Below are 109,388 nucleotides of genomic sequence, written 5' to 3' on the forward strand. Positions count from 1 at the left end.
TGGTGAAGGGCACGGATGCGAAGCTGATGCACCACCTCTCCGACGCCGTCGACGGGGCGGCGGACGGATCGCTCACCTTTGCGAATTTCGTGGAGTTCGACAGTCTCTACGGCCACCGCCGCGATGTGTCGGGCTATGCCCGCGCGCTCGAATGGTTCGACGCGGGTATCGGGGCGATCCTGCCGAGGCTGCGGGCCGGGGACATGCTGATCCTCACGGCGGATCACGGAAACGACCCGACCTGGACCGGCACGGATCACACCCGAGAGCGGGTGCCTGTGCTGGTGGCAGGGCAGGGGGCGGGCGAGCTTGGCGTCATTCCGTTCACCGGCGTCGCGCAACTGGCGGCGGACCACCTCGGGCTGGCCTGGTCGTGACGGGCGCGGCGGATGTGCGGAAAAGGGAAAGGGGGCGCTGCCCCCGTCCTACGGACTCCCCCGGGATACTTCCGGCAAGCTGAAACCACTTTCATCTTGCTGAAAATATCCCCGCCGGAGGCCGCGTGACATCGACGGAGCGGAACGCAATGAGCATGAGAGACTTTCCGAAACTGGAACTGCACCTGCATCTGGAAGGCGCGGCGCCGCCCGCCTTCATTCGGGGGCTGGCGCGCGAGAAATCAGTCGATATCTCGGGGGTGTTCGGGGCGGACGGGGGGTATGCCTTCCGGGATTTCGGTCATTTCCTGCAGGTCTACGAGGCCGCGACCTCGGTTCTCACGACGCCGGAAGACTACGCGCGGCTCGTGACGGCGGTGCTGGAGGAGAGCGCGGCAAACGGGGTGATCTATTCCGAGGTTTTCCTGTCGCCGGACTTCTGCGGCGGGTCCGACGTGGCGGCCTGGCGGGAATACCTGCATGCGATGCAGGAGGCTGCCGCGCGGGCGGAGGCGCGGGACGGCATCGTCCTGCGCGGAGTCGTCACCTGCATTCGTCATTTCGGGCCGGAGCGGGCGCGGGCTCCGGCGCTATGCGCGGCGGAGACGGCGGGCGCATTTATCACAGGGTTCGGCATTGCGGGGGACGAAACGGCGGGGCGGCCGCGCGATTTTACCTGGAGCTTCGACCTGGCGCGGGAGGCCGGGCTGCGGCTGACGGCGCATGCGGGCGAATGGGGCGGTCCGGTGTCGGTGCGGGAGGCGATCGCGGATCTGGGCGTTGAGCGGATCGGGCACGGGGTCCGGGCGGCGGAGGACCCGCGGCTCGTCGACCAACTGGCCGAGACGGGTGTGGTTCTGGAGGTCTGTCCGGGTTCGAACGTCGCCCTGGGGCTCTATCCCTCCTGGCAGCGGCACCCGATCCAGACGCTTCGCGAACGGGGCGTCAGGGTCACGGTGTCAACGGACGATCCGCCGTTCTTCCGGACCTCCATGGTGCGGGAATACGAGGAACTCGCGCGCGCTTTCGGCTGGGAGGCGGGCGATTTCCTCGAAATCGCGCGCAACGCTCTGGACGCGGCCTTCTGCGACGCGGATACCAAGGGGCGACTCGCCGACAGACTGAAGGACCATCCGACATGAGCAAGCACCTCACGATCGTGGATCACCCGCTCGTCCAGCACAAGCTGACGCTGATGCGGGACAAGACGACCTCGACAAATTCGTTCCGGCAGCTGCTGCGCGAGATTTCCCTGCTGCTGGCCTATGAGGTGACGCGCGAACTGCCCCTGACCACGTCTAAGATCGAAACGCCGCTGGAGGAGATGGATGCGCCGCTGCTGGAAGGGAAGAAGCTGGCGCTGATCTCGATCCTGCGGGCCGGGAACGGGCTGCTCGACGGAATACTCGAACTGATCCCGGCGGCGCGGGTCGGGTTTGTCGGGCTCTACCGGGACGAGAAGACGCTGCAGCCGGTGCAGTATTACTTCAAGGTGCCGGACAACCTGGGCGACCGGATGGTGATCGCGGTGGATCCGATGCTGGCGACGGGCAACTCCTCGGCCGCCGCGGTCGATCTGCTGAAAAACGCGGGGGCGACGAATATCCGCTTCCTCTGCCTGCTGGCGGCGCCCGAGGGCGTGGCGCGGATGAAGGAAGCGCATCCCGACGTGCCGATCGTCACGGCGGCGCTGGACAGTCACCTGAACGAAAAGGGCTATATCGTTCCGGGACTAGGGGATGCGGGCGACCGGATGTTCGGTACCAAATAAGCCGTTTCCGGACACGGAAGCGGGCCGGGACGGCTTTACTCGCCGAAGTGTTTGTTGCAGGATCGCGGGACAACCGCCGGGGGGCATGATGAAGCAGGTCAAGCGCAGCGTTTCTTTGGTATTTCTGGCGAGCCTGTCGCTGAGCGGGCCCGCCATGGCGCTGGACAGGCCCGCGGAATATCCACCGGCGAGCTACACCGCCTCGCAATATGTCGACAGCAAGGGCTGCGTGTATGTCCGCGCCGGGTTCGACGGGAATATCAACTGGGTGCCGCGGATGGCACGCAACCGGACGCCGGTCTGCGGGTTCCAGCCGACGCAGGTTTCGGGCACGACGGGCGGGCCTGTGGTGGCCACGGCCCGGAATGTGACGGTCATCACTGCGGCGACCCCGGAAACCGGCGGGTCGGCTCCGGTCGCCTCAGCTCCGGTCCAGACGTCCGCGGCCCCGGTGGTGCGGGCGGCCCCCGCGCCAAGGCCCGCGCCTGTTGCGGCCCCGGTGGTGCAGGCACGGCGGGTGGCGCCGGCGGCGGCTCCGGTCGTGGTCCGGCCGCAGCCGGTGGTGAGCGGACCGGCCCGCCGACCCGCGCAGGTCGCGGCAGCCCCGGTTCGGATTGTCGCGGCCCCGGTGGTCGAAAACCGGCCGGTGATCGTCAACCCGGTGCGTGCGCCCCAGGCGGCAACGCGGGTGGCCGGCGGATGCGCGGGGCTTTCTCCGCAGGCGCAGCAGTACATGACCATGGGACGCGGGCAGGGCGACGTGCGCTGCGGACCGCAGGCCGAGTACACGCCCTATCTGAACGGGCAGCGGCCCGTCGCGGTACAGGCCGCGCCGCGCTATGCCGCCGCGCCCGGTTATGCCGCGCCGGTCCATGGCGCGCCCGGACTGCCGTCCTATGACGCGCGCACGCCGGTTTCGCCCGCGCCGCAGGTGTTCGCGGTGCCGAAGACCAATGTGGTCCGTCAGGCCCCGGCGCGCGTGACGACGCAGGCCTATGTGTCGCCGCAGGCCCGTGTGGTGCCGCGCCAGGTCTACGAGAACCGACTGAATCAGCAGGGAATTTCGGTGCCCAAGGGCTATCGCCCGGTGTGGGAAGATGACCGGCTGAACCCCTACCGTGCCGAGCAGACCCTCGCCGGAAAGCGCCAGATGGAGCAGGTGTGGACCCAGACCGTGCCGCGCCAGGCCGCTCCGGTTCAACTGGTGCCGCAGGGCTATGCGCCGGCGCCGGGTTATCAGGCGCGCGTGTCCTCCAGCAGCCCGGCTCCGCGGATCGCGGCTGCACGCACGGGGATGTACATTCAGGTCGGTTCCTACCGCACGCCGGACAATGCCCGCGCGACGGCGCAGCGGCTGGCGGCGGCGGGTCTGCCTGTGCAGATGCGCAGCAGCGGTACCTCCCAGATGGTGATGGCCGGGCCCTTCGCCAACGACCGCGACCTTGGCCGGGCGCTGAACGCGGCGCGGCGGGCGGGTTATGCGGATGCGTTCCCGCGGCGCTGACCGCAACCGCGATCGGGGCTAGGCGGAACGTGGCCGGATTTGTGCCGCGACGCCTGCCGGGAGTTCGTCATCATCGTTGACTTGGGGTAAGGATCGCCAGCATCCTCGCGCCATGAGTGTTCAGATCGTGACCCTTGACGATGTCAGCCCCCTGGTTCCGGGGCCGGCGGTGCCCGGAGCGCCGCCGCCGACGCTGCCCGGCATGCTGCAGCCGCCCGCGGGGCAGATTCTTTATGCCATCGTCGATGCGGGCCTGTTCGACTGGGTGATCTACGAAATCGGTGACAGCGGGCGGAGCGGCGTCTGCCTGTTCGACGTATCTCAGGATCGCGCGGTCGAGGAGCACGCGCCCTGGCTTGTCGACCTTGGCGCGCAGCCGGGGCTGGCGCGCAAGTTCATGACGCGGGGGGAGGAACCGTGGACAACCTGGGGGCGGCCCGGGATCCTGTACCTGCACTCTGCCGCAAGCCTCGGCGACCTGCGCGCGCATTTCCGGCGGATCGTGCAGATCCCGCGCGTGGATCAGGGTGGCCATGTCTTTTTGCGATTCTGGACGCAAGACATCCTGCACGACCTCTGCGCGGCGGTTAGTGATGACTGGACCGGGCCACTGCGTGTCTTCGGGGCCGAGGGCGCGCCGCTGGTGACCGCGTGTTTCCTGCCCGCCGGGGAGGGCGCGGCGCTGGTCCGGATCGACGCGCCCAAGGCGCTGCCCGGCGGACGGCTGGTCTATGATGAGCGGATGGAGACGGTGCTGCGCGACACCATGCGACGGCGCTTCGCGGCGGAGCTGAGTGCGCATTGCGAGGAGGTGTTCCCCGACCGGCTGAAGGCGATACCGGAGGAGGCGCGGACCGAGGTGTTCCTTCAGGTCATGGCGCAGGGGCGGCGGTACGGTCTGACGCAGCGCGGTCCGCTGGTGGTCTGGGCAGAGGCGAGCCTGCTGCTCGGCGCGCTGGCCATCGACGATCACGCCGTGCGGCCGCTGCTTGACCGGGGGCTGGGCCTGACCGGGGATCAGATGACGCGAGCGACGGCCCTGAACCGGGATCTGGTGGCCTATGCGGAGGCCTGTCTCGGCCCCGGCAACGCCTGTCTACGCGCCGCGCTCGGCCGGATCGAGGCGGCGGTGGCGGGGGATGGCGACATGGCAGCCATGCTGGCGCGCGTCTGGCCCGAGAAGGTCGCCTTCATTGGAGCGGAGGCGTTTCAGCTGTTCGTTGCGCAGGTGACCGGAGAGGCGCAGCGGTATCGGCCCGACCGGGTGAACGAACGGGTGTTCGCGCTGCTCTGCCTGTTTCTCGGGGCCGGGGTCGCGCGGGATCCGCTGCATGGCTGGCTGGCCACGGCTCTTGCCGCGCCGATGGACCGGGGGGCGGACAGCCAGCTTTGCCGCAGCGCGCGGGTCTGGATGGATGCGGCGGCGAAACGGCTGGAGGCACTGGCATGAGCTTTCTTCTGCCGGGCAGCGGGTCCTCGTCTTCGGGCGGGGGCGGCGGATCGGGTGGCTCCGGTTTCGGGGCGGGCGGTGCGTCGACGCCGCCGAATGCATCGGGCGGGCTGACCCCGCCGGCCAATGTCTCAAGCCCGGACACGGAGGCGGATTCGGTCCTTGCCAGCTGCGGTGCCTTCGCAGGGCAGATCATCGAGATTTCGGCCATCGCCAACGCCGTCAAGGTCACCATCGGCGGGGCAGAGGTCCGGCCGCCCTACTGGACGCCCGCGATGATCCCGGCCCATGCGGCGCTGCCCTCGGGCCAGTCGGACCATCCGGCAGCGGTGCCGACCAAGGCCGGATCAGACGTCGAGATGACGGTGAAGATCGAGGTGACGCGGGCGGACGGGCTGTCAGGGTCGTCCACCATCACCGGGCGGCTCGGCTCCGACACCTGGCAGGGGACCTGTCCGTCGTCGGTCGGCACGCATGACGTGACGGTGCGGCTGTCGGCGCGCACCACCCGGCTGGCGTCGCACCGCGGGGATATCGTGTGGGAGGCGGATGTGCCCGGCTGCGGCCGCCATCCGCTTGGACGGACGCGGGTAGAGATCTTCCGCATCGTGGAGGCGGTGAACCCCGTCTACCTGAACCGGGGCCGTCCGGTGGAGGGGCTGCGGTTCGTCTACGACGGGGCGGGGATCGAACGGGCGGATGCGGCGGCCTCGAACGCCTGGGCGGAGATCACGGGGCGGATCACCCGGCACCTGCACAGTGGTCATGGCATGACCTACGACATCCACCGGGGCGGCGTCGGGTTTCTGAGCGGCGGCAGCGGCGGCTTCGTCTTCGACATGACGAATTACATCGCCAAGACCGGGACAAATACCAGCGCGACGCCCGCGGTGCCGCACATGCTGAACTGTTACGATCAGGCCTCCGCGGTGCAGGTGTTCACCGGGATCGCGGGGATCGAGGGACACAAGCGTTATGTCGAACCCTTCGGCTACATTACCACGACCACGCTGGTCGGGGGCATCCGCACGAACAACCCGTTCCACGGCAGCAATGGCAGCGCGCCGGTCGTGCCAAAGCTGTCGCCGAACCGGACACCCTTCGGAAATCACGAGTTCTACATGAACAAGGCGGAGGCAAAGACTTTCGATGCCTGCGCGGGTCCCCATATGGGGACAGAGACCTATGACGCCTATCTCGCCGCCTCCGTCGACACTGACATGCAGTGGGTCAGCGGTGTGCGGGATGGCGCGGACTTGCAATACTGGAGGAGCCAGTGGCGATATGGCGACGACTATTTCAAAATCATCGACATCTCCTGACCGGGGCCGCAGTGCTGGCGCTGGCCGGATTCGTCGCCGTGCAGGCGGGGGGGCAGCAACTGATGCTTGAGGGGCCGGGAACGACGCCGAACGCGAAACTGGCGGCAGACCGCCTCGGCCTCGACCGTCTGGCGGCAGAGGATACGCCGAAGGTGCCGCTGAGCCTGAGTGAAGAGGCGGTGCTGAAGGCGCTGCCGAAATTCGCGGGCGTCAGGATCGCGACGGACAATGTGGGCGGATACGACCGTCTGGTGCTGCGGTTTGCCAATGCCGAGGAGGCAGAGGTCGCGAGCGCCATTGTCCGCCGCATCCCGCCGAAAGAGCAGGCGCAGGCGATCCGGATGGAATTCGCGCTGTTCTCCGCCCCTCTCGACGACATCCAGCGCCTGCCGGACGGTCAGCTCGACCTGCTTGGTGCGCTGGTGCGGTCGGGGGACTACGCGGTGGCGGTCAAGGGGTCCTTCGTCACGCTGGCGCGCGGACAGGATGCGCCGAGGGTGGCGTCTGTCCTGACGAAACTGCTGTTCGCCAAGCCCTGACGGGGAAGGCGCGGCTCAGGCGTAGTCGCGTTCCAGTTCGATCAGGCGCTGCTTGCGCCACAGCCCGCCGCCATATCCTGTGAGCGATCCGTCTGCGCCGATGACCCGGTGGCAGGGGATCATCACCGCGATCTGGTTGGCCCCGTTGGCACGGGCCACGGCGCGAGTGGCGTCGGGCCGCCCGATTGTTCGGGCGAGGTCGGAATAGCTGACCGTCCGCCCGGCAGGGATCGTGCGCAGGGCGTCCCAGACCTGTCGGGTAAAGGGCGTGCCGTGCAGGGTGAGCGGGGTGGTGAAACGCGCATCCTCTCCGGCGAGGTAGCGGGTCATCTCGGCCTCTGCCCGATCCATCGGGGCGGTCCGCCCAAGGCCGAGCCGCCCCTTCACTCCATCGCGCAGCCGGGCGAGTTCGCGGGGCAGGGCGGGGCGGTCGGCGAATTCCAGAAGATGCAGGCTTGTCTCATCCGCCACGGCGATCATCGGCCCGATCGGGGTGTCGATCCAGTCGGCGGACAGAAGGGCGGTGGCCGAGGCTTTCTGTAGTACCTCGGGCGCGATTCCGAGCAGGCGGGCAAAGGCGGCGCGGAAGCCCGAGCCGCTGTCGAACCCGGCCTCGAGCTGGGCGTCGATCACCCGCGCGCCCTGCTTCAGCTGGCCAAAGCCCGCCTGAAGCCGCCGCATCCGGGCGAGGTCGAGGAAGGTCATGCCCAGGGCCCGGCGAAAGGCCCGCCGGGCGGTCGAAGGGTCGATGCCGAGCGCGGCCACATCCGCCTCGCTCCACCGCCGCGCGGGGTCGGCTTCCAACGCGCGGGTCAGGCGCGCGACAAGCGGGTCGGCGCCTTCGGGCTCCAGCGGACGGCACCGCTTGCAGGCGCGGAACCCGGCCTCGACACAGGCCTGCACGCTGCCGAACCAGCGGCAGTTCTCGGCTTTCGGCTGGCGGGCGGGACAGCCGGGCCGGCAGAAGATGCCGGTGGAGGTGACGCCGACCCAGAGCCGCCCCGCCGTGCGCGCACGGGCCTCCGGAGTCCGGTCGAAGAAGGCGTCGTAACAGGTGGCCGGGTCGGGAAGGTCGAACATCATCATGACGACAGGTTAGGCGATTCCCCGGTGGCGCGCCGCCGGAAATCGGGCGCGACAGTTTTTTCGGGTCGTCGTGTCCGGGCATTATCCACGCGGCTCCATGTCGCGGGAACTTCGGATCAGGTCCGAGGATGACGGTCGGCTGGATGCGCAACGTAGCTCTCTGTGCCCCACGCGGGAGGGGGCTGGGGTGGGGGGCCTGCGCAGCCCTGCCGATCCCCGGCCTTACCCGTCGCAGATCGTCTGCAGCTGCAGCCATTCCGCGTCGCGCAGCAGGGGCGGCGGGACTTCCTTGGCGAAGGGGTCGGCCTCGATCAGGCCGAGCACGGTCTCCCCTGTCACGTCCAGCGCGTAGGCATAGGGAGAGGACCGGACCCCGGCGCTCGCGAACCGCGCCAGCAGGCGGTCGGTGGCCGGACGGGGATGGTCGCCGGTCAGCAGGAACTTGGCATAGGCGCGCAGCGAGGCGGACGGCAGGTTGCCGGTGGTCAGAAGCTGAAACGACCCGCGCGCGCCGGCGTATGTCAGCAGGCTGGCCAGCGGATCGGCCTCCGCGGCCCGCTGAAGTTCGGCGACGATAAAGCCCGCGGCCACGTCGGGTTCGTCGTAATCCTCGACCAGCGTGCGGTTCAGCAGCATGGTCCGGCCCGGCAGCAGCAGGGCGTTGCGGACCCCGTCGCGGACCACGAGCAGGCGCAGGCTGCGGTCGTCCGGGGCGATGCGGCGGCCCAGTCGGACAAGTGCATCCGACCCCTCGGACTGGTCGCAGGGCTGGCCGGAGACGCGGGTGATCTCGTCCAGCAGCGCCTCGCCGATGGCGGCACGCTTGGCCAGAGGCACGACGGCGACGGCGTGGCGGCGCAGGGCGTCGGGAAGCCAGAAGATGCCGCCGGCCAGGATCGCGGCGACAACGGCGACCAGAATGACCAGCCGCAGGCGGCCGGGGTGCGGGCGTCGGCGTTCGATGACGGTGCGCAGGCGGTCGAGGGCGCGGATCATCTCGGCTTCGGCGGCAGAGAGTTCCAGCGTCTCACCGGGATCGCCGTCGGGATGGAAGATCGCGGGATTCTGGCCGGGGTTGGCGCGCACCAGCGCGGGCAGCGACCAATGGGCCAGCACGCGGTCCTGATCGTCCGCCATGGTCAGCGTCGCTTCGCCGATGGAGACGGTTACCTCGCGGCGCTGGTCCTCCGGTCCCGCACGCCAGAGTCCCGTCGCCGAGAGCGTCTGGTATTCCTTGAACGACTTCATGATGGCGGGGCCTGCTCTGCCTCTTGCGCGGACCCTACCATGCCGGATGGGTCGGAGCAATTCCGCCGATCGGACCGACAGGAATGCAAATGCGGGATTTTCCGCTTGCAAGGGGGGTGGGGGCCTGCGGCGAGGCAGGCGCTTTAACCATTTGTTAACCATTTCCGCGATTACTGGTGATGCGCTGGCGCGTCAGGGTTTGAGGAGGCCCGGACGTTCCCGCATGTAGCGGGCCGGTCCGGTCAAGTCTCCAGGACGGGTCGTGTCCGGGTGCATGCGTCTTTCGCGTCCGGCAGTTGCGTGGACGATCGGTGCGGCCCCGAATGCCTCCGCCGGTTTCATTGCCATGTCGGCCAGTCACGGTCCGGATGTTTGCAGCACATCCGGGCCGTGATATTTTTCGGGAATTTACGTCCCGAGACTGGCAGACCCGTCTCGGCTCAGGCCTCTCGCGCAGCCTTGCGCAGTTCGAATTTCTGGATCTTCCCGGTGGACGTCTTGGGCAGTTCCCCAAAAACCACCGCCTTGGGGGTCTTGAACCCGGCGAGCCGTTCGCGGGCAAATGCGATCAGCGCCGCGGCGTCCCCGGTCCGGCCCGCCTTCAGTTCGACGAAGGCACAGGGCACCTCGCCCCACTTGTCGTCAGGCTTGGCGACGACGGCACAGAGCAGCACGTCGGGATGGGCCATCAGAACGCCCTCCACCTCGACGGAGGAGATGTTCTCTCCGCCCGAGATGATGATGTCCTTGGCCCGGTCGGCGATCTGGAGATAGCCGTCGGGGTGTTGCACGGCGATGTCGCCGGTGTGGAAGTATCCGCCCGCGAAGGCCTCTGCCGTGGCCTCGGGGTTCTTGTAATACCCCTTCATGACGCCGTTGCCGCGCATCATGATCTCTCCGGTTGCCTGACCGTCCATCGGGATCTGGGCCATCTCCGGGGTCATGGCGGTGATGTGTTCATAGGCCGGCATGGCGACACCCTGGCGGGCCTTGACGGCGGCGCGGTCGTCTCCCGTAAGGTCGCCCCAGAGGTCGTCGTCCCAAGTGCATTCGGTCGCTGGGCCGTAGACCTCCGTCAGGCCGTAGACCTGGGTGACGTTGAAGCCCATGGGTTCGATCTTGGCCAGCGTGGCGGGGGCGGGCGGGGCACCGGCGGTAAAGACCTCCACGGTCTGGGGGAAGTCGCGGCGCTGATCCTCGGGGGCGTTGACGAGCATGTTCAGCACGATCGGCGCGCCCCCGAAATGGGTTACGCCCTCATCAGCGAACGCGGAGAAGAGCGCGGGCGCCGTGATGTCGCGGCAGCAGACCACGGTGCCGCCGAGCAGCGGGATCATCCAGGTGTGGCACCAGCCGTTGCAGTGGAACAGCGGCACGATGGTCAGGTAACGGGGGTAAAGCTGCATCCGCCACGAGAGGATCTGCCCCATGGCGTTCTGATGCGCGCCGCGGTGATGGTAGACGACCCCCTTGGGCCGCCCCGTGGTGCCAGAGGTGTAGTTGAGCGCGATGCTCTCCCATTCATCCTCGGGCATGATCCAGGTGAACTCAGGGTCGCCCGAACTGAGCAGGTCTTCGTAGGTGCGCAGCTGTCCGGTCGCGGGGAAACCGGCCTGATCGTCCGGACATTCGATGACGAGGGGCGGGGTCGTCTCCATCCTCGCGATGGCGTCGGAGAGGGTGGGCAGGAACTGGGTGTCGCAAAGCACGACCTTCGCGCCGCCATGGGACAGGATATAGGCGACGGTGTCGGGTTCCAGCCGGGTGTTGATCGCGTTCAGGACGGCACCGCAGGCAGGCACGCCGAAATGGGCCTCGGCCTGCGGGGGCAGGTTGGGGAGGATCGTGGCGACCACATCACCGGGCGCGACGCCGAGGCCCGAGAGCGCGGAGGCGAGGCGGGAGACGCGGGCGTGATATTCGGCATAGGTCTTGCGGAAGGTGCCGTAGACCAGCGCCTCCCGCCCCGGCCAGATGCGGGCGGCACGGCGCAGGTTGCTCAGCGGGGTCAGCGGGACGTAGTTCGCCGCGCATTTCTCAAGCCCCGTCTCGTCCGCTATCCAGCCCATGCTCGTCCCTCCCGTGAGTGTGGTGAGGGAAGAAATAGCGCGGATCGGCGGGGCATGGAAATGCCCCTTTACGCGATCAGCCCGGCTGTGCCCTTCGCTAGCAGGATGACGGAGAGGAGGAAGAGCATGATCTCGATCACCCGCACGTAGACCGCCTGCGGCAGGATCCCGGTCAGCCAGCGCCCCAGCCCTGTGCCCGCGATCCCGGCGGGGATCAGCCAGAGGATCGCCGACCAGTCCAGCCCGTCGAACTGGCCCGCCAGCGCATAGCCCGGAAGCTTGGACAGGTTCACCACCGCGAAGGTGATGGCGATGGTGCCCGCGTAGTCGAGCTTGGGCAGTTTCTGCGGCAGGACATAGGCCTGCGTCGGCGGACCGGCGGAATGGGTGATGTAGCTGGTTATGCCCGCGAGCGTCCCCCAGAACACGCCGGGCAGGACATGGGCCGGGCGCGGTTCGGCCGGGCTGCGGCGGAGCCAGGATTTCAGGCAGTACCAGAAGCCGATCAGCCCGGTGAAGACCAACAGCAGGTCCTCTGGCGCAACAGTGACGATCAGGCTGGCAACAGCGACGCCCCCAAGCATCGAGGGGATCAGGATTGTCAGGTTCCGGCGCGAGAAGTGGCGGCGGTAGAGCGCGACGCTGACCCAGTCGGTGACGATATAGACCGGCAGCAGAGTGGCGGCGGCAACCACCGGGTTCATCACCAGCGCCACCATCGGCACGGCAAGCGACCCGACCGTCGCCAGCCCGCCCTTCGCGGTGCCGACCATGAGGGCGGCAAAGAGGAGGAGATAGAAGGGGTCCATGTCAGGTCTGACCGGCCCGGCGGCGCAGGTGACGGTCGGCCCGGATCACGGGCGGCGCAGCAAAAGGACGACACCGGCGGGATCGGAGGTCCAGTGGCCCTTGACCCCGTCGAGCGGTTCCAGTTCGTCCCGCCGGGGGCTGGCAAGGCTGTCGAGCGCCCGGTCGGGATCGTCGGCGAAGAGTTCGAGCCAGACGTCGACCTGGCTCTGCCGCTCCACCCGGTCGATCCAGAGCGTCATCGCCCCGAATTCGAAGCCGATGCTGGCCTCGAGTTCCCGCGTCACCTTCAGACCGACGTTGTCCCGGTAGAACGCCACCGTCTCCGCCCATTTGTGCAGCGGCACCTTGATGGCGATGTTCCTGCCCGGACCGATTTCCATGCCTGCCCTCCTGCGGTGCAGCGGCAGGGTGAGACCTGGGCGCGCAAAGGTCAACCGATCGCGCGGGTGTGCCGGGCGCGCGCGGGTGCATCGGTCCTTGCAAGGCCTGGCCGCAGGGGCCTAACTCCTTCGCATGATCCTGTCGCGCGGCCGCCGTTACCTTTTCATCCATATTCCCAAGACCGGGGGCACTTCGCTCGCCCTGGCGCTGGAGGCGCGGGCGATGAAGGACGATATCATGCTGGGCGACACGCCCAAGGCGCGGAACCGGCGCGGACGGCTGAAGGGGGTGGAGACGCGCGGGCGGCTCTGGAAACACTCGACCCTGGCCGATCTGGACGGGCTGGTCAGCGGGGCGGAGCTGGACGACCTGCTGATCTTTACCCTGGTGCGCAATCCCTGGGCGCGGCTGGTCAGCTATTACCACTGGCTGCGCCTTCAGGACTTCGATCATCCGGCGGTGCGGGTCGCGAAGGGGGCGGATTTCAGCGGGTTCCTCAATACCCCGATGATCCGCGAAAGTTTCCGGCAGAGCCCGGCGCGCCACTACGTCACCGATGCGACGGGCCGCGAGCGTCCGGCGCTGTTCCTGCGGCTGGAACGGTTCGCAAGCGACGCGGCACCGCTGTTCGACCATCTCGGTTTCGATCTGACCCTGCCCGAGGAGAACGTGACCGGCAAGGGCCGGGATTATCGGCAGTTTTATAGCGAATCCGATTCGAATCTGGTGGCGGATTGCTGCGCGGAAGACGTGAAACGCTTCGGATACGGGTTCGATACCTGTGTACTGTAGCCCCCGTAGCGCCAATCGGCTGCTGTCGGCATCTACAGTGTCTTGATCGGGGCCAGAGTCCAGAAACGGCCCCATTTCCATCCAGATCCGGCCCGGAACCGGGTGCCTACTGATCCTGTCAGCAAAACCGGCAGTACGCCGGGGAAGACGGGAGAACGACCATGACGAACGCATTCACCAAAGGCGCCACGCTCGCCCGCCGCATGACCGAGATGACGGGTGCCTACGACGGTGCTGCGCTCGGGGCCTGCTCCGGTCTGGTCGAGGGCACCAAGATTGCCACCGCCATGGGCTTTCAGCGGATCGAGACGATCGAACCCGGTGCCCGCGTCGTCACCTTCGACAACGGTCTGCAGGAAGTGCGCGCCGTGCGCCGCGAACCGCTCTTCGCGTCCGACATCTGCCCCCGTTCGCTGACCCCGCTCTTCGTGCCCGCCGGTGCCATCGGCAATGCGCAGGACATGGTGCTTCTCCCGCATCAGGCCGTGCTGATCGAAAGCGACGCCGCCGAGGCGGAGCTGGGAGATCCCTTCGTTCTGATGCAGGCCAAGGATCTGGACGGCGTCTGCGGGATCGAACACGTGATGCCGGATGCGCCCGCCATGGTCATCACCCTGGAATTCGACAATGACGAGGTTGTCTTCGCCGCCTCGGGCGCGATGTGCATCTGCCCGTCCCGCACCGATCTGGCCGGCATGCTGACCCGCCAGCCGGGTGGCCGTGAATACAAGACGATCAAGTCCTACTCGGACGCCGGCCTTGTCGCCGCGGTCCGCGCGGAACTGGACGAAGGGCTGGCGAAAGCCGCCTGAGCCCTTCGGACCCGACCCCGTCCCTCGCACCTTAGTCCCGTGCGAAACCTGTTCCTGTCTGCTCCAGGGATAGCAAACTGGCCACGGCGCAAGCCGTGGCCGTTTTTCGTTATGCGCGAGCGTGCTTGCCGGAACCTCCGGGCGGGACTAAGCAATTGCAACGGGCCCGCCAGCTGCTGTGACAGCGGGGCATTCCGGCGGCCCGGTACATTTGCGGCAGCGGCGGAGCGGGGACATGGTTTCGTTCGACAGGCATTATCAGGACGGCCTCCGGGGCAAGTCCTATTCTGGCGATACGCCCTTTCAGCGGGAACAGTTCCGGCAAGGCCGGCTTCAGCGTTTTGACCTGAGCGGCAGGCCGCAGGGGCACTCCGGCGGGGGCGATCCGCTTGGTGGTGCTGCGGCGGGGGTCCTACTGTTCCTGCCGCTGATCCTGTTCGCGCTGGCGATCCTGCCGGTCGCCGGAATCGTGGCGTTTGTCGCGTCTGCCCTCATGTCGGAACGATTGAAGCGGCAGGGCAGACCAATCGCCCTTCGGGTGCTGTTCTTCCCGATGGCGGCGGCCGCCTTCTGGGTCAGCTTCGTATTCCTCGGAACATGTTTCCTGATGCTCGGCACGGGCGGCGCGGGGGCGGTGATCGCGGGTCTGATCCTTGCGGCGAGTGTCGGAGCCGGGATCGCGGCGGTGGTCTATGCGCGGATGACCGGCGCGGGTTTCGCTGTGGCGATGGTCGAGGTGCAGACCTATGTCGTCGCACCCTCGGCGGCGCTGCTGGTCGTATTCCTGATCGGATACGCCATCGGGGTGCCGCTGCCGGACCGGACACTGCTGGAATGGATGCTCTGGACCGGGATGGGCGGGGCGGTGATCGCGGTGCAGGCGGCGCTGGTCTATGCGCTGGTCCTGCGGGTGACGACGGGGCGGGCGTTCCTGGCGACCGGCGTAACCTCGGGGCTCGCGGTGTTCCTCGGCCTGTTCGCAACGGCCTGCGTGTTCTACTTCCTCCAGTTCGGGGGTGCCTTCATCGACCGGATCGGCGGGCGTACCGGGTCAGAGCTGGACCCGTCCCTCAACGGCATCTGGGGCGGTCTGCCGGGCTTCGTCCTGCTGCTGGTGCCGGGCGTGCTGACCTGCCGCGCCGTGCTGGGCATGGTGGAACCGAAGCTGAGCGGGGCGGGCCGCTGGATTTCCGCGCTGCTGCTGACGGCCCCGTGCATTTTCGTCTTCCTCAACGGGGCGCGGGCATTGTACTGACACCTCTTGCGCCGATGTCCGGCGCAAAGCCGAGGACGGGACGATGCGGGCGAGACGACGACAGGATGCGGCGCGGATGAAGGCGCGGGCGGCGCGGCTGCTGGCGCTGTGGCACGGGGAGGGGGCGGCGACGCCCCGTCAGGTCGGCCGCATGGCCTCGACCCACGGGCGGCCCTGTTCCTGCTGGCTTTGCCGGTCGCACAAGGATGTGCCGCCAAGATCGGAGCGGGGTCAGCTCCCGCTGCCCTGAACCTCGCGGATGTAGGCCCCGGAGACATAGCCCTTCAGCCCCCGTGCCCGGTCCAGCGCCACGGCGCACCAGACGGTCGGCCCGGTTCGTTCGCAGGCGGAGACGCGGACAACCGTGCCGTTCGGCAGGCCGACGATCACCTTGAACCCGGTCCCGGCCCCGGCGCGCATCTTGAGGAGGTCATCCTCTTCGACGCCGTAGACTTCGTAGGTGCCGCGGGACTGGGCATGGGCGGGAAGGGGGAGGAGCGCTCCGGCCAGAAGGGCGAAGGCGATGTGTCGGATCATGGGCGGCCTGCTCGGTTCGGGATTTGCACCAGTGTAGAGGCCGGGCGGGTGTCGCGAAAGGGGCGCGGGAAGGGCGGCGGGAAATGGCCGCGGTCATCCGGCTGTGCCGTCCGGGCGTCGGGCGGTGGCGGTGTGGGACGCCTTGCGAGGTCGGACCAGTTTCAGGGGGCATCGCACGCGGCCTGAAAGGAGTCATCCTCCGGCTTGACCGAAGGAACTTTGTGACGGGAGATCCTCGGATCAAGTCCGAGGATGACCATCACCTGTGCCGGGCGCACAACTGCATGACCGACAGCCCGGCCAACACCGAAACGGCGACGCGACCCCACTAAGGCCGCGCCGCCGGTCGTCAGTCGGATCAGGCCGCCTTCTGGTCGCCGAAGCGGCCATAGAAGCTCTGCCCCTTGGCTGCCATCTCGCGCAGCAGGTCGGGGCAGTTGAAACGCGGACCGAACTTCTGGGCCAGCTGGTCGCAGCGTTCGGCCGCGTAGGGCGCGCCAAGGATGTCGAGCCAGCTGAACGGGCCGCCGGACCAGGGGGCGAAGCCCCAGCCCAGGATCGCACCGACGTCGCCTTCGCGTATGTCCTCCAGCACGCCTTCCTCTAGCGCGCGCACGGCCTCCAGCACCTGGGCGAACATCAGGCGATGCTGCACCTCGGTCACGTCGGGCTGTTCGTCCAGCGTGGGGGTGAGGCCCGAAAGGCCCTCCCACAGGCCGGTGCGTTTGCCCTTCTCGTCATAGCTGTAGAAGCCCGCATTCGACTTTCGGCCAAGCCGGCCCTGATCGTACAGCGCGACCATCAGGTCATCGACCGGCTTGTTGTCCGCCGGATACTTGTCACCCAGAGCGGCCTTGGTCGCCTTGGCGATCTTCACCGCCAGATCGATGGAGGTCTCGTCGATCAGTTGCAGTGGACCGACCGGCATGCCGAGCAGACGCGCGGCATTGTCCACCAGCGCCGGGGAGACGCCTTCGGCCACCATCCGTGCGCCCTCGTTCAGGTAGGGGATGATGCAGCGGTTGGCGTAGAAGAAGCGCGCGTCGTTCACCACGATCGGGGTCTTCCTGATCTGACGCACGTAATCGAGCGCCTTGGCCACCGCGCGGTTCCCGGTTTCCCTGCCCTTGATGATCTCGACCAGCGCCATCTTTTCCACCGGAGAGAAGAAGTGGATGCCAATGAACTGCTCCGCCCGCTTCGACGCCTTGGCGAGATCCGAGATCGGCAGGGTGGAGGTGTTGGTGGCGAAGATACAGTCCTCCGGCACCACGGCTTCGACCGCCTTGGTGACCTCGGCCTTCACGCCGACGTCCTCGAACACCGCCTCGATGATGAGGTCGGCGTCCGACAGCAGGGAATAGTCGGTCGTCGCGGTGATCTTGGACAGGATCGCCTGCGCCTTCTCGGGCGTGGACTTGCCGCGCTTGATGCCCTTATCGAAGTAGCTTTCGGCATATGCCTTGCCCTTGTCGGCTGCCTCCTGCTTCTGGTCGATCAGCACGACCTCGATCCCGGCCTGGGCCGAGACCAGCGCGATGCCCGCGCCCATCATCCCCGCGCCTATGACGCCCAGTTTCTTCACCTTCTGGTCGGGGGCGTCGGGCCGGTTCGCGCCTTTCTCAAGCGCCTCCTTGTTCAGGAAGAGCGACCGGATCATCGCGCCTGAGGAGGGATTCATGATGACATTGGTGAACCAGCGCGCCTCTATCTTCAGGGCGGTATCGAAGGGGACCATCGCGCCTTCGTAGACGGCCGAGAGCAGCGCCTTGGCCGCCGGGAAGGCGCCCCAGGTCTGGCCGTTCACCATTGCGTTCGCACCGACGAAGGTCTGGAACCCCGCCGGGTGGTAGGGGGCGCCGCCGGGCATCTTGTAGCCTTTGGCATCCCAGGGTTTCAGGATGTCGGCGTCGGTGGCCTTCAGGACCCAGTCCTTCGCGGCGGCCACCGGATCGGCGGCGACCTCGTCGATCAGGCCGGCCTTCTGCGCCGCCTTCGGATCGACAGACTTGCCCTGGAGCAGGTATTGCGATGCGCCCATCACCCCGAGCTTGCGCACCAGCCGGGTGGTGCCGCCGGAGCCGGGGAAGATACCGACCATGATCTCGGGCAGGCCGATGCGGGCCTTCGGGTTGTCGGCGGCAAAGATGCGGTGACAGGCGAGGGGCAGTTCCAGCCCGATCCCCATGGCGGTGCCGGGCAGGGCGGCCGCAATCGGCTTGCCGCCCTTCAGCGTCTTGGGATCCATGCCGGCGCGTTCGATCTTGCGCAGCATGTGGTGCAGGGACATGACGCCGTCGAAGACGCCCTCGGCCCCCTGTTCCTTCATCCCGGCCAGTACGTTCAGGTCCATTCCGGCGGCAAAGCTGTCCTTGGCAGAGGTGATGACGATGCCCTTCACCGCCTCGTCGGCCAGCGCGTCGGTGACGGCGGCATCGAGCTGCTCTGCCCCGGTCAGGGTGAGGACGTTCATGGACTTGCCGGGCAGGTCCCAGGTGATGATCGCGACGCCGTCGGCGTCCTTGGTCATGGTGAATTCGGTCATTTCAAATCTCCCTGATGGAGGTTTTCGCGACGCGGGCGCGGAGGACCCCCTCCCTGACCCTCCCCCTCACAGGGGGAGGGGAGCCCGCGCTCCGGTTCAAACGAGTTCGAGGATCGTGGCCGCGCCCATGCCGGAGGCGACGCAGAGCGTGGCGAGACCCGTGCCCTTGCCGGTGCGCTCCATCTCGTCCAGCAGGGTGCCGATGATGATTGCGCCGGAGGCACCGAGCGGGTGGCCCATGGCGATGGCGCCGCCGTTCACGTTGACCTTGCCATGGTCCACGTCGAAGGCCTGCATGAAACGCAGCACGACAGAGGAGAAGGCTTCGTTCACCTCGAACAGGTCGATGTCGCCGATCTCCATGCCCGCGGTCTTCAGCACCCGTTCCGTTGCGGGGACGGGGCCGGTCAGCATGATCGTCGGGTCGGTGCCGATGCGTGAGGTCGCGCGGATGCGGGCGCGGGGCTTCAGGCCCCAGGCCTCGCCGAATTCCTTCGATCCGACAAGCACCGCGGCAGACCCGTCAACGATGCCGGAGGAGTTGCCTGCGTGGTGGACGTGGTTGATCCGCTCGAGATGCGGGTATTTCAGTTTCGCCACGTTGTCGAAGCCCGGCATCACCTCTCCCATGTCCTTGAACGAAGCCTTCAGCCCGCCAAGCGACTGCATGTCGGTGCCGGGGCGCATGTATTCGTCCCTGTCGAGGATCGTCAGGCCGTTCACGTCGGTCACCGGCACGATGGATTTTGCGAACCGGCTGTCGGCCCAGGCGGCCGCCGCGCGCTTCTGGCTTTCCACGGCAAAGGCGTCCACGTCATCGCGCGAGAATCCGAATTCGGTCGCGATGATGTCGGCGGAAATGCCCTGTGGGACGAAATAGTCGTCCATCGCCACGGTCGGGTCCACCGCCACGGCGGCCCCGTCCGATCCCATGGGCACGCGGCTCATCATCTCGACCCCGCCGGCGATATAGGCCTCGCCCGCACCGCCCTTGACCTGGTTGGCGGCCAGGTTCACCGCCTCCATGCCGGAGGCGCAGAAACGGTTGATCGACAGGCCGGGAATGCGCTCGTCGAGATCGGAGGCGAGCACGGTCGTACGCGCCAGGCAGCCGCCCTGTTCCATGGCCTGGGTCGCATTGCCCCAGATCACGTCCTCGATCGCGTGGCCGTCAAAGCCGCAGCGCTCGCGGAGCGCGTTGAGCATCTGTTTGCCAAGCGCAACCGAGGTCACCTCGTGCAGGGAGCCGTCGGCGCGGCCCTTGCCGCGCGGGGAGCGGATGGCGTCGTAGATATAGGCGTCGGACATAGGTGCCTCCTTCTTCGTTCGATTGCGTCAGAGGCCGCGGTCGGAGGGCCGGCCGGGCATCAGGTCATAGGGGTGTTTCCAGCCGGGCAGGCTTTCGATATTGCCCAGCCATCGGTCGATCTCGGGCCAGTCCTTGCGGTCGAAACCGAAGGGCTCGGGGTAGAAGAGGTAGCCGCAACAGCAGAAATCGGCGTGGCTCGGCTCCGACCCGACGAGCCAGTCGCGGCCCCTGAGCGCGGTATCCAGCGTCTTGAACGCAGCCTTCAGGCGACCGCCGATGAAGCCGATGACCTCCTGCGGACGTTTTTCTTCCGGAAGGAAGTTCATCAGGAACCGCTGCGTGCCGCACTGGGAGGACATCTTGTGATTGTCCCAGAACATCCAGCGCGTGACCTCGCGCGCCTCCTCCCTGGAGGACCCGCCGAACTTGCCGGTCTTCTCCGAGATGTACATCTGGATCACGCCGGACTGGGTCAGGGTGACATCGCCGTCGACCAGCACCGGAACCTCGCCCATGACGTTCAGCGCCTGATATTCCGGGCTGCGCGCCTGGCCGCCGAAGAAATCCACCTTCTCGGCCTGCCAGTCGAGACCGGAGAGTTCCAGCGGCAGCGCCGCCTTGTAGGCATTGCCGCTTTCGCCGAAGCAGTAGAGCTTGATCGTCATCGTTGTCCTCCCTTGGACGTTCCTCGGCGAGGGGCCGGCCCCTCGCGCACCCCGGAGTATTTCCGGCAAGATGAAGGGGCGGTTCATCTCGCGTTAATTGTACCGCGTCTAACCTCGTCCCGCGTCACAGGCTGGAGAGCCGATGGACGTGCAAGGTGAAGCCCCGTTCCGACAGATCGGGTAGCCAATCGCGTGGCGCGGGACGGGGCGGATCATCAGCGGTAAATTCGTCTTCATCTTGCCCGAAATACTCCCGCCGAAGGCGTGCTTCCGCAACCGCATAGACCGGGGTCCGGATGTGCGCGGATCGCTCACCTCTTGCGGTCCTCCAGTTCCGAATTGAACAGCCGCAGACGGTGCGTGAGGTTGTCCTCGTCCGTAACGCTGTCGAAGTTCTCGAAGAGGAAGGACAGGGCCTCTCCTTCGTCCAGCCCGGATTCCGTCGCGAACCTTTTCAGGCGACGATAGGCGTCCTCCGTCATGGCGACGGGGAAGCGGCGGGTCAGGCGGAAGCGTTTGGGCATCTCTCCTCCGGGGCGGGTGTCCGGATGCCCGGCCATCCCCATGGCCGGACATCCGCAGTCCGTGAGCGGAGGCTTTGCCCCCTGTCGGTGACCGGCGCGGGTTGGGTCCCGCGCTCAGAAACTTGCCGCGTCCAGCGCCATGACGGGCGCCGCGCCGGAGGTGATCCGGGCGACATGCATGGCACAGGCGGGCAGGCGGCGGGCCATGTAGTAGCGCCCGGTCGCCAGTTTGGAGTCGTAGAAATCGCGGTCCGAGGCATCGCCGGCCAGCGCGGCCTTGGCCGCCACCGCCATGCGCGCCCACATGTAGCCGAGGCAGACGTGGCCGAAGAGATGCATGAAGTCGTAGGACCCCGCGAGCGCCTCGTTCGGGTTCTTCATGCCCTGCTGCATGAAGAACATCGCGGCTTCCTGCAGCTGCTTGGAGGCGGTCTTGAGCGGGTCCATGAACCCGGCCCTCAGGTCCTCATCGGCGGAGTTGTCCTTTATGAAGGTTTTGATCTCCTCGAAGAAGGCCATGGCGGGCTTGCCGCCGCCCGCCGCGAGCTTGCGGCCGACGAGGTCGAGCGCCTGAACGCCATTGGCGCCTTCGTAGATCATGGCGATGCGGGCGTCGCGGGTGAACTGCGACATGCCCCATTCCTCGATGTAGCCGTGGCCGCCGTAGACCTGCTGCGCGAGCACCGTCATGTCGAAGCCCTGGTCGGTCAGAAAGCCCTTGAGAACCGGGGTCATCAGCGACACCAGCCCTTCGGCCTTGTCGTCGCCGTTGCGGTGCGAGCGGTCGATCAGCGAGGCGGACCAGAGGCCAAAGGCGCGCGCGCCTTCCACGAAGGATTTCTGATCCATCAGCGAACGCCGGATGTCGGGGTGCACGATCAGCGGATCGGCGGGGCCTTCGGGATTCTCCGCACCGGTGATGGCGCGGCCCTGCAGGCGGTCCTTGGCGTAGGAGAGGGCGTTTTCGTAAGCCACGGTCGCCTGGGACAGGCCCTGCATCGCCACGCCGAGCCGGGCTTCGTTCATCATGGTAAACATGGCACGCATGCCCTTGTGTTCCTCACCGAGGAGCCAGCCTTTCGCGCCGTCGTAGTTCATCACGCAGGTGGCATTGCCGTGAATGCCCATCTTCTCTTCGATCTTGCCGACGGAGACGGCATTGCGCTCTCCGGGGGTGTTGTCGTCCTTCACGAGGAACTTCGGCACGATGAAGAGAGAGACGCCCTTGATACCCTCGGGACCGCCGGGGATCTTGGCAAGCACGAGGTGGATCACGTTTTCCGACATGTCGTGATCGCCGGCAGAGATGAAGATCTTCTGCCCGGTGATCGCGTAGCTGCCGTCGTCCTGAGGTTCCGCCTTGGTGCGCATGAGGCCAAGGTCGGTGCCGCAATGCGGCTCCGTCAGGTTCATGGTGCCGGTCCATTCGCAGGTGACCATCTTGGGCAGATAGGTCTGCTTCTGCTCGTCCGTGCCGTGGGCGTGGATGGCGGAATAGGCGCCATGGGTCAGGCCCGGGTACATCATGAAGGCCATGTTGGCGGCGGAGAAGATCTCTCCGGTCGCCGTCGACAGCACGTGGGGCAGGCCCTGGCCGCCGTATTCCGGATCGCAGTCGAGGCCCGTCCAGCCGCCCTCGCGGAACTGGTCGAAGGCTTCCTTGAAGCCCTTGGGGGTGCGCACGACGCCGTTTTCCAGCGTCACGCCTTCCTTGTCGCCGACCGCGTTCAGCGGTGCAAAGACATCTGAGGAGAGCTTGCCGGCCTCTTCCAGGATCGCGGCGGTGAAGTCGCGATCGAGGTCCTCGTAACCCGGCACATCCTGTTCGGATGCCTTCAGGACGTCGTGCAGGATGAACTGCATGTCCTTCACGGGGGCGGTATAGGTCGGCATGGCTCTCTCCCAATGCGGGCGGCCGGGTTATTCGGCCGCGTTCTTCTGTCCTTCCAGGGACACGATGATCTTCGCGCCCCAGTCCATCTGTTCCCGCAGTTCCGCGATGGCCTGGTTCAGCTCATCCCGGCGGGCCTCCATTTCGGCCAGGCGCTGCTCGGCGATCTCGTAGGTCTTGACCAGCTGGGTGTGCTGCTGGTCGCCCATGTCGTAGAGATCGAGAAGCTGGCGCAGGTCTTCGAGGCTGAATCCGAAACGCTTACCGCGCAGGATCAGTTTCAGCCGCGCCCGGTCGCGCCGGGTGAAAAGACGCTTCTGGCCTTCGCGGATCGGGAACAGCAGCTCCTTCGCTTCGTAGAACCGCAGGGTGCGCGCGGTCACCTGATAGGCGTCGCACATCTCGCGGATGGTCATCAGTCGTTCGGTGTCCATGACTTCTTTCCGTCAATTTTGATCGACTGGTCAAAAATCAGAACGTACCCTCGTTTACAATAGAAGTTGACGTTAACGTAAGCGATACGTCGCGTCATTTTCAGGTTGACGTAAGATCAGCCAAGGTTGCCGCCGGGTCAGTGAAATTTTTGTAAAGGCAGGACTGCGATTTTCCGTTCTGACGGGTATGTTTAGGCCCTGTCAGTCCTCGACGATGTCACTGACCGCGGAGGTTGATTCGTCATAGACCTCCAGAGAGGCGGCGGTGCGGTCCCGAAGGGCCTGCAGTTCCGAGATCGTCTCCTCGATCTGCTCGCGCTGCGTGGTCAGTTCGGCAAGCTGCGCATCGGCGTTCTCGATCCAGCTCTGCATCTGCGCGGCCGATCCTTCTTCGTCGTAGATGTCGAGCCACTGACGGATCGCCTCGAGCGAAAAGCCGTATTTGCGCCCGCGCAGGATCAGCTTCATGCGGGCGCAGTCGCGCGATCCGTAAAAGCGGGACCGGCCCTCGCGCTCGGGGTGCAGCAGTTCGATATACTCGTAATAGCGCAGGGTGCGCGGGGTCACGTCGAACCTTGCACACATATCCTTGAACCCGATCCGTGCCTCACCCATGCCGATACCTTCCGCCCTTGAACTGCCCGCGCATCCCGACATCACGCCGAGAAATGACGCCGGGTCATTTTGGCGGGTTCCGGGCGCGCTCGCAAGCGTCGTGACGGGGTAAGACCTTGCCCTGACGCGACAATGCCGATCATATACCGGGAAAGGAGCCACGATGTCCGATACCTCCGAATTCCAGCCTTCAGGCGCCGACGGGTCGCCCGCGGGCGAGGACATGGCGCGGGTCGCCCGCGACTTCATGGAATCGCTGCCCCATGCGAAGGCGCTGAACCTGTCGCTGCTGGCGCTCGGGCCGGGAACGGCCCAATTCTCTCTGCCCTATGACGCGGCACTTGTCGGCGATCCCGACACCGGCGTGCTGCACGGCGGGGCGGTGTCGGCGCTGCTCGACACGGCCTGCGGCGCGGCGGTCATCATGCATCCGGAGGGGACGGAGGGTACGGCGACGCTGGATCTCCGGATCGACTACATGCGCGCGGCAACGCCCGGCCAACGGCTGATCGCACGCGCCGAATGCTATCACGTGACCCGAAACGTGGCCTTCGCACGGGCGGTGGCGCTGGACGACGATTCCGACCGGCCCGTCGCCTCGGCCACCGGGGCGTTCTCCTTCACGGCCAGGCAAAGGGACGGCGTTTGATGCAGGACAGCAGACTGGCATGAGCGGGACGGGACAGGGCCGGCCGGAGCCGGTGCAGGTGGTCAAGCAGAGACGCGACGCGGCGCTGGCCGGGCTGGTGGCACGGGTGCCCTACATCCGCTTCCTCGGGGTGAGCTTCGAGCGGCGCGGGGATGAACTTACGGCGGTTATGCCCTTTGAGGATAAGCTGATCGGCAACCCGATGCTGCCCGCCCTGCACGGCGGGGCCACGGCGGGGTTCCTCGAGGTGACGGCGATCATCGGCCTGGGCTGGGCGCTGCTCTGGGATGAAATCGAGGGGGTGGAGCGGGGCGGGGCGCAGGCGCCGGTCCGGCTGCCCAAGACTATCGACTTCACCGTGGATTACCTTCGCTCGGGCCTGCCGCGGGACGCCTATGCGCGGGCGCATGTGACGCGGGCGGGGCGGCGCTATTCCTCGGTCCGGGTGGCGGCCTGGCAGGACAACCGCGACCGTCCGTTCGCCGAGGCGACGGGCCATTTCCTGATGCCCGCGCGGGCTGCTGGCAAGGATGGCTGACCCGGTCACGCACCGCCGGGTGCTGAAGATCGCGCTGCCGATCGTGCTGTCCAATGCGACCGTGCCGCTGCTGGCGGCGGTCGACACCGGCGTCGTCGGCCAGCTGGGAGAGGCCGCGCCGATCGGGGCTGTGGCGGTCGGCGGGATCACCCTGACGGCGATCTACTGGATCTTCGGTTTCCTCAGGATGGGCACCACCGGGCTGACCGCCAATGCCATCGGCGCAGGGCAGCCGTGGGAGGTCGCCGCGCTGCTGACGCGGGCGCTGCTGATCGCGGGGGCCGGCGGGCTGGCGCTGATCCTGCTGCAATGGCCAGTCTTCGCCGGGGCTTTCGCCCTGTCCCCGGCCAGTGCGGAGGTCGAGGAGATGGCACGGCAGTATATGGCGATCCGTATCTGGTCCGCCCCGGCGGCGATCGCGGTCTTCGGGCTCACCGGCTGGCTGATCGCGCAGGAACGCACGGCGGCGGTGCTGGTGGTGCAGCTGGTGATGAACGGCATGAACATGGGTCTGGACGTGCTCTTCGTGCTCGGCTTTGACTGGGGCGTGCCGGGGGTGGCGGTGGCGACCTTCCTGTCGGAGTGGGCGGGGTGCCTGGTCGGACTGTGGCTCTGCCGCGCGGCGTTCCGCAATCCGGCCTGGCGGGACTGGGGACGGGTGTTCGACCGGGTGCGCCTGATCCGGATGGCGGTGGTGAACCGGGACATCCTGATCCGGTCGATGCTGCTTGAGGTGATCCTCGTTTCCTTCGTCTACTTCGGGTCGGACTTCGGCGACGTTCAGCTGGCGGCGAACCAGGTGCTGACGCAGTTCATGTTCATCACGGCTTACGCAATGGACGGTTTCGCCTTCGCGGCAGAGGCCTTCGTCGGCCAGGCGCTTGGCCGGCGCGACCGGGCTGCGCTGCGACGCGGGGCAGTGATGACCGGCATCTGGGGCTTTGCGATCTGCGTTGCGCTGGCGCTGGCCTTCGCGCTGGCCGGTGGGCTGATCGTGGACCTGATGGCCAAGGCGGAGCCGGTGCGCGAGGCGGCCCGCGCCTATCTGCCGTGGATGGTTGCCGCGCCGCTGATCGGCTGCGCCTGCTGGATGTTTGACGGCATCTTCATCGGCGCGGCCCGGTCGCGCGACATGCGCAACATGATGGCGGTGAGCTTCGTGATCTATTTCGCCGCGGTCTGGGCGCTGGTGCCGGTCTTCGGCAACCACGGGCTCTGGATGGCGCTGCTGATCTCCTTCGCCGCGCGGGGGGCGACGCTGGCGATCCGCTATCCCGCGCTCGAAGCCTCGGCGGATGCCCCGGCGGAGACGGCGTGAGGGGGCGCTGCCCCCGTCGCTGACGCGACTCCCCCGGGATATTTGAGAAACCAAAGAAGACCGACCCGTTTCTTTGGTTTCTCAAATATCCCGGGTGGTCCGGAGGGCAGGGCCCTCCGGCGCTCAGGCTCCGAGCAGCGGCAGGACGTTTTCCGGCGGACGGCCGATGGCGGCACCGTTATCGGTGATGAGGATCGGACGTTCGATCAGGATCGGGTTTTCGGCCATGGCGCGGATCAGCGTGTCCTCCGGCGTCTCGTCGGAGAGGCCGAGTTCGCGGAACACCTTCTCGCCTATGCGCATCATTGCCAGCGGGGCTACGCCGAGCGCGGCCATGACGGCGCGGATCTCCTCCTCCGATGGCGGGTCGAGGAGATAGGGGCGGATGTGCGGGCGATAGCCCTGCGCCTCGATCAGGGCGAGGGTCTGGCGCGACTTGGTGCAGCGGGGATTGTGCCAGAGGATCACAGCCAGTCCTTTCGTCCGGTTCCGGTGGCCTCGGAGATATTCGCGAAACCGTCGCGTTCAAGCAGCGTGTCGAGGTCGCGGGCGATGTCCGCCGCGAGCGACAGGCCGTGATAGGCGAGCCCGGTGTAGAGTTGCACGGCAGAAGCACCGGCGCGGATCTTGTCGTAGGCTTCCTCTCCGCTTGCAATGCCGCCGACGCCGATCAGCGGGACCTGGCCGTCGGTGATCTCGTGCAGGCGGGCCAGCACCTGGGTCGAGCGATGGAACAGCGGTGCGCCCGACAGGCCGCCCTTTTCGTCGCGGTGGCGCGAGCGCAGCCCGCGGCGGGACAGGGTGGTGTTGGTTGCGATGATGCCGTCGACGCCGCGATAGATCACCACGCGCGCGACATCGGCGAGTTCGGTGTCGCTGAGATCCGGCGCGATCTTGAGGAAGACGGGAATGCGGCGGGGCAGCCAGTTGCGCGCCTCCACCACACCCTGCAGCAGGGCCTCGAGCGCGGAGGCGCCCTGCAGGTCGCGCAGGTTCTCGGTATTGGGTGAGGAGACGTTGACCGTGGCGAAGTCGAGATATTCGCCGCAGCGCGACAGCACGCGGGCAAAGTCCTCTGCCCGGTCGGCGCTGTCCTTGTTGGCGCCGATGTTCAGACCGACGATGGTGCCCTCGGGGCGGGCGGCGAGGCGGGTCGCAATCCGCTCCATTCCTTCGTTGTTGAAACCGAACCGGTTGATGACGCCGCCGTCCTCGGCCAGGCGGAACATGCGGGGGCGCGGGTTGCCGGGTTGCGGGCGCGGGGTCGCGGCGCCGACCTCGAGAAAGCCGAAACCGGCGCGGGACAGCGGGGCGAGGCATTCGGCGTTCTTGTCGAAGCCGGCGGCGAGGCCGACCGGGTTGGGCAGCGACAGACCGGCGAGGGTGGTGCGCAGGCGGGGCGAGGTGACCTCGCCCTCCGTCGGGACGAGACCGGATTTCAGCGCCATCAGCGCCAGCCGGTGCGCGGTTTCCGGGTCGGCCATGCGCAGCGCGGCCAGTCCGATCCGTTCGATGGTCTTCATGTCATGCGGTCCGGGAACTGGTGCTGACCGTCCGCGAGCGGCAGGGGCGCGTGCCAGGCGACGTCGTCCAGGGTCAGGCTGCGGTAGAGATGGGGAAACTCCACCCCTCCGCGCGACACCTCCCATTTCAGCGCGTCGCCCAGGGGGGCGGTGTCGACGGCTGTGAGGATCAGGTCCTGTGCCCCGGCAAAGTGTTTCGCTGCGGTTTCGGCGGCCTGCGTGGCGGTGGAGAAGTGGATGAAGCCGTCCGCCAGGTCGACCGGCGCACCCCGGGTCTCGCCTGTGGCGACGAGGGCCTGCCATTCATCGGCACGGAATATCTTGTAGATCAGCATGGCGAAGGGGATGCCCCGCCCGGGCGGACCCGTCAAGGCATTGCATCGTGCCGCCCCGGGGGCGCTGCCCCAAGGTCATGGCGCACCGCCGCGGGCGCAGGCGGAGTTCCGCTTTGACTCCCGCGGCCAATGCGGTGCAGCATCCCTGCAGTATCACCCCAATCAGAGGACCTGCCATGTCTGTCCGTTTCCTTTCCAGTGTTGCGGCGCTTGCCCTGTCGGCCGGCACCGCTATGGCCGATTATTCGCTGACCATTCTTCACACCAACGATTTCCACGCCCGGTTTGAACCGATCAGCAAGTATGACTCCGGCTGTTCGGCCGAGGACAACGCCGAAGGCAAGTGCTTTGGCGGCTCTGCCCGTCTGATGACCGCGATCACCGAAGCGCGGGCGCGGTCCAACAACTCCCTCCTCGTGGACGGGGGGGACCAGTTCCAGGGCACGCTGTTCTACACCTATTACAAGGGCAAGCTGGCCGCGGAGATGATGAACAAGGAAGGCTATGACGCGATGACCGTGGGCAACCACGAATTCGACGACGGCCCCGAGGTTCTGCGCGGCTTCATGGATGCGGTCAATTTCCCGGTGCTGATGAGCAACGCGGACGTGTCGGGTGAGCCGCTGCTGGCCGACAAGCTGATGAAGTCCACGGTGATCGAGAAGGGCGGCGAGAAGATCGGCCTGATCGGGCTGACGCCGCAGGACACGGACGAACTGGCCTCTCCCGGACCGAACATCACCTTCTCCGATCCGGTTGAGGCGGTGCAGGGCGAGGTTGACAAGCTGACCGCGGAGGGCGTCAACAAGATCGTGGTGCTGAGCCATTCCGGATACAACGTGGACAAGCGCGTGGCCGAGGGCACCACGGGTGTCGACGTCATCGTGGGCGGGCATTCCAACACCCTGCTCGGCGACATGGAAGGGGCGGAGGGCCCCTATCCGACGATGGTCGGGTCGACCGCCATCGTGTCGGCCTATGCCTACGGCAAATTCCTGGGTGAGCTGAATGTGACCTTCGACGACGAGGGCAACGTGACGGAGGCCGCGGGCGCGCCGATCATCATGGACGCCGCCGTGGCCGAGGACGAAGCGACCAAGGCCCGCATCGCGGAGGCCGCCGCGCCGCTGGACGAGATCCGCAACAAGGTCGTGGCAGAAACCGCAGAGGCCATCGACGGCGACAAGAACGCCTGCCGCACCGGCGAATGCGCCATGGGCAACCTGGTGGCCGACGCGATGCTGGACCGGGTGAAGGATCAGGGCGTGACCATCGCGATTGCCAACGGCGGGGGGCTGCGCGCCTCGATCGACGCGGGCGAGGTGACCATGGGCGAGGTGCTGACCGTGCTGCCGTTCCAGAACACCCTGTCGACCTTCGAGACCACGGGGGAAACGGTGGTGGCCGCGCTTGAGAACGGCGTCAGCCAGCTCGAGGATGTGGCGGGGCGCTTTGCCCAGGTTGCGGGGCTGAAGTACACCTTCGATCCGGCTGCCGAAGCGGGATCGCGGATTTCCGACGTCATGGTGATGGAGGGCGATGCCTGGGTGCCGATCGACCCGGCGAAGACCTACCTCGCGGTGACCAACAACTACGTGCGGGGCGGTGGCGACGGCTACAAGATGTTCAGCGATGCGCCGAACGCCTATGACTTCGGTCCGGACCTCGCCGACGTGACGGCGGAGTACCTGGCAGCGCAGGGGCCGTACAAGCCCTACACCGACGGGCGGATCACCAAGAAGTAAGGGCTCGACGCGTCCAGAAGCGAAACCCGCCGGAGCGATCCGGCGGGTTTTTCGTTTCGTGGGTATTGCGGACAAGCACATCGTGCCGCGCAGGATCGGTTTCTGACCGCATCACCCCCGGTAGGGGAACCGGGCGTAGAGCGAGATGTTCGAGCTCTGCTCCACCTCGCTTGCGGACTTCAGCGACAGGACGAAATGGGACTTGGCCGCGGCCTCGGGGCGGCCGAAGCGCCGTGCCATGATGACCGGCCGGTATTGGGAGGCGATGTGGCCCATGTCCTGCCCATGCACCTCGGCGCCGGGAAGGGCCTCGCGCAGCGCCCGCTCGGCTTCTCCGGTGCGGTGAAGCTCGGCCATGCGGCGGTCCAGTTTCGTCAGCGTCTGCTGCACGCCCTGACGCCAGACGATGTTCCAGTCGTAGGAGGTCAGGCCGCCGTCGGAGGAGAAGTCCGGATTGCCGGTACGCTGGCCGATCTCCGCGTCCTCCTGATCCCGGTTGCGATGCATGACGAGGAAGTCGTTCGGCGGGTTCATGGGGTTGTGGACCTGCCGTTCCTGGAACACCCAGTAGGCGAAGGCATGGGCCGAGGCGACGCGCATGGTCATGCGGCGCGGGGTGGTCATCGCCTCGTACATCGCATCGAGAATTTCGATCAGGTCCTTTGCCGTGCCGTAGACACCCATGGCCTGCCCGTAGAGCGAACGAAGCCGGCTGAGCCCGGCCAGAACGCCGCCCGCCTGCTGCATCCGTTCCAGTCCGACCGCTTCGAGTTCGGCCCAGAGCGCGTCTGCAATGGCCTGTGCCGATTGCCGGCCCGCCGGGTTAAGTGGTGCCTGTCCCATGTCAAATCCTTGTCTGAAAACGTGGCGCGACGCGGCCGGGGCCGGTCGGCGGTGCTTAATTGCCGCCTGGGACCAGTCTAGGGGCGGTGTCCCCGGTCGCGAAGGCGTTGCTGACGCGGGGGGGAGGTGGGCGGAATCCTGCCTGACGTGGCAGGAGATCTCCGGGTCAAACCCGAGGATGACGGTCAGCGGATTGAATGGCGGCGCGGACAGGGGCGCGCGGGGACAGCCCGGGCTGCGGGTTTCCGAGACCGGCGATCAACCCGCACCCGCAGGATCGGTGATTTTATCTTTCATTCCCCGACCGTTGTCCCGAAAGCGACATCGAGGATTTCCCCGGCCTGCCGCATATCCCCCCCGGCGATTTCCGCCTTGCTCAGGTCAGGATCGTAGATCCACGTAGCCCCGCGCATTCAGGTCGGCAACCAGCCTGGCGGAGGGCTTGCCCGTCAGTTCGGCGAGGGAAGAGACCGGCGCGGCCTCCAGCGCGCGGAAGACGGCGATCGGGTCGGGGCCGGGCCGGGCGGCGGCAGAGGACCAGCCGAGCGCCCCTGCGACCGTCACCGCCACCCCCATGACCAGAACGAAGCCGGTCAGCGGACGCCGGAGGTAGAGTTGCAGCGGCCGCCAGAATGCCGCGACCTGAACCAGTGCGACACCGGCCAGCGCCAGCCCGGCCAGCATGTGCACTTCGCGCGGGGGCGGGCCGCCGGTATCAAACAGCAGCACCGCTCCGGTCAGGCCCGCGATCAGGACGGTTGCGACGGTCAGCGGACTTGTGCCGATGGCGGGGCGGGTCATGCGCGGGTCTCCTTCGGTATTCTTGCCTTTGTCGACCCTGATACGCGTGCCCGCCGCGCTTCCGTCGCTAGCGCTTGATCTTCATGCGATCCATGTCGTCGGTGATCGGGATATATTCCGAGGTGTCGCCGGGCGGCAGACGGAAGGGCCCGCTGTCCCAGTCGGCGGCCTTCCACGCGGTCTTGGCCTCTTCGATCCGGTCGGGCGAGGAGGAGACGAAGTTCCACCACATGTATCGCGGACCGTTCAGCGTTTCACCGCCAAGGGCCAGCACCCGCGCGCCCTTGGCCCCGGCGCGGACGGTGATGCGGTCGCCGGGGCGGAAGACCATCATGCGACCGGTGGCGAAGGTCTCTCCGGCGATCACGATCTCACCGCTCAGGACGTACAGCCCGCGGTCCTCGTGTTCATCCGGCAGAGGCAGGGCGGCACCGGGGGCGAGGGTCACGTCGGCATAGAAGATTTCCGACTGCATCGTCACCGGCGCGCGTTCACCCCAGGCAGTGCCGAGGATCAGGCGGGCGGTGCTTCCGGACTCCTCAAGCAGAGGCAGCGCCTCTTTCTTGTGGTGCTCGAAGGTCGGGGCCATCTCCTCCCGGTCCTCGGGCAGGGCCACCCAGGTCTGGATGCCGAGCAGGCTGTGCGGCGCCTGCCGGACGGCTTCGGAGGTGCGTTCGGAGTGGGTGACGCCCCGGCCTGCCAGCATCCAGTTCACTTCTCCGGGCCGGATCGTCTGGTGTGATCCGATGGAGTCGCGATGTTCAAACGCGCCCTTCATCAGATAGGTGACGGTGCCCAGGCCGATATGGGGATGCGGGCGGACGTCGATGCCGTGGCCGGTGACGAATTCCGCCGGTCCCATCTGGTCGAAGAAGATGAAGGGCCCCACCATCTGGCGGTCCATCGATGGAAGGGCGCGCCGCACCTCGAACCCGCCGAGGTCACGGGCGCGGGGGATGATGACCGTCTCGATACTGTCGAGCCCGGTTTCGCAGTCGGGGGCGTGGGTGGGGTTCCAGCTCATCTCGGTCTCCTGTTCTCAGACAAAGACGTCTGCCCATTCGGGATGCCGCTTCGCCTGTGCCTTCACGAAGGGGCAGAGCGCGACGACGGTGGTGCCCGTGGCGCGGGCATCGGCGACCAGCGCCTCCACCAGCGCCTTGCCGACTCCCTTGCCGCCAAGCGCATCCGGCACGCCGGTGTGGTCGGCGATGATGCGGTGCGGGCTCATGCGGGAATAGGTCAGCTCGGCCTCGTGGCCGTCCACGGTCACGGTGAACCGGCCCTTGGTCTCGCCGTCTTCCTTGCGGATGTCGTAGGTCATGGGGTGCTCCTCTCTTTCTGGGTCAAAGATTGGCACGGGCCGGGGGAAAGTCATCTGGCGATTGCTGCACAGGTGGCGTGCGGGGGCTTCCACCGGTGCCCCGGACCGCCTACATTGGTGCGCATGGACCACCCTCTGATCGACCTCATCTCGGCCAAAATCGCCGAGGCGGAGCGCAACGGCGACTTCGACAACCTGCCGGGCGCGGGCAAGCCGCTGCCGCGCCATGACGATCCGGAGAACGCGCTGCTGAACCGGGTGATGCGTGAGAACGCCGCCGAGCCGGAGTTTGTCACCCTGTCGAAGAAGTTGCGCGCCCTGCGGGAGGAGCTGGCGGGCGAGGGGGATCGCGACCGGCGCATCGCGATCATGAAAGACATGTCGATGATGGAGGCCCGCATCGACCTGGCCCGGCGCGCCTGGGTGCGCTGATGTGCGGGCGGTTCGCCGTCACCCTGCCGCCGGATGCGGTGGCGCAGCTGTTCCGGGCGATGCCGGCAAACGACCTCGCCGACGTGCCGAACTTCAACGTCTGTCCCACGGTTCCGGTCAATGTCGTACGCCTGTCGGGGGATGACCGGCAGCTGATCGCGATTAGATGGGGCTTTGTTCCGCACTGGTACAAGAAGCTGAACGACGGACCCCTGCTGATCAACGCGCGGGCCGAAACGATTGCCGAAAAACCCGCGTTCCGGGCGGCGGCGCGGGACCGGCGCTGCCTGATCCCGATGGACGGGTTCTACGAATGGGACCGGGCGGGCGACCGGAAGCTGCCGTGGTTCATCCACCGGCGGGACGGCGCGCCCATGGTCATGGCCGGCATCTGGCAGGACTGGGAGCGGGACGGAGAGCGGGTGACGGCCTGCGCCATCGTCACGACGGAAGCGGAAGGTCGGATGGCGGAGGTGCACAACCGCATTCCGGTGATCCTGGAAGAACAGGACTGGGGCCTGTGGCTGGGTGAGGACGGCAAGGGCGCCGCGCGTCTGATGACGGCAGCGTCGGACACGGTCTATGCGATGTACCGGGTCGGGACCGAGGTCAACTCGAACCGCGCGACGGGGCCGGGGCTGGTCGAACCGCTGGCGTAGGCCCGCGGCCTAGTTGTTGCCCAGCCCAAGCGTCGTGGTCAGGCCAAGGGCCAGACCGTTGCCGACCTTGCGCACCGTGCCGCCCAGATCGGCCAGCGTCTTGCCGAGCCCGTCTGCGACCTTCACCACCACGCCGTCCTTGCCGACCACGTTGCCGTTGTAATCGATCAGGTCGCCGTAGTTCACGCTGGCATTGGGTTCGCCGATCTTGACCTCGCCCTTCATGTTCGAAAACCACTGCTTCTTCTGGAAGCTCAGCTTCAGGCCGGGCTGGACGATGAAGGACCAGGACTTGTTCTTGTTGATCGCGTCGCTGCTCCACGACCCGTTGGTCGCCTCCACCTTGATCGCCGCGTTGACGAGGTTGTGGAACTTGATCTCATCACCGTAATTCGCGTGTACCGTGTTCGGAAAGAAGGTGTCGCCGACGATGTAGATCGTCTGCACCACCCCGGTGACCTCCACGTCGGACCCGGAGCCGGTGCTCTGGTTGTTGCCTTGGGAGGAACAGCCGCCGAGCAGGCAGGCGATCAGGTCACCGACACCCGCGCGCGACGGGATCGCGGTGGCGGTCATAAGGCCGAGGCCGAGGGTCAGGGAGAGAATTGCGGATTTAAGGGATTCGCGCGTCATGGTACCACGTCGTAATGTCTACTCGGTTAAATCGTTAACCTTGGAATGTGGCGCGGACGGGGCATAAATTTGGAAATCCGCCTGCCTGCTGCCGCAATGCAGCATTCAGGCGAAACGGCATCTTTGCAGAAAAGGTCGGTGATGCGCGGCGAACCGGGGCGCCGCGCCAAGGCTTCAGTTGTTGCCGAGCCCAAGCGTCGTGGTCAGCCCCTTGGTCAGCCCGTCGCCGACGGTGCGAACGGTTCCGCCAAGGCTGGCGAGGGTGTAGCCCAGCCCGTCCGCCGTCTTAACCACCACGCCGTCCTTGCCGACCACATTGCCGGCATAGTCGACCAGGTCGCCGAAATCGAAAGCGGACGGCGGGTTGCCGATGATGATCTGTCCGGACATGGACGAGAAGAACGAGGATTTCTGGAACGACAGCTTGGTGTTGGATTGCACGACAAGCGACCACGACTGGTTCTTGTAGAGCGTCCCGCTGGACCACGAACTGTCGGATGCGCGCACCTTGTGGCCGCTGCTGGTGAGATTGTAGAACTTCACCTCGTCGCCGGGCTTCACGCGGACCTCGCGCGGGAAATAGACATCCCCGGCAATATAGACGACGTGAATGATGCCGGTCGGCGGCACGGTGGAGCCGGAGCTTCCGCTGCCGCTGCTGCAGCCCAGAATACACCCCAGCAGATCGCCCAGGTCGGCGCGGGACGGTGTCGCGCTGCCGCCGATCAGGGATGCTGCGACAACCGCGCAGAGAAGACCGCTACGGAAACCGGGAAGGCGGATCTTGGTGGGCATGTCGGCTGTCTTCCTTTCATTCATGGGAAAATTTTATGCAAAACAATTGCGGCGGAACTGTGCCGGGTTTGCGGTGAATCCTGTACACAGGGTCGCCCGCGGGAACATTTCATCGGGGGTGGCGTTGATACGGCGACATCAGGAAACAACAGCTGGCAACGACAAGGAGACAGCTCATGGCACGCACCGAAACCGCCAACGGCTCCACAGCCGCAACCAAGCCCACCTCTGACGATCTGCGCGAACAGATTGCCGTGCTTCAGGCCGATGTGGCCAAGCTTACCCGCACCATGGGTGACTTCGGCCGCGCGCAGGGCGAACAGGCCAAGGCCGCCGCGACCCGCACAGCGGAAGACCTTCGCCTGCGGGCCGATCACCTGCGTCAGGACGCCGAGGCGCAGCTGCGCACCGGTTACGCGCAGGCCGAAACCGCCGTCCGTGACAACCCCGCCGCCGCAGTGGGCCTTGCCGCCGGGATCGGCTTTGTCCTGGGGCTGCTGTCCAGCCGCCGCTGAGGGGGTGCCTATGCTGCATTCGCTGAAACTGTCGCTGCGCCGCGCGGGCTTTGGCCTGGGCGGCGCGCTTCTGATGGTGGTGGGGGTCGGCTTCCTGACCGCAGCCGCCTGGCTGATCCTGTCCGAAGCCCGCGGCGCGCAGTTCGCCGCGCTGGTCATCGGTTTCGGGTATGTCGGTGCAGGGGCGGTGGTCATGGCTGTCGGAACCAGAAGGGTCCCTCACGCGCCCGCGCCCGGAATCACCGCCAGCGGTCTGAGCGCGGCCTTCGCGCAGGGCTTCGGGGCAGGGGTCGCGACGCGATCCTCCATGCGCGGCAACCGTTAGGTCGACCTTTCGGGACTGGGACGGCGCCGCCTCCGGTGTCGCCATTGACCTATGGCACGGCGCAACAGATATTGGGGGCGCGGAGCGAATCCGCGCCTCAACAGGTGACCGGGCCCCTCTGACGACTGCTGCGGCGCAGTCGTGATGTCGGCACCAGACCGAGACGAGCCGCACAGCAGTACGTAATCATGTCAGACACAGCGCGCGGCGGATCCCGGACGGGATCCCAGAGGTCCGCGATGCGATATTTCAGATGGGCGTTCGCCGTGACGGTGCTGGGCCTCGCCCTCGGCGCGCTGCTCGGCTGGCAGCAGGCCGGCACGATAGAGGGCGCGGCGACCATCTTCTTCATCTGCACCGTTCTTGCGGTGCTTGAAATCAGCCTCTCCTTCGACAACGCCATCGTCAACGCCAACAAGCTTAAGACCATGTCTCCGGTCTGGCAGCGGCGATTCCTGACCTGGGGAATCCTGATCGCGGTCTTCGGGATGCGCATCATCTTCCCGCTGCTGATCGTCGTCGTGGCGGCCCAGATCTCTCCGGTTGAGGCACTGGTTCTCGCCGCGTCCGAGCCCGAGCAGTATGCCGCGATCATGCATGACGCGCATCTGTCGATCGCCGCCTTCGGCGGCACCTTCCTGATGATGGTGGGCCTCGGGTTCTTTTTCGATGGCGAAAAGGATATCCACTGGGTTCAGTGGCTTGAGAGAACCATGTCCAGCTATGCCGGTGTCCGGGGGATCGAGGTGGCGGTGGTGCTGCTGATCGTGCTCGGCTTTACCACCCTGCATGACGACGTGGCGGCGCGGACCTTCCTCAAGGCGTCGATCTGGGGACTGCTGACCTTCCTTCTTGTCGAGGTTCTGGGCGGTGTGCTGGACCGGCGCGCGGTCATGGCCGCCGGGGCGCAGGGGGGGCTCGGCGCCTTCCTGTATCTCGAGGTGCTGGATGCCTCCTTCTCCTTCGACGGAGTGATCGGGGCCTTCGCTCTCAGCCAGAACCTCTTCGTGATCGCCATCGGCCTCGGGATCGGCGCGATGTACGTGCGGTCGATGACGATCATGTTGGTGGAGCAGGGCACGCTGGCGCAGTATCGCTTCCTGGAACACGGGGCGTTCTACGCGATCATCGTGCTGTCGGTGGTGATGTATGCGCAGAGCTTCGTGCATATTCCGGAGGTCATCACCGGCCTCGGCGGTGCCGCTCTGATCGGCGTGTCGCTCTGGTCCTCGGTCAGGTGGAACCGGAAGAACGGGTGTGCGGGGGAGGGGGCTTGAACCTTCCCGCATGACGTGGACAAGACGGGCGCACCTTACGGAGCGCCCGCATGTCACCCATCCTTCTGTCCCTGCTGCCGGATTTCGCGCTCATCGCCCTGGGCGCGGCCCTGCGCGGGGCACTGAGCCCGGCGGCGTGGCAGGGGATTGACCGGCTGAACTACCTGCTGCTGTTCCCGGCGCTGATTTTCCTCGCGACCCTCGGGCGGACACCCTCAGCCGCGGACCTGCTGCTGATCGGACCTGCGGTCTGGGCGATCATGGGGCTTGGCCTGTCGCTGGCGTGGCTCGCGCGGCCTCTGGGCCCGGAGAAGTTCCTCGACTTCGCGGGCATGTGGCAATGCGCCTGGCGGTTCAACACGGCGCTCGGCTTCGTCGCGATACAGGGGTTTCCGCCGGAATACCGCGCGCTGCTCTCCATCGCCATAGGGCTGGCGGTGCCGGTGGCGAACGTGCTGGCGGTGGCGGGGCTGTCGCGGGGCAATGCCATGTCTTTCGGCCACACGCTGAAGCAGATCGGGTTGAACCCGTTCTTTCTTGCGTCGCTCTCCGGGCTGACCCTGTCGATCCTTGGCGTCGAATTTCCCGACATCGTGCTGGCCCCGGTGGAGCGGCTGTCCCAGGCCGCGCTGCCGGTGGCGATGTTGTCCATCGGCGCGGTGCTTCGGTTCGAAGCCCTGGCACGACTCGACCTGTTCAAGCTCTCGATTAACGTCATCAAGCTGGTGATCCTGCCGGCGGCGACCTTCGCCGTAACCTGGCTTCTTGGCCTCGACCGCGCGCATGCGACGGTGCTGGTGATCTTTGCCGCGCTGCCTTCAGCCTCTGCCGCGCATGTGCTCGCCTCGGTCTTCGGTGCGGACCGGGAGGCCTCGGCCACGGTGATCGCCCAGACCACCTTTCTCGGCTGCGTGACGCTGCCGCTGTGGCTGATGGTGCTGGGGGGCGCTTGACCCGGGCGGGGCCTTGTGGAATACGATCCGGACTGCGAAGCGGGTATGGTGTAATGGTAGCGCCCTAGCCTTCCAAGCTAGTCGTGTGGGTTCGATTCCCACTACCCGCTCCAGATTTCCTGACAGTGTCCAAAGTCTGCCGTTTGGGTGGCGTCATTTTGCACCTTGGATTCTACTGTCCGGTCAATAAACTGACTCCGCGGTGGCCTCATGAGGAGGGGCCTTTGGGAGGATATGAGATGACCAATCAGACAGATGTGCCCTCGGCCTTTTCGGTCGCGGGCAAGGTGGCCGTGGTGACCGGCGCGGGCAGCCGGGCCGACGGGATCGGCAACGGGCGCGCGGCGTCCGTTCTGCTGGCGCGGCACGGGGCCAAGGTTGCGCTGATCGACACCAACCGGGAGTGGGTCGAGGCGACGGCGGCGATGATCGCGGAGGAGGGGGGGACGGCGCGAAGCTGGCTCTGCGACGTGACCGAGGCGGCGGCCTGCAAGGCGGTCGTGGGCGAGATCGCGGAGGCCTTCGGCGCGCCGGACATCCTCGTGAACAACGTCGGCATCGGCGGGCCGGACGGCACCGCGCTGGACGTGGACATGGAGGCCTGGGACGCGGCCATGGCGGTCAACGTGTCGTCCATGGTGCTGATGGCGCGGGCCTGCCTGCCGGTGATGATCGAAAAGGGGGCCGGGTCTATCGTGAATATAGCGTCCGTCGCGGGGCTGATCGGCGGGCATCCGAAGCTGCTTTACCCCACGTCCAAGGGCGCGGTGGTGCAGATGACGCGGGCGATGGCCACGCATCACGGGCGCGACGGCGTGCGGGTGAACTGCATCTGCCCGGGCATGGTCTACACGCCGATGGTGTATACGCGGGGCATGGACGACGCGGCGCGGGAGGCCCGGCGGAAGCGGTCGCTGCTTCAGGTCGAAGGGTCGGGCTGGGATGTTGGCAACGCGGTGGCGTTTCTCGCGTCCGACGCGGCGCGCTGGATTACCGGGGCGGTGCTGCCGGTTGATGCGGGCACAACGGCGGGGCGGCATCGGGAGTAGGGGGGAGCGCTGGTCCCTTCGCCCACTCCTTGTCATCCTCGGACTTGATCCGAGGATCTCGTTGATCTGGGCGCAAGGCGGCCGGAGATCCTCGGATCAAGTCCGAGGATGACTGATCGCGATGGCGATGACGGTTCGCGATGGCGATGGGGGCTCGCGATGGCGGCGGACGCGGCTCTAATCGGGCCGGCGACTGACCAAGCCGCCGCCGCGACACCCCGCCGCCCGGCGTCGGGTTGACCGGAGCCTGCGGTCCCGCCATGTAGCAAGCCATGTAGAACTGGCCGACCCCGGCGAGACCCGAAACCCGAGGACCCCGCCATGGCCCGCGCCCCCATCCAGACCGGAGATGACCGGGAGAGCAGCCGCCGTGTCGGGGCGCTGGCCGAACTCTGGCCATATATCCTGCCCTACCGGGGCATGCTGGCGGCGGCGCTGCTGGCGCTGGTGGTGACGGCTTCCGTCTCTCTCATGCTGCCGCTGGCGGTGCGGCGGGTGGTGGACAATTTCGGCGGGGACGCCTCAGGCCTGCTGGACCAGTATTTCGCGGCCGCCATCGGGTTCGCGGCCCTGCTCGCCCTTGGCACTGGGCTGCGCTACATGCTGGTCACGAAGCTGGGAGAGCGTGTCGTCGCGGACATCCGCAAGGCGGTCTTCGGGCGGGTGATCGGCATGTCGCCGGCGTTCTACGAAACCACGATGACCGGAGAGGTGCTGTCCCGCATCACCACGGATACCACGCTGATCCAGTCGGTGATCGGGTCCTCGGTGTCGATCGCGCTGCGAAACATGCTGATTTTCGCGGGCGGGCTGGTGCTGATGCTCTTCACCTCCGCCAAGCTGACGGGGCTGGTGCTGCTGATCGTGCCGGTGGTCGTGGTGCCGATCCTCGTGCTGGGCCGACGCCTGCGAGTGCTGAGCCGGGAGAACCAGGACTGGATCGCGCAGTCCTCGGGCAATGCGTCCGAGGCGCTGTTGTCGGTGCAGACGGTGCAGGCCTTCACGCACGAGCGGCTGAGCCGGGACGCCTTCGACCGGGTGACGGAGACCAGCTTCGACGTCGCGATGAAACGGACGCGGGCCCGGGCCGTCATGACGATGATCGTGATCTTCCTGATCTTTTCCGGTGTGGTCGGTGTGCTCTGGATCGGGGCGCATGATGTGCGGGCCGGGGCCATGAGCACCGGGGCGCTGGTGCAGTTCGTCATCTATTCCGTCATGGTCGCCGGGGCGGTCGCCGCGCTGTCGGAAATCTGGGGAGAGTTGCAGCGCGCGGCGGGTGCGACCGAGCGTCTGGCAGAGCTGCTTGTGGTCGAGGACCGGGTACAGGACCCGGCCATGCCGGTGCGGCTGGCGACGCCGGTGCGGGGGGAGATCGCGTTCGAAGATGTGACCTTCCGCTACCCCTCGCGCCCCGCAGTGGCGGCGCTGAACGGGGTCAGCCTGCATGTGAAACCGGGGGAGACGCTTGCGCTGGTCGGGCCGTCGGGCGCGGGCAAGTCCACGGTAATCCAGATGATCCTGCGGTTCTACGATCCCGAAAGCGGGGTGGTGCGGCTGGACGGGACCGATCTGCGCGATCTGGAGCGCGGGGCGTTCCGGCGGTCGGTGGCGCTGGTGCCGCAGGACCCGGTGATCTTCGCGGCCTCGGCCCGGGACAACATCCGCTTCGGCTGGCCGGAGGCGACGGATGCGCAGGTGGAAGAGGCCGCGCGGGCCGCCGCGGCGCACGACTTCATCACCGCGCTTCCGCAGGGCTATGACAGCCCGCTTGGTGAACGTGGCGTGATGTTGTCGGGCGGGCAGAAACAGCGCATCGCGATTGCCCGCGCGATCCTGCGCGACGCACCGGTGCTGCTGCTGGACGAGGCGACCTCGGCGCTGGACGCGGAAAGCGAACGGCTGGTGCAGCAGGCGGTGGAACGCGTGTCGCAGGGGCGCACGACCATCGTCATCGCGCACCGCCTGTCCACGGTGAAGCAGGCGGACCGCATCGTGGTGATGGAGCAGGGGCGGATCGTCGCCGAGGGCAGGCACGAGGAACTGGTGGCGCAGGAAGGACTTTACGCGCGGCTCGCGAGGTTGCAGTTTACCTCCGGTGGTCCGGGAGTTGCGCAGGATCTGAACTGATCGCGGACTCGGGTCGTCATGCAATGGAACATGATGGAGCGAGATATGGGTCTGTTCAATTTCTGGAAAAAGTCGGGGAAGAAGGTGAAGGGCGGCGGCGATCAGGCGCCCTCGGCCGAGGACCTGAAGAAAGAGGTCGAAGGCCTGGGGCTGGATACAGCCGGGCTCGACATCAAGGTTGACGGCGACAAGGTTGTCGTCGGATCGGCCGCCAGCGACGAGATCAAGGAAAAGATCATCCTCGCCGTCGGCAATGTGGAAGGCGTCGCTTCGGTCGAGGCGGATGCGGATGCGGCGGTGTTCCACACCGTCGAAAAGGGCGACACCCTGTCGGCCATCGCCAAGAAACATCTCGGAAATGCAAACCGTTACCCGGAGATCTTCGAGGCCAACAAGCCGATGCTGACCCATCCGGACAAGATCTATCCTGGCCAGATGCTGCGCATTCCGAAGTAAGCGGCGTCAGTCGTTTCAGGAACAATCGGACAGGGGCGGCTGCATGGCCGCCCCTATTCCTTTGCGCCGGGCGCCCCGGTCGGTGCGACACAGATCCGCCACAGTTCATCTGTATCGGGCGCGCGGCAACGCATGGTCATCCTTGCGTTGAAAACAATCCTCGCACATCTTGTAGCAGGGGAATGGCGAGCAGCTAAGGGAGGTCCGTACCATGGACATGGTGTCGGTAGCAGGCAATATCGCAGTTGAACAGCAGATGCCGTACGAGGACCGCGAGGTCCCGGTAACGATACACGAGATGCTCGCCGCAACGGTCGAGAAATACCCGTCCGAGGACGCGGTCACCTTCCAGTTGCTTTCGGGTCCGACCGACAAGGCCGAAACGCTCAGCTGGGCGGAGTTCTATGCCAAGGTCTGCCAGTGCGCGAACCTGTTCCGGTCGCTTGGCGTGGGTGAGGGCGACGTGGTGGCGCTGGTCCTTCCCAATGCCAACGAGATGGCGATTTCGCTGATTGGCGGCATGATCGCGGGCATCGTGAACCCGATAAACCCGTTGCTCGACCCGCAGCAGATTGCGTCGATCCTGCGTGAGACGAAAGCCAAGGTCGTGGTGACGCTCAAGGGTTTCCCGCAGTCCGACGTGGCGCAGAAGACCGCCGAAGCGGTGAAGTTCGCGCCCGGCGTGAAGACCGTGCTCGAGGTCGATCTCAACCGCTACCTGACCCCGCCGAAAAGCTGGATCGTGCCGCTGGTCCGGCCCAAGGTGGCGCATCAGCACGACGCGGCTGTGAAGAACTTCAACGCGGAACTGGCCCGCCAGCCGAAGACGCTGGCCTTCGCGGACAGCACCGGCGACCGGGTCGGGGCTTATTTCCATACCGGGGGCACGACGGGCATGCCGAAGGTGGCGCAGCACCGTTATTCCGGCATGATCTACAACGCGTGGATCGGTCACACCTTCCTTTACACGGAAAAGGACAACGTGATCTGTCCGCTGCCGCTGTTCCACGTCTTTGCCTGCCACGTCATCTTCATGGCGATCATCAAGTCCGGCGCGCATGTCGTCTTCCCGACGCCTTCCGGCTACCGTGGAGACGGGGTGTTCGACAACTTCTGGAAGCTGTGCGAGCGGTGGAAGATCTCTTTTATAGTGTCCGTGCCGACCGCGATCTCTGCCCTTATGCAGCGCCCGGTGGATGCGGATGTGTCGACGGTGAAGACCTCTTTCTCCGGCTCCGCGCCGCTGCCGCAGGAACTGTTCAACCGGTTCGAACGGGCGACCGGCGTGACCATCCTGGAGGGCTACGGGCTGACGGAGGCGACCTGCCTCGTCACCTCCAACCCGCTGGCCGGAGAGAAGAAGATCGGGTCCGTCGGGATCCCGTTCCCCTACACGGACGTGAAGATCTTTGACGCCACCACCGGCGAGTTGCGGGAATGCGGGACGGACGAGGTGGGGGAGATCTGCGTTTCCAACCCCGGCGTCTATGTCGGGAACACCTATACCGAGGAAGACAAGAACCGCGATCTTTACCACACGCCCCCGGGATCGAACCGCAGCTATCTGCGTACCGGCGACCTCGGCCGGGTCGACGCGGACGGCTATGTCTGGATCACGGGCCGCGCCAAGGACATCATCATCCGGGGCGGGCACAACATCGACCCGGCGGAGATCGAGGAGGCGCTGCTGCGTCACGAGGCGGTTGCCTTTGCCGGTGCCATCGGCCAGCCGGACCAGCATTCGGGCGAAATGCCCTGCTGTTATGTCGAACTCGTTTCCGGGGCGAGCGCGACCTCGGAGGAACTGCTCGCCTTCGCCCGTGAACATGTGCACGAACGCGCCGCCGTGCCGAAATACATCGAGGTGGTTCCGGAACTGCCCAAGACTGCCGTGGGCAAGGTCTTCAAGCCGGACCTGCGCAAGATGGCGATCCAGCGCGTGTACAACGAGGCGCTGCAGTCCGCGATGCTTGAGGCCGAGGTGGTCGAGGTCTACGACGACAAGAAACTGGGGCTGACCGCCAAGGTGAAAAAGACCGGAGAGGTCGACGACATGGCGATCGAGTCGCTGTTCGGCAAGTTCACCCGGCCCTGGGTCTGGGCGGACTGACCCGAGATCAAGATACAGGTGCGAAACATCGCCGGGCCGTCTTCGCGGTCCGGCGAATTGTCTTGCGGCAGGACGCTGCTTGCATTTAACGGATATGCGGTCTGCATAGCCTGTCTGCCACGACAACACCTGAACCGCGGCCCGCCGGTACGCGGTGGCCTGTCCGTCCCGGGCGCCACGGCATCCCTCTCCGCCCTTGCGTCCGCCGCCCTGCGGGTGTCCAATGTTGACGTGAGGGTCAATCACACGGGAGGGGAGGCCTGAAGATGGACGACGCAATCCGAATGCTGAACGAGGATCAGGCGGCGGCGCTGGCCGCCCCGCTGGAGACGTTCACGGCCGCCCGCGCCTCACTCTTCGCGCGCAATGTTGAGCTGCCGTTCTTTGCCCGCCTGCGGGACGAGGATCCGGTGCACTGGTGCGAGACGGGCAATTACGAACCCCACTGGTCAATCACCCGCTACGATGACATCGCGGCGGTGGATCTGGATCACAAGCGGTTCTCCTCGGCAGAGGCGATCACCCTGCGCACAGCCGAGACGATCGAGTTCAACCGCTACCAGTCGAATGATGGCGTCGGCTTCATCACCATGGACCAGCCCGACCACGGTCCGCAGCGCAAGGCGGTCGGCCCGGTGGTGCAGCCCCCGAACCTCAAGGTCCTGTCGGCCCTGCTGCGGGAACGGGCGGAGCGGCTGCTCGACAGCCTGCCGGTGGGGGAAGCCTTTGACTGGGTCGACCTAGTGTCGAAGGAATTCACCGCCATGACTCTGGCGACGCTGTTCGATTTCCCGTTCGAGGAGCGGCGGCAGCTGACCCACTGGTCGGACATGATCACCAACTCTCCCGGTCATGGGCCGGTGGAAAGCTGGGATCACAAGAAGGCCGAAATGGACGCCTGTTTCGCCGCCTTCGACCGGCTCTGGACCGAGCGGGCCGAGAAGAGCGGCGGCTTCGACCTGGTGTCGATGCTTGCCCAGGGGGAGGGTACGGCGACGATGCCGCGGCACGTCTTCTACGGCAACGTGATCCTGCTGATCGTGGGTGGCAACGACACGACGCGCAACACGCTGTCGGGGTCGGTCTATGCGCTGAACCGGTTCGGGGACCAATATGCCAAGCTGCGCGCCGACCCGTCGCTGGTGCCGGGCATGGTGAGCGAGACGATCCGCTGGCAGACCCCGCTCGCGCATATGGCGCGCACCGCGAAGGAAGACGTGAAGATGCACGGCAAGGTCATCCGGAAGGGCGACCGGGTGGCGATGTGGTACGTTTCGGGCAACCGGGACGAGCGGCACTTCGCGGACCCCGACGCCTATGACATCACGCGCGGGAACGTGCGGTCGCACCTGTCCTTCGGCTTCGGCATCCACCGCTGTTTCGGCAACCGGGTGGCGGAGATGCAACTGCAGATCCTCTGGGAAGAGATCCTGAAGCGGTTCCCGGTGATCGAGGTGCTCGAGGAACCGTCGCGGACATTCTCGGTTTTTGTGCGGGGATACGAGAGCCTGATGGTGCGAATTCCGCGTCGGGTGTGAGTCAGGTCGTTCCCGGTTGATCGCCGGCGCGGGAATGTTTCCGACACAGTGACGCGATGTGCAATTCGTGTTGCTGCGTCAATGCTTCCGACTTAGCGTGCAAGGTATTATCTTAAGGAGCAATTGTCATGAAACCACTTGTGTGCGCGGCTGTTGCCGTCTTTTGCGTTGCTGCCGTCCCTGTCAAGGCCAAGGTCGTGACCTATGCCTATGAAGGCGAAATCGAGATTTCCAATTCGCAGGTGTTTGATTTCTCCTCAGGCAGCGCAGTCACCTATCAGGACCCCGCGGTTCAGGCCGCCTTCGATCCGTTCGTGGGCCAGACGATCCGGATGACGTTCTCCTTCGAGGACGACCCCGCTCTCAATCCCGATCGCTGGAACACGAACCCGAACGCGCGCGCGATTGCCGTGCAGGAGGTGATCGTCACCTTCGCGGGCCTGACCTTCACAAGTTCGGGTTACCTGCGGATCCAGAACAACGGGTCTTTCGGAACGCAGCCGCTGCCGGCGGACCTGTACGGGGTGGAACATACGGACATCGACACCTTTACCTTCCCTGCTGTAACCGGGCCTACGGTCGGCGGGTTGCCTGCGGGTGGGAACTCTTCCGCGTTCCAGTTGGGCCTGTACGATCCCACGGCCTCGGCCTTCAGCGACGACAGCCTGCCGGCGACGCAACCGGATCCGGCGGATTTCCCCGAGACGACGTTGGCGACCAACAACTATCTGTCGTTCTTCTTCAGCGATGCCCTGGAGGCCAACGTGTTCGCCCTTGCCGAGGTCACGGCAACAGAGCTTCGTATCGTCGAGTTCCCGGCCGTTCCGCTGCCGGCATCGGCGGTGCTGCTTCTGGCCGGACTTGGCGGCATGGCCGTGACGGGGCGGCGGAAACGCGGCTGACCCGGTCGAAGGGTAACACAACCGCGCGCGGCAGGAGCCGGGCGCGGTTTCTCTTGTCTACGCTGTGCGAATTTGCTGCGTATCGGGGATTCCGATTGACATCGCCTGGGCAGCGCTTCGGACGCTGATGGCTTCGTCCGTATTTCAGGGAAAATCATGGTGCTGCTGGACAGGATTGAACTGTCGACCTCTCCCTTACCAAGGGAGTGCTCTACCACTGAGCTACAGCAGCACTCTGACGGGCGGACCGGGCGGGTCCGCTGACCGTGGCGGGTGATTAGACGCAATCGACCGGCCATGCAAGCGCAATCTGGACGCTTTTTCCGGACTGTTCTAGAGAGGTGTCATGAGCGAGAAGTCATCGAACAAGACGCCCCCGGCGAAGGCGGGGAATAGCCGGGACGACCGGCTCAAGGCGGCGCTGAAGGCGAACCTGGCGCGGCGCAAGTCCCAGGCGAAGGCGCGGGCCTCGGGCGGGGCGGGGACGGGCGGGACTTCGGACGCCGATACAAAGCAGAACAAGGGCTAGCGCGACAGGCGCAGCCGGACGAAAGGCGGGCAGCATGGATCAGATCATCGTCACGGGCAACGGCCCGCTTCACGGAACCATTCCGATTGCGGGGGCGAAGAATGCCTGTCTCACGCTGATGCCGGCGACGCTGCTGTCGGACGAACCGCTGACCCTGACCAACGCGCCGCGGTTGTCGGACATCAAGACGATGACCGCGCTTCTGCAATCGCTCGGGGCGGAGGTGACGGCGATGAACGACGGCAAGGTGCTGGCCATGTCGTCGCACGGGATCGACAACCATACCGCGGATTATGACATTGTCCGGAAGATGCGCGCCTCGATCCTCGTTCTGGGGCCGATGCTGGCGCGGTTCGGTCATGCGGTGGTGTCGTTGCCCGGGGGCTGCGCGATCGGCGCGCGGCCGGTGGACCTGCATCTCAAGGCGCTGGAGGCCATGGGGGCGGAGCTGGAACTGCGCGAGGGTTATGTGCATGCGAAGGCCTCGGGCGGGCTGAAGGGGGGCGTTGTGGAATTTCCCTTCGTCTCTGTCGGTGCGACCGAGAACGCGCTGATGGCGGCGACGCTGGCGAAGGGCACGACCGTCCTGAAGAATGCCGCGCGGGAGCCGGAGATCGTCGATCTGGCCCAGTGCCTGCGCCGGATGGGCGCCGAGATCGAGGGTGAGGGGACGTCGACCATCACCGTGCAGGGCGTCGACCGGCTTGGCGGGGCCACGCATCCCGTAGTGACGGACCGGATCGAACTGGGCACCTACATGCTGGCCCCCGCGATCTGCGGCGGCGAGGTCGAATGTCTGGGCGGGCGGCTGGAGCTGGTCGCCGCCTTCGCCGAGAAGCTGGACGAGGCCGGAGTCGAGGTGACACAGACCCCGACCGGGCTGAGCGTCCGCAGGCGCGGCGACCGGGTGAAGGCCGTCGATGTCACGACGGAACCGTTCCCCGGTTTTCCGACCGACCTGCAGGCGCAGATGATGGCCCTGCTCTGCACCGCCGACGGGGTGTCCGTGCTTGAGGAGAAGATCTTCGAGAACCGGTTCATGCATGCGCCCGAACTGATCCGCATGGGCGCGAAGATCGACGTGCACGGCGGGACCGCGACCGTGACCGGGGTGGGGCGGCTGAAGGGCGCGCCGGTCATGGCGACGGACCTGCGGGCGAGTGTCAGCCTGATCCTTGCCGGTCTCGCGGCTGAGGGGGAGACTCTGGTGAACCGGGTCTATCACCTTGATCGCGGCTATGAGCGGGTCGAGGAAAAGCTCATGGCCTGCGGGGCGCGCATCGAACGGGTTTCGGGACGATGAGCGACGCGCGGTTCGAAGACGGACGGGAAGCACCACTGAACCTCGGGGCGGAGGACGCAGCGGATGTCGGCGTGCTCTCGGCGCTGGTGCAGGACGCTGTATTCGGGGCCGGCGAAATGGCCTGGGACCGGGGGAAGCGGCGGTTTTCCGTTCTGCTGAACAGGTTTCGCTGGGAGGACGGCGGGGGAGAACGGCACGGACCTGAGAGGGTGCGGAGCCTGCTGGTCGTAGACTGCGTTCTGGGGGTGGCCAGCCAGGGCATCGACCGGACCGACCGGGACACCGTGCTGTCGCTCCTGTCGCTGAGCTTTGAGGCGGGGGCCGAGGCGCCGGGCGGGTACCTGGTGCTGACGCTGGCCGGGGACGGGGCAATCCGCATTGCGGTGGAGGCGGTCGAGCTGTCGCTGCGCGACGTGACCCGACCCTATCGCGCGCCCTCGGGGCGGCGACCTTCGCACGACTGACGCCTGAAAACCGTGGCCGGGAACCGGACGCCCCCGCGCGGTCGCAGGTGTGGGTTTGTCGGTCTCGGGGTGATTCCAATATCGGGTATGCGACGGACGTGCTGCGATTGCATTGGGTTTGCGCTGCGTCGCGGCGACGCTGACGGGGCTTCCGCTATGCGGAAGCGGGCTAAGAATGTCGTGGTCGAACGCTTGTGTTATTTGGCCTAAAACATTGATTTATATATTATAAATCTCCACCGCCCGTCATCCGCACAGCGAAACATCGTTCCGCAGAATTTCCGGTGAAAGTATGCCGATGGCATCTAAATCCCGGCGGGATCTTGAAAAATTTGAAGATAGGGTATTCACAGGAGGGTCAATCCGTCTCAGTATTCCCTTAACCGCAGTGGAGAGCGGCTGGAGGAACATAAGGGAGGACTGACCATGCGGACATCTCGTCTGCCTCTGAAACTTGCGACAGCCACGGCGCTGTCACTGCTGGCCGGTACGGCGGTCTTTGCGGAATCTCATTCCATGGCGAAAAAGGGCGGCGAGATCACGGTCGCCATCGAAACCGACGTGCGCGGCTTCGACACGGTGAAGGGCGGCGTGCTTGGCCAGACCGGTGAGATCGTGATGCGCGCGATTCAGGAACCGCTGCTTGGCTTCGACAACGAAAAGAACGAGGCGACGCCTTGGCTGGCGACCGAATGGACGGTGAGCGAGGATCAGACCGTCTACACTTTCAAGTTGCGTGAAGGGGTCAAATTCCACGACGGCTCCGACTTTGACGCGGAGGATGTCGCGGCGCATTACACCCGCATCCTCGATCCGGAGATGAAATCGGCATCGCGTTCCTTCATCGCCTCCATCGACAAGGTGGTCGCGACGGATCCGATGACTGTGGAATTTCACCTCAAGCATCCGTGGCTGGCGCTTCTGCCCTATCTCGCAACGACCTCCATGTCCGGGCCGATCCCGGCGAAAGAGTCGGTGGACGCCGACACGCAGAACCGCAGCCCCGTGGGCACCGGGCCGTTCAGGTTCGTCGAATGGGCCTCGGGCGACCGGATCGTGGTCGAGAAGAACCCGGATTACTGGCGCGCGGACGAGATCAACCTGGACAGGATCACCTTCCGCATCCTGCCGGACACGCAGACCCGGTTTGCCTCGCTCAAGTCCGGTGAGGTGGACGTGATCTGGACGGACCGCGGCGCCTCCATTGTCGACGCGGAGAAGGACAAGTCCATCGTGACCTTGGCGACCGACGGCGCAGGGGCGGCGACAAACATGCTCAACGGCAAGCGGGAACCGCTGTCGAACGCCACGCTGCGCAAGGCCCTGGCCCATGCCTGGAACCAGGACGGGGCGAACAAGATCACCTGGAAGGGGACCCGGCCTTTCGTCACGCATCCGCTTGGCACGGCGAAGGACTGCGGCGAGGCGAACTACCGCCATTTCGATATCGAGAAGGCCAAGGAATATGTCGCCGAATACCTGAAGGAGACCGGCAAGACCGAGGTGCCGCCGATCGTGATGATCCACACCACGACGGAACGGGGCCGCGAGCTCGGCTCGATCTACCAGCAGACCGCGAAGGCGGCGGGGATCACGATCAACCTTGAACCCGTCGACCAGTCGACACTGGTGGCACGGACCTTCAAGGGCGATTTCGACATCACCGGCTGGCGGATCGCTGACGGGGCCGACATGGGGCCGCAACTCTACGCCTACGCCAAGATCGGGTCGTCCTACAACCTGACCGGGTTCAACAATCCGGAGCTTGACGCGCTGGCGGACAAGATGCGGGTCGCCACCGACATGGAAGACCGCCTGAACATGCAGTGCGAGATGGTGTCGATGATGAACGACGACGGGTCGATCGAATATGTCGGCGGCGGTCGCTACTACGCCTTCACCACGCTGCGCGTGAAGGGCGTTCCTCCGCCATACCGCGGCGTGGTCGACGTGACCCGCGCATGGGTCGACGAACCGTCCTGATGCGGACCTGACCGGGACCGGCTCCGGCGGCCTGCGGGTCGCCGGGGCCCTGTGCGCAGGCGGGGCCGTCCGCCGACAGGGGAGCAGACATGCGGTACCTACTCTACAGGCTGAGGCGTCTGGCGATCGTGCTGGGGGTCGTGACCTTCATCACCTTCCTGCTGGTCAACGTGCTGCCGGGCGACGTGGCCTACCAGATGGCGGGCATGGATTCCTCGGAAGAGGAAGTGCAGGCGATCCGGGACGAGCTGGGTCTCGGACGGCCAGTGCTGGTGCGCTATGCCGAATGGGTCGGCGGGGTGTTCACCGGAGACTGGGGCAAGTCGTTCATCAGCGATGAAAACGTCTGGGATGCGATCACCGACCGGTTTCCGGTGTCTTTCGAACTGATGATCCTGGCGCAGTTCCTCGCGCTCGCCATGGCGATCCCGGCGGGCATCGCCTCGGCCTTCCGACCGAACGGGCGGGCAGACCGGATCATCGGCGGACTGGCCTTCGCGTCGGTCTCGATGCCGTCGTTCATGACTGCGATCCTGCTGATCTTCGTCTTCGCGCTTGGCCTCGGCTGGCTGCCGGCGACGGGCTACGAACCGCTGTCTTCCGGGCTCTGGGCGAACCTGCGCCCGATGATCCTGCCCGCGCTGTCGCTGGCGCTGGTCGAATGGACCATCCTGATGCGCACGCTCCGGGTCGAGATGATCGCGGTGCTTCAGGAAAACTACATCGCGCTCGCCCGCGCCAAGGGGATGAGCAACCTGCGCATCCTGCTGGTGCACGCGCTGCGCCCGTCCTCCTTTTCCATGATCACGCTGCTTGGCCTGCAGGTCGCGCGGCTGCTAGGCGGAACCATCATCATCGAACAGATTTTCGGAATTCCTGGCGTCGGGCGGCTGCTGATCCATGCGGTCTATACCCGCGACTTCATCGTCATTCAGGGCTGCGTGACCTTCTTCGCACTGGCCTTCGTGACGGCGAACTTCCTTGTGGACATAGCCTATGCCTGGCTTGACCCGCGGATCCGTACTGGAGGCGCCCATGGCTGACGTCTCATCCTCCAACAGGGGCACAGCGCAAGCCAAGCCCGAGATCGACCGCAACGCGCTGGCCATCGCGCTGCACCGCAAGTCGCGCAGCTTCGGGCCGTTCTTCTGGATCCCGATGTGCTGGCTGATCCTTGTCGCCATCGCCTGCATCTTCGCGCCCTTCTGGGGTCTGCCCCCGGCGGATGAAATCGACTGGGCCTACATCCAGTCGCCGCCGGTAGAAGGCCATCCGCTCGGCACCGACAACCTGGGCCGCGACATGCTGAGCCGGATCATCTGGGGCGGGCGGGTGTCGCTGACCGTGGGCTTCGCCGCGCCCTTCATCGGGGTGGGCCTGGGCATGATCCTCGGCATGATCGCCGGCTACTACCGGGGATGGGCGGACGAGGTGATCGGCATCCTGATCGACGCCTGGCTGGCCATTCCGGGGCTGGTGGTCCTGTTGCTGTTCTCCGTCGTCTTCGGTGGATCGCTGTTCATGGTCTGCGTCTCGCTCGGGCTGCTGTTCATCCCGACCGCGGCGCGGATCACGCGGGCGGCGACGCTGAACTATTCGGGCCGGGAGTTCGTGCTGGCGGCCAAGGCCATGGGGGCGTCCGACTTCCGCATCCTGCGGAAGGAGATCTTCCCGAACATCATCTGGCCGCTCATCGCCTTCATCCTGATCGACATTCCGATCGCCATCGTGATCGAAGGCGCGCTCTCCTTCCTCGGCCTGTCGGTCAAGGCGCCGACGCCAAGTTGGGGCGGCATCATCGCCGAAGGACGCGAGGTGCTGGAAACCATGCCGCATATCGCCATGTACCCGACAATCATCATGTTCCTGACGGTGCTCTGCTTCAACCTTGTCGGCGACGCGATACGCCGCCGTCTCGCGGATGTCCGCGAAGGCGCGATCTGAGGGAGGTCGATATGGCTGAAATCGTTCTCGACGTGCGCAATCAGAAGACCTCCTTCGTCACGGGGCGGGGGATGCTGGCGGCGGTGGACGGCGTGTCCTTCACGCTCGAGCGGGGTAAGACCCTGGGCGTCGTCGGTGAATCCGGGTCCGGCAAGTCGGTGCTGTCGCGGTCGATCATGCGGCTGCTGCCGGGCAATGCGCTCGTGCCCGCGGACAGCCGCGTCGTGCTGAACGGCAAGGACCTGACGCGGCTGGACGAGGGGGCGCTGCGGCGCCTGCGCGGGCCGGAGATGGCGATTGTCTTTCAGGATCCGATGACCTCGCTCAATCCCGTCCTGACCATAGGCAAGCAGATCATGGAGGTGCTGACCTTCCACCTCGGCATGCCGAAACGCGCAGCGCGGGTGCGGGCGGTTGAACTGCTGAAGGCTGTCGGCCTGCCGCAGCCGGATGTGCGGGTCGACCAGTATCCGCACCAGCTGTCGGGGGGCATGCGCCAGCGCGTCGCCATCGCAATCGCCATCGCTTGCGACCCGGACCTGCTGATCGCTGACGAACCGACGACGGCGCTGGACGTGACGGTGCAGGCGGAAATCCTGGACCTTCTGCAACGCATGGTGCGCGAACGGAACATGGCGATGATCCTGATCACCCATGACATGGGCGTGGTGGCCGGGCGCTGTGACGAGGTGGCGGTGATGTATGCGGGCCGGATTGTCGAACAGGCGCCGGTGCGCGACCTGTTCCGCAATACGCGGATGCCCTACACGGCGGCGCTGCTGTCCTCCATTCCCCGCGTGACCGATCCGCCGCACCGCAGGCTCGACGCGATCGAGGGGCGGCCGCCCGACCTTATCAACCCGCCGCCCGGCTGCCCCTTCGCACCGCGCTGCAAGCTGGCGGACGCGGCCTGCGACGCCGGTGTGCCGCCGCTGGAGGGACCCGGCCGGCACCGTTACGCCTGCATCCGCCCGCTCGGCCAGGAGGCCGCCGCATGAACGATCTCACTCCCTTCCTCGCCATCGACAACCTGACGGTGGAATACCCGCTTGCCGGCGGGCGCAAGGTGCATGCGGTGACCGATTTCACCGCACATGTGCGGCGCGGCGAAACGCTTGGGCTCGTCGGGGAATCCGGCTGCGGGAAGTCCTCGGCCGCGCGCGCGGTGATGCAGCTGCCGCGCCCGACCGGGGGGCAGGTGACGCTGGACGGACAGGCGCTGACGGGGCTGCGCGGGCAGGCGCTGCAGAAGGCGCGGCGACGGTTCCAGATGATCTTCCAGGACCCGATCGCGTCGCTCAACCCCCGCATGACGGTGCGGGAAATCGTCTCCGCCCCGCTCGACATCGCCGGGATCGGAACGCGGGCGGAGCGGGACGAACGTGTCGCGGCGATGCTGGAAAAGGTCGGGCTGAACGCGGACCAGGCGATGGAACGCCGTCCGCACGAATTCTCGGGCGGGCAGTGCCAGCGCATCTCCATCGCCCGCGCCCTGGTGCTCGAACCCGACCTGCTGGTCTGTGACGAGGCGGTCTCCGCGCTCGACGTGTCCGTGCAGGCGCAGGTGCTGAACCTGCTCGAGACGCTGAAACGCGACCTCGGCCTGACGATGCTCTTCATTTCCCACGACCTTGCGGTGGTGAAGCATGTGTCGGACCGGGTGGCGGTGATGTACCTCGGGCGGCTCTGCGAACTGGCGGATGCGGAGACGATCTATACAGCGCCGCGCCATCCCTACACCCGTACGCTGCTCTCTGCCGTCCCCGAACCCGACCCGGACGCGCCGCCACGCGCGGTCAGCATGGTCCCGGGAGAGCTTCCTTCTCCGGTCAATCCCCCGTCGGGCTGCCCGTTCCGCACCCGCTGCCCGCGTGCCAGCGACACCTGCGCGGCGACCATGCCGCCGCTGGAGGAGATGGCGCCGGGGCAGTTCGTCGCCTGTCATCATCCCCATGACGGTGCCGGCATCAGCGCCTGACCCTGTCTTCATCTTGCCGGAAATATCCCCGCCGGAGGCACCCTCCGGTGCGGGCCCGCGCCTTCGCCGGTGCAGAAAGCCCTTGCAATCCCCGGCCTCAGGCGAAACCAATCTGGCAAAGCAAACAAGAGACCGACCCGACCATGACCACCGATGCCCTGACCGAAATCCTCACCGTCGAACGGATCGAGGACAACTTCTTCCGCGGGATCGAAACCCCGCAGGGCGAGGGGCGGATGTTCGGCGGTCAGGTGCTGGGGCAGGCGCTGATGGCGGCGGTGCGCACGGTGGAGCCGGAGAAGGTCAACCACTCCCTGCATGCTTATTTCATGCGGCCGGGCGATGCGACCAAACCGGTGCTTTACCGGGTGGAACGGGACATGGACGGCAATTCCTTTGCCACCCGCCGGGTCATCGCGATCCAGAACGGACAGCCGATCCTGAACATGGCGGCGTCGTTTCAGGTGCAGGAGGAGGGGATGTCCTACGAGTCCGAGATGCCCGCCGGTATCCCCGCGCCCGAGGACTGCATGACGGAAAAGCAGATGGCGGAAAGCCTGGGCGACCGGCTGCCGGAGTCCTTTCAGCGGTTCCTGCGCTGGAACCGGCCGGTGGAAATCCGTCCATGCCAGATGATGCCGCCGTTTTCCGAAGCGCCGGTGACCGGGGAATCCTACCGCTGGATCAAGACCAAGGCCCCGATGCCGGACGATCCGAACCTGCATCGCGGGGCGCTGGTCTATTCGTCGGACATGGGGCTGATCGGGGTCGCGCTGGCGGTGCATGGGGTGACTTTCCACACGCCGGGGATGCGTGTCGCCTCGCTGGACCACGCGATCTGGATCCACAGCGATTTCCGGATGGACGACTGGCTGCTGTTCTGCATGGAAAGCCCCTGGACCGGAGGCGGGCGCGGGTTGACACGGGCGCGGTTCTTCACCCGTGACGGACGGCTGGTGGCAACTGTGGCACAGGAGGGAATGACCCGGCGCAAGCTGGTCTGACCTCTCGTCCCGCGCGACCTATCCCAAGGCCCCCTCCCGGACACCAGTCGCGCCCGACGGTGGCCTCGCGCTTGGTTCCCCTTGCAGGGAAAGGGGCAGGGAGGGGGGCGGCTCCTTCGTCTCAAAACGTCATCCTCGGGCCCGACCCGAGGAACTGATGCAAGCTGCGCGGGTGGCCGGAAATCCTCGGGTCATGCCCGAGGATGACGTTTTTTGGCAATGCTTTTTGGCAATGCGCGGCCTCAGAGCCGCGCGCCTGCCCCGCTTCACGCCCGGCTCACCGCCCGATCGATGCCGTCGAGAACCCGGTCGTAGACCTCCACCGGAAAGTTGTGGCCCATGCCCTCGATCTCGATCATCTCGGCGATCGGGCAGTTCGCGGCGGTGTCGCGGCCGCCGGTCACCGGGACGAGCGGGTCGTCGGTGCCATGGATGACCGAGACCGGCATGGTCAGGTTCCGGAGTTCCGCCCGCCGGTCGCGGGTGGCGAGGATCGCGGCGTATTGCCGGGCGAACCCCGTGGGATGATAGGAGCGGTCGAGGTCAGCCTCGGCGGCGGCGCGCAGCTCTGCCTCCGGGACCGGGTAGGCCGGGGAGCCGATGACCTGATCGGTTGCGACACGCGACGCGATGAAGCCTTCGCGATCCTTTAGCGCATCCGGACGGGGCCGGGTCAGGGCAGCCATTGCGGCGTCGGTGGCCTTGGGCAGGTCCGGGTTGCCGGTGTTCGACATGACGGTGGTCATCGACAGCACCTTGTCCGGATGTTCGATCGCCATCAGCTGCACGATCATCCCGCCCATGGAAAAACCGCAGATATGGGCCTTGTCGATGCCGAGGTGATCCAGAAGCGCGGCCCCGTCGGCGGCCATGTCCGACAGCGTGTAGGCGAGGTCGGGCGTCTTTCCGGCGGCCTTGTCGGCCAGTACCTGCTTGAAGTCCGGCAGGCCGTGGTCGGTGTACTTCCGGCTCAGCCCGATGTCGCGGTTGTCCATCTTGATCGTCCGGTAGCCCCGCGCCACCAGCCGGTCGACGAAATCGGCCTTCCAGCGGGTACTCTGGGTGCCGACGCCGGAAATCAGAAGAATGGGTTTGCCATCCTCCGGTCCGATCACGTCATACCAGATATCGGTTCCGTTTACCTGTGCCGTAGGCATCTTTTGCGTCTCCTCCGCCGCTTCGGGGCGCGCTCCTCCGCGCTCCGGCTGATGGACGCTATGCGGAATTCCCGAAGGGCGAAAGCCCAGAATGCGCAGGTTCCGGATTGCGCGGATGATTTTCGGGCTGGACCCGGCGGGTCGGGCGCCGGTATAGGACGGGGAGGTTTTTTGAATAATGGGTATGCTTAATGGCCAAGCCGGATCTGGACGTCATCATCATCGGGGCGGGGCTGTCGGGGATCGGCGTGGCCCGTTACCTAAAGGTCGAATGCCCGGAAAAGAGCTTTGCGGTGCTGGAGACCAAGCCGCGTATGGGCGGAACATGGGATCAGTTTCGCTATCCCGGTATCCGTTCAGACAGCGACATGCACACCATGGGCTATGCCTTCAAGCCGTGGCGCGATGCCAAGGCCATCGCCGACGGGCCCGCGATCCTGTCCTACGTGAAGGAGACCGCCCGGGACTACGGCATCGATGCGCATATCCGCTTTGGCCATCGTGTGATCCGCGCGGACTATTCGACGGCGACGTCGATGTGGACCCTGACGGTGGAGCACGGTGGCGAGACCCGCCGCATCACCGCCCGCTTCCTGCTGTCCTGCGCCGGATATTACCGGCATGAGGAGGCCTATGCCCCGGACTTTCCCGGCCTGTCTGACTATCGCGGGCAGGTGGTGCACCCGCAGTTCTGGCCCGAGGGGCTGGATTATGCGGGCAAGCGCATCGCCATCATCGGTTCAGGGGCAACGGCGGTGACCCTGACGCCGACACTGGCGAAGCGTGCAGCGCATGTCTGGCAGATACAACGCACCCCGACTTACGTTGTAAACAGACCGGCGAGGGATCGGGTCGGCAACCTGCTGAAGGCTGTGTTCCCGGGGCGGCTCGGCTACTGGTTCACGCGGTGGAAGGTGATCTGGGAAGGCCGGCTGCGGCGGCGCCGGTTCGTCAGGGACATCAAGGGGATGAAGGATCTGCTGATCGGCAATGTCGGCAAGGAGCTGGCCGCGGACGTGCCGGACTGGGAGACGCATTTCACGCCGCCCTACTGGCCCGGCCAGCAACGTATCTGCGTGGTGCCGGACGGCGACATGTTCCATGCGCTGCGGCAGGGCAAGGCCTCCATGGTGACCGGAGAGATCGAGACCTTCACCGAAACCGGACTGCGCATGGCCGACGGGACGGAGATCGAGGCGGACATCGTCATCACCGCCACCGGCCTTGTGCTGGAAACGCTCGGCGGGGCGGCCTATGCGGTGGACGGGCAGGCGGTCAGCCCCGGCAAGCTGCTGGTCTACAAGGGGTTCATGTATTCCAACCTGCCCAACCTGATCTACGTGACGGGCTACACCAATGCCTCCTGGACGCTGAAGGTCGACCTGGTGGCGGAATTCGCGATGCGATTGCTCAAACACATGGACGCCACCGGGGCGACGCAGGTCGTGCCTCGCGCGGGGTCGGAGGACTTTTCCAAAATCGCGACGGCGATCAAGTTCACCTCGGGCTATTTCCTGCGGGTGCGCGACCGGCTGCCCAAGCATGGCACGGCCTTCCCATGGGTGCATGAGCAGGAATATTTCTGGGACCGCAAGACGTTGAAGCGCGGACGGGTCGACGACGGTACGCTCAGCTTCTCGACCGGGGAGGCGGTGGTGTTTCCGCCCGAACAGCTGGACCCCGACGCGACGGAGCTGGCGGCGGAATAGTCAGCGGTCGATCATGCCATTGGCAAGCGCGCTGGAGTAGAGCCGCACCGCCGTCGCGCGGTCGGCCCTGTGGTCCGCCCAGACCCGGAAGTCGAAGGCGGAGTTCAGCGAAGAGATCAGGCAGTGCGCGGTGATGAGCGGGTCGACGGGGCGGATGGAGCCTTCGGAGATCCCGTCGATCATCATGCCCGCGAAACGCTGCGAAATACGGTCGGAGCGTTCGAGGATCGGCTGGCGCAGGTCGCGCGGCAGGGCCATCAGCGCGGTGATGCGGAGCAGGGGGAACCCCGCCTCGAACTGCACGTCGGTCAGGGCGGCGATGGCCGAGGCAAGCCGGTCCAGCCAGCTTCCTTCCAGCGCCATGGCGTTGCGCTGCGTGCGGCTGATCCGGTCGTAGGAGCGTTCGAAACAGTCGACCACCAGCCCGTCCTTGCCGTCTAGATGGTGGTAGAAGGATCCCTTCGACACGTTCAGCGCCCCGGCAATCCGTTCGACCGAGGCACCGCGATAGCCGCGTTCGTTGATCGTCACGGTGGCGGCGCGGAGGTAGGTCTCGCGGTTGACCTCCTCCGTCTCCGTATCGCTGGCGGGCACGGTCAGAGGCAGGGGCGACCAGCGGCTTCCGGAGGGGGCGTAGCCGTGGCGGAACAGTTCCATCATGCGGGTGTGCACGCGGTCGTAGTCGCCGACGGAGTATTTCTGAAGCCAGACCCGGCTCCAGTGGATCGTGTCGAGAAGGACGTGGGTGCGCGCCCAGTTGAGTTCGCGCGCGGCAGCGCCGGCGGGGGCGTCGAAGAAATCGACCACCTTTCGGAAGGCGGTCATGTAACTGGCGAAAAGCTCAGACCTGAGCGGTTCGTCGAGCGAGCGCATGTCCGACAGCCGGGCCAGCGGCGGGCAGGTGCCAAGGCGTTCCTCCGCGTTCTGGTCCAGCGCCAGACGCAGCAGCCGGGCGACGCGCCGCTCGGGGTCGGGTTCCTGTCCGGCGGTGTCGATCTTGCGCGTCAGGTGCTGGATCGAACGCTCGAGCGCGGCAGCGGCCAGCAGTTCCTTGCGTTTGAAATAGTAGGTGATGGAGGTGGTGTTCATCTCCACCGCCTCGGCCACGCTGACAAAGGTCAGGCCCCGCAGGCCGCGCTGGTTGATGACCCGCGCGGCGGCGTCGAGGATCAGGTCCCGCTTGGCGCGGTACCGGACAGAGGTCTCTGCCTCGGCGAGGCGGGCGGGCGCGGCGGGGCTGGTCATGGAAACTGGATAGCAACTGGCCGGGGGCATGTCATCAGATCAGGTCGCCGCGACGCGGCGGCGGGCGGCACATATGGGGGCGTTTCGCCCTGTCCTGCAAGGGGTTCGGGTCATGCGACTGCCCCAAATAATAGCGGCGACCCGAAGGTCGCCGCGTTGGCAGGTCATGGAAAGAATTTGCCTATGCTTATGGGTAGGGCTTGTAACACTTCCCTGACGGAAATTCGCCACATTTTTGACTTTTTGGTCGAAAATTTGGTGTTAGCGCTAATCCGTCAATGTTTTCCGTTTACGTAACGGGCAGCCGCGTCAGGATCTCGAACCGCCCATCAGTCCTTTCGCCTGCAATGCAAAGCGATGATACACGCATCGGTTGTTTCAGCATGGGTGTGACCACTGGGGTGAGTCGCGATTCGACCTGCACGAGCTCCTCCGGAGGAAGGCGACCGGACAGGGTGATGTGGAAGCGGAACTCCTCCATGACGTAGGGATAGCCCCAGGTCGTCAGCAGCGTCTCCTGGGCGGGGGACAGACCGGCGGCGCGGCGGCGGGACAGCTCTGCCTCTCCGGCCGGGGCGCGGAACCTGTCCAGCCCGCGCACCACGGCGGCGGCAAGCTCCGAGAGCGGACCGGTGTCGCCCTGCGGCACCAGCGCCAGAAACTGCTTGATGCGCGCCAGGTGCAGCCCTGGCAGGTCCGCCGGACGCAGGCAGCCGCAGAGCCGTCGCGTTTCCGCCTCCAGCTCTTCGGGGCTCGTGCCGTCAGCCAGGCGAAAGGGCGGCTTTATGGTGGCGTGCAGCCCGTATTTGCGCGGTGTGCGGGTGATCTCCTCGACCGGGCGGGGCAGGGGGCCGATATCGGGATGTGCAACGGCGCGGCCTGTCGCGATGTTCCAGCCCAGCCAGGCTGCACCGAAATCTGCCAGGGGGCCGGGGTCCGGCGCGTAGTAGATGGCGTAGCGGGTGTAGGTCATGCGGGCTCCGGCCAGGGGGTGTCCCTGCCCAGATAAGCCCTGATGTCCCCGACGGAAAGGTGGCGCGGTCAGCCGTGCAGCCGGCGTGACCGCATCCAGCCAAGCAGCGGCAGGACGGAGCCGAGCAAAAGCGCGCCCGCGGGAAGGGGAACCGTACCAACCGGACCGACCTGCAGGGTGTAGACGAAATCGAAGGACAGTTCGTCGACCTGACGGCCCGCGTACTGCGAAGCGATCGCGGCGTAGAGGCGGAACTCCGTCCGGATCGGCAGCGTGGGATAGGGCAGCGGAGGCTGCGGCAGGGTCGGCGCCATCTGCAGCGGGGATAGACCATCCTGGCTGAGCATGAAATTCAGCAGCGGCGTGAAGGTGCTGGTGTTGGCCACGTTGGTGATCGTGACAGAGATGGCAGTGACTTCGAGCCCCGTGGGGTTCACGAAGCCGACCGACATGCTCTTGGGCCCGCTGCTCCCGGCGGAGCAGTGGTAAAGGAAATTTCCGCTCGGATAGAGCTGGCCGGTCGGGCAGGACAGCGAGAGGGTGCCGGAGACCGTGGTCTCCCCCACATCGAGCGTGATCTGCTGACCTTCGGTGACGTCATGGTAGGTGGTTGCGAGCGTCGGCGCGGGCGACAGGGCGAGGACGGCGACAGCAAGCATTGCCATACGGCGGAGAGAAAACATTCGGCGATCTCCAATGGGATTGTTCAAAATCCGGGAAAGTCTTGTGCAACCGGCTTTCGATTCGCAAGCATTTCGACGCTGATGTGCGTCAATTGCGGTACTGCCGGGGTTTCGATGCGTTCTCGTGCAGCAACCGGAAGGCACCGCGCGACCGGCTGTAACCGGATGTTTACCCCTCCGCGCCAGGATGGCGGTCAGGTGAGTGCGCCGGCCCCCCGTTTACCGCGAAGTTACGGATTAACCCCCGTGCCCTTGCAGCCGTCCCGGCGCGTAACTAAGACTCTGTCAGATCCTTCCGGCAGGGATCGGTTGCGTTGCAGAGGCAGGGACTGACATGAACGACCTACACGATACCTACATGAACACGCTGGTCCCGATGGTGGTCGAGCAGACGAGCCGGGGCGAACGCGCCTACGACATCTTTTCGCGCCTGCTGAAGGAACGGATCATCTTCGTCTCCGGCCCGGTCCATGACGGCATGTCGTCGCTTATCGTCGCGCAGCTGCTGCACCTCGAGGCGGAAAACCCGTCCAAGGACATCTCCATGTACATCAACAGCCCCGGCGGCGTGGTGACCTCCGGCCTGTCGATCTACGACACGATGCAGTACATCAAGCCAAAGGTCGGCACGCTGGTCATCGGGCAGGCGGCCTCCATGGGATCGCTGCTGCTGGCGGGCGGTGCCGCGGGGATGCGCTACGCGCTGCCCAATGCGGAGGTCATGGTGCACCAGCCCTCCGGCGGGTACCGCGGGCAGGCGACGGACATCATGATCCATGCGCGCCACACCGAACGGCTGAAGGAGCGGCTGAACAATATCTACGTGAAGCATACCGGGCAGTCGTTCGAAGCGGTTGTCGAGGCGCTCGAGCGGGATAACTTCATGACCGCGGAAGAGGCGAAGGACTGGGGCCTGATCGACGAGATCTTCGAAAACCGTCCCAAGGCAGACGAAGACGACAAGAAGTAACGCTTCCGTCACGAACGGAGCGTGACGAATTTTTGACATTGTGGAGAGCCGGGGCCTGTCCTAGGCTGACCCACAACGGTGCTGCCCGGACGGTCGCCCAGACGGCCGGCCGGGTTGGCCGCGACAGCCCCATCCGGGGGCGAAAGGTGTGACATGGCAAACAATTCCGGCGGTGACAGCAAGAACACCCTCTATTGCAGCTTCTGCGGCAAGAGCCAGCACGAGGTGCGCAAGCTGATCGCGGGGCCGACCGTGTTCATCTGCGACGAGTGCGTCGAACTCTGCATGGACATCATCCGGGAGGAAACGAAGGCCACCGGGCTCAAGTCCTCCGAAGGCGTGCCGACCCCGCAGGAGATCTGCGATGTGCTGGACGACTATGTCATCGGCCAGATGAAGGCCAAGCGCGTGCTGTCGGTGGCGGTGCACAACCACTACAAGCGGCTCAATCACTCCGCCAAGGGCGGGGATATCGAACTCGCGAAGTCCAACATCCTGCTGATCGGCCCGACCGGCTGCGGGAAGACCCTGCTGGCGCAGACGCTGGCGCGGATCCTCGACGTGCCGTTCACCATGGCTGACGCGACCACGCTGACCGAAGCGGGTTACGTGGGCGAGGATGTGGAAAACATCATTCTCAAGCTGCTCCAGGCCTCGGAATACAACGTGGAGAAGGCGCAGCGCGGCATCGTCTACATCGACGAGGTCGACAAGATCACCCGCAAGTCGGAAAACCCGTCGATCACCCGCGACGTGTCGGGCGAGGGCGTGCAGCAGGCGCTGCTGAAGCTGATGGAAGGCACCGTCGCCTCGGTCCCGCCGCAGGGCGGGCGGAAGCATCCGCAGCAGGAATTCCTGCAGGTCGACACGACGAACATCCTGTTCATCTGCGGCGGCGCGTTTGCCGGGCTCGACCGGATCATCGCGCAGCGCGGCAAGGGCTCTGCCATGGGCTTCGGGGCCGAGGTGCGTGACAACGACAACCGCGGCGTGGGCGAAATCTTCAAGGACCTCGAACCCGAGGATCTGCTGAAATTCGGCCTGATCCCGGAGTTCGTCGGCCGTCTGCCGGTTCTGGCGACGCTAGAGGATCTGGACGAGGAAGCGCTTGTCACTATCCTCACCGAACCCAAGAACGCCCTGGTCAAGCAATACCAGCGCCTTTTCGAGATCGAGGATGCGGAACTGTCCTTCACCGACGACGCGCTGACGGCGATCGCAAAGCGGGCCATCGAACGCAAGACCGGCGCGCGCGGCCTTCGGTCGATCCTGGAGGACATCCTGCTGGATACGATGTTCGAACTGCCGGGTATGGAAAACGTGACCGAAGTGGTGGTGAACGAAGAGGCTGTGACCTCGGACGCCAAGCCGCTGATGATCTATGCGGATCAGAAGAAGGAACCGGCCTCGGCGGGGTAACTCTCTGATTATTCTGGTTCAACATGGGCGGGTCGAACCCGCCCATTTTCATGGGGACAGACCAAATGACCATCCAGCGCATTTCCTCGGGCGGGGAATTCGAGAAAAAGATCGGCTATTGTCGGGCCGTGGTGGCCGGCGGCTTCGTGCATGTCGCGGGCACGGTCGGGCAGGGCGACACGGTGGCGGAGCAGTGTCGCACCGCGCTCGGCACCATCTCGGACGCGCTGGAAAAAGCCGGGTCTTCACTGGAGAAGACGGTGCGGGTGACTTATTATCTGCCGGATCGCGCGGATTTCGAACCCTGCTGGCCAATCCTGTCGGACGCCTTCGGGGACCATCCTCCGGCTGCGACCATGGTGGAATGCCGTCTGATCGACGACCGTTTCAAGATCGAGATCGAAGTCACCGCATTGGCCGGATAACGCCATCTCCTGCAAGGGCTGTGGCTGTACGGCAGAGCCAATCGTGCGATTGTCCCTGCTAGATCGGTTTCGTGCAAACACCCTTCAACCTGATTCCTTACGGGCAATTCCGGATTGCCCGTAAAGAAATGCTTTTCAGTTCAATCGAATCGTAGCACCTTGATCTCTATTTTAGGGGGAGATAAATGCGATGTTTTTGAACATGAATGTTCGTTTTCTGGTTCTGTCCGCGAGCGCGATGCCCGCGGTCGCCCTTGTTCCCACAACGGCCGAGGCGACATCTATCAGCCTGGGTATCAGCGGCGGATATGCAGCCTTTTCCGAGAAATACGTCGGGACCGAAGAGAACCCGGATGCCTTTGAGGCGGATCTGATCGGGTCTGCCGTCATCGACGATTTCTACAATGGCGCCTCGGAAAGTGAACCCGTCAATGGCGAGGTCCGCGGCAGTTTCATCGAAAACAACGATCTCTATTTTACGAACGGCGCGGCCTACGCCTCGGCCGATACGGCCAAGGGCGAGCTGAAGGCCGGGGTAAGTTCCACGGTCGACGGCAAGGCGGTGGACGTCGCCGGCGGCTATGACTCGCTGAGCGTGAACAACGGAGACGAAGGCGCCATCGGCAACGGAGCAAGCGCCAAACTGAGAGAGGTCTTCACCCTTACCGGCTCCGGTACGGCGACCTTCAGCGCACTGGTCGATTTCGACTGGGAGGGAGACATCTATTTCAACGCCTACATCACCGGAAGGAACCTGAGCACCGGCGCCTTCCTGTCGCCCGAGGCGGATCAGTCGATCAACTTCTTCAGCGAACCGATCTTCAGCGGCATCCATTCCGGCAGCGTCGTCGATCGCCTCATAAGCCTGTCTTTCGATGTGGACGGCGCCCTGGGGGATCAATACGAGATCACCTGGAATCTGGGCGGATTCAGCTACGCGTCGGACTATTGTTCGATCGGTGACATCTGCGGTGACGGCAGTTCGGTGCAGTCATCGACGTTTGACGCGGCGCATACGGCGAACATCTTCTTCAGCGGGTCCCCCGGCCTGAACGTGGTATCCAATTCCTCGGGCTTCCTCGCGGAGTCGGAGTACCAGACCTACCAGCCGACCGATATTGGCGCTGTTCCCCTGCCGGCAACCGGGGTGCTGCTGCTTGCCGGAGTCTTCGGGATCGGCGCTGCCGGCCGGAAACGCCGCGCGGCCGCCTGACACGGAGGGTTACGCCAATTTGATGACGCCGGTCCCGCAAGGGGCCGGCGTTGTCCGTTGCCGTTGGCGCGGTCGGCCTGTTGCCCGCGACACCCTTGCGCTGGACCTCGGCGCCGGAATGGGCCATATCTCGGACGAGTTCACAGGAGACCTCCCCATGGGCATTCTCAAGACCTTCCTCAGCGCCGTGACCTGGTGGAACGGCGCGACGCTGAACACGCGGCTCTATACCCGGCGGCGTGGCACGAAGGTCGGCGAGGATGAGTATGGCAATACCTTCTATTCCGCACAGGACGGCAAGAAGAGATGGGTCATCTACAACGGTGAAGTCGAGGCGAGCCGCATCGGGCCGGACTGGCACGGCTGGCTGCATCACACTTTCGACGAGCTGCCGAGCGACCGGCCGCTGCCGCGCAAGGCCTGGGAAAAGCCGCATCTGCCGAACCTGACCGGCACGCCGGAGGCCTATGCGCCCGCCGGATCGCTGCGCCGGGTCGATCCGGCCAACCGCCAGGATTACGAGGCCTGGAGCCCGGAGTAAGGCCCCATGTCCCAGAATACTACCGAAGTCATCGTCGGCGGGGCCGTGCTGGCCCTTGCCGTCGGATTCGCCGTCTATGCCGGGCAGATCGCGGGCGTCGGCGGGACCGGCGCAGGCTATCCGCTGACGGCCTCGTTCCGGTCGGCGGACGGAGTATCCCTTGGAACCGACGTGCGGCTCGCGGGGGTCAAGGTGGGCGCGGTAACCGGCATCGACCTTGACCCGGCGACCTATCGCGCGAAGACCACCTTTTCGGTGCGCGACGACGTGCTGATCCCGGACGACAGTTCGGTGGTGATCTCCTCCGAGGGGCTGCTTGGCGGGAATTACGTGGAAATTCTGCCCGGCGGATCGGCCTTCAACTTCGAGGCGGGGGACGAGGTGCTGGACACGCAGGGCTCTGTCAGTCTGGTTTCGCTGCTGATGAAATTTGTTTCGGGCGGCGGGGACAAGTGATGCGCTGGCTGGCGATTGCCCTCATGCTGGCACTGCCCGGCGCCGCGCCCTCCGTCGCACAGGAGGATGTGTCGGTCGGCACCGGCGCAAAGCTGCGCGGGCTGGACAAGATGAACGGTCAGACCATCGACGCGACAATCCCCGCAGGGTCCGCCGCGATGATCGGCAAGCTGTCGGTGACCATGTGGGAATGCCGCTATCCCGAGGGCAACCCGGCGGGCGACGCCTATGCCTTCATGACGATCACCGAACCGTCCAAATCGCCCGATCCGATTTTTTCCGGCTGGATGATCGCGTCGAGCCCGGCGCTGAACGCGCTGGACAATTTTCGTTATGACATCTGGGTGTTGAACTGCACCACCTCGTGACCGCTGCGGGGCAGGGCGGGGGTGGTGAAGTCGGCGGGGTAGGCCAGCGCCTCGGCCAATAGGGAGCGGTATTCGGCGCGCGACACCTCGATCCCGCCAAGCGAGGCGAGGTGGCTGGTCAGGAACTGCGTGTCGAACAGCCGGAAGCCGCCGTTTCTGAGGTGCGCGACCAGCCACGCCAGCGCGATCTTGGACGCGTTCGTGCGGCGCGAAAACATGCTCTCGCCAAAGAACGCGCCGCCAAGCGCCACGCCGTAGACACCGCCGATCAGCCCGGTTTCGTCGCGCACTTCCACGGAATGGGCAAAGCCCGCGTCGTGCAGTTCCTCGTAGAGCCCGGCGATCTTGTCGCTGATCCAGGTCTCGGTACGGTCGGCGCAGCCCTCTATCACTCCCATGAAGTCGCGGTTCAGCGTGACGGTGTAGTCATCGCGTCTGAGCGCGCGGGCGAGGGAGCGGGAGATGCGGAAGCCGTCCAGCGGGATGATGCCCCGGCGGCGCGGTTCAACCCAGAAGACTTCCGGATCGTTGCGGTGTTCGGACATCGGAAAGATGCCGGTGGTATAGGCGTGTAACAGCAGATCTGCGGTCAGATCCGGATCGGTGTCTTTCATGCTCTGCCCGTCGCGTCCCGGTCCCTTGGGGTATTGTGCCACGATGGCGGGCGAAAGGCGAGTGGCTGGTGGCACCGCCGGTTACCTCTCCGCCTGCGACCCGCTCCCTGGCCTCCCCCGTGCGGGAGAGGGGATTGCGTCGTGCGGAAAGCGTCAGCCCAGCTTGCCCTGCGCCAGCCAGTGTTCGAGCCAGTGGATGTTGTAGTTACCGGACTGAATATCGGGTTCCTGCAGCAGCGCGTCGAACAGGGGGACGGTGTTTTCCACGCCATCGATGATCAGTTCGCCAAGCGCGCGGTGCAGCCGGGCAAGCGCCTCGGGGCGGTCGCGGCCGTGCACGATCAGCTTGCCGATCAGGCTGTCGTAATGCGGCGGGATCGAATAGCCGTCGTAAAGGGCGGAATCCATCCGCACGCCAAGCCCGCCGGGGGCGTGGAAGGCGGTGATGCGGCCGGGTCGCGGTGCGAAATCGGGAAGCTTTTCTGCGTTCAGCCGGACTTCGATCGCGTGGCCGTTGATGGTCAGATCGTCCTGGGTGAAGGACATGGGCAGCCCCTCGGCCACGCGGATCTGTTCGCGGACGAGATCGACGCCAAAGATCGCCTCGGTCACCGGGTGTTCGACCTGAAGGCGGGTGTTCATCTCGATGAAATAGAACTCGCCCTTTTCATAGAGGAATTCGATCGTGCCGGCGCCGGCGTAGTTGATCTTGGCCACGGCCTCGGCGCAGGTCTGGCCGATGCGCGCACGCTCCTCGGGCGTGATGCAGGGGCCGGGAGCTTCTTCGAAGACCTTCTGGTGGCGGCGCTGGAGGGAACAGTCGCGTTCGCCCAGATGCACGGCCTTGCCCTTGCCGTCACCAAAGACCTGGATTTCGATGTGGCGCGGGGTGGTCAGGTATTTCTCAATATAGACTTCGTCGTTTCCGAAGGCGGCCTTGGCTTCGGAGCGGGCGGTCTGGAACGCGCGTTCCAGTTCGGCCTCGGACTTGGCGACCTTCATGCCGCGCCCCCCGCCACCGGCGGTGGCCTTGATGATGACCGGGTAACCCATGTCGGCGCAGATTTCGCGTGCGGCCGCGATGTCGGGCACGCCGCCGTCCGATCCGGGCACGCAGGGCACGCCAAGCGCCTTCATCGTGTCCTTGGCGGTGATCTTGTCGCCCATGATGCGAATATGTTCGGCCGTGGGACCGATGAAGGTCAGGCCATGGTCTTCCACGATCTGCACGAAGGCGGCGTTTTCCGACAGGAAGCCGTAGCCGGGGTGGATCGCCTGCGCGCCCGTGACCTCGCAAGCCGCGATGATCGAGGGGATGTGCAGGTAGCTTTCGGACCCCGGCGGCGGGCCAATGCAGACGGATTCGTCGGCCATGCGGACATGCATCGCGTCGGCGTCGGCGGTGGAATGCACGGCCACGGACCGGATCCCCATCTCGCGGGCGGCGCGGATGACGCGCAGGGCGATCTCGCCCCGGTTGGCAATCAGGATCTTGTCGAACATCGGGCTGGCCTTATTCGATGATCATCAGCGGCGCGCCATATTCCACGGCGGCCTTGTCTTCGACCAGGATCCGCTTGACCGTGCCGGAGCGGGGCGCGGGGATCTGGTTCATGGTCTTCATCGCCTCGACGATGAGAAGGGTGTCGCCCTCCTTCACCGTGTCGCCGACCTTGACGAAGGCGGGGGCGGTCGGTTCGGGCTGCAGGTAGACGGTGCCCACCATGGGAGAGGTCACGGCGCCGGGGTGCTGGGCCGGATCCTCGTCCCCCGCAGGGGCGGCGGGCGCAGCGGCCACGGGCGCGGCAGGCGCGGCGGCCACGGGGGCGGGCGCGGCCGGTGCGGCGACGGGGGCGGCGTATTCGACCTTTTTCGACACGCGCACGTTGAGGCTGTCATCTTCGCCGTAGTCGCGCTTGACCTCGATTTCGGTCAGATCGTTTTCGCGCAGCAGTTCGGCAAGCGCCTTGATGAAGGCCACGTCGGCTTCGGTCGTCTTGTTGGTCATATGGGTCCTCGCCAGAGGTTCGGGCCGTCTCATGCGGCTTCTCGTTACGAAACTGGCCCGCTTATAGGGCATGTTCGGAGAGGTGAAAAGCGCAGACGGTACGGCACGGATCCGGACGCGGAAAGGGCCGCCCGGACGGGGCGGCCCTGAAGGGTTGGTCAATGGGCTCAGGACTTGCCGAGAGACACCATCTGTTCGCTGTCCAGCTTGGTGGCCACTTCGGCATTGTACTCTGCCATGCTCTTGAGCTGTTCGCGAGTATAGCCCATGGCGAGGATGGTGTTGCCTTCGACCATCAGCTCGGTCACCGGCAGGGCGACATCGTGTTCGCCGATCCCGAGGAAGCCGCCGACGCCGATCACGGCCATCGTCTCGCCGTTGATGGAGACGACGTCGTCGATTTCACCGATGGTCTCACCGGCAGAGCTGGCGACATCAAGCCCGATCAGCGCGCCGGCCTGAGCTTCGTTGCCGGTCAGGAGGGTGTTGCCCTCGGCGGTGGCGTCGGCCGTGCTGGCCACGTCGGTGTCGAGCGTCGGGGCGGCAGAGTTGTCGCTGTCCGCTCCGGTGGCCGCAGTGCCGGTGGAAGCGTTTGCGCCCGCATCGGCAGAGATGTCCGCACCTGCGGAAACGCCATCGGTGCCGGCGGAAACCCCGGCATCTGCACTGCCGGCGACATCACCGCCTACGGACTGCGCGGCGAGGGGAGCGGTCAGGCCGATGATGGCCACGGTGGACAGCATGAACGTCTTGAGGGTCGTCATGATGGAACTCCTTTCATTGTTGCAGGGACAACGGCGAAGTCCGGGCATCGTTCCGGGGAATATCGGGCCTTTCCCAGACTGTTGCGGGGGCTGGGCCGATTCCTGCTCATGATCCGGCTGATGGCGCAAAGGAAAAGGGGCCGGGATGATCCCCGGCCCCTGTAGCGCTGACGCTGCGTCGCGGCGTCAGCGGTTCATGCGGTTCTCGATCAGGTCGTCGACCACGGAGGGATCAGCGAGGGTCGAGGTGTCGCCGAGCGCGCCGTAGTCGTTCTCCGCGATCTTGCGCAGGATGCGGCGCATGATCTTGCCGGACCGTGTTTTTGGCAGTCCGGGTGCCCACTGGATCAGGTCCGGAGAGGCGATCGGCCCAATCTCGTTCCGAACCCAGGTGCGCAGTTCCTTCTTGAGCTCATCCGAGGGCTCTTCCCCGTTCATCAGCGTGACATAGCAGTAGATGCCCTGTCCCTTGACCTCGTGCGGGTAGCCCACGACCGCGGCCTCAGCCACCTTGGCGTGCGCGACAAGGGCGGATTCGACCTCTGCCGTGCCCATGCGGTGCCCGGAGACGTTGATGACATCGTCCACCCGGCCGGTGATCCAGTAATAGCCGTCCTCGTCCCTGCGGCAGCCATCGCCGGCAAAGTAGTAGCCCTTGTAGTCGGCGAAATAGGTCTTCTCGAACCGCTCGTGATCGCCCCAGACCGTGCGCATCTGGCCGGGCCAGCTGTCCTTGATGGCCAACACGCCTTCGGTCTTGGTTTCCGCGATCTCCTCTCCGCTGGTCGGTTCCAGCACCACCGGCTGCACGCCGAAGAAGGGTTTGGTCGCTGAACCCGGCTTGGTCGGGGTCGCGCCGGGCAGGGGGGTGATCATGTGGCCGCCGGTTTCGGTCTGCCACCAGGTATCGACGATCGGCAGTTTGCCCTTGCCGATGTTGTCGTTGTACCAGTTCCATGCCTCGGGGTTGATCGGCTCACCAACCGTGCCGAGCACCTTGAGCGAGGAGAGGTCATGCCCCTCGACGAACTTGGTGCCCTGACCCATGAGCGCGCGGATGGCAGTCGGGGCGGTGTAGAACTGGTTGACCTTGTGCTTTTCGATCACCTGCCAGAAACGTGAGGCATCGGGCCAGGTCGGCACGCCCTCGAACATCAGGGTGGTGGCACCGTTCGCGAGCGGACCGTAGAGGATATAGGTGTGCCCGGTGACCCAGCCCACATCCGCACCGCACCAGAAGACATCGCCGTCGTGGTAGTCGAAGGTGATCTGCTGCGTCATCGCGGCGTAAAGCAGATAGCCGCCGGAGGAATGCACCACGCCCTTGGGTTTCCCGGTGGAGCCGGAGGTGTAGAGGATGAACAGCGGATCCTCCGCGTTCATGGGCCGGGGCGGGCAGTCCGGCGCCACCTCGGCCATCATCGCCTTGACGTCGACATCGCGCCCCTCGACCCAGGTGGTCTGATCGCCGGTATGCTTGACGACGAGGCAGCGCACCTTGTCCGAACAATGCAACAGGGCGGCGTCTGCGTTGGACTTGAGCGCCGTGCGCTTGCCGCCGCGGGGGGCGGTGTCGGCCGTGATGACCACCTTGGCCTGGCAGTCGTTGACGCGATTGGCCAGCGCGTCGGGGCTGAAACCCGCGAAGACAACCGAGTGGATCGCGCCGATGCGGGCGCAGGCCAGCATGGCATAGGCGGCCTCGGGGATCATCGGCAGGTAGATCACCACCCGGTCGCCCCGCATCACGCCCTGCGCCAGCAGGACGTTCGCCATACGGCAGACGTTTTCGTGCAGCGCGGCATAGGTGATGTGCTGCGCCGGGGTCTCGGGATCGTCGGGTTCGAAGATGATCGCGGTCTGTTCTGCACGGGTGGATAGGTGGCGGTCGATGCAGTTCGCGGCGACGTTCAGGGTGCCGTCCTCGAACCACTTGATCGACACCTGGCCGAGGGTGAAGTCCGTGTTCTTGACCTTGGTGAAGGGTTCGATCCAGTCCAGCCGCTTGCGCGCCTCATCGCCCCAGAAGGTATCGGGGTCCGTGACAGAGGCCTTGTAGGTCGTCTCGTAAGCCGCGGCATCGACATGGGCCGATTTCACGAAGTCGTTCGACGGGGGATATAGCCTGGGGTTCGTGGCTTCGTTCATGACGCGCCTCCCTTTCGCGTGACTGACGTCACTGTGGTCCTTGGTACGATGTGGCGGCGCGCCCTCCTCCGGGCGCGTCGCTCTGGGTCAGATGGCGAGGTATTCGGCGCGCAGTTCGGCGTTGGAGAGGACCTCCTTCGCGCTGCCGTCGAACACCACGGATCCGGTGTCGAGGATAACGCTGCGGTCGGCGAGTTCCAAGGCCCGCACCGCGTTCTGTTCGACGAGGATCGTGGTGATGCCCTGTTCCTTGATGATGCGCAGGGTCTTCTCGATCTCGTCCACGATGACCGGGGCGAGGCCTTCGTAGGGTTCGTCAAGCAGCAGCACCTTGATGTCGCGGGCGAGCGCGCGGGCGATGGCCAGCATCTGCTGTTCCCCGCCGGAGAGGGTCACGCCTTCCTGCTTGCGGCGTTCGCCGAGGCGCGGGAAGAGATCGTAGAGCCGGTCCAGAGACCAGCCGACCGGCGGGGCGATCTGGGCCAGTTGCAAGTTCTCCTCGACCGTGAGGCCGGGGATGATCGAGCGGTCCTCGGGGACGAGGCCGATCCCGGCCTGCGCGGCCTCGTAGCTTTTCATCTTGTGCAGCGGCTGGTGGTCGAGCCAGATCTCGCCCTTCGTCACCTGCGGATTGTCCATGCGCGCGATGGAGCGCAGGGTTGAGGTCTTGCCGGCGCCGTTGCGACCCAGAAGGGCGAGGATCTCGCCTTCATGCACGTTGAAGGAGATGTTCTGGACGATGTAGCTTTCGCCGTAATAGGCCTCCATGTTCCAGACGGAGAGGAAGGCGGGGGCGGTTTCGGCCAGGTTGTGGCCCTTGGAGAAATCGGGTTTGACGTTCATTTCTTGTCTCCGGTTCGGGGGCAGCCGGGCTGAAGCTCGGCCTACGGGGCGCGTCGGGTAGGCCGGGCTTCAGCCCGGCATCCGTCGCCTCATGCCGCCACCTGTGTTTCGCCGAGATAGGCTTCGCGCACTTTCGGGTGGCCCTTGATGTTTTCGGGCGTGTCCTCGACCAGCGGGGTGCCCTGGGCGAGAACGGTGATCCGTTCGGCCAAGGAAAACACCACGTGCATGTCGTGTTCGATGATGGCGATGGTGATGTCGCGGTCCTGCTTGATCTTCTTGAGCAGGTCTATCGTGTTGTTGGTATCCGCCCGCGCCATGCCGGCCGTCGGTTCGTCAAGCAGCAGAAGCCGCGGCTCCTGCGCCAGGCACATCGCGATTTCCAGCCGCCGCTTGTCGCCGCGCGACATGGACGCGGAATGCATGCCCCGCTTGTCGGCTAGGTTCATGCTGTCCAGCATCTGCTCGGCCTTTTCGACGATGTCGCGCTCTTTCATCATCGACCCGATGGCCTGCATGGTGAAGGCGCCGTCGCGCTTGGCGAAGCAGGCGATCATCATGTTTTCCATCACCGACAGATCACCGAAGATCTCGGGCGTCTGGAACACGCGGGAGATCCCCATCTGGTTGATCTCGTACGGCGTGCGGCCCAGGACGGACTGGCCGTCGAACAGCACGGATCCGGTGTCGGGGATAAGCTTGCCGACCAGTACGTTCAGCAGGGTCGACTTGCCCGCGCCGTTCGGCCCGATGATCGCGTGCACGGAGTTTTCCGCGATGGAGAGGTTGACCTCGGACAGGGCCTTGAGCCCTCCGAACCGCTTGTTCACGTTCTTGACTTCGAGAATGCCCATGATCGGGTCTCCTTATTCCGCGGGTTCGGTGGAGGTGCGGGTCTCGGCCTTCGGCTTGCGGCCGAAGAGCCGCATGATCCGCTGACCGCCTTCGACCAGACCGCCGGGCAGGGCGATGATGACCAGCATGAACAGGCCGCCGAGCATCAGGTGCCAGCCTTCACCGGTGAACTTCGACACGACCCAGATGACCGGGCTTTCGACCCAGTCGGGTAGGAAGGCGAACCACTTGTGAAGCAGCCCCTCGTTCATCTTGGAGAAGACGTTTTCGAGGTACTTGATCGTGCCCGCGCCAAGGATCGGCCCGATCAGCGTGCCCGCGCCGCCGAGGATGGTCATGATGACGACCTCGCCTGATGCGGTCCACTGCATCCGTTCGGCCCCGGCCAGCGGGTCCATGGAGGCGAGCAGGCCGCCGGCCAGACCGGCATACATGCCGGAAATCACGAAGGCCGCCAGCGTGTAGGGCTTGGGGTTCAGGCCGGTGTAGGTCATCCGGGTCTGGTTCGACTTGATCGCCCGCAGCATCAGCCCGAAAGGCGAACGGAAGATGCGGATGGAGATATAGAAGGACACCAGCATCAGGATGGCGCAGAGGTAGTAGCCGACCGGGAAGACGAACTGCCAGGGGCCGACGTCGATGACCTCACGCGCGCGCATCTCCAGCCCGAAGAGGTGCGGAACGATGTGTCCGCCCGCCTGCATCAGCACCTGCGGATCGTCGGTGTAGACCTGAAGACCGGTCTCGCCGTTGGTCAGCGGGGTGAGGACGGAATAGGCGAGGCGGTAGGACATCTCGGCAAAGGCCAGCGTCAGAATGGAAAAGTAGATCCCGGAGCGGCGGAGAGAGATCCAGCCGATTACGACCGAAAACAGCCCGGCCACGACGATGGATAGCAGGATTGCCGGAACCACGTTGTAATTCAGCAGCTTGAACATCCAGACGGCGGCGTAGGATCCGACCCCGAGGAAGGCGGCGTGACCGAAGGAGAGATAGCCGGTCAGGCCGAAGAGGATGTTGAAGCCGATGGCGAAGATCCCGAAGATCACGAAACGCTGCATCAGGTCCGGATAGCCCGCGTTGAAGAAGGCGAGTTCCGAGCGTGCCGGGAAGAGGTTCAGGATGATCGGCGCGAAGATGGCAAGGGCCGCGACGACCAGCAGGATGGCGGTGTCTTTTCTGTTCAGTCCAAGCATGGGTCAGTCCTCCATCACGCCTTTCCGGCCCATCAGACCGCGCGGGCGGGCGAGCAGGATGACGATGGCAACAAGGTAGATGATGATCTGGTCGATGCCGGGGATGACCGACTTGACCTCGTTCATCGAGGCGAAGCTTTCGAGAATGCCGAGCAGGAAGCCCGCCGCGACCGCCCCGGGAAGGGAGCCCATGCCGCCGACGACGACCACCACGAAGCTCAGCACAAGGAAGTCCATGCCCATGTGGTAGTTGGGCGAGTTGATCGGCGCGTACATCACCCCTGCCAGGCCCGCCACGGCGGCGGCGAGGCCGAACATGATGGTGAACCGCTTGTCGATGTTGATGCCAAGCAGCCCGACGGTGGCGCGGTCGGCCATGCCGGCGCGGACCACCATGCCGAAGGTGGTGAACTGGAGGAAGGCGAAGACGCCGCCGATGATCACCGCCGCGAAGGCGAAGTAGACCATGCGCCAGTACGGATAGATGATGACGTTGGGGTCGAAGCCAAGCAGCACGCCGAAGTCGAAGGAACCGCGGAAGACCTCGGGCGCCGGGGTCGGGACGGGGTTGGCGCCGAAGTTCGACTTGATGATTTCCTGCAGCACGATGGCGAGGCCGAAGGTCACGAGGATCTGGTCGGCATGCGGGCGCTTGTAGAAATGCTTGATCAGTCCGCGCTCCATAACGAAGCCGATGGCGACCATGATCGGGATGGAGAAGAGGATGGCCAGCGGGACGGACCAGTCGATCAGCCAGGCGCCGACATCGGGGCCGAACCATTCCTGGACGTAGGGGGTCTTCACCTTCAGCGGGTTGCCGAGGAAGTCCTTCTTCGTCGGGTCCAGCGTCTCGAAGCTGAGGTTGAACAGTTTCGACAGGGTGACCGCGCAGAAGGCGCCGATCATGAAAAGCGCGCCATGGGCGAAGTTGACCACGCCGAGCGTGCCGAAGATCAGCGTCAGGCCAAGGGCGATCAGCGCATAGGCCGAACCCTTGTCGAGGCCGTTCAGAATCTGAAGGATGATTGCGTCCATTGTCCCGTTCCATAGGATGCAGAGAGCCAGGGCGCGCGACTGGCACGCCCCCTGACCGTTGGTTGGGGAAGGGGCAGGGCGGGGAAGGTCCCCACCCTACCTCCGGATCATGCGCCCGGGTTGCATTCGCCCAGGTTGCCACCCGCGAACATCGGGTGCTCCGGATCGTAGGTGACCTGTTCGACCGGCGTGACCTCGACGATTTCCACGAGGTGGAATTCGTCCTGCGGGTTTTCGGCGCCGCGCACGACCAGCACGTCCTTGAAGCACTGGTGGTCGTCAGCCCGGTAGAGCGTCGGACCGTTGCCAAGGCCGTCGAATTCGTAGCCGGCCAGGGCTTCGCCGACAGCGCAGGGGTTGAACGAACCGGCACGTTCCACCGCATCCGCGTAGAGCAGGGTCTGCGCGTAGCAGGTCTGGGCGGCCTGGGACGGCGGGAAGCCGTACTTTTCGCCGAAGGCCTTGACGAACGCCTTGGTGCCGTCGTCCTCCAGTTTCCAGTCCCAGTTCTGGGAGCCGACGATGCCCTTGATGTTCTGACCGGCCCCCTTCGCCATCAGCTCCGAATACAGCGGGACGACGATTTCGAAGTTCTTGCCGTTCACCTGCTTTTCACGCAGGCCGAACTGCACGGCGTTGGTCAGGGAGTTGACCATGTTTCCGCCGTAGTGGTTCAGGACCAGCACGTCGGCACCGGAGTTGATGACCGGCGCGATGTAGGAGGAGAAGTCGGTCTGCGCCAGTGGCGTCAGCACGTTGTTGACGGTCTTCCAGCCCATGGCCTCGGTCGCGGCCTGGATGGATTCCTGCTGCGTCCAGCCCCAGGTGTAGTCGGCGGTCAGGTGATAGGCCTGACGGTCGGTGCCGTAGAGCTTTTCCAGCACTGGGGCGAGCGCGGCGGCGGACATGTAGGCGTTGAAGAAGTGGCGGAAGCCGTTCGCCTTCTTGTCCTTGCCGGTGGTGTCGTTGGAGTGGGTCAGGCCCGCCATGAAGATCACGCCGGCTTCCTGGCAGAGCCCCTGGACGGCCACGGCCACGCCCGAGGAAGAGCCGCCGGAGATCATGATGGCGCCGTCTTTTTCGATCATCGACTTGGCGGATGCGCGGGCGGCGTCGGATTTCGTCTGGGTGTCGCCGGTCACGTACTGGACCTTCTTGCCCATGATGCCGTTCCCCTTCAGAGCCTTGGAGCTGAAGGTGTTCATCATGCCGCCGCCGCCTTCACCGTTCAGGTGTTCGACAGCGAGTTCGAAGGCACGCAGTTCGTCGGCACCCTCGTCGGCGTAGGGGCCGGACTGGGGCACGTTGAAGCCGAGCGTCACGGTGCCGCCGGTCGGTTCGTTGGTAAATGCAGCCGCGGACGAGGCGGTGAAGATGGTCGGCAGCGCCAGGCCGGCGCCGGCAACGGCCCCGGACTTCAGCACGCCACGGCGCGACAGAGTCGTCTTTGTCATGAGTTTCCTCCCTATATGTGCGGACCTATGTGCCTGGGGCGGTGCGCCTCCTCTAGCGGACACCGACGGCACATATGTGCAAATTCTTTATTCCAGATGAACCGAAAACAAATCAACAAGCATCTTGAAACGTTAAACTTTTTTGTAAACAAATGCACAAGGGCGCGGTAATAATTGTAAACAAATTATTTCGCACTGCAGAAAGCCGTTGAAACGGCGGGGGAAAATGCCATGGCGCGCGCCGGTCTCACGGGAAGCCGGATCCGGGAAAGGCGGTCGGTGCTGGGCCTGCGGCAGGCAGAGCTGGCGCGGCAGGCGGGCATCTCGGCCTCCTACCTCAACCTGATCGAACACAACCGCCGCCGGATCGGAGGCAAAATTCTGCGCGACATCGCCGGGGTGCTCGGAGTCGATCCGGCGCAGCTGAGCGAGGGGGCAGGCGTGGCGCTGACCGCGACCCTGCGCGAGGCCGCCGCGGACCGTCCCGATGCGGGGGCGGAGGCCGAGGCGGCAGAGGAATTCGCCGGGCGCTTTCCGGGCTGGGCGCGGCTTCTGGCGGAACAGCACGGCCAGATCGGCCGGCTGGAGCAGTCGGTGGAGGCCCTGACCGACCGGCTGGCCCATGACCCGCATCTCGCCGCATCGCTGCACGAGGTTCTGTCGACAGTGACCGCGATCCGCTCTGCCGCGACGATCCTCGTCGAAACGCGGGAGCTCGAACCGGAATGGCGCGCAAGGTTCCATCGTAACATCCACGAGGACAGCGCGCGGCTGGCCGATGGCGCGCAACGGCTGGTCGACGAACTGGACGCGGGGCAGGCGCAGTCCGCCGCCCCGGTGGCCCCACAGGACGAGGTCGACGCCTTCCTTGCGCTGAGCGATGGCCATGTCGCGGCGATCGAGGCGGGCCGGGACCCGGAGACGGCGCTGGAGGGGGCCAGCTTCGGCTCCTCCGCGGCGCGGGACATGGCGCGGCGGATGCTGACCCGGATGGCGCAGGATGTCGCGGCCCTGCCGATGGACCGGCTTGCGGCGGCCCTGCGCGATCAGGCGGGGCCGGTGCCTGACCCTTCGGCGCTGGCGGCGGGCTTCGGGGTGCCGACCGGGCTGGTGATGCGGCGTCTCGTATCGCTCCCGCCCGACCTGAGAGAGACGCTGCTGCCCGCGCCGCCGGGGCTGGTGATCGCAGATGCCTCCGGAACGCTGCTGTTCCGGCGCGAGGTCACGGGTTTTCCGGTGCCGCGCTACGGGGCGGCCTGTCCGCTGTGGCCGCTCTTTTCCGCGTTCTCGCGCCCCGGCGTTCCCATCCGGCAGGGCCTGCGCATGGCGGGCCGGGGGGAGGGGCGCTTCACCGCCTTCGCCATCGCCGAAGCCGATCAGCCCCTGCGCGCGGGGGAAGAGCCGGTCTGGCGGTCGCACATGCTGATCTGGCCCGATGCCGAGGTGGCGGATACAGCCCCGCGTGTCGGCGTGTCCTGCCGGATCTGCCCGCGCGAGTTCTGCAGGTCGCGACGGGAGCCTTCGATCATGGCACGAGGGGCTTGAACCGGGGGCCGGACCGGGGGGGGCGGGAAGGGCGGCAGGCGAAAGAACTTATTCCGCATTGCGGATATCTTTGACTTGAAACCGGCAATGGGGCAGATTTGCGCTCCACGGGAAACCGGTCATCTATGCCGTAGGGGGAGACGGGATGGACAAGACGGTGCTCCTCATCGAGGACGAACCGAACATCATCGAGGCGATCAGCTTCATCCTGATGCGCGACGGCTGGCGGGTGGCGACGCATTCCAACGGCGTGGATGCCGTCGGCGCGGTCGCGACCCGGCGGCCGGATCTGGTGATCCTGGATGTCATGCTTCCCGGACGGTCGGGATACGACATTCTGCGCGACCTGCGCGCGGCGGAGGAAACGGCGGAGCTGCCGGTTCTCATGCTGACGGCGCGGGGGCAGACGCGGGACCGCGAAATGGCCGAACAGCTTGGCGCAAGCCGTTTCATGGCCAAGCCTTTTTCAAACGCGGAGATGCTGGAGGCGGTCAACGACCTGGTGCGGTCATGACTGACCGGCGGCCCCTGTTCCTGGAGCGCAGCAGCTATCGCCAGCGCCGCCTGGGCGACGCGGCGCGGATGTTGCCGGTCTTCGGCGGGGTGCTGATGATGCTGCCCGCGATCTGGCAGAGGGGCGAGGCAGAGGGCGCGCCGGCGACCTCTTCGGCCATGATCTATGTCTTCGGGGGCTGGGTGGCTCTGTCGGTCGCGGCCTTCGTTCTGGCGCGCTGGCTTGATCCTTCGGTGACAGAGCCCTCTGGCGATGCGGCCGGGTCCACGCGGGGGCGCTGATGGCCTCTCTCAACCTGCTGATCTTCGTCTCCCTGATCTACGTGGCGTTCCTGTTCGCCGTCGCCTTCGGGGCCGAACGGGCGGCGCTCAGGGGGCAGGGCAGCTGGCTGCGGTCTCCGCTGGTCTACACGCTGTCGCTGTCGATTTACTGCACCGCCTGGACCTTTTACGGCGCGGTCGGCTACGCGGCGCGGTCGGGAATGGAGTACCTGACGATCTACCTCGGCCCCTCTCTGGTGATGATCGGCTGGTTCTGGGCTGTCCGGAAGATGGTCCGGATCGGGCGCAGCCAGAACATCACCTCCATCGCCGACCTGATTTCGTCACGCTATGGCAAGTCGACGCTGCTTGGTGTGCTGGTGACGGTGCTCGCCGTGGTCGGGACGACCCCCTATATCGCGCTTCAGCTTCAGTCCGTAACCCTTGCCGTGGCCGCGTTTTCCCAGGCCGACGTGACGATGCGTCCGCTCGGCGACCAGAACTCCACCGCGCTCTGGGTGGCGGCGGGGCTGGCGTTTTTCACCGTGCTGTTCGGTACACGCAACCTCGACGCCAACGAACGGCATCACGGGGTGGTCATGGCGGTTGCGGTCGAGGCGGTGGTGAAGCTGTTCGCGCTGGTCGCGGTCGGGGTCTTCGTGGTCTGGGGCATCGGTGGCGGCGTCGGGGCGACGCTGGAGCGGATCGACGCCTCTCCTCTTGGCACCTGGTCGGTCGCGCCGGACCGCTGGCTGGCGCTGACCGCGCTGTCTGCGGCGGCGCTGCTCTGCCTGCCGCGCATGTTTCAGGTCATGGTGGTCGAGAACGAGGAGGAGCGGCACCTGCGCACCGCCTCCTGGGCCTTCCCGCTGTACCTGATGGCGATGAGCCTGTTTGTCGTGCCGATCGCGGTGGTCGGGCTGGACCTGATGCCGGCGGGCGAAAATCCGGACCTCTTCGTGCTGTCCCTACCGCTGGCCGAGGGGCGGAGCGGGCTGGCGCTGCTGTCTTTCCTCGGCGGGTTCTCCTCCGCCACGTCGATGGTGATCGTGGCCTCCATCGCGCTTTCGACCATGGTGTCGAACCATATCGTCATGCCGATCTGGCTGTCGCGACAGGCGGGCGGGGCGATGGTGTCGGGGGACGTGCGCAGCGTGGTCCTGCTGTCGCGGCGGCTGTCCATCGTCGGGGTGCTGCTGCTTGGCTATTTCTACTACCGGGTGTCGGGAGGCAGCACGGCGCTGGCGGCCATCGGGCTGATCTCCTTCTCCGGCGTCGCGCAGTTCCTGCCGGCGCTTCTGGGCGGCATCTTCTGGCGCGGGGCGAACCGGATCGGGGCGCTGGCGGGGCTGCTGATCGGCGGCGGGGTCTGGCTCTGGTGCCTGTTCCTGCCCAGCTTCGGACCCGGCGTGATCCTGTCGGCCGAGACCATGGCGGACGGTCCGTTCGGCGTGGGCTGGCTGCGTCCCTATGCGCTGTTCGGGATCGCAGGGCTGGACCCGCTGGTGCACGGTGTGTTCTGGTCGCTGCTGCTCAACACCACGGCGCTGGTCGGGCTGTCGCTGTTCACCTTTCCGACGCCGATGGAGCGGTTGCAGGGCGCGCAATTCGTCAACGTCTTCGACCACACGGCAGGCGCGCGCGGCTGGTCCGGCGGCATGGCGCAGAGCGAGGACCTGATGATCATGGCGCAGCGTATCCTTGGCGCGGCAGAGGCACAGGAGATGTTCCGAAGGGCGGCGCTGGCGCAGGGGCTTGAGGGCTACCTCCCCGAACCGACAGCGGATTTCCTGCAGATGCTGGAACGCGACCTGGCCGGATCCGTCGGCGCGGCAACGGCGCATGCAATGATCGGGCAGATCACCGGCGGCGCCAATATCTCGGTCGAGGACCTGATGGCGGTGGCGGACGAAACCGCGCAGATCATGGAGCACTCCAGCCAGCTTGAGGCGAAGTCGGCCGAACTGGCCCGCACCGCCCGCCAGCTGCGCGCGGCCAACGAGAAACTGACCCTGCTGTCGGTCCAGAAGGACGCCTTCCTCAGCCAGATCAGCCACGAGTTGCGCACGCCGATGACCTCCATCCGGGCGTTTTCGGAAATCCTCCGCGAAAGCGGCGACCTCGACGTCACGACGCGCACCAAATACTCCGGCATCATCCATGAGGAGGCGGAGCGGCTGACCCGGCTGCTTGACGATCTGCTCGACCTCTCGGTGCTGGAGAATGCGCAGGTCCGCCTGACCCTTGCGGAGGTGCGGCTGCGGGCGATCCTCGACCGGGCGGTGGCGGCGACCGGGGCGTCGGGACGGCTGCGGCTGGTGCGGCGCGGGGCGGAGGAAATGGTGCTCAACACCGACATGGACCGGTTGTCGCAGGTCTTCATCAATCTCATCTCCAACGCGCAGAAATATTGCGACGCTGAATCGCCCGAACTGACGATTTCCGCGCGCGAGATGGACGGGCTGCTGATCGTGGATTTCGTCGACAACGGCACCGGCATCGCGCCCGATTCACAGGCGCTGATCTTCGAGAAGTTCTCGCGCATCGGGCATCAGCAAGCCGGGGGCGCCGGGCTGGGGCTGGCGATCTGCCGCGAGATCATGGCGCGGCTTGGCGGGTCGATCACCTATCTGCCGGGCCAGCAGGGGGCGGGGTTCCGCGTCACCCTGCCGATGCATGGCGCGATGGCGGCGCAATAAGGCTCCGGTCTCAACCGCTTCGTAACCATCAACCGCCTAAGCTTGGCCCAGTGAGCGGGTATTTCGGTGTCGGAGGCGATGGAGAACCCAGGCCCAAACGCAGTTCTGCGTCGCAAGACCGTTGCGGCCAAGGAAGTCTGGCAGGCGCGCGGCATGTCGCCCGCCAAGGCGCTGCGCCTGTCGCTGGCGCGCGCGGCGGATGACCTCTGGGACCTTGCCGTCGCCGCCAGCGGCATCGCGCAGGCAGAGGAAACGCAGGACGCGCTGGTTTCCGGTCTGGCAGACGACGGGTTGATCGTCCTGCTCGACGGACCGGAAGGCGCGATCGGTGCGGCTTGGCTGGCCTACCCGGTCGTCGCCGGGCTGGTCGAATCGCAGACCGTGGGCCGCGTGTCGGCCAGCGCGCCCGACCCGCGCCGCCTGACCCGGACGGACGCCGCGATCCTCGCCCCGCTGCTGGATGCGACATTGGACCGGTTTGATGGTCTGCTGGCAGAGGCGCGGGTCGACGGCGCGATTTCCGGGTTCCGCTTCGGGTCGATGATCGAGTCTCCGCGCATGTTGTCACTGGCGCTGAAGGCCAGTGATTTCATCGTCTTCCGGTTCACGCTTGATCTTTCCGGGGTCCGTGAGGGCGACGCGATCCTGATGTTCCCGGTGGCGGAGGCGCTGCCCGATCCGCCCGGGCCTGCGGGGCCGCGGCGGGGCAATCTGGAAACCCAGGTGCGCAGCGCCCCGGCAGAACTGCGGGCCGTCCTGCATCGCCTGGCCATGCCCCTGTCATCTGTCAGCGCCCTCCGCCCCGGCGATATGCTCCCGATCCCGCGAGAGGCGCTGACGCGGCTGTGCCTGGAGGTCGGGCAGCGGGCGGTTCCGGTCTCCGGCCGCCTTGGGCAGGTGAACGGGATGCGGGCGGTGCGGATCTGCCTGCCGGAGCAAGCGGGTGCCGGGCGGGAGGACCTGCCCGACAGCGCGCGCGCGGGGCTGTCCGACACCGTACCTATGGAACGCGGCGTGGCGCCGGAGGTCGCGCCGCCGGCCGAGATCACGCCGCCGATACCGCTGCCGATGCCAGACACGGATGCCGGGGAGGCGGACGGTGTCGCGACCGACACGGACGGGGAACTCGACCTGCTTGGCGATCTCTCCGCTATCGGCGATCTGCCGGGACTGGTCGAGGATGAGGAGGACGTGGACGGCTTGCCACCTCTGCCGATGGCGGGCCTGCCGGATATAGGGTGAATGGGCGGCGTCTGAGCCGGGGGCGCAGGACGCTGCTGGATGTGCAAAGGGCATAGAACTGGCGACGTTTCGTTGCTCGGCAGCCGGTTCTGGATGGTCGCGCCCGGGTAACGGGCAGGGACGCGGCCTCGGGAACAGAGCGGGTTGGCCGCGCACAGGCTTTGCATTCGGGACGATCCGGCCGCGTTTTCCGGGGCGCGCCGTCAGGGGAGCAGCAGAGGGCCGACGAGGCTTGCGAGCCACAAAAAGGGGCGGAAAGACCGCCCCTCGTGTCCAGCCGTCCGGGCCGAATGGACCTGATCGGCGAGGTCCTAGCGCTGCTCCAGCCGGGGGCGCAGGCCGGACAGGTCATAGCCCGCGTCGGCGGCGGTCTTCAGGATCTCGTCCGCCGGCATGCCTTCTTCGGCGCGGGCCAGGGACCAGATCACCGTGCAGCGGGTGCCGGATGCGCAATAGGCCAGCACCGGCCCCCCGGCCGCTTCGATGGCCGCGTTCTGCCGGGCGATGTTGTCCGGCGTCATGGTCTGATGCGTCAGCGGGATCGCGGTGAACCCCAGCCCGGCGGCACGGGCGGCCTGTTCCATCGCGGCGGCCTGCCATTCCGGCGGGTTCTCCTCGTCCGGGCGGTTGCAGATGACGGCGACATAGCCGGCATCGCGGATGGCACTCATGTCTTCGGGCGCGATCTGCGGCGAGACGGCATAGGTCGGGGTGACGGGGCGTATCTGCATGGCCAAGGCTTATTCTGCCGGAACCGCCCTGTCCAGCCGCGCCTTGAGACCGGGGGCCAGAAGCATTCCGCCGATCATGAACGCGGCAAAGACCAGTCCCGGAAGCCCGCCGAAGGTGAGCGAGGCGATGGCCGGACCGGGGCAGAGCCCGGCCAGCCCCCAGCCCATTCCGAAGAGTGTCGAGCCGATGACGAGGCGGCGGTCGATCTCGGGCCGGGCGGGGGTCGGGAAGGTACCGCCGGACAGTGGCCTGCGCCCGCGCGTCAGCTGCCAGGCGACGGCCATGGGCAGGATCGCACCGCCCATCACGAAGGCAAGCGTCGGGTCCCACTGGCCGAAGACGTCCAGCCAGCCCTGCACCTTGGTCGTGTCGGTCATGCCCGAAAGGTAGAGCCCGGCGCCGAACAGCGCGCCGGAGAGGAGAGAGATGACGAGCCGCATCAGATGACTCCGAAGATGTGGCGGAACAGGACGATGGTGAGCCCGCCCGCGAGGATGTAGAAGACCGTCGCCACGATCCCGCGCAGCGACAGCCGCGAGATTCCGCAGACCCCGTGGCCGGAGGTACAGCCGTTGGCGATCCGCGTACCCGTGCCGACCAGCAGCCCGGCGGCGGCCAGCACGGCGAGGTTGGAGGTGGCGTTGGTGTCGGGCGTGCCGGCGAAGGGGATCAGCAGAAGCGGCATCACCAGCACCCCGGCGAGGAAAACCAGCCGCTCGCGCGCCTCGGATCGGGCTGAGCCGTCGACCAGCCCGCCGATGATCCCGCTCGCCCCCATGATCTTTCCGTTGCCAAGCAGCAGGACGGCACCGGCGGAGCCGATCAGCAGGCCTCCGATCAGGCCCATGATCCAGTCGATTTGCATGTTCGGTTCCCTTTCCGGCCGGTCACGGCCCATTCAGAGCTTGTTGACCGGCACCTTGAGATAGACGTTGCCCTGTTCGTCGGCGGGCGGCATCTGGCCGGCCCGCATGTTGACCTGAAGCGAGGGGATGATGAGTTTGGGCATCGCCAGCGTCGCGTCGCGGGCGTCGCGCATCTTCACGAAATCCTCCGCCGACTTGCCGCTGCCGACATGCACGTTCAGCGCCTTCTGTTCGCCGACCGTGGTTTCCCAGGCATAGTCGTCGCGGCCCGGCGCCTTGTAGTCGTGGCCGACGAATATCCGGGTTTCGTCGGGCAGGGCGAGGATCTTCTGGATGGAGGCGAAGAGCGTCTCGGACGAGCCGCCGGGAAAGTCGCAGCGCGCGGTGCCAAAATCCGGCATGAACAGGGTGTCGCCCACGAATGCGGCATCGCCGATCACGTAGGTCAGGCAGGCCGGCGTGTGGCCGGGGGTGTGCAGGACGTCGACCCTCAGCTGGCCGATGTGGACCGAGTCGCCCTCGTGGAACAGCTGGTCGAACTGGGACCCGTCGCGCTGGAATTCGGTGCCTTCGTTGAAGACCTTTCCGAAGGTGTCCTGCACGATGCGGATGTTGTCCCCGATCCCGATCCTGCCGCCCAGTTCCTGCTGGATATAGGGCGCGGCGGAGAGGTGGTCGGCATGGACGTGGGTTTCCAGAAGCCACTGAACCTCATAGCCCTTTTCCCGCACGAACCCGATGATCGCATCGGCGGAGCGGGTGTCGGTGCGGCCCGAGGCATAGTCGAAATCCAGCACGGAATCGACAACGGCGCAGGCGCTGCCCTTCGGGTCGCGGACGACGTAGGAAATGGTGTTGGTGGCTTCGTCGAAAAAGGCGGTGACTTCGGGTGACATGGGCATCTCCTCGTGGTTGGTTATACATATACAGCTTTTGGAATGTATTTCAAGAGGGGGCATGCGGGGCAGGGGCAGGACGGGCGGAATCCGCTGATGCGTCGCATTTGAGGCAAAGGTTCGTTTGATTTTGCGACCGGTCGGGGTATGTTGGTTGAATGACGCCGGACCGGGGGAGGAACGGGCCGGCGGATTTCCTAGGCACAGCCGGGATCCTGTTGGGGACAGGAACCGGCAAGGCGATCGGGCCATGGCCCGGTCACGGCGCACGGATATCGGGAGGAGACCGACACATGACCGTTGATGAGCTTGAACAGGAAACACACGACCTGATCGACGCCATTGCCACCCAGGCACCGGGGTCGCGTCATCTGCACCTCGGCCGGCTGCACGATATCATGGCGGCCTATTCCCGGTCGGGCCGTGCCGCCCCGGTGTCGCTGCGCCGCCTGCTGGACGAACTGACCAGCGAAATCGTCGAGGCCCGGTACGAGAACATGCCGGTCTGATCCACCGTCGCGCGGCGGCGCGGGGTCAGCCGAAGAAGATTCCGAGGATCACGATCATCAGTCCGATGACCGAAAGGAACAGCGCGGCGAGGTTCAGGGGGACGACCCTTGCGACCTCGGCGCGCATCTCCGCGTCCTCCAGCCCCGCGCGCTTGGCCCTGAGCACCCGCAGGATGCAATAGCCCAGCCCCAGAAGGCCGAGGACGGAGACCGCCGCGCCGATCCAGATCAGGATGTCCATCGTCTCGCCCTCATTGGTGCCGTCAGGTCCCGCCCCGCCTAAGCCATCGCCGACTTCTTGCCAAGCCCCGGCGGGGGCGCTAGTCAGGCCGCGACAGGGCCGGCCCCCGCACCGGGGCGCATGACAGAGCAGGAGCATGAGGGCATGACCGATACCCCCGACGTGATCGAATCCGGAGACGCCAACTACCGCGTCACCGCCAACGAACTGCGCCAGTTCATCGAGCGGGTTGAGCGTCTGGAAGCCGAGAAGAAGGACATCGGCGAGCAGATCAAGGAAGTCATGGCCGAGGCGAAGGGGCGCGGCTACGACACCAAGGTCATGCGCAAGGTGATTTCCCTGCGCAAGCGCGACAAGGATGACATCGCCGAGGAAGAGGCGGTGCTGGAGATGTACAAGGAAGCGCTTGGCATGAGCTGAGGGCCGGTCCGGCCCGACGCTGTCCCGAACGCGAGGGAGCGGAGGCCGGATGCCCAGCTATATCTCCGTCGCCGAGGCCGCGGGGCTGTTGCCGGGGTGTCGACGGGTCATGGTGATCGGCTGTTCGGGCGGCGGGAAGACCACGCTGTCTCTGCGGCTCTCTGAACGGTTCGCTCTGCCATATCTCTCCATCGACCGGGACATGCGCTGGCTGCCGGGATGGCAAGCGCGCGACAGGGGCGAACAACGGGCGATCCTGACCCGGCTGGTCGCGGCGGAGCGCTGGATCATGGACCGGTCGGGACCGACGGGCATTGACCTGCGGGTGCCACGGGCGGACCTGATCCTCTGGGTACGGGTGCCGCGGCGGGTGGCGCTGGTCAACCTCGCCCTACGGGTCGCGCGCAACCATGGCCGGGTGCGGGTGGCGATGGCGGAGGGTTGCCCGGAACCGCTGCCCGACCGCGCATTCCTCGGCTACATATGGCATTTCGAACGCCGGTCCGCCCCGCGCTTCGTGGCGCAGATCGACCGGCACGGGCCGCGCGTCCCGGTAGCACTGATCCGGTCGAGGGCGGAGGCGGCGCGGCTGCTGGCGGGGTGATCCGTGCTCAGCTCGTCAGCATGGTAACGCCATCGAGCGCGGCGATGGCCTCCGCGTCCTCCTCATAGGCGTCGGTGAGGTATTCAAAGACGTCGATCGGCCAGGGGGGAAGCGGCAGGTCCTCTTCCACCGCGTCCTCGATGGCGTATTTGTCAAGGAAGGCGGCCATCGCGCGGCGCTTCTGGCTTTCGGTCATCGTCGGGTTGGCGGCGAAATAGGCGCGGAAGCGTTTCATGCCCTCGGGGTTCATGATCTCGCCTAGCAGATCGAAGGCGCCCTTGATCTTCGCCCCTTCTTCAAGCCCGGCCATGGCGCGGACGATTTCGCCGTAGATCAGCGGTGAATCCTCGTTGCACCAGACGGTGACCGGCATGTCCGGCGCGATCTGGCGCATCCGGCGCACCAGGTCCGACCAACGCAGGGTGCCGGGATCGGTGCCGTTCAGCACCTGATCCAGCGTGGTGCCGGAGGCCTGGGCATGCACCGCCGGAACAAAGGTGCCGGGATCGCGGATCGCCAGGAAGATGCCGATCTCGCAATCGGGGAACAGCTGGCGCATGTCGGCCAGCCGCTGTTCGGCAATCGGGTAGAATTGTCCGGCCTTCATCGCCATGCGCGGCGTGCCGAAGAAATTGTCGTTGAGCAGGATCACGTGATCCGCCTCGTCCGCCTGCAGGATGGTGTCGAGCAGGACCTCCTTCGCCTCGGCCGAAGGTTCGCCCCGGTCGAGCGCATGCAGCGCCTCGCGCAGGAGGACCTTGTAGTTGCCCGGCGGCGGGACAGAGACGCGCCGCGCCAGCAGGTCGTCGCGGTTGCGTGCCAGGGTGCGGGCCAGCCGGCCTTCGTCCGTGCAATGTGCGCCTACATGAAGGGCGATCTTCATGGGCCGGTCCTCCTTTGTGCCCGCCATCGGGTCGGGTTGAGGGATACAGGGGTTCGTCTGGACAGTAAAACCCGTTTCGGGCAACAGAAGGTTCATGACGACACTCTCCCTGCCTCCGGTTGGTGCGGCACGCCGCCGCGGACCCTCTGCCTGGTCGCTTGGCGCGGCGCTGATCGCGCTGATCGTGGTCGGGCCGATCGTGGCCGTGGTCTGGATCGCGCTCGCGCCCGGCGGGGACGGCGGGGCGACCTGGTCGCAGCTCTGGTCGACGACGCTGCCGCGCTATCTGCGCACGACGCTCTTCCTGATGACGGGGGTGGGGCTGCTGACGGCGATGGTCGGCACGGGGGCGGCCTGGCTGGTGGCGCGTTACAGGTTCCCGGGCTCGGGCTGGATCGAATGGGCGCTGCTGATGCCGCTGGCGGTTCCAGCCTACGTGGGGGCCTACGCCCTGGTGGATTTCCTGGAATACGCGGGGCCGGTGCAGACCTTCCTGCGCGACCTGATGGGCTGGCGGTCGGCGCGGGATTACTGGTTCCCCGAGATACGCTCGCTTGGCGCGGCGGTGCTGGTGCTGTCGGCGGCGCTTTATCCTTATGTCTACCTGCTGACCCGCGCGGCGTTGCGCGAACAATCCGGCGGAGGGGAGGAGGTTGCGATGTCGCTTGGCGTCGGTCCCTTCGCCCGGTTCCGCCGGGTCGGCCTGCCGCTGGCGCGCCCCGCCATCGCCGCCGGGGTGGCCATCGTCATGATGGAGTCCGTGAACGATTTCGGGACGGTGGATTATTTCGCGGTTCAGACGCTCACGACCGGGATCTTCACGACGTGGCTTGAGGGCAATTCCGCCGAGGGCGCGGCGCAGATCGCCTGCGTGGTGCTGGCGCTGGTGGTGACGCTTGTGCTGCTCGAAAAGCTGTCGCGCCGCCGGTCGCGCTTCTACACCCTCTCCAACCGTCACCGACCGGTGACGCAGCGCCGCCTGCACGGGGGCCGCGGGCTGGTGGCGGCGGGGCTGTGCCTGATCCCGGTGCTGTTCGGCTTCGTGCTTCCGGCGGGCGTGATCCTGTCGCATGCCGTCGGCCATGTGGAGGGCTGGATCGAACCGGCCCTGCTGCGCGCGCTCTGGCACACGCTGGCGGTTGGCGGCATCGCATCGCTCGTCACGGTATGCGCGGCGGTCTTCCTGGTCTACGGGGTCCGGCTGTCCGGCCGGCTGCTGCCGCGCCAGCTGATGCCGGTGACGACCATCGGTTATGCCGCGCCCGGCGCGGTGCTGGGCGTCGGCATCCTGATCCCGCTCGCGCGGCTTGATCACGGGCTGGCGGACGGGATCCTCGCGGTGACGGGGCGTGATATCGGGCTGGTGCTGACCGGGTCCGCTTTCGCGCTGGTGCTGGCCTACGGGGTGCGTTTCTTCGCCATCGCGCAGGGGGCGGCGGACGGGGCCTTCGGACGGGTGTCGCCGTCGCTGCCCATGGCGGCGCGCTCTCTCGGCCGCAGCCGGAGGTCGGTTCTGGCGCAGGTCTACGCGCCGCTGATGCGCGGCTCGCTCGCCTCCGCGCTGCTGCTGGTCTTCGTCGACTGCGTAAAGGAACTGCCAGCGACGCTGCTGCTGCGCCCGTTCAACTACGACACGCTGGCGACGCGGGTGCACGAACAGGCCAGCCTTGAAAAGCTGGGAACGGCGGCGCCGGGGGCGGTTCTGATCATGCTGGTCGGACTGGTCGCGGTGGCGCTGCTGGCGCGCGCCAGCCGGGCCGGCGAAAGCGCTTGATCCGAAGGGGGCGAACGCGTAGACACGCGCCGGCATGCCCCTATAGCTCAGCTGGTAGAGCAACTGATTTGTAATCAGTGGGTCCGCGGTTCGAGTCCGTGTGGGGGCACCATTTTATCGGCAGAAGTCTTTGATCTTGTTAACATTTTCGACTTTAAGTCCGGGCTGATCCCCCTTTTCGTACACCCTTTGCTGTCTGAGGGCTGGATACGACTAGACTTACGGAAAACCTTTTCCGAGAGTGCCGGACAGGCCAAACCTCCTGTGAAATTCTTGCGCTTGCGCAATCTCGGACATGTCGTGTTGTTCGACCAACGTCGCGAAGGTCCGCCAGTGCATTCCCTTGGGCTTTCTGCCGTAGAAATCATCCCATCCGAGGCGGGTTTCCAGTTTTCGCGATTTCCGCAGCATCCGCGAAAGGGCGTCCTCGCGCTGCGAAGCGTAGGACAAACGGTGGCAGGTTCGGCACGCGAACACTGAACCTCCGAATAGGACGGCGACCCGGCGTTCGCATCCTGCGGAAGGGCACAGGAACCAATCGCGAGAGTTACCGAAGTTGCAGGGCGTCCAGTCGAGGCGGACGCGATAGTCCATGTCGTGCCAGTCGTCGCCGCCCTGACGGGTGCGGTAGATCAGGCGAACTGCACCGCGCTCTGAAATCGCCCGGATCGAGGCGACGGTTTCCTCTCGGACGCTCCATTTCCATGCGAAGTGTTGCCCCGGTTCCAGAAACCCCTCTCGCGCCCAACGGCGAACATCAATCTTTCGGTAGTCGTCGGTCGTGCTTCGGGAGGAATACCCCGCGTAGCGTCCGCTGCCTGATCCACCCATCTAGTTCTCCGTTTCTGCCGAAATCATCTGGAAAGCCGGGCGTGTCGGTTCGCCCGAACACGCCCACTCCCCATGGTCAGATGTAGATATGTCCTGAAAACTGTGCATCGGTGACATTCGGCAATTCACGTTGGCGGCACAATTTTCAGGACAGTGTTCACCCGTTTTCCACCGCTATTTAACGGAACGTCCTGATTTTTGTGACGCCCGGATACGGAATTTGTGCGGGGCTTCTTCGGCTTGGTCCAGCCCAGAAAATCCCTCGTGGCGGAGTGCCCGTCGTGGGTTGGCAGTTCAGTCAGCGCCAGCAGCGCGGATTTGCCGATGCCTTCCGGCCCCAGATACGGCCCTTGGATTACCCTGATAAAGCCGTGTTCTATCAGTTCCTGAAAGTACGGCCCGACCGTGTTGCGGTGCACGTTCAGCGCCAACGCAGCTTCTCTATGGCTCAACACGATCCGTCCGTTATTGGACCCGTTGAAACGGCGCTTAACGGCGATGTAGAGTGCCCTTGGCCCCGGCTTCAAGTCCGCCCAAGCTGCGGTGGCCTGAAGGTATTCGGAAAGCTGGACGTGACGCCCAGCCCCCTTCTTGTGATGCTTGTAGGGTCTCCGGGTCATCAGTGCTTTCCCTGAGCCAGACAGGCGAGCCAGACGCGGACTGCGGTGTATTGGTCGGGGCACCCGCCCAGCGACAGCCAGGCGGCTTGCGCAGCCCCGTCAGCGCCTTTGCGGGTAAACACCTGCCATTTGCCGTTGATGCGGTCGAGGCGGGCGAGCGGATCAGTCATTGCGGCCCCCATAGTGAAGAACCCAGATCAGCAGGGCCTGTGTTTCAGTCAGGGCGTAGCGGTGCCGGAGGCGGCGCAGGAGGGCGGCGTTCATGACTGCCCCCCAACGTGACCCGGCACGACTTTGGAATGCAGGACGTAGCGACCATGCGTGCCGCTGAACGCGCCGCCATGAGGTTCGGTGACGGTCTCGATATGAAATCCGACCTGCCGCAGATTGAACACGTAGGCGGACCATCTGGGCGCGGGCGTGTCGATGGGAGTGCATCCCTTCGGGCCGGCGTCGATCAGGTTTAGAAGTGCCCATAGGTCGCGGCCTTTGAGGGTGATGCGGGTGACGCTCTGGTCGCCGTTGATGATGGTGAAGGACGTGTCGCCCCAGTTGAAAGTCTCAGCCATTTGTCAGGGCCTCTCTTGTGAAGGTGAGGCACTGGGCGTATGGTTTGGGTGTTCCACCACGAACATTCCCGTTGCCACCGCCCAGCGCATTTGCGTTGGGGGCGGCGGGTCTTATTCAGCCGCTGCGGCCATTGCCGCGTCGATTTCGGACTCGACCCAATACAGGCGCGATCCGATTTTCCGGGGTTTGGGCAATCGCCCGAGTTCGACGTCACGGTAAATTGTCGTTCTGCCGCGATTGCCGAGTTTTGCCCGAAGGTCTGCGAAGGTGAGGAAAGTCATGTTGGTGCTCCTTGGTGATCAAGGGCAACCTAGGGGAGGAACGTGAACGGGTCGAAAGACTATTGCTTGTATCAAGGTTCCAATTCTTCGCGCATCCAGTCCTGTGCGTGAGTTGTCCAAGACTTGGCAACGGAGTCGTAGGTAACGTAATGACCGAACCTTGCCAATGCGGCCACGACCGCATCGCACGCACTGTAGGCCGGCGAAACAAGGCTGCGCGTGGGTCTCAACCCGTGCTTTGCGGCACGATAAACCATTAGTGCGGTGAGAGACCTCTTTATAAACCCCGAGTTTTTGTCGCGTCCGCCGCGTGCTTGCGGTCTTAGATTTTTGCGGCTCAGGACGCCTGAAATCCAAGTGCGCATTTCTTCGGAAATGCTGGCGCCTTCAAATTCCAGACGTATCGCCAGCGCGTCGTTTAGTGCGTCATAGTCATATGAAGAATGCCGCGCCGCTTCGGTCAGTTTATAGAAATCTCTAGCTGGGAAATCTACAGTCGGCCTTAAAAGCAATTGATGCATTCTTGATAATGCAAGCGCTCGCGGCATTATCGACCGAGGGTCCGAAATAATGTGCATCATTTGGGCGCATTCTTCATCATTTAGAATTGCTTCCACGGCGCCGCTAAATGTTATTTCCGTACCCTGCATATCTAACGTTGACTTCCCATGAACCGGACGTGACCCGTCAGCCCTGTAAGCCACGCGCTCCAACGCCCCATGATTGCCGTTCTTTGTTCCAAGTAATCGGTACGCCGATACGCTCGCTCGACCGCGCCGCCGCTAACGTGCCCAAGGCAGGTTTCGGCAACCTCACGCGGTGTGTTGGTCGCCTCTGCCGTACAGTCCCGAAACGACGACCGGAAACCGTGCGGCCTCTCCGCCAGTCCGCGCCGATCCATGAACGCCGTCATGGTCATGTCGGAAATAACGCCCTTGCGCAGGCCGGGAAACAGGAAGCCGTCGCGGGCGAATTTGCGGGCCTCAGCAATGACGCGAAGTGCTTCGGTCGATAGCGGCACCCGAAAGTCGCTTGTCGCGCCGAGACGTCCCTTCATCGCCGCTGCGGGAACGGTCCAGACGTCCCCGTCGATCTGATCTACATGGATGAACCTGATCGGGTAGGAGCGTACAGCGGTAAGGATCAATAAGCGCAACGCGAGTTCGGTCACACTGTCCCCGAGCGACTGATAGAAGGCGGGCACGTCGCGCCAGTTCATCGCCGGGACGTTGGTGACGGTGTGGCGTTGCTTGCCGAGAAGCGCCTTGGCCTTTTCGGTCGCCTGTAGATCAACCTCAAGCCCGAGTGCAGCCGCGTGACGCATGACGATGCTAAGGCGGTTCATGGCCTTCTTTGCAGTGTCGGCCTTGTCGTGCCATATCGGCGCGAGAGTGTCGCGAATATCCCTCTGGTCGATTTCCGCGACTGGCACCTTGCCCAGCTTGGGAAGCACATGCAGTTCCAGCGGGGAAAACCACCGCCCGGCCTTGCCGTCGCCTTTCAGTTCGGCCTTGCGGCTTTCAAAGGCATCAAGGGCAATATCCGCCAGCATATGCATGTTGCGGGCGGCCTCGCGCTTCGCACGCTGCCGCTCCTTGATCGGGTTCTTGCCGTTTCTGGTGACAGCCCGCCATTTGTCGGCGGCCTCCCGCGCGTCACGCAGGGAAACGTCAGGGAATGCACCTAGACCCATTTCCCGGCGCTTGCCGTGGGCTGTGACCCTAAGCACCCATTGCGCACCGCCATCCTGGCGCTTGACGAACCACAGCCCGCCGCCATCCGCGTGCTTGCCGACTGGCGCGGTTTTCAGTGCTGCGGCGCTGAGCCGGTTCAAGGCGCGTGTCATTCTCAATCCACCTTTCAATCCCCCTCAATATATAGGGCATCTTGGGGCGCGGCGGAATACCATGAAACAGGGAAAGCTATAAATTGTTGAACATGCTCCTTCGGACGGTACGGCGCGGGGCATCAAGATATAGGGATTGGAAGCCGTGTGGGGGCACCAACAAAAGACTGTGAGTAGGCAAATGACCAGTCTTGTCGCAAGAATGCTTCCAACCGAATTCTTGCAGGACCTAGGCGTTTTCATGCAGACCGCTGCTCATACAGAATTGGCAGTCTGGCAATGTATGATGGCGGCGGAAGGCCTCGACTCTGACAGCGCCGTCGAGCACCGAAAATTCATCGAAATCAAGCTGAACACCAAGTCTTTCCGTAGTCGCGTCCGGGAGTCCGCAAAGGTACTGCCGGAAGCGTTGAGAACCCCTTTTCTGGAGATATGCGACAAATTGGATGGAATGTCTGAGGTTCGGAACTTGGCCGCCCACGGAGCTTTTTTCCGGGATGAAGACAAAGTTGGGACCTTGGGGGCAGCTCACTATTTCATTCGTAGGATCGAAGGCTCCAAGACCATCTTTGAGGTCCAACAATCCTTCAGGCGCGACGAGGTGAAAGATATCATTTCCGAAGCTGATGAATTGTTGCGATCCGCTGTACGCCTGCGATCTGAAATTCACTTGTGGCGTGATGGAGGCGGCGTGTTGCCATGAACCGAATCTGACGGCATCTAGTAAGATCGAGCGGTGAGCGAATGGCCTCACCACTCCATACCCGCCAGTATTTCCGCACACTGGACATTTCTTCCGCAGTATTGAACTCTCCCGCCGACGGCCGGGGGAGGGCCGGGACAGATGCAGACAGAGCCGGCGCTCGACCGGACCCGCGCGGTCCTTCGCTACATGCTGGAAACCCATGCCGCCGAACGGGGGGACTCCCCCTTCGTGCAGTTTTATGGCGGCGAGACATGGAGTTACGCCGATACCCTGTCGCGCGTCCATGCCCGTGCGGCGGCGCTGCGGGCGGCGGGGGTGCGGCAGGGCGATCCGGTCCTGACCTTTCTCGGCAACGGGCCGGATCTGCTGGTGACATGGTTCGCGATCAACACGCTCGGCGCGGTTTACGTGCCGATGAACACCGCGCTGGTCGGCGGGGCGCTGGCGCATATCCTGCGTGACGCCGGGGCGAAGGTTCTGGTAGCGCGGCCGGACCTCGCGGCGCGGCTCGCCTCGGTTGATTGCGGGACGGTGGAGACGGTGCTGATCGTCGAAGGCGACACCGTGCCGGAACTGCCGGTCCGTACGGCGCTGCTCGTGGACCCGGAGGAGGCCGGCCCGCCCCCTCTCGACCGCCCGATCGAACCGTGGGACACGCAGGCGATCATGTACACCTCGGGCACGACGGGCGCGGCCAAGGGGGTGCTGTCGAGTTACACGCAGCTTTACACCATGGGGCCGGATGCCTTCGACTGTGTCGGGCCGGACGACCGCTGCATGATCTGCGGGCCGATCTTCCATTGCGGATCGACGCTCTACGTCTACGCGATGCTGGCCCGCGGGCTGTCCATCGCGATGATGGCCGAATTCAAGACCGACCAGTTCTGGCCCGCCGTGCGCGAGACCGGGTCGACCTTCGGCCTGCTGCTTGGCGTGATGGCAGCCTTCCTGCTGAAGGCACCGCCCGCGCCGGATGACCGCGACCACCCGCTCACCCATGTTTTCATCGTGCCCTTCGGAGAGGACGGGCCCGCCTTTGCGGACCGTTTCGGCGTGGACGTCTACACGGTCTACAACATGACCGAGATCTCCTCGCCCCTCCATGCCGGGCCGGGGATCACCGCCAAGGGTCTGGCGGGTCGTCTGCGCCCGTGGATGGAAGCGCGCGTGGTGGACCAGAACGATATCGAAGTGCCGCGCGGAGAGACGGGGGAACTGGTGCTGCGCTCCTCGCGTCCCTGGGCGCTGATGAAGGGCTATCTCAACCGGCCCGAGGCCACGGCAGAGGCGATGCGGAACGGTTGGTTTCATACCGGCGACAGCTTCCGGCAGGATGCAGACGGGTCGTTCTATTTCGTCGACCGCGCCAAGGACGTGATCCGGCGGCGGGGGGAGAACATCTCCTCCTTCGCGCTGGAGGGGGAGGTGCTGGCGCATGAGGACGTGCGGGAATGTGCCGCCGTCGCCGTGCCGTCCGAGCATACGGAGGACGAGGTGCTGATCGTGGTGACCCCGGTCGCGGGGCGACAGATCGACCCGGCGGCGCTGATCGACTGGCTGGAGCCGCGGGTGCCGCGCTTCATGGTGCCGGGATTTGTCCGCGTGATGGAGGAGTTGCCGAAGACGGCCAGCGGCAAGGTGCAGAAGCACGTGATGCGCAGCCAGGGCGTGACCGGCGACACGTGGCGCCGGGCAGGCCGGCCCCGGGACCGGCGCTCGGGGTAGCCCGGCTGGACCCAGTTTGGTATACCAATTCACGGAAAACGGTATACCATTGCGCCGGACGATGCGCCGGGTCTAAGGTTTGTTCGTAACAGCGGGGCCGCGCGCGGCCGGACGGAGGAGATAGAGAGATGCTGGACTGCAAGGCCATCGTGCTGAGGGAGCTGGGCAAGGCCGCCCCCTACGCGGAAAGCGCGCCCCTACAGCTTGAAACCGTAACGCTGCTACCCCCGAAGCCGAGCGATCTGGTGGTCAAGGTCATGGGCGGCGGGCTTTGTCATTCCGACCTGTCGGTGATCAACGGGTCGCGCGGGCGCACGGTGCCGATGGTCATGGGCCACGAGGGCGCAGGCGAGGTGGTCGAGATCGGCGCCGGCATCGACGACGTCAAGGTCGGCGACAAGGTGGTATTCCAATTCGCCCCCTCCTGCGGGCGCTGTGACATGTGCCAGTCCGGGCGGCCGCAGATCTGCATGACCAACGTGGCGGCGCGGGCGAAGGGAGAGCTGCTCTCTGGCGGGCGGCGCATCCGGGGCGCGGGCGGCGAGGAAATCGCGCACCATACCGGCGTGTCCTGTTTCGCGGAATATGCCGTGGTGAACCGTGGATCTGTCGTGGTGGTGGACGACCCAATCTCCATGGTGGACGCGGCGGTCTTTGGCTGCGCGGTCATGACCGGGACCGGGGCGGTGATGAACACGGCGAAGATCCAGGCGGGGGAGACGGTCGCGATCTTCGGCCTCGGCGGTGTCGGGCTCTGCGGTGTCATGGGGGCGAAGGCCTCCGGCGCGGGCACGATCATCGCGGTGGACCTGACAGAGGCGAAGCGCAAGAAGGCGCTGGAGCTGGGCGCGACCCATGCCTTCGACGCCGCCGATCCGGAGCTCGCCACGAAGGTCGCCGACCTGACGCGCGGCGGCGTGGACGTGGCGGTGGAACTGGCCGGGGCCGTGAAGGCAATGGAGGGCGCCTATTCCGTCCTGCGCCGGGGCGGTCGGCTGGTCACGGCCGGGCTGTCGCCCCTGGGGGCAAAGTTCGGCTTCGACCACGGCGATCTGGTCAGCAACGAAAAGGCGGTGATCGGGTCCTACATGGGGTCCTCGGTCCCGGTGCGCGACATTCCACGCTTCCTGCGGATGTATCACGCGGGCGCGCTGCCGGTGGACAAGCTGATCGACGGATACCTCGGCTTCGACGGGATAAACGCGGGCTTCGACCGGCTGGCAGAGGGTACGGCGCTGCGCCAGATCCTCGCGCCGCACGGGCGCTGATCGCATGGTCCGTCTGTTCGAACCGCTCACCATCCGTGGCGTCACGATCCCGAACCGCGTCGTCATCCCGCCCATGGACATGTACTGCGCCGAGGACGGGCACGCGACCGACTTCCACCGCACGCATTACGGCAAGTTCGCCTTCGGAGGGGCCGGGCTGGTGTTCGTGGAGGCCACCGGCGTCACCCGCACGGGGCGGATCACCAACGGCTGCATGGGCATCTATTACGACAGCCACGTAGACGCGCTGCGCCCGATCACCGCGCAGATCCGGGCCATGGGGTTCAGGTCCTGCCTGCAACTGGCGCATGGCGGACGCAAGGCCTCGACCCAGAGGGCGTGGCAGGGAAACGGGCCGCTGACGCAGGAGAACCTCGACGCGGGCGACGAACGCTGGCAGCCGCTCGCGCCCTCTGCCGTACCCTTTACCGACGGCTGGGAGATGCCGAAGGAGATGGACCGCACGGATATGGACGAGGTGCGCGACGCCTTCGTCACCGGCGCGCACCGGGCGATGGATGCGGGCTTCGACATGGTCGAAATCCACATGGCGCACGGCTACCTGCTGCAAAGCTTCCTGACGCCGATCGCCAACCGTCGCACCGACGACTACGGCGGGTCGCTGGAAAACCGCATGCGCTATCCGCTGGAAATCGCGCGGGCGGTGCGGGCAGCCCTGCCGGACGACGTGCCGCTGTTCACCCGGATCTCTGCCACCGACTGGATCGACGGAGGGTGGGAGCCTGAAGATTCCGTCGTGCTGGCAAAGGCGCTGAAAGAGGCGGGGGTCGACGTAGTGGACTGCTCTTCCGGCGGAAACATGCTGCACGGGGCGACCAATTCCAACCTGACGCGGGGGCCTGCCTATCAGGCGCATTTCGCGAAACTCCTGCGCGAGGAGACGGGGATCATGACCCAGGCGGTCGGGCTGATCCGCACGCCGGAACTGGCGGAACAGCTGCTGGCCGAGGGGCAGGCGGATCTGATCGCCATCGGGCGTCAGGCGCTGTTCGATCCCTACTGGGCGCATCACGCGGCGGAAAAACTGGGCGTGACGGACTGGGATACCTGGCCCGCGCCCTATGCCTGGTGGCTGTCCAAGTGGAAGCGCGGGCTCGGCTCGATGGACGAGGAGCCGCTGGTGTGACGGGCGGGGTCGGCATAGGGGCGATCCGCATCGACCCGGTGCCGGAAGTGACCTATCGCCTGTTCCCGCGGGAGTTCCTGTTCCCGACTCTGACGCATGAGGATGCGGCGGCGAATGCGGACTGGCTGGCTCCGGGGATGCTGCATCCCGAAACGCTGGCGGTCGGCATGTCCTTCCGGTCCTACCTGATCCGGGTGCGCGGGCAGAACATTCTGGTCGATACCTGCAATGGCAATCACAAGAACCGCCCACATGCGCCGTGGCAGCACGACATGCGGTCCCATGCCTTCCTGTCGGCGCTGGCCGATCTGGGGCTGGGGGTTGAGGACATCCACATCGTGCTCTGCACGCATCTGCACACCGATCACGTTGGCTGGAACACCCGGCTGGTGAACGGGCAATGGGTCCCGACCTTCCCGAACGCGCGCTACGTGATGAACGAGGCGGAGTTCCGGCATTTCGAGGCGCTGGTCGGCACCGAAGGGCCGCGGTATTCGCACATCGAGGACTCCGTGCTGCCGGTGGTCGCGGCGGGGCAGGCGGAGCTGGTCCCGGACACCCATTCCGTCATGGCCGAGATCGGGGAGGAGGTGTTCCTTTCGCCCTCGCCGGGCCATTCGCCGGGCCACGTCTGCATCCACGCAAGGGCGAAGGGGGCCGAGGCGGTGATTTCGGGCGACGCGATCCACCACGCGGTGCAGTTCGACCTGCCGGACATGATGATGCGGGCGGACTGGGATCCCGCGATGGCCGCAGCGTCGCGCCGCGCGATCATGGAGCATTGCGCGGGATCGGGCGCACTGCTCTGCGCCGGACATATCCCCTTCTGGACGGCCGGACGGATCAGCGAAGGGGGACAGGCCTTCCGGCTGTCCCCGGTGGAGGGGTAGATGGGCGCGACGGCGGATCTGGCGGGGTTTGCGGCGGGTCTCAGGGACCTGCCGGCGGAGGTCGAACATGCGGCGGTGCGTCATCTGATCGACACGCTCGGGGTGATCGTCGCGGGGCTCGGGCAGGGGGTGGCGTCGCAGCTGGCTCCGCTTCAACCCGAAGGGGATTTGCCGCTGCCCGGACGGCCGGGCGCGCGGGCGGCTGCGGATCATGCCTATCTGTGCGGAACGGCGGCGCACGGGCTGGAGCTGGACGACGGCTATCGCGAAGGGTCTGTGCATCCGGGTGTCGCAGTGGTCCCCGCGCTTCTGGCAGAGGCGCTGTCGGGGCCGGTCTCGGGGCGCGACCTGCTGATCGCACTGGCGGCGGGATACGAGGCGGACTGCTCGCTTGCCGCGGCATTGCATCCCGCGTTGCGGGACCGGGGGTTTCACCCGACCTCGACCGTGGGGCCGCTGGCGGCGGCGGTTGCGGTCGCGCGGCTGCGTGGTTTTGATGCGGCGCGGACAGAGACGGCGCTTGGCCTCGCCGCGTCCGAGGCGGGCGGGCTGTTCGCCTTCCTCGGCGGCGGCGGAGAGGTGAAGCGGTTGCATGGCGGCCTCGGCGCGCGCGGCGGGCTGATGGCGGCGCGGCTGGCGGCCGCGGGGGTGTCGGCGCCGGATGGCATCCTCGAACGACCCTCGGGCTATGCCCAGGCGTTTGGCGGGGTGAGGCCGGGTGCCTTCGCGATCAGCCTGCCGCCCGCGTCCGCGTGGCGGATGACCGGGTGCTACATCAAGCCCCACGCCTGCTGCCGCCACCTGCAACCGGCGCTGGAGGCGCTGATGCACCTGCGTGAGGATCATGCGATAAGTCCCCGCGATGTCAGGGAAATCGAGGTCGATACCTATTCCATCGCCGCCGCGCATCACGGCACGGGCTGGGGCGACATGGCCACGGCGCAGCTGTCCTTCGGCTACGTGCTGGCGCAGGGGCTTTACAAGGGGCGGGCGGCGCTGGCGGATTTCATGGGCGACGCGCTGAACGAGGGGCATGCGGAGGCGCTGGCCCCCCGTCTGACCATTCGCGGCACGGCAGAAATGGACGCGCTCTACCCCCGCCAGCGCCCTGCGCGGGTGACGGTGCATACCGGGGCCGGAAGCGTGACGGCCTTCGCGCCCGAAGCCTCCGGCAGCCCGGATATCCCGGTCAGCGATCAGGCGATTTCGGACAAGTTCCTCGGCCTCGTCGCCCCGGCGGTCGGCGACCGTCAGGCAGCGGGCTGGCTGGCGGCGCTGTGGGACATCGCGGGCGCGTCGGATGCGGGGGCGGTGCTGTCCGGCAGGATCGCAGCGCCCGCCGCATGGCCGGGTCAGACCGCGACCGGCATGTAGGTTCCGAGGTCAGCAGCGATGCCCAGCCTCTGCATGGTCTCCGCACGGTCGAAGCCCTCGGCGGCATGGGCCTGTTTCACCGTCTCGCGGGCGGCGTCGAAAGCGGGCTGACCATCCCATTCCGCCACTGTCAGCAGCGCGAGGGAGCCGTCGGCAAGGCGTTGTTCGACGATGCGATCCAGCACGAAACCCTTGCACGTCCTGAGGATTGAATGGGTCTTGGCCACCCTGTCGAGGAATTCGTCCCGCGACGCGGCGGGCAGGGTGAAACGGTCGATGCGGAAGATATGGGGCATGGTGTGATCCAGTTTGACAGTGTCCTGTCATTCTTTTGGATTGTCAGCATGCTGTCAAGCTGTACTGTGCCGGCATGGCTGAGACCCCCTCCGAAACCGGCGTTCTGGCCGGGCGCACGATCTTCGAAGTCCTGCGGCTCGCGGGGCGGCTGACGCTGGCTGGCAACGATCTTGTCGGCGGGCTCGGGCTGACTGCTGCGCGCTGGCAGGTGCTCGCGACGGCGGAGGAGGAGGTCCGGACCGTCGCGGCTCTGGCACGGTCGGTCGGTCTGGCCCGTCAGTCGGTGCAGCGGGTGGTCAACGATCTGGCGGCGGAGGGGCTGGTGGCGCTGGCGGACAATCCGGCGGACCGGCGTGCGCGGCTGGTCGTGGTGACGGCGGAAGGCTCTGGGCGGCTGGCGCAGGCGGACCGGCTGCGCGTGCCATGGACCGAAGCGCTGGCAGAGGGGTTCACCGCGGAAGAACTGGCGGTCACCGAACAGGTGCTGTCCCGGCTGAGGGCGCGTCTGGATCGCGGGACGGATTAGTCCCGCACCACGATCCCGTTCATGAAGAGGTCGAGGAAATGATCCGCGACTTCCGCCGGGGTCATCGCGTCATCCTCCGTATGCCAGCGCAGGATCCAGTTCACCGCGCCGAGGAAGAAGTTCGAAGTGATGCGCACGTCGATCGCACGGATCGCGCCTTCGGCAATCGCCTTGTCGATCAGCATCCGGGAATAACGGTCGAGGTGCTTGCGCCGCTCCAGCAGTTCGTCCTGCTGTTCCTGGGGCAGGGCGCGGATGTTGGCCATGGTGGTGTAGGCCCCGCGTTCCTCCATCAGGCGTTCCATGAAGCGGCGGTAAAGGTGCTGGAGCTTGTCGAAGGCGGCACCGTCCATCGCCTCCGTCTCGAGCCGGGCGGACTGACCGCAGTCGTAGGTCAGCTTGAGACACTCGTAGAGCACCTGCTCCTTGTTCTTGAAATAGTAGTAGAGCGCGGTCTTGGTCACGCCGATTTCATCAGCGATCTCGTCAAGAGAGGTGGCGTGATAGCCCTTTTCGTTGAAGATACGCGCCGCAACGCGCAGCGCAGCGCGCCGCTTCAGTTCCCGTGTCTCCTCTCGCGAGGCGACGGCTCCGTTCCATTTGGGCATAGGGGTCCTGTCCGGTTTCCTTGGTTCGGGGCTAAGCGCAATCGACGGCCAAAGCAAGGGATTTCACCCGTCAGACAAGGATTTGACCCCGGCGTCCCGCCCTAGCGGCCGAACTGCTCGCGAGGTGTTCGATTGACGGGTGCGAGAAAAGGTGGTCATGTCGGCTCAGGGAGGCTGCGGAATAAATTTCTGCAAGTGCATCCCCATGATTGAAACCCCGGTCCGGAATCGACCGGGGAAGGGTAGGATCTAGGGAGGGTCACATGACCGAGACTACGAAACTGAACCGCCGCGCGATGCTGCGCGGGGCCGGCCTGGCCGCTGTTGCCGCTCCGGCGCTAGTGGGCAAGGGGATCGCCGCAGGCAAGGTCACCTGGCGCGTGCAGTCGCACTGGCCGAAATCGTCCAGTTCCTTCGACGGCAGCCTGGGCGCGCTGGCGGCCAAGCTCGAGGAAACCACCGAAGGCGCGTTCAAGCTGGAGACCTTCGGCGACGGCGAATTCGCCAAGGGTGCCGACATTTATCCGCTGGTGCGCAAGGGCGTGGTTCCCATGGGCACGCTGGCCGCGAACTATCTGACGGACCATGCCACGACCGCGAACTTCGCCTATGGCATCCCCGGCACCTTCCGCGAAAGCTGGGAATTCCAGTACGCGACCAAGCAGCTTGGCCTCGAGGCGCTGATCAACGAGGAACTGAATGCCGACGGCATGATGCTGATGACCGAAAAGGTCCTGCCGGTCGAAATCGTCGTGTCCAAGAAGATCGAGAGCGCGGCGGACTTCAAGGGGCTCAAGATCCGCTCCTCGGGCGCGATGCTCGACTACCTGAGCGCGGCCGGCGCGGCGCCGCAGTACATTCCGGGTGCCGAACTGTACCAGGCGCTGTCCTCCGGCGTTGTGGACGGGGCGCACTGGGGTGCGGCCGTCGGTGCGAAGTCGATGTCCCTGTGGGAGGTCTGCAAGTACCACTACAAGCCGGCGCTCGGCTTCTCGACCGACTCCTGGGTGGTCAACATGAGCGAGCTGGACAAGCTGGAGCCCGAACTGCGCGACACGCTGATCAACCTGATGGAAACCCGCTTCTACCAGCGGTCGACCGAGTATCAGGCACTGGAAGTCAAGGCGCTGACCAGCGGCGTTGCCGAGAACGGCATCGAAGTCTCGCAGCTGCCGAAAGACGTGCTCGATATCCTCGCACAGGCCTCCACGGACATCATGACCAAGGAAGCCGAGAAGGGCGAAAAGGCTGCCAAGGCCAAGGAGATCTACCTCGGTCTCATGGGCGACCTGGGATACGTCTGATCCACAGCAGAAGATGACCGGAGCGGCGCGGTATTCCCGCGCCGCCCTCTTCCGATCCGCCGCCTGACAAGGGCCGGCGGATCGCAACTATAACAGGTGGAAAAAATGAAAAACCTTGCCCGGACGATCACCCGTCTGAACAGGTGGATCGGCAGATGGGCCTCGCTCTGCGTGCTCATCATCTTTGCCTTTCTGCTGGCGGATGTGGTCATGCGCTATCTCGTGGGCGCACCCGCGATCTGGACCTCGGAACTCGCCACGCTGATCTTCGGCGGCTATGCGATCATCGGGGGCGGCTACCTGCTGGCCGAGAGGGCGCATGTGAACGTCGACATCTTCTACGGCGCGTTTTCCCCGAAGCGGAAGGCGCTGGTGGACGTGGTGACCTGGCCGCTGTTCTTCCTCTTCGTGGCTGTCCTGCTGTGGCAGGGCTACGACATGGCGCATGAGGCGATCGTGGACAACGAACGGTCCAACTCGCTCTGGAAGCCGTACCTCTGGCCGACCAAGGCGCTGATCCCGGTGGCGGCGACGCTGCTGCTGCTGCAGGGGGTCATCCGGCTCTGGGCGGACATTCGCATCCTGATGGACCTGCCGGTGGACGAGGACACCTTCGGAACCCAGGCCGGGGAGGGCGGACATTGAGCGTCGAGCTTCTGACCCTTCTCTTCTTCGGGTCCCTGCTGGTCTTCGTGCTGCTTGGCACGCCGCTGGCCTTCGTCCTGGGCGGGATCTCCGTCGTCTTCCTCTACTTCGAAATGGGGTCCATCGGGTTCTACCTGCTGGCGTCGAAGATGTGGGAATCCATGTCCAACCCGACGCTCATGGCGATCCCGCTCTTCGTCTACATGGCGATCCTGCTGGAAAAGTCAGGGGTGGCAAACGACCTCTACGACATGATGCACGTGTGGTGGGGCGGCCTGCGCGGCGGTCTGGCCATCGGGACGGTGCTGATCTGCGTGATCTTCGCGGCCATGTCCGGGATTTCCGGCGCGGCGGTGGTGACCATGGGGACCATTGCCCTGCCCAAGATGCTGGAACGGGGGTATGACAAGAAGATGGCCCTGGGGGCGATCAACGCCGGCGGGGGATGGGGGATCCTGATCCCGCCGTCGATCCTGATGGTGCTCTATTCGCTGCTGACGGAGGTGTCGGTCGGCCGGCTCTTCGCGGCGGGGATCGGGCCTGGGCTGACGTTGTTCGTGCTGGTGTCGATCTATATCGGGGTGCGCTGCTGGCTGCAGCCCGAGATGGGACCGGCCCTGCCGAAGGAGGAACGCGAAGGCTGGGGCGCAAAACTCCGCTCGCTGCGCGCGGTGATCCTGCCGATCGGCATCGTGGCCTTCGTGCTGGGGTCGATCTTCGGGGGCTTCGCCACTCCGACCGAGGCGGCGGCCATCGGGGTCTTCGGGTCGCTCATCGCCACGGCGGTGAACGGACGGCTGACCTGGCCGGTGCTGCATGAGGCCGCCATTGCGACGATCCGTCTGACGGCGCTCGTGATGTGGATCCTCTTCGCGGCACATGCGTTCTCGACCGCCTACACGGCGCTTGGGGCGCAGAGCCTGATCCAGGACCTGATGAGCTTCATCCCCGGTGGCAAATGGGGGTCGCTGATCTTCATGCTGCTGGTGCTGTTCATCTTCGGGATGGTGCTGGACCCGGTCGGTATCATGCTCATCACGCTGCCGGTGTTCCTGCCGGTGGTGAACGCCTACGGGTTCGATCCGATCTGGTTCGGCATCCTCTTCATCATCATGATGGAGGTCGGGTACATGACGCCACCCTTCGGGTTCAACCTGTTCTACCTGAAGGGCGTGGCACCGCCGGGCGTGACCATGGGGGACATCTATTCTTCCGTCATCCCCTACGTGCTGGTGACCCTGCTTGGGGTGGCGCTGATCATCCTGTTCCCGGCGATCGCGCTGTACCTGCCCGGCGTGTTCTTCAGCCGGTAGTGGACGAACGCGAGGCCGACCCGGCGATGTCGGGTCGGCCTCTTCGTGTTTCTGATGAAATGTTCTGTTTTGAAAATTTATTTGGCTACTTGTCCGGCCTGCTCCAGATGAATTGTCACCTTTTTGCATCTGAGTCACGATCTCACCGCCCGCCGCTCACGTCGATGCACTGGGCCGTGATAAAGTCAGCGAGGCTGGACGCGAAGAACACGACGATCCGCGCCACGTCGGTTTCGTCCGCCAGCCGGGGCAGGGCGGTGAGCGATTTGGACCGTGCCTCCAGCTTGTCATAGTCGGGCCGCGCGCGCAGGCGGGGGGTCGACACGAGCGAAGGCGCGATGGCGTTGACCGTGATGTTGAAGGCTCCGGCCTCGCGCGCCAGCGCGTTGGTCATGCCGATCAGCCCGGCCTTGGCCGAGGAGTAGTTGGTCTGCCCCTTGTTACCAAGCCGCGCCATGGAGGACATGTTGACGATGCGGCCCCAGTTGCGTTCCATCATGCCGGGCAGCACCGCACGGCAGCAATGGAAGGCCCCCTTGAGCACGACGGAATGCACGATGTCCCAGTCCTCCTCCACCATGCGGGTCAGGTACTTGTCGCGGCTGAACCCGGCGTTGTTCACGAGGATGTCGACCGGGCCAAGCGCCTGTTCGACGGCCGCGAAGGCGCCGGTCACGGAGTCGGCAGAGGTGACGTCGCATGTTTGGGTGAAGACCTTCGCGCCGGGGATGGCTGCCTCGATCTCCTGTTTCGCCGTGGCCATGGCCTCTTCGCTCAGGTCGAGAAGGGCGACCGCGGCTCCCTCTGCCGCCAGCATGCGGGCAGAGGCGCGGCCGATGGCACCCCCGCCACCGGTGATGGCTGCGACTCGGGTGGCGATGTTCATGTCCATGGATTTCCTACCTTTGGGATATTGTTTTACCCGTCGTTCAATAAACTGCCAGTGCTTCGCGGAATGTGCAATCTTTTCCGATTGAATGCGTGGCCATATGATTTTACTCTTGGGTAAGTCATCGGCGGATTGCTTTGGGAGGGGCGGCGGATGGATCTTGAAAAACCCGATCTCTACAGGCTTTCCCCGGACGGGCGCAGCCTCATCCTGCGGGCGGGGCGTTGCGGGGCCTGCGGCGATCTGAGTTTCCCGTTGACGCCTTACGGCTGTCCGCTCTGTGGTGCGGAACCTGCGCAGGTGCGCGAGGAGGAGATGGATGGACAGGCGCGGCTTCTGACCTTTCTCACCCTGCACACCCGGCTCACACCAACCCTGCCGGTCCCTCTGGTCGTGGGGGAGGCGGAAATGGCCAACGGTGCCATCGAGGAGATCATGCTGGACGGCGATGAATCCCGCTATTCGGACGGCATGATCGTGCGCGCGGCGCCAGTGGAAATCAGCAGGGGCGACGCTCAGGTGATCGCCTGCCGTTTCGTCCCGGCGGAGGGCTGAGCGATGAAGCTGAACGAAGCGCGCCCGGTCTATGTCGTCGGCGTCGGCATGCACCCCTACCAGTTCGTGAGCGACACGCTCTACATCCACATGGGGCTGACGGCGGTGCGCGCGGCGCTGGCGGATGCGGGCATCGCGTTTCCCACGGTCGAAAGCGCCTATGTCGGCTGCACCGGCATCGGCATGGCGGCGGGGCGGATCATGTTCAACCACCTCGGATCGACAGGGCTGGCCTGCACGCAGGTGGAAAACGCCTCCGCCTCCGGGTCCTCAGCCTTCCAGATGGCGGTTCACGAGGTGGCGCTTGGCCGGCGCGACGTGGTGCTGGCGGTTGGCGTGGACAAATACGGCGATCAGGTGCGCGCGGTCGGGAAAGAGGCGGTGAACCGGCTGTCGGACACGGCGGCGATTCCGCTGGTGAAATACGCGCTCATGGCGGAATACCTGAGCAAGGAGAAGGGCCTGACGGGGGAGGATCTGGCGCGCGTCGCGTCGAAGAACCACACCAACGCGTCGAAGAACCCTTTTGCGCAGTTCCGCAAGCCCCGCACGGTCGAACAGGTGCTGGCGGCGAACGTGGTGGCGGGCACGACGACATCCCTGATGTGCTGTCCGCGCGGGGAAGGGGCTGCGGCGGCGGTGCTGTGTTCGGAGGACGCGATCAGGCGGCTCGGCATCACCGCAGAACCGATCCGTGTCACAGCCTCTGCGCTTCAGTCCGAGAAGCCGCAGCAAGGGCGG

At 65.7% G+C, this 109,388-nt stretch carries 117 protein-coding genes and 3 tRNA genes (2 of these 120 running past the window's edge); 67 read left to right on the top strand and 53 right to left on the bottom strand.

The window, feature by feature from the left end; translation table 11 throughout:
* The 7 genes from IEV87_RS02760 to IEV87_RS02790 form a co-directional block, all read left to right on the top strand.
* Window positions 1-377, top strand: partial view of a phosphopentomutase gene (locus IEV87_RS02760; protein ID WP_188476099.1) — the final stretch only. The gene continues 814 nt to the left of window position 1, outside the view; 377 of the gene's 1,191 nt are visible here — the last part of the coding sequence; its start codon lies off the left edge, out of view; the stop codon is at window positions 375-377.
* 149 nt (window positions 378-526) lie between these two features.
* Window positions 527-1,519 carry an adenosine deaminase gene (locus tag IEV87_RS02765; RefSeq protein ID WP_188476100.1) on the top strand — a complete coding sequence of 331 codons (993 nt, stop codon included), beginning with the start codon at window positions 527-529 and terminating at the stop codon, window positions 1,517-1,519.
* Window positions 1,516-2,148, top strand: coding sequence for a uracil phosphoribosyltransferase (gene upp, locus IEV87_RS02770; protein WP_188476101.1), 633 nt, complete (start codon window positions 1,516-1,518; stop codon window positions 2,146-2,148). Before IEV87_RS02765 ends, upp begins: the two co-directional genes overlap by 4 nt.
* Before the next feature lie 88 nt (window positions 2,149-2,236).
* On the top strand, window positions 2,237-3,652 hold the full coding sequence (locus IEV87_RS02775) for an SPOR domain-containing protein (RefSeq protein ID WP_188476102.1): 1,416 nt from the start codon (window positions 2,237-2,239) through the stop codon (window positions 3,650-3,652).
* Window positions 3,653-3,764: 112 nt separating this feature from the next.
* A complete protein-coding gene (locus tag IEV87_RS02780) occupies window positions 3,765-5,102 on the top strand; it encodes a DUF4123 domain-containing protein (protein ID WP_188476103.1) in 1,338 nt (445 codons plus the stop codon).
* Complete coding sequence (locus IEV87_RS02785) at window positions 5,099-6,424, top strand: hypothetical protein (protein WP_188476104.1); 1,326 nt, start codon at window positions 5,099-5,101, stop codon at window positions 6,422-6,424. The genes IEV87_RS02780 and IEV87_RS02785 overlap by 4 nt, the downstream gene beginning before the upstream one ends.
* A gap of 11 nt (window positions 6,425-6,435) precedes the next feature.
* A complete protein-coding gene (locus tag IEV87_RS02790; protein ID WP_188476105.1) occupies window positions 6,436-6,963 on the top strand; it encodes a hypothetical protein in 528 nt (175 codons plus the stop codon).
* Window positions 6,964-6,978: 15 nt separating this feature from the next.
* On the opposite strand, the gene IEV87_RS02795 is transcribed toward IEV87_RS02790, so the two are convergent.
* The 5 genes from IEV87_RS02795 to IEV87_RS02815 form a co-directional block, all read right to left on the bottom strand.
* The gene (locus IEV87_RS02795) at window positions 6,979-8,046 is read right to left on the bottom strand and encodes a bifunctional transcriptional activator/DNA repair enzyme AdaA (protein WP_188478328.1); all 1,068 of its coding nucleotides are present in this window, start codon (window positions 8,044-8,046) and stop codon (window positions 6,979-6,981) included.
* A 225-nt stretch (window positions 8,047-8,271) separates the two neighbouring features.
* Window positions 8,272-9,297 (bottom strand): hypothetical protein, encoded by a 1,026-nt coding sequence (locus IEV87_RS02800; protein ID WP_188476106.1) that lies wholly within the window; start codon window positions 9,295-9,297, stop codon window positions 8,272-8,274.
* 440 nt (window positions 9,298-9,737) lie between these two features.
* Window positions 9,738-11,366: an AMP-binding protein gene (locus IEV87_RS02805; RefSeq protein ID WP_188476107.1), complete on the bottom strand. Its 1,629-nt coding sequence runs from the start codon at window positions 11,364-11,366 to the stop codon at window positions 9,738-9,740.
* 68 nt (window positions 11,367-11,434) lie between these two features.
* Window positions 11,435-12,175, bottom strand: a complete 741-nt coding sequence (locus tag IEV87_RS02810; RefSeq protein ID WP_188476108.1) for a sulfite exporter TauE/SafE family protein — start codon at window positions 12,173-12,175, stop codon at window positions 11,435-11,437.
* A gap of 45 nt (window positions 12,176-12,220) precedes the next feature.
* Window positions 12,221-12,556: a hypothetical protein gene (locus tag IEV87_RS02815; protein ID WP_188476109.1), complete on the bottom strand. Its 336-nt coding sequence runs from the start codon at window positions 12,554-12,556 to the stop codon at window positions 12,221-12,223.
* A gap of 133 nt (window positions 12,557-12,689) precedes the next feature.
* Between IEV87_RS02815 and IEV87_RS02820 the strand changes: the two genes are divergently transcribed.
* The 4 genes from IEV87_RS02820 to IEV87_RS02835 all read left to right on the top strand — a co-directional run bounded on the left by IEV87_RS02820 (window position 12,690) and on the right by IEV87_RS02835 (window position 15,666).
* On the top strand, window positions 12,690-13,349 hold the full coding sequence (locus IEV87_RS02820; protein ID WP_188476110.1) for a sulfotransferase family 2 domain-containing protein: 660 nt from the start codon (window positions 12,690-12,692) through the stop codon (window positions 13,347-13,349).
* 161 nt (window positions 13,350-13,510) lie between these two features.
* Entirely contained in the window at window positions 13,511-14,161 is a 651-nt protein-coding gene (locus IEV87_RS02825; RefSeq protein ID WP_188476111.1) for a Hint domain-containing protein, read from the top strand.
* Window positions 14,162-14,396: 235 nt separating this feature from the next.
* Window positions 14,397-15,416: a hypothetical protein gene (locus IEV87_RS02830; protein ID WP_188476112.1), complete on the top strand. Its 1,020-nt coding sequence runs from the start codon at window positions 14,397-14,399 to the stop codon at window positions 15,414-15,416.
* Window positions 15,417-15,459: 43 nt separating this feature from the next.
* The gene (locus IEV87_RS02835; protein WP_188476113.1) at window positions 15,460-15,666 is read left to right on the top strand and encodes a hypothetical protein; all 207 of its coding nucleotides are present in this window, start codon (window positions 15,460-15,462) and stop codon (window positions 15,664-15,666) included.
* On the opposite strand, the gene IEV87_RS02840 is transcribed toward IEV87_RS02835, so the two are convergent.
* The 8 genes from IEV87_RS02840 to IEV87_RS02875 form a co-directional block, all read right to left on the bottom strand.
* Window positions 15,648-15,953, bottom strand: coding sequence for an SH3 domain-containing protein (locus IEV87_RS02840; protein ID WP_188476114.1), 306 nt, complete (start codon window positions 15,951-15,953; stop codon window positions 15,648-15,650). The two genes, IEV87_RS02835 and IEV87_RS02840, sit on opposite strands and share 19 nt — an antisense overlap.
* Window positions 15,954-16,311: 358 nt before the next feature.
* The gene (locus tag IEV87_RS02845; protein ID WP_188476115.1) at window positions 16,312-18,498 is read right to left on the bottom strand and encodes a 3-hydroxyacyl-CoA dehydrogenase NAD-binding domain-containing protein; all 2,187 of its coding nucleotides are present in this window, start codon (window positions 18,496-18,498) and stop codon (window positions 16,312-16,314) included.
* 96 nt (window positions 18,499-18,594) lie between these two features.
* On the bottom strand, window positions 18,595-19,806 hold the full coding sequence (locus IEV87_RS02850; RefSeq protein WP_188476116.1) for an acetyl-CoA C-acetyltransferase: 1,212 nt from the start codon (window positions 19,804-19,806) through the stop codon (window positions 18,595-18,597).
* Between the two features lie 27 nt (window positions 19,807-19,833).
* Window positions 19,834-20,472, bottom strand: a complete 639-nt coding sequence (locus IEV87_RS02855; protein WP_188476117.1) for a glutathione S-transferase family protein — start codon at window positions 20,470-20,472, stop codon at window positions 19,834-19,836.
* A 311-nt stretch (window positions 20,473-20,783) separates the two neighbouring features.
* On the bottom strand, window positions 20,784-20,996 hold the full coding sequence (locus IEV87_RS02860) for a hypothetical protein (RefSeq protein WP_188476118.1): 213 nt from the start codon (window positions 20,994-20,996) through the stop codon (window positions 20,784-20,786).
* A 114-nt stretch (window positions 20,997-21,110) separates the two neighbouring features.
* A complete protein-coding gene (locus IEV87_RS02865) occupies window positions 21,111-22,889 on the bottom strand; it encodes an acyl-CoA dehydrogenase C-terminal domain-containing protein (protein WP_188476119.1) in 1,779 nt (592 codons plus the stop codon).
* Between the two features lie 27 nt (window positions 22,890-22,916).
* Window positions 22,917-23,321: a MerR family transcriptional regulator gene (locus tag IEV87_RS02870; protein ID WP_188476120.1), complete on the bottom strand. Its 405-nt coding sequence runs from the start codon at window positions 23,319-23,321 to the stop codon at window positions 22,917-22,919.
* A 201-nt stretch (window positions 23,322-23,522) separates the two neighbouring features.
* The gene (locus IEV87_RS02875; protein WP_188476121.1) at window positions 23,523-23,936 is read right to left on the bottom strand and encodes a MerR family transcriptional regulator; all 414 of its coding nucleotides are present in this window, start codon (window positions 23,934-23,936) and stop codon (window positions 23,523-23,525) included.
* Window positions 23,937-24,099: 163 nt separating this feature from the next.
* On the opposite strand from IEV87_RS02875, the gene IEV87_RS02880 reads away from it, so the two are divergent.
* From IEV87_RS02880 to IEV87_RS02890, 3 genes are read left to right on the top strand one after another with little or no spacing between them, the layout of a single operon-like run.
* Complete coding sequence (locus tag IEV87_RS02880; RefSeq protein WP_373284022.1) at window positions 24,100-24,585, top strand: PaaI family thioesterase; 486 nt, start codon at window positions 24,100-24,102, stop codon at window positions 24,583-24,585.
* 19 nt (window positions 24,586-24,604) lie between these two features.
* A complete protein-coding gene (locus IEV87_RS02885; RefSeq protein ID WP_188476122.1) occupies window positions 24,605-25,123 on the top strand; it encodes a PaaI family thioesterase in 519 nt (172 codons plus the stop codon).
* Window positions 25,116-26,441, top strand: coding sequence for an MATE family efflux transporter (locus IEV87_RS02890; protein WP_188476123.1), 1,326 nt, complete (start codon window positions 25,116-25,118; stop codon window positions 26,439-26,441). The genes IEV87_RS02885 and IEV87_RS02890 overlap by 8 nt, the downstream gene beginning before the upstream one ends.
* A 123-nt stretch (window positions 26,442-26,564) precedes the next feature.
* Here the strand turns inward: IEV87_RS02890 and arsC are convergent, their stop codons facing one another.
* Genes arsC through IEV87_RS02905 form a run of 3 tightly spaced genes read right to left on the bottom strand, consistent with a single transcriptional unit; the run spans window position 26,565 to window position 28,299 of the window.
* Entirely contained in the window at window positions 26,565-26,909 is a 345-nt protein-coding gene (arsC, locus tag IEV87_RS02895) for an arsenate reductase (glutaredoxin) (protein WP_188476124.1), read from the bottom strand.
* A complete protein-coding gene (locus tag IEV87_RS02900) occupies window positions 26,906-27,964 on the bottom strand; it encodes a quinone-dependent dihydroorotate dehydrogenase (protein WP_188476125.1) in 1,059 nt (352 codons plus the stop codon). Before IEV87_RS02900 ends, arsC begins: the two co-directional genes overlap by 4 nt.
* A complete protein-coding gene (locus IEV87_RS02905) occupies window positions 27,961-28,299 on the bottom strand; it encodes a DUF952 domain-containing protein (RefSeq protein WP_188478330.1) in 339 nt (112 codons plus the stop codon). Before IEV87_RS02905 ends, IEV87_RS02900 begins: the two co-directional genes overlap by 4 nt.
* Before the next feature lie 176 nt (window positions 28,300-28,475).
* On the opposite strand from IEV87_RS02905, the gene IEV87_RS02910 reads away from it, so the two are divergent.
* Window positions 28,476-30,044, top strand: a complete 1,569-nt coding sequence (locus IEV87_RS02910; RefSeq protein ID WP_188476126.1) for a bifunctional metallophosphatase/5'-nucleotidase — start codon at window positions 28,476-28,478, stop codon at window positions 30,042-30,044.
* Window positions 30,045-30,155: 111 nt separating this feature from the next.
* On the opposite strand, the gene IEV87_RS02915 is transcribed toward IEV87_RS02910, so the two are convergent.
* The 4 genes from IEV87_RS02915 to IEV87_RS02930 all read right to left on the bottom strand — a co-directional run bounded on the left by IEV87_RS02915 (window position 30,156) and on the right by IEV87_RS02930 (window position 33,012).
* Window positions 30,156-30,887 carry a hypothetical protein gene (locus IEV87_RS02915; RefSeq protein ID WP_188476127.1) on the bottom strand — a complete coding sequence of 244 codons (732 nt, stop codon included), beginning with the start codon at window positions 30,885-30,887 and terminating at the stop codon, window positions 30,156-30,158.
* Window positions 30,888-31,268: 381 nt separating this feature from the next.
* On the bottom strand, window positions 31,269-31,688 hold the full coding sequence (locus IEV87_RS02920) for a hypothetical protein (protein WP_188476128.1): 420 nt from the start codon (window positions 31,686-31,688) through the stop codon (window positions 31,269-31,271).
* A 67-nt stretch (window positions 31,689-31,755) separates the two neighbouring features.
* On the bottom strand, window positions 31,756-32,712 hold the full coding sequence (locus IEV87_RS02925) for a pirin family protein (RefSeq protein WP_188476129.1): 957 nt from the start codon (window positions 32,710-32,712) through the stop codon (window positions 31,756-31,758).
* 15 nt (window positions 32,713-32,727) lie between these two features.
* A complete protein-coding gene (locus IEV87_RS02930; protein WP_188476130.1) occupies window positions 32,728-33,012 on the bottom strand; it encodes a GNAT family N-acetyltransferase in 285 nt (94 codons plus the stop codon).
* A 123-nt stretch (window positions 33,013-33,135) separates the two neighbouring features.
* Here IEV87_RS02930 and IEV87_RS02935 point away from each other — a divergent pair, with 123 nt between their 5' ends.
* Window positions 33,136-33,444: a DnaJ family domain-containing protein gene (locus IEV87_RS02935; protein ID WP_188476131.1), complete on the top strand. Its 309-nt coding sequence runs from the start codon at window positions 33,136-33,138 to the stop codon at window positions 33,442-33,444.
* On the top strand, window positions 33,444-34,103 hold the full coding sequence (locus IEV87_RS02940; protein ID WP_188476132.1) for an SOS response-associated peptidase: 660 nt from the start codon (window positions 33,444-33,446) through the stop codon (window positions 34,101-34,103). The genes IEV87_RS02935 and IEV87_RS02940 overlap by 1 nt, the downstream gene beginning before the upstream one ends.
* A 9-nt stretch (window positions 34,104-34,112) precedes the next feature.
* Here the strand turns inward: IEV87_RS02940 and IEV87_RS02945 are convergent, their stop codons facing one another.
* The gene (locus IEV87_RS02945) at window positions 34,113-34,736 is read right to left on the bottom strand and encodes a hypothetical protein (protein WP_188476133.1); all 624 of its coding nucleotides are present in this window, start codon (window positions 34,734-34,736) and stop codon (window positions 34,113-34,115) included.
* A 174-nt stretch (window positions 34,737-34,910) separates the two neighbouring features.
* Complete coding sequence (locus IEV87_RS02950; protein ID WP_188476134.1) at window positions 34,911-35,531, bottom strand: hypothetical protein; 621 nt, start codon at window positions 35,529-35,531, stop codon at window positions 34,911-34,913.
* A 176-nt stretch (window positions 35,532-35,707) separates the two neighbouring features.
* On the opposite strand from IEV87_RS02950, the gene IEV87_RS02955 reads away from it, so the two are divergent.
* The 11 genes from IEV87_RS02955 (at window position 35,708) to IEV87_RS03005 (ending at window position 46,786) form a co-directional block, all read left to right on the top strand.
* A complete protein-coding gene (locus tag IEV87_RS02955; protein ID WP_188476135.1) occupies window positions 35,708-36,046 on the top strand; it encodes a DUF883 family protein in 339 nt (112 codons plus the stop codon).
* A 10-nt stretch (window positions 36,047-36,056) separates the two neighbouring features.
* On the top strand, window positions 36,057-36,371 hold the full coding sequence (locus tag IEV87_RS02960) for a phage holin family protein (RefSeq protein ID WP_188476136.1): 315 nt from the start codon (window positions 36,057-36,059) through the stop codon (window positions 36,369-36,371).
* A 188-nt stretch (window positions 36,372-36,559) separates the two neighbouring features.
* Window positions 36,560-37,648, top strand: coding sequence for a DUF475 domain-containing protein (locus IEV87_RS02965; protein ID WP_188476137.1), 1,089 nt, complete (start codon window positions 36,560-36,562; stop codon window positions 37,646-37,648).
* Window positions 37,649-37,698: 50 nt separating this feature from the next.
* Window positions 37,699-38,601: an AEC family transporter gene (locus tag IEV87_RS02970; RefSeq protein ID WP_188476138.1), complete on the top strand. Its 903-nt coding sequence runs from the start codon at window positions 37,699-37,701 to the stop codon at window positions 38,599-38,601.
* Between the two features lie 39 nt (window positions 38,602-38,640).
* Window positions 38,641-38,714 (top strand) — tRNA-Gly (locus tag IEV87_RS02975).
* 126 nt (window positions 38,715-38,840) lie between these two features.
* The gene (locus IEV87_RS02980; RefSeq protein ID WP_188476139.1) at window positions 38,841-39,650 is read left to right on the top strand and encodes an SDR family NAD(P)-dependent oxidoreductase; all 810 of its coding nucleotides are present in this window, start codon (window positions 38,841-38,843) and stop codon (window positions 39,648-39,650) included.
* A 321-nt stretch (window positions 39,651-39,971) separates the two neighbouring features.
* Window positions 39,972-41,780 (top strand): ABC transporter transmembrane domain-containing protein, encoded by a 1,809-nt coding sequence (locus IEV87_RS02985; RefSeq protein ID WP_188476140.1) that lies wholly within the window; start codon window positions 39,972-39,974, stop codon window positions 41,778-41,780.
* Window positions 41,781-41,825: 45 nt separating this feature from the next.
* Window positions 41,826-42,236 carry a peptidoglycan-binding protein LysM gene (gene lysM / locus IEV87_RS02990; protein WP_188476141.1) on the top strand — a complete coding sequence of 137 codons (411 nt, stop codon included), beginning with the start codon at window positions 41,826-41,828 and terminating at the stop codon, window positions 42,234-42,236.
* Between the two features lie 211 nt (window positions 42,237-42,447).
* Window positions 42,448-44,346 (top strand): acyl-CoA synthetase, encoded by a 1,899-nt coding sequence (locus tag IEV87_RS02995; RefSeq protein WP_188476142.1) that lies wholly within the window; start codon window positions 42,448-42,450, stop codon window positions 44,344-44,346.
* Window positions 44,347-44,612: 266 nt separating this feature from the next.
* Window positions 44,613-45,884, top strand: coding sequence for a cytochrome P450 (locus IEV87_RS03000; protein WP_188476143.1), 1,272 nt, complete (start codon window positions 44,613-44,615; stop codon window positions 45,882-45,884).
* A gap of 128 nt (window positions 45,885-46,012) precedes the next feature.
* Entirely contained in the window at window positions 46,013-46,786 is a 774-nt protein-coding gene (locus IEV87_RS03005; RefSeq protein WP_188476144.1) for a VPLPA-CTERM sorting domain-containing protein, read from the top strand.
* Between the two features lie 157 nt (window positions 46,787-46,943).
* Here the strand turns inward: IEV87_RS03005 and IEV87_RS03010 are convergent.
* A tRNA-Thr gene (locus IEV87_RS03010) sits at window positions 46,944-47,018 on the bottom strand.
* 114 nt (window positions 47,019-47,132) lie between these two features.
* On the opposite strand from IEV87_RS03010, the gene IEV87_RS03015 reads away from it, so the two are divergent.
* From IEV87_RS03015 to IEV87_RS03055, 9 genes are all read left to right on the top strand, one after another.
* Window positions 47,133-47,315 carry a hypothetical protein gene (locus tag IEV87_RS03015; RefSeq protein WP_188476145.1) on the top strand — a complete coding sequence of 61 codons (183 nt, stop codon included), beginning with the start codon at window positions 47,133-47,135 and terminating at the stop codon, window positions 47,313-47,315.
* A 34-nt stretch (window positions 47,316-47,349) separates the two neighbouring features.
* On the top strand, window positions 47,350-48,618 hold the full coding sequence (murA, locus tag IEV87_RS03020) for a UDP-N-acetylglucosamine 1-carboxyvinyltransferase (RefSeq protein WP_188476146.1): 1,269 nt from the start codon (window positions 47,350-47,352) through the stop codon (window positions 48,616-48,618).
* Window positions 48,615-49,082: a DUF2948 family protein gene (locus IEV87_RS03025; RefSeq protein ID WP_188476147.1), complete on the top strand. Its 468-nt coding sequence runs from the start codon at window positions 48,615-48,617 to the stop codon at window positions 49,080-49,082. The genes murA and IEV87_RS03025 overlap by 4 nt, the downstream gene beginning before the upstream one ends.
* Window positions 49,083-49,508: 426 nt before the next feature.
* Complete coding sequence (locus tag IEV87_RS03030; protein ID WP_188476148.1) at window positions 49,509-51,065, top strand: ABC transporter substrate-binding protein; 1,557 nt, start codon at window positions 49,509-49,511, stop codon at window positions 51,063-51,065.
* Between the two features lie 89 nt (window positions 51,066-51,154).
* Window positions 51,155-52,108: an ABC transporter permease gene (locus IEV87_RS03035; protein WP_188476149.1), complete on the top strand. Its 954-nt coding sequence runs from the start codon at window positions 51,155-51,157 to the stop codon at window positions 52,106-52,108.
* Entirely contained in the window at window positions 52,101-53,009 is a 909-nt protein-coding gene (locus tag IEV87_RS03040) for an ABC transporter permease (protein ID WP_188476150.1), read from the top strand. Before IEV87_RS03035 ends, IEV87_RS03040 begins: the two co-directional genes overlap by 8 nt.
* Window positions 53,010-53,020: 11 nt before the next feature.
* The gene (locus IEV87_RS03045) at window positions 53,021-54,007 is read left to right on the top strand and encodes an ABC transporter ATP-binding protein (RefSeq protein ID WP_188476151.1); all 987 of its coding nucleotides are present in this window, start codon (window positions 53,021-53,023) and stop codon (window positions 54,005-54,007) included.
* Window positions 54,004-54,987 (top strand): ABC transporter ATP-binding protein, encoded by a 984-nt coding sequence (locus IEV87_RS03050; RefSeq protein ID WP_188476152.1) that lies wholly within the window; start codon window positions 54,004-54,006, stop codon window positions 54,985-54,987. Before IEV87_RS03045 ends, IEV87_RS03050 begins: the two co-directional genes overlap by 4 nt.
* Window positions 54,988-55,130: 143 nt before the next feature.
* Window positions 55,131-55,991, top strand: coding sequence for an acyl-CoA thioesterase (locus IEV87_RS03055; protein ID WP_188476153.1), 861 nt, complete (start codon window positions 55,131-55,133; stop codon window positions 55,989-55,991).
* Window positions 55,992-56,257: 266 nt separating this feature from the next.
* On the opposite strand, the gene IEV87_RS03060 is transcribed toward IEV87_RS03055, so the two are convergent.
* Entirely contained in the window at window positions 56,258-57,148 is an 891-nt protein-coding gene (locus IEV87_RS03060; RefSeq protein WP_188476154.1) for an alpha/beta fold hydrolase, read from the bottom strand.
* Between the two features lie 191 nt (window positions 57,149-57,339).
* Between IEV87_RS03060 and IEV87_RS03065 the strand changes: the two genes are divergently transcribed.
* Window positions 57,340-58,857, top strand: a complete 1,518-nt coding sequence (locus IEV87_RS03065; RefSeq protein ID WP_188476155.1) for a flavin-containing monooxygenase — start codon at window positions 57,340-57,342, stop codon at window positions 58,855-58,857.
* Here IEV87_RS03065 and IEV87_RS03070 read toward each other — a convergent pair whose 3' ends face one another.
* From IEV87_RS03070 to IEV87_RS03080, 3 genes are all read right to left on the bottom strand, one after another.
* Window positions 58,858-60,102 carry a TetR/AcrR family transcriptional regulator gene (locus IEV87_RS03070; protein WP_188476156.1) on the bottom strand — a complete coding sequence of 415 codons (1,245 nt, stop codon included), beginning with the start codon at window positions 60,100-60,102 and terminating at the stop codon, window positions 58,858-58,860.
* A 289-nt stretch (window positions 60,103-60,391) separates the two neighbouring features.
* Window positions 60,392-61,075, bottom strand: a complete 684-nt coding sequence (locus IEV87_RS03075) for a DUF1045 domain-containing protein (protein ID WP_188476157.1) — start codon at window positions 61,073-61,075, stop codon at window positions 60,392-60,394.
* A 68-nt stretch (window positions 61,076-61,143) separates the two neighbouring features.
* The gene (locus tag IEV87_RS03080) at window positions 61,144-61,758 is read right to left on the bottom strand and encodes a hypothetical protein (RefSeq protein WP_188476158.1); all 615 of its coding nucleotides are present in this window, start codon (window positions 61,756-61,758) and stop codon (window positions 61,144-61,146) included.
* Between the two features lie 334 nt (window positions 61,759-62,092).
* On the opposite strand from IEV87_RS03080, the gene IEV87_RS03085 reads away from it, so the two are divergent.
* From IEV87_RS03085 to IEV87_RS03115, 7 genes are all read left to right on the top strand, one after another.
* Entirely contained in the window at window positions 62,093-62,728 is a 636-nt protein-coding gene (locus IEV87_RS03085; RefSeq protein ID WP_188476160.1) for an ATP-dependent Clp protease proteolytic subunit, read from the top strand.
* A gap of 153 nt (window positions 62,729-62,881) precedes the next feature.
* Window positions 62,882-64,147, top strand: a complete 1,266-nt coding sequence (gene clpX / locus IEV87_RS03090) for an ATP-dependent Clp protease ATP-binding subunit ClpX (RefSeq protein ID WP_188476163.1) — start codon at window positions 62,882-62,884, stop codon at window positions 64,145-64,147.
* A 65-nt stretch (window positions 64,148-64,212) separates the two neighbouring features.
* Complete coding sequence (locus IEV87_RS03095; protein WP_188476164.1) at window positions 64,213-64,572, top strand: RidA family protein; 360 nt, start codon at window positions 64,213-64,215, stop codon at window positions 64,570-64,572.
* A gap of 190 nt (window positions 64,573-64,762) precedes the next feature.
* Window positions 64,763-65,785, top strand: a complete 1,023-nt coding sequence (locus IEV87_RS03100) for a hypothetical protein (RefSeq protein WP_188476166.1) — start codon at window positions 64,763-64,765, stop codon at window positions 65,783-65,785.
* A gap of 157 nt (window positions 65,786-65,942) precedes the next feature.
* Window positions 65,943-66,326 (top strand): NADH:ubiquinone oxidoreductase subunit NDUFA12, encoded by a 384-nt coding sequence (locus tag IEV87_RS03105; RefSeq protein ID WP_188476168.1) that lies wholly within the window; start codon window positions 65,943-65,945, stop codon window positions 66,324-66,326.
* Window positions 66,327-66,332: 6 nt separating this feature from the next.
* The gene (mlaD, locus tag IEV87_RS03110) at window positions 66,333-66,782 is read left to right on the top strand and encodes an outer membrane lipid asymmetry maintenance protein MlaD (protein ID WP_188476170.1); all 450 of its coding nucleotides are present in this window, start codon (window positions 66,333-66,335) and stop codon (window positions 66,780-66,782) included.
* A complete protein-coding gene (locus tag IEV87_RS03115; protein WP_188476171.1) occupies window positions 66,782-67,150 on the top strand; it encodes a DUF2155 domain-containing protein in 369 nt (122 codons plus the stop codon). Before mlaD ends, IEV87_RS03115 begins: the two co-directional genes overlap by 1 nt.
* Here IEV87_RS03115 and aat read toward each other — a convergent pair.
* From aat to IEV87_RS03165, 10 genes are all read right to left on the bottom strand, one after another.
* Entirely contained in the window at window positions 67,114-67,764 is a 651-nt protein-coding gene (gene aat / locus IEV87_RS03120) for a leucyl/phenylalanyl-tRNA--protein transferase (RefSeq protein ID WP_188476173.1), read from the bottom strand. The genes IEV87_RS03115 and aat overlap by 37 nt on opposite strands.
* Window positions 67,765-67,917: 153 nt before the next feature.
* Window positions 67,918-69,267, bottom strand: a complete 1,350-nt coding sequence (gene accC, locus IEV87_RS03125) for an acetyl-CoA carboxylase biotin carboxylase subunit (RefSeq protein ID WP_188476175.1) — start codon at window positions 69,265-69,267, stop codon at window positions 67,918-67,920.
* A gap of 10 nt (window positions 69,268-69,277) precedes the next feature.
* Window positions 69,278-69,772 carry an acetyl-CoA carboxylase biotin carboxyl carrier protein gene (gene accB / locus IEV87_RS03130; RefSeq protein ID WP_188476176.1) on the bottom strand — a complete coding sequence of 165 codons (495 nt, stop codon included), beginning with the start codon at window positions 69,770-69,772 and terminating at the stop codon, window positions 69,278-69,280.
* 167 nt (window positions 69,773-69,939) lie between these two features.
* On the bottom strand, window positions 69,940-70,536 hold the full coding sequence (locus IEV87_RS03135; protein WP_188476178.1) for a PRC-barrel domain-containing protein: 597 nt from the start codon (window positions 70,534-70,536) through the stop codon (window positions 69,940-69,942).
* Window positions 70,537-70,722: 186 nt separating this feature from the next.
* Window positions 70,723-72,684: an acetate--CoA ligase gene (gene acs, locus IEV87_RS03140; protein ID WP_188476179.1), complete on the bottom strand. Its 1,962-nt coding sequence runs from the start codon at window positions 72,682-72,684 to the stop codon at window positions 70,723-70,725.
* 87 nt (window positions 72,685-72,771) lie between these two features.
* Complete coding sequence (locus tag IEV87_RS03145; RefSeq protein WP_188476181.1) at window positions 72,772-73,527, bottom strand: ABC transporter ATP-binding protein; 756 nt, start codon at window positions 73,525-73,527, stop codon at window positions 72,772-72,774.
* Between the two features lie 89 nt (window positions 73,528-73,616).
* A complete protein-coding gene (locus IEV87_RS03150) occupies window positions 73,617-74,381 on the bottom strand; it encodes an ABC transporter ATP-binding protein (protein ID WP_188476183.1) in 765 nt (254 codons plus the stop codon).
* Between the two features lie 12 nt (window positions 74,382-74,393).
* Entirely contained in the window at window positions 74,394-75,578 is a 1,185-nt protein-coding gene (locus tag IEV87_RS03155; protein ID WP_188476185.1) for a branched-chain amino acid ABC transporter permease, read from the bottom strand.
* 3 nt (window positions 75,579-75,581) lie between these two features.
* Complete coding sequence (locus IEV87_RS03160) at window positions 75,582-76,613, bottom strand: branched-chain amino acid ABC transporter permease (protein WP_188476187.1); 1,032 nt, start codon at window positions 76,611-76,613, stop codon at window positions 75,582-75,584.
* A gap of 107 nt (window positions 76,614-76,720) precedes the next feature.
* On the bottom strand, window positions 76,721-78,067 hold the full coding sequence (locus tag IEV87_RS03165) for a substrate-binding protein (protein ID WP_188476189.1): 1,347 nt from the start codon (window positions 78,065-78,067) through the stop codon (window positions 76,721-76,723).
* Window positions 78,068-78,298: 231 nt separating this feature from the next.
* Between IEV87_RS03165 and IEV87_RS03170 the strand changes: the two genes are divergently transcribed.
* From IEV87_RS03170 to IEV87_RS03190, 5 genes are all read left to right on the top strand, one after another.
* Entirely contained in the window at window positions 78,299-79,612 is a 1,314-nt protein-coding gene (locus tag IEV87_RS03170; protein WP_188476190.1) for a helix-turn-helix transcriptional regulator, read from the top strand.
* 145 nt (window positions 79,613-79,757) lie between these two features.
* Window positions 79,758-80,126 carry a response regulator transcription factor gene (locus IEV87_RS03175; protein WP_188476192.1) on the top strand — a complete coding sequence of 123 codons (369 nt, stop codon included), beginning with the start codon at window positions 79,758-79,760 and terminating at the stop codon, window positions 80,124-80,126.
* The gene (locus tag IEV87_RS03180) at window positions 80,123-80,407 is read left to right on the top strand and encodes a hypothetical protein (protein ID WP_188476193.1); all 285 of its coding nucleotides are present in this window, start codon (window positions 80,123-80,125) and stop codon (window positions 80,405-80,407) included. Before IEV87_RS03175 ends, IEV87_RS03180 begins: the two co-directional genes overlap by 4 nt.
* Window positions 80,407-83,085 carry an ATP-binding protein gene (locus IEV87_RS03185; RefSeq protein WP_188476195.1) on the top strand — a complete coding sequence of 893 codons (2,679 nt, stop codon included), beginning with the start codon at window positions 80,407-80,409 and terminating at the stop codon, window positions 83,083-83,085. The genes IEV87_RS03180 and IEV87_RS03185 overlap by 1 nt, the downstream gene beginning before the upstream one ends.
* A gap of 78 nt (window positions 83,086-83,163) precedes the next feature.
* Window positions 83,164-84,327, top strand: a complete 1,164-nt coding sequence (locus IEV87_RS03190) for a FliM/FliN family flagellar motor switch protein (protein WP_188476197.1) — start codon at window positions 83,164-83,166, stop codon at window positions 84,325-84,327.
* 311 nt (window positions 84,328-84,638) lie between these two features.
* Here IEV87_RS03190 and IEV87_RS03195 read toward each other — a convergent pair whose 3' ends face one another.
* From IEV87_RS03195 to IEV87_RS03210, 4 genes are read right to left on the bottom strand one after another with little or no spacing between them, the layout of a single operon-like run.
* Entirely contained in the window at window positions 84,639-85,058 is a 420-nt protein-coding gene (locus tag IEV87_RS03195; RefSeq protein WP_188476199.1) for a TIGR01244 family sulfur transferase, read from the bottom strand.
* 9 nt (window positions 85,059-85,067) lie between these two features.
* A complete protein-coding gene (locus IEV87_RS03200; RefSeq protein ID WP_188476200.1) occupies window positions 85,068-85,499 on the bottom strand; it encodes a DUF6691 family protein in 432 nt (143 codons plus the stop codon).
* Window positions 85,499-85,924 carry a YeeE/YedE family protein gene (locus IEV87_RS03205; RefSeq protein WP_188476202.1) on the bottom strand — a complete coding sequence of 142 codons (426 nt, stop codon included), beginning with the start codon at window positions 85,922-85,924 and terminating at the stop codon, window positions 85,499-85,501. The genes IEV87_RS03200 and IEV87_RS03205 overlap by 1 nt, the downstream gene beginning before the upstream one ends.
* Window positions 85,925-85,957: 33 nt before the next feature.
* Entirely contained in the window at window positions 85,958-86,821 is an 864-nt protein-coding gene (locus IEV87_RS03210) for an MBL fold metallo-hydrolase (protein ID WP_188476204.1), read from the bottom strand.
* A gap of 293 nt (window positions 86,822-87,114) precedes the next feature.
* On the opposite strand from IEV87_RS03210, the gene IEV87_RS03215 reads away from it, so the two are divergent.
* On the top strand, window positions 87,115-87,330 hold the full coding sequence (locus IEV87_RS03215) for a hypothetical protein (RefSeq protein ID WP_188476205.1): 216 nt from the start codon (window positions 87,115-87,117) through the stop codon (window positions 87,328-87,330).
* 25 nt (window positions 87,331-87,355) lie between these two features.
* Here IEV87_RS03215 and IEV87_RS03220 read toward each other — a convergent pair whose 3' ends face one another.
* On the bottom strand, window positions 87,356-87,571 hold the full coding sequence (locus IEV87_RS03220; RefSeq protein ID WP_188476207.1) for a hypothetical protein: 216 nt from the start codon (window positions 87,569-87,571) through the stop codon (window positions 87,356-87,358).
* 144 nt (window positions 87,572-87,715) lie between these two features.
* On the opposite strand from IEV87_RS03220, the gene IEV87_RS03225 reads away from it, so the two are divergent.
* Both IEV87_RS03225 and IEV87_RS03230 read left to right on the top strand, forming a co-directional pair.
* Entirely contained in the window at window positions 87,716-87,991 is a 276-nt protein-coding gene (locus IEV87_RS03225; RefSeq protein ID WP_188476209.1) for a DUF2312 domain-containing protein, read from the top strand.
* 49 nt (window positions 87,992-88,040) lie between these two features.
* Window positions 88,041-88,595 carry an AAA family ATPase gene (locus IEV87_RS03230; RefSeq protein WP_188476210.1) on the top strand — a complete coding sequence of 185 codons (555 nt, stop codon included), beginning with the start codon at window positions 88,041-88,043 and terminating at the stop codon, window positions 88,593-88,595.
* 7 nt (window positions 88,596-88,602) lie between these two features.
* Here the strand turns inward: IEV87_RS03230 and IEV87_RS03235 are convergent, their stop codons facing one another.
* Window positions 88,603-89,478: a hypothetical protein gene (locus IEV87_RS03235; RefSeq protein ID WP_188476212.1), complete on the bottom strand. Its 876-nt coding sequence runs from the start codon at window positions 89,476-89,478 to the stop codon at window positions 88,603-88,605.
* Window positions 89,479-89,572: 94 nt separating this feature from the next.
* On the opposite strand from IEV87_RS03235, the gene IEV87_RS03240 reads away from it, so the two are divergent.
* Complete coding sequence (locus IEV87_RS03240; RefSeq protein WP_188476214.1) at window positions 89,573-91,252, top strand: ABC transporter permease; 1,680 nt, start codon at window positions 89,573-89,575, stop codon at window positions 91,250-91,252.
* A 36-nt stretch (window positions 91,253-91,288) separates the two neighbouring features.
* Window positions 91,289-91,364, top strand: a tRNA-Thr gene (locus tag IEV87_RS03245).
* 107 nt (window positions 91,365-91,471) lie between these two features.
* On the opposite strand, the gene IEV87_RS03250 is transcribed toward IEV87_RS03245, so the two are convergent.
* The 7 genes from IEV87_RS03250 to IEV87_RS03280 form a co-directional block, all read right to left on the bottom strand.
* Window positions 91,472-92,083, bottom strand: a complete 612-nt coding sequence (locus IEV87_RS03250) for a hypothetical protein (RefSeq protein ID WP_188476215.1) — start codon at window positions 92,081-92,083, stop codon at window positions 91,472-91,474.
* Between the two features lie 125 nt (window positions 92,084-92,208).
* The gene (locus tag IEV87_RS03255; RefSeq protein ID WP_188476217.1) at window positions 92,209-92,703 is read right to left on the bottom strand and encodes a hypothetical protein; all 495 of its coding nucleotides are present in this window, start codon (window positions 92,701-92,703) and stop codon (window positions 92,209-92,211) included.
* Window positions 92,703-92,873: a hypothetical protein gene (locus IEV87_RS03260; RefSeq protein WP_188476219.1), complete on the bottom strand. Its 171-nt coding sequence runs from the start codon at window positions 92,871-92,873 to the stop codon at window positions 92,703-92,705. Before IEV87_RS03260 ends, IEV87_RS03255 begins: the two co-directional genes overlap by 1 nt.
* A gap of 90 nt (window positions 92,874-92,963) precedes the next feature.
* On the bottom strand, window positions 92,964-93,272 hold the full coding sequence (locus tag IEV87_RS03265; protein ID WP_188476221.1) for a winged helix domain-containing protein: 309 nt from the start codon (window positions 93,270-93,272) through the stop codon (window positions 92,964-92,966).
* Window positions 93,273-93,383: 111 nt separating this feature from the next.
* A complete protein-coding gene (locus tag IEV87_RS03270; RefSeq protein ID WP_188476223.1) occupies window positions 93,384-93,554 on the bottom strand; it encodes a helix-turn-helix transcriptional regulator in 171 nt (56 codons plus the stop codon).
* A gap of 71 nt (window positions 93,555-93,625) precedes the next feature.
* Window positions 93,626-94,204, bottom strand: a complete 579-nt coding sequence (locus IEV87_RS03275) for a hypothetical protein (RefSeq protein WP_188476224.1) — start codon at window positions 94,202-94,204, stop codon at window positions 93,626-93,628.
* A 2-nt stretch (window positions 94,205-94,206) separates the two neighbouring features.
* Window positions 94,207-95,400, bottom strand: coding sequence for a tyrosine-type recombinase/integrase (locus IEV87_RS03280; protein ID WP_188476226.1), 1,194 nt, complete (start codon window positions 95,398-95,400; stop codon window positions 94,207-94,209).
* 181 nt (window positions 95,401-95,581) lie between these two features.
* Between IEV87_RS03280 and IEV87_RS03285 the strand changes: the two genes are divergently transcribed.
* From IEV87_RS03285 to IEV87_RS03310, 6 genes are all read left to right on the top strand, one after another.
* Entirely contained in the window at window positions 95,582-96,103 is a 522-nt protein-coding gene (locus IEV87_RS03285) for a hypothetical protein (RefSeq protein WP_188476228.1), read from the top strand.
* A gap of 141 nt (window positions 96,104-96,244) precedes the next feature.
* Window positions 96,245-97,831, top strand: a complete 1,587-nt coding sequence (locus IEV87_RS03290; protein ID WP_188476230.1) for an AMP-binding protein — start codon at window positions 96,245-96,247, stop codon at window positions 97,829-97,831.
* Between the two features lie 128 nt (window positions 97,832-97,959).
* Entirely contained in the window at window positions 97,960-99,099 is a 1,140-nt protein-coding gene (locus tag IEV87_RS03295) for a zinc-binding dehydrogenase (protein ID WP_188476233.1), read from the top strand.
* Between the two features lie 4 nt (window positions 99,100-99,103).
* On the top strand, window positions 99,104-100,246 hold the full coding sequence (locus IEV87_RS03300) for an NADH:flavin oxidoreductase/NADH oxidase (RefSeq protein WP_188476234.1): 1,143 nt from the start codon (window positions 99,104-99,106) through the stop codon (window positions 100,244-100,246).
* The gene (locus tag IEV87_RS03305; RefSeq protein WP_188476236.1) at window positions 100,243-101,136 is read left to right on the top strand and encodes an MBL fold metallo-hydrolase; all 894 of its coding nucleotides are present in this window, start codon (window positions 100,243-100,245) and stop codon (window positions 101,134-101,136) included. The genes IEV87_RS03300 and IEV87_RS03305 overlap by 4 nt, the downstream gene beginning before the upstream one ends.
* Window positions 101,137-102,510 (top strand): MmgE/PrpD family protein, encoded by a 1,374-nt coding sequence (locus tag IEV87_RS03310; protein WP_188476238.1) that lies wholly within the window; start codon window positions 101,137-101,139, stop codon window positions 102,508-102,510.
* Here the strand turns inward: IEV87_RS03310 and IEV87_RS03315 are convergent.
* Window positions 102,489-102,806 (bottom strand): antibiotic biosynthesis monooxygenase, encoded by a 318-nt coding sequence (locus tag IEV87_RS03315; RefSeq protein ID WP_188476240.1) that lies wholly within the window; start codon window positions 102,804-102,806, stop codon window positions 102,489-102,491. The two genes, IEV87_RS03310 and IEV87_RS03315, sit on opposite strands and share 22 nt — an antisense overlap.
* 74 nt (window positions 102,807-102,880) lie before the next feature.
* Here IEV87_RS03315 and IEV87_RS03320 point away from each other — a divergent pair, with 74 nt between their 5' ends.
* Window positions 102,881-103,333 (top strand): MarR family winged helix-turn-helix transcriptional regulator, encoded by a 453-nt coding sequence (locus IEV87_RS03320; protein ID WP_188476242.1) that lies wholly within the window; start codon window positions 102,881-102,883, stop codon window positions 103,331-103,333.
* Here the strand turns inward: IEV87_RS03320 and IEV87_RS03325 are convergent.
* Complete coding sequence (locus tag IEV87_RS03325) at window positions 103,330-103,941, bottom strand: TetR/AcrR family transcriptional regulator (protein WP_188476244.1); 612 nt, start codon at window positions 103,939-103,941, stop codon at window positions 103,330-103,332. The two genes, IEV87_RS03320 and IEV87_RS03325, sit on opposite strands and share 4 nt — an antisense overlap.
* 263 nt (window positions 103,942-104,204) lie before the next feature.
* Here IEV87_RS03325 and dctP point away from each other — a divergent pair, with 263 nt between their 5' ends.
* From dctP to IEV87_RS03340, 3 genes are all read left to right on the top strand, one after another.
* Entirely contained in the window at window positions 104,205-105,245 is a 1,041-nt protein-coding gene (gene dctP, locus IEV87_RS03330) for a TRAP transporter substrate-binding protein DctP (protein WP_188476246.1), read from the top strand.
* Between the two features lie 105 nt (window positions 105,246-105,350).
* Window positions 105,351-105,890 carry a TRAP transporter small permease subunit gene (locus IEV87_RS03335; protein ID WP_188476248.1) on the top strand — a complete coding sequence of 180 codons (540 nt, stop codon included), beginning with the start codon at window positions 105,351-105,353 and terminating at the stop codon, window positions 105,888-105,890.
* Window positions 105,887-107,203, top strand: coding sequence for a TRAP transporter large permease (locus IEV87_RS03340; protein WP_188476250.1), 1,317 nt, complete (start codon window positions 105,887-105,889; stop codon window positions 107,201-107,203). Before IEV87_RS03335 ends, IEV87_RS03340 begins: the two co-directional genes overlap by 4 nt.
* A gap of 142 nt (window positions 107,204-107,345) precedes the next feature.
* On the opposite strand, the gene IEV87_RS03345 is transcribed toward IEV87_RS03340, so the two are convergent.
* Window positions 107,346-108,089: an SDR family NAD(P)-dependent oxidoreductase gene (locus IEV87_RS03345; RefSeq protein WP_229737416.1), complete on the bottom strand. Its 744-nt coding sequence runs from the start codon at window positions 108,087-108,089 to the stop codon at window positions 107,346-107,348.
* Window positions 108,090-108,245: 156 nt separating this feature from the next.
* Here IEV87_RS03345 and IEV87_RS03350 point away from each other — a divergent pair, with 156 nt between their 5' ends.
* Both IEV87_RS03350 and IEV87_RS03355 read left to right on the top strand, forming a co-directional pair.
* On the top strand, window positions 108,246-108,647 hold the full coding sequence (locus IEV87_RS03350) for a Zn-ribbon domain-containing OB-fold protein (protein ID WP_188476254.1): 402 nt from the start codon (window positions 108,246-108,248) through the stop codon (window positions 108,645-108,647).
* 3 nt (window positions 108,648-108,650) lie between these two features.
* Window positions 108,651-109,388, top strand: the 5' portion of a protein-coding gene (locus IEV87_RS03355; RefSeq protein WP_188476256.1) for a thiolase family protein. Its footprint extends 405 nt past the window's final position; the window shows 738 of its 1,143 coding nt (coding positions 1-738); it begins with the start codon at window positions 108,651-108,653; its stop codon lies off the right edge, out of view.

This window comes from Primorskyibacter flagellatus (genome assembly GCF_014638275.1).
Lineage (GTDB): Bacteria > Pseudomonadota > Alphaproteobacteria > Rhodobacterales > Rhodobacteraceae > Pseudooceanicola > Pseudooceanicola flagellatus_A.

Excerpts from the sequence above, each read along its gene's own strand:
- IEV87_RS02765 (WP_188476100.1), top strand. The coding sequence starts at position 527 with ATGAGCATGAGAGACTTTCCGAAACTGGAACTGCACCTGCATCTGGAA.
- upp (WP_188476101.1), top strand. The coding sequence starts at position 1,516 with ATGAGCAAGCACCTCACGATCGTGGATCACCCGCTCGTCCAGCACAAG.
- IEV87_RS02775 (WP_188476102.1), top strand. The coding sequence starts at position 2,237 with ATGAAGCAGGTCAAGCGCAGCGTTTCTTTGGTATTTCTGGCGAGCCTG.
- IEV87_RS02780 (WP_188476103.1), top strand. The coding sequence starts at position 3,765 with ATGAGTGTTCAGATCGTGACCCTTGACGATGTCAGCCCCCTGGTTCCG.
- IEV87_RS02785 (WP_188476104.1), top strand. The coding sequence starts at position 5,099 with ATGAGCTTTCTTCTGCCGGGCAGCGGGTCCTCGTCTTCGGGCGGGGGC.
- IEV87_RS02795 (WP_188478328.1), bottom strand. The coding sequence starts at position 8,046 with ATGATGTTCGACCTTCCCGACCCGGCCACCTGTTACGACGCCTTCTTC.
- IEV87_RS02800 (WP_188476106.1), bottom strand. The coding sequence starts at position 9,297 with ATGAAGTCGTTCAAGGAATACCAGACGCTCTCGGCGACGGGACTCTGG.
- IEV87_RS02805 (WP_188476107.1), bottom strand. The coding sequence starts at position 11,366 with ATGGGCTGGATAGCGGACGAGACGGGGCTTGAGAAATGCGCGGCGAAC.
- IEV87_RS02810 (WP_188476108.1), bottom strand. The coding sequence starts at position 12,175 with ATGGACCCCTTCTATCTCCTCCTCTTTGCCGCCCTCATGGTCGGCACC.
- IEV87_RS02815 (WP_188476109.1), bottom strand. The coding sequence starts at position 12,556 with ATGGAAATCGGTCCGGGCAGGAACATCGCCATCAAGGTGCCGCTGCAC.
- IEV87_RS02820 (WP_188476110.1), top strand. The coding sequence starts at position 12,690 with ATGATCCTGTCGCGCGGCCGCCGTTACCTTTTCATCCATATTCCCAAG.
- IEV87_RS02825 (WP_188476111.1), top strand. The coding sequence starts at position 13,511 with ATGACGAACGCATTCACCAAAGGCGCCACGCTCGCCCGCCGCATGACC.
- IEV87_RS02830 (WP_188476112.1), top strand. The coding sequence starts at position 14,397 with ATGGTTTCGTTCGACAGGCATTATCAGGACGGCCTCCGGGGCAAGTCC.
- IEV87_RS02835 (WP_188476113.1), top strand. The coding sequence starts at position 15,460 with ATGCGGGCGAGACGACGACAGGATGCGGCGCGGATGAAGGCGCGGGCG.
- IEV87_RS02840 (WP_188476114.1), bottom strand. The coding sequence starts at position 15,953 with ATGATCCGACACATCGCCTTCGCCCTTCTGGCCGGAGCGCTCCTCCCC.
- IEV87_RS02845 (WP_188476115.1), bottom strand. The coding sequence starts at position 18,498 with ATGACCGAATTCACCATGACCAAGGACGCCGACGGCGTCGCGATCATC.
- IEV87_RS02850 (WP_188476116.1), bottom strand. The coding sequence starts at position 19,806 with ATGTCCGACGCCTATATCTACGACGCCATCCGCTCCCCGCGCGGCAAG.
- IEV87_RS02855 (WP_188476117.1), bottom strand. The coding sequence starts at position 20,472 with ATGACGATCAAGCTCTACTGCTTCGGCGAAAGCGGCAATGCCTACAAG.
- IEV87_RS02860 (WP_188476118.1), bottom strand. The coding sequence starts at position 20,996 with ATGCCCAAACGCTTCCGCCTGACCCGCCGCTTCCCCGTCGCCATGACG.
- IEV87_RS02865 (WP_188476119.1), bottom strand. The coding sequence starts at position 22,889 with ATGCCGACCTATACCGCCCCCGTGAAGGACATGCAGTTCATCCTGCAC.
- IEV87_RS02870 (WP_188476120.1), bottom strand. The coding sequence starts at position 23,321 with ATGGACACCGAACGACTGATGACCATCCGCGAGATGTGCGACGCCTAT.
- IEV87_RS02875 (WP_188476121.1), bottom strand. The coding sequence starts at position 23,936 with ATGGGTGAGGCACGGATCGGGTTCAAGGATATGTGTGCAAGGTTCGAC.
- IEV87_RS02880 (WP_373284022.1), top strand. The coding sequence starts at position 24,100 with ATGTCCGATACCTCCGAATTCCAGCCTTCAGGCGCCGACGGGTCGCCC.
- IEV87_RS02885 (WP_188476122.1), top strand. The coding sequence starts at position 24,605 with ATGAGCGGGACGGGACAGGGCCGGCCGGAGCCGGTGCAGGTGGTCAAG.
- IEV87_RS02890 (WP_188476123.1), top strand. The coding sequence starts at position 25,116 with ATGGCTGACCCGGTCACGCACCGCCGGGTGCTGAAGATCGCGCTGCCG.
- IEV87_RS02900 (WP_188476125.1), bottom strand. The coding sequence starts at position 27,964 with ATGAAGACCATCGAACGGATCGGACTGGCCGCGCTGCGCATGGCCGAC.
- IEV87_RS02905 (WP_188478330.1), bottom strand. The coding sequence starts at position 28,299 with ATGCTGATCTACAAGATATTCCGTGCCGATGAATGGCAGGCCCTCGTC.
- IEV87_RS02910 (WP_188476126.1), top strand. The coding sequence starts at position 28,476 with ATGTCTGTCCGTTTCCTTTCCAGTGTTGCGGCGCTTGCCCTGTCGGCC.
- IEV87_RS02915 (WP_188476127.1), bottom strand. The coding sequence starts at position 30,887 with ATGGGACAGGCACCACTTAACCCGGCGGGCCGGCAATCGGCACAGGCC.
- IEV87_RS02920 (WP_188476128.1), bottom strand. The coding sequence starts at position 31,688 with ATGACCCGCCCCGCCATCGGCACAAGTCCGCTGACCGTCGCAACCGTC.
- IEV87_RS02925 (WP_188476129.1), bottom strand. The coding sequence starts at position 32,712 with ATGAGCTGGAACCCCACCCACGCCCCCGACTGCGAAACCGGGCTCGAC.
- IEV87_RS02930 (WP_188476130.1), bottom strand. The coding sequence starts at position 33,012 with ATGACCTACGACATCCGCAAGGAAGACGGCGAGACCAAGGGCCGGTTC.
- IEV87_RS02935 (WP_188476131.1), top strand. The coding sequence starts at position 33,136 with ATGGACCACCCTCTGATCGACCTCATCTCGGCCAAAATCGCCGAGGCG.
- IEV87_RS02940 (WP_188476132.1), top strand. The coding sequence starts at position 33,444 with ATGTGCGGGCGGTTCGCCGTCACCCTGCCGCCGGATGCGGTGGCGCAG.
- IEV87_RS02945 (WP_188476133.1), bottom strand. The coding sequence starts at position 34,736 with ATGACGCGCGAATCCCTTAAATCCGCAATTCTCTCCCTGACCCTCGGC.
- IEV87_RS02950 (WP_188476134.1), bottom strand. The coding sequence starts at position 35,531 with ATGCCCACCAAGATCCGCCTTCCCGGTTTCCGTAGCGGTCTTCTCTGC.
- IEV87_RS02955 (WP_188476135.1), top strand. The coding sequence starts at position 35,708 with ATGGCACGCACCGAAACCGCCAACGGCTCCACAGCCGCAACCAAGCCC.
- IEV87_RS02960 (WP_188476136.1), top strand. The coding sequence starts at position 36,057 with ATGCTGCATTCGCTGAAACTGTCGCTGCGCCGCGCGGGCTTTGGCCTG.
- IEV87_RS02965 (WP_188476137.1), top strand. The coding sequence starts at position 36,560 with ATGTCAGACACAGCGCGCGGCGGATCCCGGACGGGATCCCAGAGGTCC.
- IEV87_RS02970 (WP_188476138.1), top strand. The coding sequence starts at position 37,699 with ATGTCACCCATCCTTCTGTCCCTGCTGCCGGATTTCGCGCTCATCGCC.
- IEV87_RS02980 (WP_188476139.1), top strand. The coding sequence starts at position 38,841 with ATGACCAATCAGACAGATGTGCCCTCGGCCTTTTCGGTCGCGGGCAAG.
- IEV87_RS02985 (WP_188476140.1), top strand. The coding sequence starts at position 39,972 with ATGGCCCGCGCCCCCATCCAGACCGGAGATGACCGGGAGAGCAGCCGC.
- lysM (WP_188476141.1), top strand. The coding sequence starts at position 41,826 with ATGGGTCTGTTCAATTTCTGGAAAAAGTCGGGGAAGAAGGTGAAGGGC.
- IEV87_RS02995 (WP_188476142.1), top strand. The coding sequence starts at position 42,448 with ATGGACATGGTGTCGGTAGCAGGCAATATCGCAGTTGAACAGCAGATG.
- IEV87_RS03000 (WP_188476143.1), top strand. The coding sequence starts at position 44,613 with ATGGACGACGCAATCCGAATGCTGAACGAGGATCAGGCGGCGGCGCTG.
- IEV87_RS03005 (WP_188476144.1), top strand. The coding sequence starts at position 46,013 with ATGAAACCACTTGTGTGCGCGGCTGTTGCCGTCTTTTGCGTTGCTGCC.
- IEV87_RS03015 (WP_188476145.1), top strand. The coding sequence starts at position 47,133 with ATGAGCGAGAAGTCATCGAACAAGACGCCCCCGGCGAAGGCGGGGAAT.
- murA (WP_188476146.1), top strand. The coding sequence starts at position 47,350 with ATGGATCAGATCATCGTCACGGGCAACGGCCCGCTTCACGGAACCATT.
- IEV87_RS03025 (WP_188476147.1), top strand. The coding sequence starts at position 48,615 with ATGAGCGACGCGCGGTTCGAAGACGGACGGGAAGCACCACTGAACCTC.
- IEV87_RS03030 (WP_188476148.1), top strand. The coding sequence starts at position 49,509 with ATGCGGACATCTCGTCTGCCTCTGAAACTTGCGACAGCCACGGCGCTG.
- IEV87_RS03035 (WP_188476149.1), top strand. The coding sequence starts at position 51,155 with ATGCGGTACCTACTCTACAGGCTGAGGCGTCTGGCGATCGTGCTGGGG.
- IEV87_RS03040 (WP_188476150.1), top strand. The coding sequence starts at position 52,101 with ATGGCTGACGTCTCATCCTCCAACAGGGGCACAGCGCAAGCCAAGCCC.
- IEV87_RS03045 (WP_188476151.1), top strand. The coding sequence starts at position 53,021 with ATGGCTGAAATCGTTCTCGACGTGCGCAATCAGAAGACCTCCTTCGTC.
- IEV87_RS03050 (WP_188476152.1), top strand. The coding sequence starts at position 54,004 with ATGAACGATCTCACTCCCTTCCTCGCCATCGACAACCTGACGGTGGAA.
- IEV87_RS03055 (WP_188476153.1), top strand. The coding sequence starts at position 55,131 with ATGACCACCGATGCCCTGACCGAAATCCTCACCGTCGAACGGATCGAG.
- IEV87_RS03060 (WP_188476154.1), bottom strand. The coding sequence starts at position 57,148 with ATGCCTACGGCACAGGTAAACGGAACCGATATCTGGTATGACGTGATC.
- IEV87_RS03065 (WP_188476155.1), top strand. The coding sequence starts at position 57,340 with ATGGCCAAGCCGGATCTGGACGTCATCATCATCGGGGCGGGGCTGTCG.
- IEV87_RS03070 (WP_188476156.1), bottom strand. The coding sequence starts at position 60,102 with ATGACCAGCCCCGCCGCGCCCGCCCGCCTCGCCGAGGCAGAGACCTCT.
- IEV87_RS03075 (WP_188476157.1), bottom strand. The coding sequence starts at position 61,075 with ATGACCTACACCCGCTACGCCATCTACTACGCGCCGGACCCCGGCCCC.
- IEV87_RS03080 (WP_188476158.1), bottom strand. The coding sequence starts at position 61,758 with ATGTTTTCTCTCCGCCGTATGGCAATGCTTGCTGTCGCCGTCCTCGCC.
- IEV87_RS03085 (WP_188476160.1), top strand. The coding sequence starts at position 62,093 with ATGAACGACCTACACGATACCTACATGAACACGCTGGTCCCGATGGTG.
- clpX (WP_188476163.1), top strand. The coding sequence starts at position 62,882 with ATGGCAAACAATTCCGGCGGTGACAGCAAGAACACCCTCTATTGCAGC.
- IEV87_RS03095 (WP_188476164.1), top strand. The coding sequence starts at position 64,213 with ATGACCATCCAGCGCATTTCCTCGGGCGGGGAATTCGAGAAAAAGATC.
- IEV87_RS03100 (WP_188476166.1), top strand. The coding sequence starts at position 64,763 with ATGTTTTTGAACATGAATGTTCGTTTTCTGGTTCTGTCCGCGAGCGCG.
- IEV87_RS03105 (WP_188476168.1), top strand. The coding sequence starts at position 65,943 with ATGGGCATTCTCAAGACCTTCCTCAGCGCCGTGACCTGGTGGAACGGC.
- mlaD (WP_188476170.1), top strand. The coding sequence starts at position 66,333 with ATGTCCCAGAATACTACCGAAGTCATCGTCGGCGGGGCCGTGCTGGCC.
- IEV87_RS03115 (WP_188476171.1), top strand. The coding sequence starts at position 66,782 with ATGCGCTGGCTGGCGATTGCCCTCATGCTGGCACTGCCCGGCGCCGCG.
- aat (WP_188476173.1), bottom strand. The coding sequence starts at position 67,764 with ATGAAAGACACCGATCCGGATCTGACCGCAGATCTGCTGTTACACGCC.
- accC (WP_188476175.1), bottom strand. The coding sequence starts at position 69,267 with ATGTTCGACAAGATCCTGATTGCCAACCGGGGCGAGATCGCCCTGCGC.
- accB (WP_188476176.1), bottom strand. The coding sequence starts at position 69,772 with ATGACCAACAAGACGACCGAAGCCGACGTGGCCTTCATCAAGGCGCTT.
- IEV87_RS03135 (WP_188476178.1), bottom strand. The coding sequence starts at position 70,536 with ATGACGACCCTCAAGACGTTCATGCTGTCCACCGTGGCCATCATCGGC.
- acs (WP_188476179.1), bottom strand. The coding sequence starts at position 72,684 with ATGAACGAAGCCACGAACCCCAGGCTATATCCCCCGTCGAACGACTTC.
- IEV87_RS03145 (WP_188476181.1), bottom strand. The coding sequence starts at position 73,527 with ATGAACGTCAAACCCGATTTCTCCAAGGGCCACAACCTGGCCGAAACC.
- IEV87_RS03150 (WP_188476183.1), bottom strand. The coding sequence starts at position 74,381 with ATGGGCATTCTCGAAGTCAAGAACGTGAACAAGCGGTTCGGAGGGCTC.
- IEV87_RS03155 (WP_188476185.1), bottom strand. The coding sequence starts at position 75,578 with ATGCTTGGACTGAACAGAAAAGACACCGCCATCCTGCTGGTCGTCGCG.
- IEV87_RS03160 (WP_188476187.1), bottom strand. The coding sequence starts at position 76,613 with ATGGACGCAATCATCCTTCAGATTCTGAACGGCCTCGACAAGGGTTCG.
- IEV87_RS03165 (WP_188476189.1), bottom strand. The coding sequence starts at position 78,067 with ATGACAAAGACGACTCTGTCGCGCCGTGGCGTGCTGAAGTCCGGGGCC.
- IEV87_RS03170 (WP_188476190.1), top strand. The coding sequence starts at position 78,299 with ATGGCGCGCGCCGGTCTCACGGGAAGCCGGATCCGGGAAAGGCGGTCG.
- IEV87_RS03175 (WP_188476192.1), top strand. The coding sequence starts at position 79,758 with ATGGACAAGACGGTGCTCCTCATCGAGGACGAACCGAACATCATCGAG.
- IEV87_RS03180 (WP_188476193.1), top strand. The coding sequence starts at position 80,123 with ATGACTGACCGGCGGCCCCTGTTCCTGGAGCGCAGCAGCTATCGCCAG.
- IEV87_RS03185 (WP_188476195.1), top strand. The coding sequence starts at position 80,407 with ATGGCCTCTCTCAACCTGCTGATCTTCGTCTCCCTGATCTACGTGGCG.
- IEV87_RS03190 (WP_188476197.1), top strand. The coding sequence starts at position 83,164 with ATGGAGAACCCAGGCCCAAACGCAGTTCTGCGTCGCAAGACCGTTGCG.
- IEV87_RS03195 (WP_188476199.1), bottom strand. The coding sequence starts at position 85,058 with ATGCAGATACGCCCCGTCACCCCGACCTATGCCGTCTCGCCGCAGATC.
- IEV87_RS03200 (WP_188476200.1), bottom strand. The coding sequence starts at position 85,499 with ATGCGGCTCGTCATCTCTCTCCTCTCCGGCGCGCTGTTCGGCGCCGGG.
- IEV87_RS03205 (WP_188476202.1), bottom strand. The coding sequence starts at position 85,924 with ATGCAAATCGACTGGATCATGGGCCTGATCGGAGGCCTGCTGATCGGC.
- IEV87_RS03210 (WP_188476204.1), bottom strand. The coding sequence starts at position 86,821 with ATGTCACCCGAAGTCACCGCCTTTTTCGACGAAGCCACCAACACCATT.
- IEV87_RS03215 (WP_188476205.1), top strand. The coding sequence starts at position 87,115 with ATGACCGTTGATGAGCTTGAACAGGAAACACACGACCTGATCGACGCC.
- IEV87_RS03220 (WP_188476207.1), bottom strand. The coding sequence starts at position 87,571 with ATGGACATCCTGATCTGGATCGGCGCGGCGGTCTCCGTCCTCGGCCTT.
- IEV87_RS03225 (WP_188476209.1), top strand. The coding sequence starts at position 87,716 with ATGACCGATACCCCCGACGTGATCGAATCCGGAGACGCCAACTACCGC.
- IEV87_RS03230 (WP_188476210.1), top strand. The coding sequence starts at position 88,041 with ATGCCCAGCTATATCTCCGTCGCCGAGGCCGCGGGGCTGTTGCCGGGG.
- IEV87_RS03235 (WP_188476212.1), bottom strand. The coding sequence starts at position 89,478 with ATGAAGATCGCCCTTCATGTAGGCGCACATTGCACGGACGAAGGCCGG.
- IEV87_RS03240 (WP_188476214.1), top strand. The coding sequence starts at position 89,573 with ATGACGACACTCTCCCTGCCTCCGGTTGGTGCGGCACGCCGCCGCGGA.
- IEV87_RS03250 (WP_188476215.1), bottom strand. The coding sequence starts at position 92,083 with ATGGGTGGATCAGGCAGCGGACGCTACGCGGGGTATTCCTCCCGAAGC.
- IEV87_RS03255 (WP_188476217.1), bottom strand. The coding sequence starts at position 92,703 with ATGACCCGGAGACCCTACAAGCATCACAAGAAGGGGGCTGGGCGTCAC.
- IEV87_RS03260 (WP_188476219.1), bottom strand. The coding sequence starts at position 92,873 with ATGACTGATCCGCTCGCCCGCCTCGACCGCATCAACGGCAAATGGCAG.
- IEV87_RS03265 (WP_188476221.1), bottom strand. The coding sequence starts at position 93,272 with ATGGCTGAGACTTTCAACTGGGGCGACACGTCCTTCACCATCATCAAC.
- IEV87_RS03270 (WP_188476223.1), bottom strand. The coding sequence starts at position 93,554 with ATGACTTTCCTCACCTTCGCAGACCTTCGGGCAAAACTCGGCAATCGC.
- IEV87_RS03275 (WP_188476224.1), bottom strand. The coding sequence starts at position 94,204 with ATGCAGGGTACGGAAATAACATTTAGCGGCGCCGTGGAAGCAATTCTA.
- IEV87_RS03280 (WP_188476226.1), bottom strand. The coding sequence starts at position 95,400 with ATGACACGCGCCTTGAACCGGCTCAGCGCCGCAGCACTGAAAACCGCG.
- IEV87_RS03285 (WP_188476228.1), top strand. The coding sequence starts at position 95,582 with ATGACCAGTCTTGTCGCAAGAATGCTTCCAACCGAATTCTTGCAGGAC.
- IEV87_RS03290 (WP_188476230.1), top strand. The coding sequence starts at position 96,245 with ATGCAGACAGAGCCGGCGCTCGACCGGACCCGCGCGGTCCTTCGCTAC.
- IEV87_RS03295 (WP_188476233.1), top strand. The coding sequence starts at position 97,960 with ATGCTGGACTGCAAGGCCATCGTGCTGAGGGAGCTGGGCAAGGCCGCC.
- IEV87_RS03300 (WP_188476234.1), top strand. The coding sequence starts at position 99,104 with ATGGTCCGTCTGTTCGAACCGCTCACCATCCGTGGCGTCACGATCCCG.
- IEV87_RS03310 (WP_188476238.1), top strand. The coding sequence starts at position 101,137 with ATGGGCGCGACGGCGGATCTGGCGGGGTTTGCGGCGGGTCTCAGGGAC.
- IEV87_RS03315 (WP_188476240.1), bottom strand. The coding sequence starts at position 102,806 with ATGCCCCATATCTTCCGCATCGACCGTTTCACCCTGCCCGCCGCGTCG.
- IEV87_RS03320 (WP_188476242.1), top strand. The coding sequence starts at position 102,881 with ATGGCTGAGACCCCCTCCGAAACCGGCGTTCTGGCCGGGCGCACGATC.
- IEV87_RS03325 (WP_188476244.1), bottom strand. The coding sequence starts at position 103,941 with ATGCCCAAATGGAACGGAGCCGTCGCCTCGCGAGAGGAGACACGGGAA.
- dctP (WP_188476246.1), top strand. The coding sequence starts at position 104,205 with ATGACCGAGACTACGAAACTGAACCGCCGCGCGATGCTGCGCGGGGCC.
- IEV87_RS03335 (WP_188476248.1), top strand. The coding sequence starts at position 105,351 with ATGAAAAACCTTGCCCGGACGATCACCCGTCTGAACAGGTGGATCGGC.
- IEV87_RS03345 (WP_229737416.1), bottom strand. The coding sequence starts at position 108,089 with ATGAACATCGCCACCCGAGTCGCAGCCATCACCGGTGGCGGGGGTGCC.
- IEV87_RS03350 (WP_188476254.1), top strand. The coding sequence starts at position 108,246 with ATGGATCTTGAAAAACCCGATCTCTACAGGCTTTCCCCGGACGGGCGC.